The organism is Oxalobacteraceae bacterium OTU3CINTB1, assembly GCA_024123955.1.
Taxonomy (GTDB): domain Bacteria; phylum Pseudomonadota; class Gammaproteobacteria; order Burkholderiales; family Burkholderiaceae_D; genus Rugamonas.
On record CP099652.1, the window covers coordinates 115,343 to 230,685 of the forward strand.

Below are 115,343 nucleotides of genomic sequence, written 5' to 3' on the forward strand. Positions count from 1 at the left end.
GTTGTTGAGCAGGTTGCCCAGCACCTGCACCATGCGGGTGGGGTCGACCAGCAGCTCGATCTCCTCGTCGGGCATGACGACATACAGGCGATGGCGGGCGTTCTCGATCATCGGCGCGTTGGCCTCCACCGCCGCCGAGACGATGCTTTGCAGGGAGACGCGCTCCTTCTTCAAATCGATCTTGCCGCCGTTGATGCGGGCGATATCGAGCAAATCGTCGACCAGCCGCACCATGTGCGTGACCTGCCGGTCCATCATGTCGCGCATGCGCTCGACCATCTGCGGATTGGCGCCGCTGAGCTTGAGGATATCGAGGCCGCTGCGGATCGGCGCCAGCGGATTGCGCAACTCGTGCGCAAGCACCGCCAGGAACTCGGTCTTGCGGCGGTCTACTTCGGACAGGTCGGCCGCCAGCCTGCGCAGGCGCGCCTCGTTCTCCTTGCGCACACTGACGTCGGTAAACAGCAGCGCCACCTTGCGGCTGTCGGCGTCGCCGACGCGGCTGGCGTAGCCTTCGAACCAGCGACCGCTGGACTGCGCCTGGTTCTCGAAGCGCACCGGCTGTCCGGTCACCGCCACTTGCGCATAGGTGTCGATCCAGTATGATCCGATATGCGGAACCACCTCCTTGATGGTCTTGCCGACGACATCGCCCAGGCCGTAGATCGCGATCCCCGCCGGATTCATCTCCAGTACCCGGTAATCGACCGCCTCGCCGGCCTCGTCGAAGATCATGTCAATCACGCAAAAGCCCTGGTCCATCGAATCGAACAGGTTGCGGTAGCGCTCCTCGCTGCGTTGCACCTGCCGATAGAGTTCGCGCAAGCGCTCGTCGTCGGCACGTCCGCGCACGAGTTTTTCATTGAGCAGCGCGAGCTCGGCGTCCACCGCGCGGTCGACCAGCTCCCGCACCTTCTTGCCGACGTAGAGAAAGAATATGCCGACTACAACAAACAGCGCCAGTGAAACCTGGTCGCGCACGGAACCGACATACAGGCTGCCCAGCGGCAGAAAGATCGAACAACCGTAAAGAAAACCGGCGAGCAACACGATTGCGGCAGGACCGCTGCCCAACACCGCAGCCGCCAGCGCCACCAGCGGCACGAACAGCAAAAAGGGAATCCGGTTGCCGACGATAAAAGACACGCCGATCTGCAATGTGAAAGCAAATAGTGACAGGCCGGCACCCACGGCGTAGCGCAGCGCAGTTGGAAGTTTTTTTGCGAGAAGCAGCATCGGGGAGCCCTTGGTTTTCCCTATCATACCAAGCGACAACCCCGGCCAGTAAAACTGGCTGGACTTTAACGGCTATAGCTCAAGTTTCCCCCGGCTGCGTCATGCGCCAGCGCAAACATCTTGCTGATTACTTCTTGGCCGGCTCGGGCTTCGAGCCGAACCGCACCTGCGTCGCCTGTTTCAGCGCGGCGGCGCAGTCGACCGCTTCCACATTGCCGGGATTAATCAACGGCACCACCGCCGCCAGCGGATTGATGATGCCCAGCGCCACGGCGGCGCCGGCCTTGAGCGCCAGCGGTCCCTTGGCCACGCCGACGTCCGGATTGGAGAACGTGCCCCGCGCGTACAGCGGCGTGCGCAGCGAAATGATGCGCACGCCCTTGGTCTTCGGCTTGACGTCGAGGTTCAGGCGCTCGTTGGCCAGATCGATGCTGCCGGTGACGTCGACGACGGCCTCGTCGGTGTCGACGACGAAGCGCCGCGTTTGCGCCTGGCCCTTCTCGACGACGAAATCGCTGGCCACGCAGTTCAGCTGCACCTGCTTGTCGCCGAACATTTTGACGAAAACGGCGTTGGCGATGTTCAGGCCGGCCGCCTCGAGCACGAACTTGCTGACCGAGCCCTCGCTGACGGTCGCGCCCAGTTCGCCGCTGGCGGTCGCCAGCATCGACGACACCGAGTTGCCGGTGCCGGCTAGCGCGGCGTCGCCGTTGACCTCGCCCACGCTGGCCTGCATCGCCTGCAATTTCGGGAACAGCTGGCGGATCTTCAGGTGGCGCGCGGCCAGCTTGATCTGCGCCTGGATCGGATTCTTGCCGCCGTCGAGCGTGATGTTGGAGGTGACGTTGCCGCCGGCCATGCCGAAGTTCAGCGGCGTCAGCGTCAATACCTTGTTCTTCATGCGGATCTGGGTTTCGATATTCTCCAGCGGAATATCGTGCGTGCGCACCAGCTTCTTGCCGGAGAATTTGACGTCGGCGTCGAGCGCGTCCCACTTGGCGGTATTGAATTGTTCGACCGGCAGCGCCTTGCCCGCCGGCTGGTTCGGTTTCTTGTCGCGCGCGGCCTTGTCGGCGTTGCTCTCGGCGCCAATGCTCGGCCCCAGGTCGGCCAGCCGCAGCTGGTTGGAGGTCAGCGTGCCGGTCAGCAGTGGACGAGGCTTACGCGGACTGTAGCTCAAGGTGCCGTGCAGGTCGCTGCCGCCGACGGTGCCGGTGAAGTTGCGGTAGGTCCAGTTCCACACGGCGCCCTCCTTCTTGCCGCCCAGGCGGCCGGTGGTGGCGTAGGCGGGCGTCTCCGGCAGCAGCACGCCGGTCAGCGGATACAGGTCCGCCATGCTGGCGCCGGCCAGCGACAGTTTCAGGTCGATGCCGGACAGCGAGCGCGGATCGGTCAAGGTGCCTTCGATGGCGATCTTGTTCTTGCCCGCCATGGCGTTGGCCTGAATCGGGAAGGTGTTGTGTTCGTCCTGCAGCGACAGCACCGCGCCGGTTTTGCCGCCCCCGGTCACCGGCGCGCCGCGATACGTGCCGCCCAGTTCGAAGCGCAGGCCGTAGGGGCTGCCAGTGCGGTTGTCGCCGGCCTGGGCGGTGGTCTTGCCAGCGGACCGGTCGGCCGGCTTCTCATCGGCTTTGTCGTCGGCCGTGGCGTCGGCGTCGTTCGGATTGATCGTGGTCGCCTTCGCGCGCAGGTCCAGCTTGATGCCGTCGTCGAGGTAGCGCAGGCTGCCCTCGCGGAACGCCAGGCGGCGGATGTCGACCTCCCACTCCGACGGGCCGTTATCCTTGAAGGTCCAGGTATTGCTGCCGTCGGCGCGGCGCTGGGCCGCCACCTCCAGCTTGTCCAGTTCCAGGTTGGTGATCACCACTTCCTTGTGCAGCAGCGGCAGCGTGTGCATCGCCACGACGATATTGCCCACGCTGGCCAGGCGCGGACCGGTGGTGGTCCAGGACGGATTGACGACATACACATCCTTGGCGCTGATTTCGGGGCGCGGCACATAACGGCGCCATCCCGGCTCGGCCGGATCGCCCTGGCGGAAGCGCACATCCAGGTCGCCCTTGATGGCGAACTCGCGCCCGATGGTCTGCGACACCTTGTCGTTGATGTAGGGACGGGCGCGGTTCCAGTCGAACGTCAGCACGAAGATGACGAGTGCCACCAGCAGCACCAGCAGTGCGGCGAGGAAATAGTAAACAATGGTCAGTGGGCGCGATCTTCTCATGCGGTCCATGCTACGCCTCGATCACGCCAGGTTATGTGAGCTACTCAACAAAACCGGCAAATCCGCCGGCAGGGCGGCGCGCGCTGGCGGCATAGCGCAGCAAGGTGTCGCCGAAGCCGCCGCTGGCCTTGGGGTCGCGGCGCGCGCTCGTCACCACGCGCGGCGCCGAGCTCCAGGCGAAACGCGCACCGCAGCGCTCCAGCGCCGCCACCAGCGCCACATCCTCGCCGCAGGCCAGCGCCTCGAAGCCGCCGGCCCGCAGATAGGCCGCCGCCGACACGCCCAGGTTGGCGCCGTGGATGTGGCGGTGGCCGTCGGCGTCGGTGTAGCCAAGGTGGAAGTGGCGGCGCAGCGCCTCGGCGTCGTCCAGGTGCGGCGACCAGTCGTCGACCGCGATGGTGCCGCAGACGACATCGACGTCCAGGCCCAGTTGCACCGCCAGCCACGCCGGCGAGACGCGCGTGTCGGCGTCGGTGAAGGCGAGCCAGCGGGCGCCGAGCGCCAGCAAACACGCGGCGCCGGCCGCGCGGGCCGCGCCGACGTTGCGGAATGCGACCACGAGGCCGCCGACCACGCAACAATCCTGCACGCGATGGCGCGCATGGCGCTCGACGATCGCGCGCGAGCCGTCGCTGCAGCTGTCGAGCACCACCATGACATGCACCGGCTCGCCGCCCAGCGCGCCATCGCCGGCGGCGACGCGGATCGCCCCCAGGCACTGTTCCAGTTCGCGCTCCTCGTTGTGGGCCGGGATGATCACGCCGATCATCAGGCCAGGCCCTCTTGCTGCGCCACCGAGTCGGCGCTGCCGGACCAGACGTCGAGCAGGAAGTCGTCCTCGCTGTGGCGCAGCAGGCGATGCAGGCCCGGCGTGGCGTCGAACACGGTGTGCACGCTGTCGGTGTTCAGGCGGCGGTCGGCGAACGGCCGGCGCCAGTGGCACATGACCAGGGTGCCGCCGTCGGCCAGCCCATCGACGCAGCACTGGCGCAGCCGCAGCAAGGCCGGTTCGTCGAGATAGTAGGCCATCTCGCTGATGACGATCAGGTCGAACGAGGCGTCGGCCGGCCAATCCTGCGGAATATGCTGCTGGCGGATCGTCACGCGCGCGGCGTCGCTTGGGTCCTCGCGCAGCATGCGCCGGCGCGTCAGCACCACCGCCTCGGCCGACAGGTCGCTCGCCAGCAAGCGCTCGGCGCGGTGGGCCAGCGCCGCCGTCAGCTCGCCGTTGCCGCAGGCCGGTTCGAACGCGCTGCGGTAGCGCTGGCGCGGCAGGGAGGCCAGCAGGATGTCGCGCTTGCGCTGCTCGTACCAGCGCTGGCGCACTTTCCACGGATCGGCGTCCTGCTGGTACAACTGCTGGAAGTGCGCGAGCGGATCGAAGTCGGAGGGTAGTGAGGTCGTCATGTGAAGTAGATTTCGTAGGGATGCAGCAAGCGCGCCAGCACATGCGGCGGCAGGATGGCCGGCTGGCCGGTGGACGGATCGTCGTGCAGCTGGCTGGTGAAGCAATCGACCGCCGCGCGCTTGCGCCGCAGTTCATCCTCGCCCAGCGCCAGGCGGCGCGCGCGGCGCCACGGCAGGCGTGCATCGCCCGGCGCCGCCCAGTGCCAGCTCCACACCGGCATCTCGATCAACGTCGCGCGGCAGGCGCCGGCGGCCATCGCGGCGGCCAGTCCGCACGCCTCGTGGTCCGGATGGCCGTCCTGGCGCCAGGTGACGAAGACCACGTCGTCCGGCCGCAGCATCTGCCGCAGCAGCGTGTGCAGCTGGTCGAGCGATGCGGCGACCGCGCCGTCGGGCAGCCGGGCGCGCAAGACCTGCGGCGCCGGTTTGCCGGCCGACGCGTTCAATCCCAACGCGCCCAGGGCGGCGTCGGTTTCGCGCGGGCGCAGGCGCGCCAGCTGTTCCGGCGTGATCGTCGTCGAACCCGGATGGCTGCCGGTGCCGTCGGTCACCGCCACCAGCACCGTGGGACTGCCTTGCGCGGCCAGCAGTTGCAGCAGCCCGCCGCAGGCCAGCACCTCGTCATCCGGATGCGGGGCGACGATGACGGCGCGGCGTCCCGGCGGCACCAGGGCGGCGGCGGACACCGGCGGCAAATCCTGTAACCCGCCCCAGGCCTGCCAGCTGGCGTCGGGCGTGCCTTCCCCAGCGATGTGGCGTTCGGCGGCGTGGTTGATCATAGCGCCCATGGCGACTCCTCCGACTCGGACAACATGCGTCCCAGCGCCGCCAGATCGCGCTCGGCATGGCTCTGGCGCAGAAACACCGGCAGGTCGGCCGCAAGCCGGGCGAAGTGCGGGTCGCGGCACAGCGGCGTGGCGCCCAGCGCGCGCGTGGCGTGCTGCAGCACCAGCGTGGCCGCCGCTTCGACGGCCAGGCGCGCGCGCAGCGCCAGCACGCCGGCGTCGGCCTCCGGATCGGCATCGATGGCGGCGGCGGATTCGCGCAGCACCGCCGCCGCGCCGGCCAGCGCGATGTCCGCCATGCCCAGTTGTGCGAGGCGGTGCGGATCGGCCGCCTGGCGCGCGGCGCCGGCGCGCACCGCCGCGAGCAGGGAATCGGCGATGGCTCGCGCCGCCCCGTACCAGCAGGCTGCGATGCCGGCGCCGCCGTGCCAGAATCCCGGACGCCGCACATACGCTCCGGAGACGCCCACCAGCTGCGCCTCGGCGTTGTCGAACACCACGTCGACGCTGGCGCTGCCGGCCATGCCGACCGCGTGCCAGCCGCCGGCCGTCACCGTCACGCCGGGCTGGTCGAGGGCGACGGCGGCCAACCAGGGCAGGCCTTCCTCGTCCCAGCAACTGACCAGCGCGTGGTCCAGCGTCGCGGCGCCCGAACACCACAGCTTGCGGCCAGACAGGCGCACCGCGCCACTTGTGGATCGATGCACCGTGACCCTGCCGTCGGGCGGTTCGGCGCACCAGACACCCCACAACGTTCCCGGCGCGGCCGGCGCCCCCAGCTCGGCCAGGATGGCGAGGGCGTCGGTGTGGCCTTCGTAGAGCTTGAGCAGGCTTAGATCATGGCCCGCCACCTCCGCCAGAGCGCGCCAGCGCTGCGCCGTGGCGCCGCCTCCCGGCGGCGGCAGGCGGTCAAGCCGCCCGTCCACGATGCGCCGCAGCAGCTGTCCGGCGCCGGCCGCGCCGCCGCGCTCGGGCAGCAGCAAGCGGCGCAGCGCGGCCGGCATGTCGCTGCCCGCTGCGGGTAGGCGGGGCGGCGGCGGGACGGACGGCGATGCCGCGATGATCGATAACTGGGACGGCATGACGATCCATTCGAAATGTTGTGGGAAGCGATCTCATCATGCTGCGGCACAGCTCTGCTGTATGTTCGCTTGGACACAATAGTCGCCAATCAACTTCTTCCGCGCGGTACCCCGCCCGCCATGCCGGGTAGAATGAAAAACCGGCGCTCCCCGCCCGACCTTTCCTTGCGTCATCATCCTCAATGAAACCCCGTGAAAATATTGATATCTGGCACGACTTCCATCCCGCCGTGGCGGCGTGGTTCCGCGCCAGCTTTCCCGCCGCCACCGAGGCGCAGCGGCGCGCGTGGCCGCTGATCCAGGGCGGCTCGCCGACGCTGATCGCCGCGCCGACCGGCTCCGGCAAGACCCTGACCGCCTTCCTGGCCGCCATCGACGCGCTGGTGCGCGAGAGCGGCGACACGCCCTTGCCGGACCAGACGCGGGTGCTGTACGTGTCGCCGCTCAAGGCGCTGTCGAACGATATCCGCGTCAACCTGCTGGCGCCATTGGAAGGCATCGACCGCGAGCTGGCCGCGATGGCGCTGCCGCCGCACGGCATCCGCGCCGCCGTGCGCACCGGCGACACCACCCAGGCCGAGCGCAACGCCATGCGCCGCCGGCCGCCGCACATCCTGGTCTCGACGCCGGAGTCGCTGTACGTGCTGCTCGGCTCCGACAGCGGACGCGCCATGCTGGCCGGCGTGCGCACCGTGATCGTCGACGAGATCCACGCCGTCGCCGGCGGCAAGCGCGGGAGTCATCTGTCGCTCAGCCTCGAACGGCTCGACGCGCTGTGCAAGGCGGGCGGGCAGCGCGCGCCGGTGCGCATCGGCCTGTCGGCCACGCAAAAGCCGCTGTCGGCGGTGGCGCGCTTCCTGGCCGGGGGTGATAACGACTCCGGCCGCGATTGCGCGGTGGTCGACGTCGGCCACGTGCGCGCCCGCGACCTCGGGCTGGAACTGCCGCCGGTGCCGCTGGAGGCGGTCATGCCCAACGAGGTGTGGGAGCGCGTCTACGACCGGCTGGCCGAATTGACCGTCCTGCACCGCACCACGCTGGTGTTCGTCAACACCCGGCGCATGGCCGAACGCATGGCGCGCCACCTGGGCGAGCGCCTCGGCGCCGAACACGTGGCCGCGCACCACGGCAGCCTGGCCAAGGAATACCGGCTCGACGCCGAGCAACGCCTCAAGCGCGGCGATCTGCGCGTGCTGATCGCCACCGCCTCGCTGGAGCTGGGCATCGACATCGGCGACGTCGATCTGGTGTGCCAGATCGGCTCCCCACGCGGCATCGCCTCGTTTTTGCAGCGCGTGGGCCGCTCCGGCCACCACGTCGGCGGCCTGCCTAAGGGCCGCCTGTTCCCCACCTCGCGCGACGACCTGGTCGAATGCGCGGCGCTGCTCGACTGCGTTCGCCGCGATGAACTCGACGCGCTGCGCATCCCGGTCGCGCCGCTCGACGTGCTGGCGCAGCAGATCGTCGCCGAAGTGGGCGGACGCGAATGGCGCGAGGACGAGCTGTTCGACCTGGTGCGCGGCGCCGCGCCGTACGCGGCACTGGAACGGACACGCTTCGACGCCGTGCTGCGCATGCTCACCGAAGGCTACACCGGCCGCCAGGGCGTGCGCGGCGCCTACCTGCACCGCGACGCCGTCAGCGGCACCGTCCGCGCGCGGCGCGGCGGCAAGCTGACCGCCGTCACCTCCGGCGGCACCATCCCCGACAACGCCGACTTCACCGTGGTGCTCGAGCCGCAGGGCCACAACATCGGCACCGTGCACGAGGACTTCGCCGTCGAGAGCCTGGCCGGCGACGTTTTCCAGCTCGGGAATACCTCCTACCGCATCCAGCGCGTGGAGGCGGGCAAGGTGCGGGTCGAGGACGCCCACGGCGCCGCCCCCAACATCCCGTTCTGGCTGGGCGAGGCGCCGGGTCGCAGCGACGAACTGTCGGCCGGCGTGGCGCGCCTGCGCGGCGAGATCGACCGCCTTCTCGGCGAGAAGGAAGGCGGCGCCGCCATCGACCATGCCACCGACTGGCTGTTCGAGCACCTTGGTCTGAACGACGACGCCGCCGGCCAGATCGTCGACTACCTGGCCCGCGCGCGCTCCGCGCTCGGCGCGCTGCCGACCCGCGACATCCTGGTGATGGAGCGCTTCTTCGACGCCTCGGGCGGCATGCAGCTGGTGCTGCATTCGCCGTACGGCAGCCGCATCAACCGGGCCTGGGGACTGGCGCTGCGAAAGCGCTTCTGCCGAACCTTCAACTTCGAGCTGCAGGCCGCCGCCACCGAGGACGCGATCGTGCTGTCGCTGTCGGACACCCACAGCTTTCCGCTCGACGAGGTGTGGCGCTACCTGCGCTCGGGCAGCGCCGAGCATGTGCTGATCCAGGCGCTGCTCGACGCGCCACTGTTCAACGTGCGGTGGCGCTGGAACGCCACGACCGCGCTGGCCCTGCCACGCTACGCAGGCGGCCGCAAGGTCGCGCCGCAGCTGCAACGCATGAAGAGCGACGACCTGCTGGCCGCCGTCTTCCCCGACCAGGCGGCGTGCCTGGAGAACATCGTCGGCGAGCGCGAGCTGCCCAGCCATCCGCTGGTCGACCAGACGCTCGACGACTGCCTGCACGAGGCGATGGACAGCGAGGGCTGGCTGGCCCTGCTGCGCCGCATGGAGGCGGGCGAAGTGCGGCTGCTGTCGCGCGACCTGCCGGCGCCTTCGCCGCTGGCGATGGAAATCCTCAACGCCCGGCCCTACGCCTTCCTCGACGACGCCCCGCTGGAGGAACGCCGCACGCAGGCGGTGGTCAACCGCCGCTGGACCGATCCCGCCTCCACCGACGACCTGGGCGCGCTCGACGCCGGCGCCATCGAGGCGGTGGCCGCCGAAGCCTGGCCCGGCCCGCGCAACGGCGACGAAATGCACGAGGCGCTGATGTCGCTGGCCTGCATCACCGAAGACGAGGCGGCGGCCGGCGACGGCTGGCGCGTGCTGCTGGCGGCACTGGCCGCCGGCGGCCGGGCGACGCGCCTGCACGGCGGCGGCGCCGACCTGTGGGTGGCGCTGGAACGCCTGGCGTGCCTGCGCGCGGCCTACCCGGACGCCGTCGCCACGCCGGCGCTGGCGATACCGGAGCGCCTTGCGGCCAACGACTGCGACGAGCCGTGGACACGCGACGACGCGCTGGTCGAGATCCTGCGCGCGCGCCTGAGCGGCTTCGGCCCGCAACCGCTGGCCGCCATCGCCGGCCCGCTCGGTCTGCCGGAGGGCGACACCGCCATCGCGCTGGCCCGGCTCGAAAGCGAAGGCTATGTGATGCGCGGGCGCTTCACCCCCGGCGCCACTGGCGAGGAATGGTGCGAACGGCACCTGCTGGCGCGCATCCACCGCTACACCATCAAAAGCCTGAGGCGCGAGATCGAACCGGTCGAACGCCAGGATTTCATGCGCTTCCTGTTCGAGTGGCAGCACCTGGCCGAGGATGCGCGGCTGCGCGGCAGTGAGTCGCTGCCCACGATACTGGCGCAGCTGGAGGGCTACGAGGCGGCCGCCGGCGCCTGGGAAAGCGAGCTGCTGGCGCTGCGCATGGAGGACTACTCGATGCTGTGGCTCGATGACTTGTGCCGCGCCGGCAAAGTGGTCTGGACGCGGGTCGGCGCGCCGGCCAGCGCCGCCGGCGGCCCGGTGCGCGCCACGCCGCTGGTGCTGCTGCCGCGCCGCCAGCTCGGCCTGTGGCACGCGCTGCCGGCCGTCGCCGCCGAGGTGGAGGTGTCGCCGCGCGCGGCACGCGTGCTCGAGGCGCTGCGGCGCGAGGGCGCCATGTTCTTCGACGAGCTGTCGCGCGACGCCCGGTTGCTGCCGGTCGAACTGGAAACCACGCTGGGCGAGCTGGTGGCGACGGGGCTGGTCAACGCCGACAGCTACGCCGGCCTGCGCGCCATGCTGCTGCCGGCGGCCAAGCGCGCCACCATGGACAAGCGCCGCCGCCGTGGCGCCGGCCCGACGATGGAGGAAGCGGGCCGCTGGGCGCTGGTGCGGCGCGCCGACGGCGTCACCATCACCGAGCGCTTCACCGGGTTGACCGTGGACGGCGGCGGCGCCGACGACAATGATGCGGCGGCCACGCCCCCGCCGGCGGCGCAGGCGCGCAAGCCAGCGACTACACCGGTTGCGCGCAGGCCGCGCACCGATCCGCAAACGCTGGAGCACATCGCCATGACACTGCTGCGCCGCTACGGCGTGATGTTCTGGCGCCTGCTCGAGCGCGAGGCCGCGTGGCTGCCGGCATGGCGAGAACTGCTGCCGGTGTACCATCGGCTGGAGGCGCGCGGCGAGATTCGCGGCGGCCGTTTCGTGGCCGGCCTGTCGGGCGAGCAGTTCGCGCTGCCCGAGGCGATTCCGCTGCTGCGCGAGATGCGCCCCCGGCCGCACGACGGCGGCTTTGTCGGCATCTCCGGGGTCGACCCGCTCAACCTGTGTGGCACCCTGCTGCCGGGCGATAAGGTGCCGGCGCTGGCCGGCAACCGCGTGCTGTTCCGCGACGGCCTGCCGGTGGCCGCCATCGTCGCCGGCAAATTCCGCTACCTGCAAACGCCCGACCCGGCCGAGCGCGAACTGCTGCACGCCCAACTGGTCGCGCGCCGATAGCGCGGCGCGACTTTGCGTCAACATGTGACTTGCATTAAATACTTTAGTTTCCGGCAAGAATCGTGTCGAGCTCTTCGTTAGGGTTCGATACGATGGCGGTTCAGCATCAGCTATCACAAAGGACACACATGGAATACTCGGACCTCAGCATCGCCATTCAGATCCGCACGCTTGCGGCGATCCGCCAAGCAGAAACCCTGCGCGCGCGCGGCAACATCGCCCCGGACAGCGCCGAGGGCCGAAAGTGGGTCGAGGAAAATTCGTTGATGACGTTCGTACCGCTCGTCATCAACGAGTTAAAGCAAATCACCGAAATCATCAAGCAGGAATACTGACAACCTCTTTCAGCATCGGTTTACGCTCATTCCCGTGACAGCCATCTGGCCCCCCACCGGGAGAGCAGCGGCATGAGCCAATACACCATGATGGCTGAGATCGTCGCTGCGTTTAACGCCATCACAAAAAAACCTGGCAAAGCCGGCATCAGGGCACGCGCCAGCGCTCCGACCGAAACGGGGATCAGCGCAGTGAGAGGAAATACCGCCAAGGTCGACAGCACCCATTGCTTCCAGCGTCTCGGGACGGCGGCTCGGCGGGGCGCGGCAAACCAAAATTCATTATCGTCGTGAACCTGGTATCTGTCCTCCTGTAGAAGCCAGGGCTGCACCTGCCTTAGCAGCGCCGCGCGGACGCCGGACTGCAGCCACGCCTCTGCGTCGGCGCCGGATGAAAATCTCAGTATCACGACGTAGCGCAAACCTGCACCGACCGGCCTGATGATATCCGTCGCCAAATATCCCTTGAAGCGTTGGTGTGCCTCTGTCGCGGTGTCGATCCACGACTCGTAACTGGCATGGCGGTCCGGCGCGACGTCGTGAACGATCACGCTGGTACCCTGGCTCGCTGTGTGATATGCGTCCACTGTTCCGCGCCGCTCAGTAGTGCTTTCCTACTTCAAATGCCGGCAGATCCGGGTCGGTCTTCACCGTCCAGCTGCCGCCCTGCCTGAAGGACGAAGCAGACGCGTAGGTATCCTCCATGAACTGGAAGTAAACGATTTTCCCGTCCTTCACTTTTGCATGGATCGAGAATGGCGAACGGAAGGAGGTGCCGACGGCTACCGACCGGTAAGTGAATGCGCCGAACACGGCGACGTCGTCACCCGCACCGAAGATGTCGATAATTCCGAACTCCTCGATCGTCCAGAACCTGGCCACGCGTGCGAAGGTGCTGCTAAAACCCTCCGGACCTTTGGATGTACCCGCCCAGGGTTCGATCTGCTTTAGCTCCGGATTATCGAAATTTAACGAGACGTAGGTCGCGTCGGGCGCGACCAAACGTTTTGAAGCGGCCTCGACTTTTTCCGGTGCTGTATTTTCAAGAAACTCCTTGAGGACCTCGATCGGGTCACGATAAACCGTGTTTGCGGCACTCGCAATAATTTGCTTCGACATTTACTTTTCTTTCGTTAAATTTGAAGACGGCGGCGTCAAAGGACGCGATTCAACACACGTCCGAATTCGGTCTTATCGACGTTCTTCACACCATGTTCCTCGAAGTGCTTGATATGTGGACCATGTTCATGATGCTTCGCGCGCGCTTCGGCGGACGACCACTCTTCTACCAATACAAAATGGCCGGGGGCGTCCTTATCTTCCAACAAGTCGTAACGGATATTGCCATCTTCGTTGCGGGAAGGCTCGACCAGCCTGGAAAGATCAACACGGAGTTCGTCCGCCTTACCCTCTTTGGCCTTCAATCCGAAAACAATAAATAATGTACTCATCAAGGTTCCCAAATAGTTGATTGGTAGCGATCGCGTTCGCGATCGCCACCATGGATGTCCGCTTACTTCTTACCGGCTTCCTGCAGCGCCTTTTCAGCGTTGAAGCCGTCGTAGTTCTCGAATACGCCCATGAATCCTGGTACCGTCGCTTCACGTGCCCAGTCACGCTGAAGCTCGCAATACAGCTGAACGCGGCTGATGAGCTTTACGCCTGCCTGCTCCATGCGACGAAGCGCTGCCTCGTGCGCGGCAACCGAGGTGCCGCCGACGGCGTCAACCACCACATAGACTTCGTAGCCTTCCTGAATGGCGTCAAGCGCAGGAAACGCCAGGCATACTTCCGTCCACAGCGCGGTCATGATCAGCTTCTTTCGGCCGAAGGCCTTCACCGCGTCTTTGAACTCCGTGTCCTCCCAGGAGTTGACCGTAGTACGGTCGTAGGTCGGCAGGTGGCCGAGCACCTCCTGCAGGCCGGCAATCGGAGGCTGGTTACGGCCCGACTTGACGTTGACGGTCGTGTGGACGATCGGCAGCTTGTAGTTCACTGCCGCCTTGGCGGTGCTGACGATGTTGAACACCAGCTCGTCGCGCGACATCGAGCGGATGGACGATACCTGAACGGGCTGATAGTCGATGACGATGAACATCGAATTTTCGGGCGTCAGCAGGTGGTCGGTTTGAGGGTTGCGGATTTTTTCAGATGCCATGATATTTCTGCCTTATCGGTTGGGTGAAATCAAGAGTGCCAGCGTACCAATGTCGGTGGTAGCGCCGGTTAGTGCGACGCTGTTTCCAGCAAAGTGGAACAGCGTTTATCCGCTGCGCGCTGATGGGAAACGCACGCGCCAGCGAGCGTCTTGTTAAAACGCTCGACGAGCAGATCGGTCAGGATGCGAACTTTGCTCGTTGTCCGCTGGCCAGGGGGTCTCACGACATACGCGCCGGCGGGCGGTATCGGATGCTTCCGCATCACGGGCACGAGCTCACCCGCATCCAGGTGCTGTTGAACAAGGACTGTGGGAACCCGCGCGATACCCAGCCCCGCCAATGAGGCGGCGATCAACGCCGTGCCATTGTCGGCTTTGAAGCGCCCTTGCGGCCGTAGCGAGACGATGTTTTCTCCGTCCATGAATTGCCAGGCGTCGGTGCCGCGCGTCAGGGCCTGATGGTCCATCAGCTCCGCAATCGACTCGGGCGCCCCATGTGCTTTGACATACTCCGGACTGGCCACGACTGTGCAACAAATAGGCCCAATATATCGGGCCACTAAATTCGAGTCTGGAAGAACACCAAGTCGTATAGCGCAATCGTAGCCCTCCGTAACGAGATCGACGACATGGTCGCTGTAGCAGGTGTGGATATGAAGCAAGGGGTGGCGCCGCGCCATTTCGGCAAGTATCGGCGCGAAGTGAGTCGGGCCGAAAGCGAGCGGCGCGGATATGCGCAGGCGTCCGCTGAGCTCCCCCACGGGCTGCATCGTTTCCTTGCCGAGTTCGATCTCGGCACAAGCCCTGGCCGCGTAGTCCCGAAAAGTGAGGCCAGCCTCCGTCAATGCCGCGCCGCGTGTTGTGCGCGAAAGCAATTGCATTCTCAACTCGTCTTCCAGGCGGGCGAGACGGCGGCTGACAATCGACTTGGACACGCCAAGCCGAAATGCGGCGGGCGAAATGCCGCCAGCATCTGCAACTTCGACAAAGGTCTGTAGCTCTTCGATATCCAATTTTTCCTGCTCCTGTTTCAGTAAAAACGTCTTCTTCGCACGCTAACGATCTGCCAATTTCCCCGGTACCGACCGAAATCGATGTTAGCATGCTGATTTGAGAACTTGGACGCCGTAAAGAGAACCTATCGTTCTCTGGCAGAGAACATGAATAATTCATTTGAAGAGTTGCGCACGTTTGTCGCAGTTGTTCGCGGGCGTACCATCAGCGCCGCCGCGCGCGAACTGGGAGTGGTGAAATCGGCCGTGAGCCGCCGCCTGTCAGACCTTGAAAACAGGCTCGGCGTCCGGCTGATCAATCGCACCAGCCGCACCCTCACCCTGACCGACAGTGGTGCCGAACTCTATGAGCGGGCGCTGCGGCTGATGGCGGATCTGCAGGATGCCGAACAGGCGGCCTCGCAGGGCGCCTTCAACGCCATCGGCACGTTGCGCATCTCTGTGCCGGTGTCATTTTCGGCCCACTGCCTGGCCCCTGTGCTGCATCAGTTCTTGACGCAAAATCCGCAATTGGATCTGGAAATCGACACCACCGACCGGCAAGTCGATCTGGTACGCGAGGGCTACGACCTCGCCCTTCGGATCACCAAGCTGAAAGATTCTTCACTGGTCGCGCGTGGTATCGCACCGATACATCATGCGCTGTGCGCAAGCCCCGCTTACATTTCGCAGCACGGTGCCCCGCGCACGCTGCAAGACCTCGCGCACCACAAGTTGATTGCATACACATTTACCGAGCCTCGGGATCGCTGGACGTTCAAGAATGGAGAGCAGATAAGTATCACGCCGAACGTGAGGATTTCAAATGGCGACTCGATCAGGGAAGCGATCATCGGCGGATACGGCATCGCCTATCTGCCGACGTTTATCATCTACGACGCGGTGCGCGAAGGGAAATTGAAAATCCTGTTACCGGAGACCTTGCGCGAGCCGCTCGGCTTAAGCGCCGTCTACCCGTCGAGCCGCCATGTCGCCACCAAGGTCCGGCGCTTCGTCGACTTCTGCGTCGCCCAGTTTGGGGATAGACCGTTTTGGGACGACATCATCATCGCGCGTCCGTGAAACGGTCCGATGTCGCCCCTCGGCCTACAGAGGTTAGTCTCTCGTCGAACTGAGGTAATTCCACACGCCGGAGATGACGACCGAGCCTTCGCCAACCGATGCGGCAACGCGCTTGGCCGAACCGGCGCGGACGTCGCCGACGGCGAAGACGCCCGGGCAGGAGGCTGCGTAGGCCGACGTGCCCTGCACGTCGCCTCCGGTCAGCACGAAGCCCTTGTCATCGAGCTGCACCAAGTCTGCAAGCCAAGCGGTATTCGGCACGGCGCCGACCATCACAAACAACGCGCAGGTGTCGACCATCTCCTCCGCATCGCCTTTGCGGATGGTCACCGCTTCCATCCTGTCATCGCCATGCACGCCAACCACCTGGGCGCCGTATTCGATCGTGATGGCGGGATGGGCTTCGAGGCGGGACGAGAGGTAGCTCGACATCGAGGCGGCCAGCGACTCGCCACGGACCAGCAGACGAACCCGGGCGGCGACGCGGCTGAGAAACATCGCGGCCTGTCCGGCGGAGTTACCGCCGCCGAGCACGATCACTTCCGCGTCGTGGCAGTAGCGCGCCTCGTTCTCGGTGGCGGAGTAGTAGATCCCGGCGCCCTCGAATTCGGCGAAGCGCTTGATCGGCAGGCGGCGATACTGCACGCCCGTCGCGATCACCACGGCGCTGGACCGGACCCGTTTTCCGTTATTGAACGTGGCGCAAAAACCGCCGTCGTCGAGTTTCTCCAGGAAGTCGACGCGCAGCGGCATGGCGAACCGCGTACCGAATTTCATCGCCTGTACCTGTCCGCGCCAGACCAGGTCCGCGCCAGAAATACCGGTCGGGAAACCCATGTAGTTCTCGACCCTGCTCGACGTACCGGCCTGGCCGCCGATCGCAATGTCCTCGACCACCAGCGCGCTGAGCCCCTCGGCGCCCGCGTAGACGCCTGCCGAGACGCCTGCCGGGCCACCGCCGACGATCAGCACGTCGACCGCTTCGTCGTGTATGAGGTCCTGGTTCAGTCCGATCAGCCGGGCAATCTTCGCCGGCGTGGGATCGGTGACGACCATGTCCTTGCCGAAGATCACGGCGGGTTGGTCGGGATCGGCGGAGGCGCCCAGCGCCACCGTCCGCGCATCGGCGCTGCCAAGCGTGTGGGAGACATACGGGACCCGGTTGCGACTGGCAAATTCGGCAATGCATCGGACGCCCCGGTGCGACTCCTCGCCGATCAGCACCAGGGAGCTGAGTCCGGTCTCCAGCTGCCGCCGGCGCCGCGCGGCAAGCACCGTGATGATAATGTCCGACATCTCGGGGAAGTGCGCCATCAGCTTCAGCATCTCGTTGCGGGACACCTGTATTACCCTGGTGTCCTGCGCCGCTCGAAACGCCATCGACCAGCTGCCGCCGGCAAGGAGCGAAATCTCCGCCATGAACTGGGTTGGTCCGAGCGTGGCGGCGATTAATCGCTCGCCGGTGAGGGCGTTCACAACTTCGATCTCGCCTTCCTCGACATAGACGAAATGCTCCACTGTCTCGCCGGGCCGGACCAGCACGGCGCCTGCCGGATAGCGGATTTCGGTGCCCGCGCTGCGGATCGCGGCAACGTGCGATTCCGCCAACGGGGTCCGCTGCAAGGTCAACAGGTCCTGCCCGATTTTCTCCACGCCCAACTCCTAATTTGTGTTATCAAAGAATCACTGGCAAGCCCGCTGTCGACCTTGCGGCACGAATGAAACCAGCCGAAGAAAATATTGCCATGCCAGCCATAGATGCACTAGTGCCATAAGCTGCCATGCAGTGTCGCAGATTCGGGAACATACAAATTGTTGCAGGACCAGATTCAGGTGCGGTTGACCGAAACGCCACCGTCGGCCATCAGGCAGGTGCCGGTGGTGAAGCTCGACGCGTCGGAGGCCAGATACAACGCCGCCCGCGCGATTTCCTCCGGCCGCGCCAGCCGCTTGAGCGCGTACAGTCCTTCGACAAAGGCGCGCACTTCCGGCGTATTGCAGACGGCGCGCCCCATCTCCGTATCCGTGCCACCGGGCACAAGGACGTTGGCGCGGATGCCGCGCGCGCCGTATTCCACCGCGATCACCTGCATCAGGCCGGTCAAGCCGGCCTTGCTGGCCGCATACGCCGCCATGCCGGGAAAGCCGGCCGTGTGGCCGACGAAGGTGGACGTGAAGATCAGCGAACCGCCGCCCCGCGCCAGCATCGCCGGAATCTGGTGCTTCGCGCCCAGGAAGGCGCTGGTCAGATTGGTGGCAAGCACCGCGTCCCAGTTGGCGACGGACAGATCGGCCGTCGGCGCCGCCTCGCCAGTTGTGCCGGCGTTGTTGAAGGCGATATCGAGCCCGCCGAAGCGGCCAACCGCCACCTCCACCAGCGCGCGCGCCACCTGTTCGTCCTGGATGTCGCCGGCGACGGCGACCGCCGTCCCGCCGTCCCGCTCGATCTCGTCCACGAGCGCGTCAAGCTCGGCCTGTCTGCGCGCCGTCGCCACCACGCGCGCGCCCTGCCGCGCGAACAATTTGGCCGCCTCGTAGCCAATGCCGGAACTGGCCCCGGTGACGATCGCCACTCTTTCCGCTAACTGACTCATGCTGTGCTCCCTGTTGGGTTGATGGAGCTTGCCAGCATAGGAGCGCAGGTGGCGCCGGGCTATCCGTTTCTTGCTGCGGTAGTCCCGGTCGCAGGCTTACAGCACGCCGGCCAGCACCGGGTCGGTGCGGCTGTCCCGCCCCGTTTCCACGTGGCCGGCGACGCGGCGCAGCCATGTCGGATCGGCATCGCAGGTGACACTGAAATCGTACCATCCGAAGCTGCCCGCCAGCCCGCACGGCACCAGCAAGGTCTGGCCGGCCACCACGCGGTGGCTGGCGGCCGGCGCGCCATAGGCATTGTCGGTGATGATGAAGCGGCAGGCCTTGCGTCCTTCCAGATTCGACAGCACCAGGCTGATGTCGCCATTGATCCGGTCGTAGCGCGTCAGCAGTTCCGGACGCGCGCCGCCGGCGATGGCGAAGCGGCCCTTGAACTGGCGCATATAGCCATTGGCGCCGTGCGCGCTGAGGTCATAGCCGGTGCTGGTCCAGTTCCACATTTCACGGTCGATTTCCTTGCCCGCTTCGACCGTGTAGTACCAGGGTCCGTCCTTGCGCACGCCGGAATACACGATGAAGGCCGCGCCGGCCTGGCCGCTGTTGGCGAAGCTTAGCTCGAACTGACCCGCGCCGGCCAGGCGTCCCTGCACCGATAATTCATACGGCAGCGCGCAGGCGGTGCGCGGTCCGCCGGCCGTCCCGCCCAACTCCTGCCGGGGCAAGGTTTGCTCGGCCGGCGGCACCGGATACGGCTTGCCGGCGACGCGCCGGTCGGCCGCCGTCTTCGGCACGCTGGCAGGCCAGACGCTGTTCGGCGTGCGGAAATCGAAGGCCGACGTGAGGTCGCCGCAGACCGTGCGCCGCCACGGCGAGATCAGGTCGCACCGGACCTTGTCGCGTGCCTCGCCGCGCGCCACCAGCCACTCCTCCAGGAAGCGCAGCTTGGAGGTATGGTCGAACAGCTGCGAGCATACGCGCCCGCCTTTGCTCCACGGCGAAATCACCAGCATCGGCACGCGCGGGCCCAGTCCCACCGGCTCGCCGCGATAGGTCTCGTGGATGCCGATGGCGGGCAAGGTGGTCTCGCCCATGGCGGCGTTGAGTGGCGCCATGTCGGAGGGCACGTGGTCGAAGAAGCCGTCGTTTTCGTCGTACATCAGCAGGAACACGGTCTTGGACCAGACCTCCGGATTGGCCACCAGCGCGGCCAGCAGGCGCGCGGTGATGTTCTCGCCGGCGTTGGGCGAGTTGGGCGAATGCTCGGTGTAGTCGTTGGGGGAGCAGATCCACGACACCTGCGGCAGGCGGTTGTTGCGCACGTCGTCGGCGAAGGCGTTGACCAGCCAGTCGCCGGTCGTACCGGCGGCGTTGGCCGCGGTGGAGCCGGGCGCCAGCGCGCGGCCCTTGCGGTAAAGGGGCGAGTCGGCATCGAGGCGGCTGCCGTCGGCGTTGACGCGGAAGTTCCTGAAGTAGGCCAGGTAGTTGTCGCCGTAGTTGTCCCACTCCTGGTAGACCTTCCAACTGACCTGGTTCGCCTCCAGCACCTCGGCGTAGGTGCGCCAGTTGGGCGCGCCGGCGATGACGCCGGGGGAGATATCGTCCAACGCCGGATCGCCGTTGAAGCGCTCCGACTTGTCGACGTTATACAGCTTGCCCATATTGTCGATCCAGCCCTGGTTGCTGCCGGTGAGCGAATACAGGCGGTTCGGATCGGTGGCGCCGAACACCGAGCAGTGATAGGCGTCGCAAATGGTGAAGGCGTCGGCCAGCGCGTAGTAGAACGGCAGGTCGCCGCGATCGAAATAACCCATGGACTGCGGCGTCTTTTTCTGGACCCACGCGTCCCAGCCCTGCCACGTGCTTTGCGACCCTTTCCAAGAATGGTCGGTGCCGAGCGACAGCGCGCTGGTGTTGTTGGCATCGAAGTGGAAGGGCAGAACATGGCCGCCCTTGCCGTCTGGCTGATACCACACCGGGCGGCCGTTGGGCAGTGCGATGGCGCGCGGATCGTTAAACCCGCGCACACCCGACAAGGTGCCGAAATAATGATCGAAGGAGCGGTTTTCCTGCATGAAGATGACGACATGTTCGACGTCCGCCAGGGTGCCGGTGGCGTTGTTGGCGGGGACGGCCAGCGCCTGGCGGATCAGATCGGGAAACGTGGAAGTGGCGGTCACGCCCGCGCCGGCGGCGGCGAGGCGGAGGAATTTGCGGCGGCTGATGGACATCGAAGGCTTTCTGTTGCACGACAAGGACGTGCCGATCGCAAGATCATAGCCACCAAATATGACAGGCCTATTGCATAAAACCCCGGGGGTCAAGTCTAACATTCATACACGAACTGATCCTCTCCATTGCCCCCGAGGTCAAGTCTGTCATTCGGACACGAGCTGATCCGCTTCATGGCTTAGCTCGTGTCCGAATGACAGACTTGACCCCGGTGTTTGGTGTTTTACCAGCCGAACTTGAGCTCCATGCCGAGGTAGTTGGCGCTGCCGCCACCGGCCGCGCGCAGGCTGTCGCCGGCTCGGAAGTGCACCGCTTCCAGCGACGCCGTTACGTTCGGGCTGACCACCCAGTCGGTGCGCAGCTGCGCGTAGGCGCCGGTCCAGCGGCTTCCCTGCCCCGCCGTGCGCGGCACGCCCGCCATGCTTTGCACGTACACTGCGTCGCCGGTGGTCTGGCGCCATTGCAGCCCGAGCGCCGTCGTCACGCTGAGCGCCTTCACCGGCTTGACCGTCAGCGACGGTTTCAGGTGTATCAGGTTGCTGTAGCCGGTGAGGCCGGCCAGCGAAAAATAGTAGCCATTGGCGAACAGCGGATTGAAGGTCCCCAGCTTGCCGTCGCCGGCGTGCTTGTCGCCGGAGGCCATGTCGAACTGCACGCCTAAGCGCGGCGTCCAGGGCGTCGCGGCGAAGGTGTAGCCGGCGATCGAGCCGATCGCCCAGGACGACACGCGCTTGGCGCCAACCTCGCCATGCTGCAGCATGCCCTCCACGTCCCAGTCGGCGTTGCCGGTCTTGCCGTTGTAGCGCAGGTCGTAGACATCCCGGCGCTCGTCGCCCTGCGCGTCGAGAAAACGCGCGCCGTCGCGCCGGTAGCGCGAGTAATAGCCGGACAAATCGCCCGGGCCGAGGCCCTGCCGCTCCAGGCGCAGGCCGTTCAAGGTCAGGTGGCCGTTGGAGTAGTCGTCGAAGCTGTCGACGCTGCGGTTCTGCACCGGCTGCGTGACGTAACCGATTACGCGCCACGGTCCGTGCTCCCAGTCGGCCCAGACGCCATCGAACGCCTGCCGTACGTTCGGGCCGTCGCGCACGGCGATGAAGCGCTGCAGGTCGAAGGCCATTTCCTGGCGTCCCGCGCGCACTTTGATTGCCCCGTCGGCGGTGGGCACGGCCACGGTCACGAACAGCTGCTCGACATCAAGCTTGTCCTTGTCCGGTGGGGCGATCGACTGTTTTTGAAAGGCGCGCGCGTCAACCAGCTGGCCGAACACCTGCACGTAGCTGCCAAGCCGCAGGTCCGCGTGCACATTGGCGCGCTGGATCACGTAGCCGTCCGCCGGGGCGCTGCCGGCGCCGAACAGCGGCGTGGCGATGTGCTCATAGCGTTCACGCAAACCGCCACCGAGCGACAGATATGACGAGCCGTCCGCACCCAGCGGGATGTATTTCAGGCCGTCGAGCGGCTGGCGCGGCAAGCACGGATCGGCCAGCACGCCCCAGTTCTCGTTCCAGCGGTTGAAGTTCACCGACGGGCGTTTGACGTCGCAGGGCGGCGCGGCATCGACAGGGGCCGCCGCCAGCGTCTGCGCGCCGGCGGCGGCACCGGCGACCAGCGCCAGCACGCCACCGCAGCGGCGCAGCGCGTGACTAGTGCGCGGCATCGTGGATCTCGCTGATGTAACCGCCCGGGAATTGCAGCATCGCGCTGGCGTTGCCCTTGCTGGTCTTGTACGGCGGCGACAAAACATTCACGCCATTGGCGGCCGCCTTGGCCAAGGTGGCCGCCATGTCGTCGACCTGATAGCCGGTGGTCTCGCGGCCGAACGGGAACGGCAGCTTGCCGTCGCTGACGAACACCGTCATCTTGCCGAACTTCGACGTCAGGTGCACGCGGCGAATCTTTTCGCCGGCGCGGCCGATCTCACCGCCGTCGACCTGCTCGTCGCTGGCCACTTTGGCGTGCGCGAACTGCTTGAACTGGCCGATGAATTTGTCGGCCGACACGCGCGAGACGTACACGCGATTGTCCGGCACCGAGTGCAGCGGCGCGTACGACGGCGCCTTGGTGTGCCAGTACAACTGCATATTGACGCCGCCGGCCCACTGGATCAGCACATCCTTGCCGATCGGGTCGTCGAACGGTTCGACGGTGACGTCGGCGCCCGCCTCCACCGCCGCCTTGGTGGCATCGTTGATGTCGGTGACCAGGTAGCCGGTGCGCTCGGTGCCGAAGCCGTACGGAATCGGCGTCTGGAACGCGAACACCGACAGCATGCCCACCGGCGTTTGCACGTACTGCGACGCGGTCTTGCTCGGCGTCGGCGTGACGGTGAACACCGCGCGCGGCGATGCCTTGCCGCCGAAGGTGTTGACGAAGCTGGTGACGAAGACGTCGATGTCGGCGTTTTGCACGTACACGTGGGTGGTGTCGTACTGCGGCGCGACGGCGACGTCCGGCGCGGCCATGGCCAGCGCCGGCAGCGCCAGCGAGAAGGCCATGGCGTAGGAGGCGATGCGGGTGCGGATGAAATGCGTTGTCATGTGAGGCTCCGAGAAATAGCGACGGACCGGGGCGGTCCGACCACGGGAAAAGCGGCGCTGTCTGCATCGACCGGGCCGGAATTCGGGTATCAGCAGTGGCGCGGTTGCGCGACTACTACCGATTCACTATACGCAAAGCGCGTGTGAATTTGACCTCCCATCGGATCGGGTCGGTCCTATGCATTTCGTGCCGGCATAGCGCAGTTGACAGCGGATCGGCGCACGTATACGCTGTATACATGGCTGAGCAAACCACATCGAACAAGATTCTGGCCGCCGCGCGCGCGCTGCTGGAAAGGGAAGGCGCCGACGAGGTGAGCATGCGCCGCGTCGCCGACGCCGTCGGCATCACGCCGATGGCGATCTACCGCCACTTCGCCAATCGCGAGGCGTTGCTGAAGGCCGTCGCCGACGCAGCCTTTCTGGAGGTGGCCCAGGAATGGGCCACGCGCGCCCGGCACCCGGATCTGATGCAGGCGTTGCGGCACTCCATGGAAAACTACCTCGACTATGCGCTGCGGCATCCGCATATGTTCGACTTCAACTTCTCGGTGTCGCGCGACGACGCGCGCCGCTTCCCGGAAGACTTCCGCGCCCGCTGTTCGCCCACGCTCAACGTCGTGGCGGACATGCTGACCGAAGCGATGCGCCAGGGCCTGCTGCGCGAGGGCGATCCGTGGGACATCGCCATGACCTTGTGGGCGCAGGCGCACGGCCTGATCGCCCTGTACCGCGCCGGCCGCTTCAGCTATGACGAGGAACGGTTCCGCGCCTTCTACCTGCAATCCATTGGAGTGGTATTTGATGGCATCGTCCGCTAATCGTTCTCTCGCGTGGGCGGGCGCCGCCGCGACCATCCTGTCCGGCGCCGCCTGGTGGTTTGGCACCGGCCTGCATCCTCAAGCGTGGCTGACCTGGCTTGCGCCGTTGCCGCTGTTGCTGCTCGCACCGCGACTGCGCTGGCAATACGCTGCGCTGGCCGCAATGGTCGCGGGCGCTTGTGCGGGGCTGAATCTGTGGCACTACCTGATCGATATTATCGGGTTGCCGCTGCCCGTCGGTGTGCTCGCCGCACTCGGGCCTGCCGTAACGTTTGCGCTGGCCTTGCTATTGTTTCGCCGGCTGTGGCTGGTGCGACGGTATGCGGCCGCCGCGCTGGCGTTTCCGTCGGTGTGGGTCACGCTGGATTACTTGTCGTTCCGGGGTTCGCCGCACGGCACCTTCGGCAGCCTGGCCTACAGCCAGCTGGACTTTTTGCCGTTCGTGCAGTTTGCAAGTCTGACCGGTATCTGGGGCGTCACCTTTGTGCTGCTGCTCGCGCCCACCGCCATCGCGGCAGGCCTGCTTTCCGGGCCGGATCGGCAACAGCGACTGCGGGTGACCGGCGCGACGTGCTTGCTGCTCGTGCTGGTGTTCCATTTCGGCTTCAAGCGCTTGGACATGCCGGCAGACGACAGTCTGCGCGTGGGGCTGGTGTCGATTCCCGGGCCGATACGTCCGGCAATGTTGTCGGGCGACGGACAAGTCCTACTCAAGCGTTATCTCGCCGCCATCGATACTCTTGTCGAGCGCGGTGCGCAGGTCGTTGTGCTGCCGGAGACCGTGATCAGCACCGATCAGGCGGCCATCCCCGAGTTTGTCGCCAGCGCGACGCGCAACAAAGTGACGATCACCGCCGGCGTCGCCATCACGGACGCCACGCGGGGGCAGCGCAACAGCGCACTGGCCTTCCTACCCGACGTGGCGGAGCCCGTCTCCTACGCCAAGCACCACCTGATTCCGGGCTTCGAGGACGAGTACCAGCCGGGCGCGGACTACACCATGCTTCCCGGCACGCGCACCGGCTTGGCGGTATGCAAAGACATGGATTTCCACGACACCGGCACCGCCTATTCCGACCGGGCGGCCAGGCTGTTGCTGGTGCCGGCATGGGACTTCGCGGCGGACGGACGGATGCACAGCCGGATGGCCGTCATGCGCGGCATCGAAAGTGGATTCGCCGTCGCGCGCGCCGCTCTACGCGGCAACCTGACCTTGTCGGACAATCGCGGCCGCATCGTGGCGGAAACGTCGGATGAGCTTGGTGATGCCACCTTGATTGGCGAAGTGGCGTTGCATGATACGCGTACCTTGTATGCGCAGTGGGGCGACTGGTTCGCCTGGCTGTCCATCTGCACCTTGGGCGCGGCCCTGGCCTTGTCGCGCGGAAAGCAGACCTGATTCCACATGGCATTCCTTCATACAACACCACCGCGGAGCGCCTGCGCACAACAGTGACTTAGCGTACAGAACAGCTAGTCGCGACGTTGCACACTCGACCTCAAACTCACCACAAGAGGCGACACATGCGACACAAATTTGCCGGCGCGACACCTGCCATCCTCGGCGCCGTGCTAATGGCTTGCTCCGGCTTTTCCCATGCTCAACAAGGCGACGGCACGCGCGTGGCGATCGCCGCCGCCATCGTCAAGCCCGACAAGGTCGAGGCGACGCCCGAGCGCATCGCCGCCATCAAGGCGCCTGCGGGTTTTACGGTGACGGCCTTTGCCACCGGGCTGAAAAATATCCGCATCGTCGCCGTCGCCCCCGACGGCACGATCTACGTCAGCCGGCGCGACCAGGGTGACGTGCTGATGTTCAAGGACGCCAACGGCGACGGCCGCGCCGACGGGCCGCCAGTCACCGTAGCCAACCGCGCCGGCGCGCACGGCCTGGCGATCCGCAACGGCAAGCTCTACCTGGCCACGGTGAAAGAGGTCTTCGTCGCCGACATCCTCGGCGACGGCAAGCTTTCTCCGTTGAAGCTGATCATCGGCGATCTGCCGGACTCGGGCCAGCATCCCAACCGCACGCTGGCCTTCGGCCCGGACGGCATGTTGTATATCAGCGCGGGATCGACCTGCAACGTCTGCAACGAGAGCAATCCGGAAAACGCCACCCTGCTGCGCGCCACGCCGGACGGTAAGCAGCGCACCATCTTCGCGTCGGGGCTGCGCAACACCATCGGCTTCGACTGGCACCCGCGCACCGGCGAACTATGGGCGCCCGACCACGGCATCGACTTCCTCGGCGACGACGACCAGCCCGAAGAGCTCAACAAGCTAGAACTGGGCAAACAGTACGGCTGGCCGCACGTCTATGGCGACGGCAAGATCTACCCGCAAAGCACGCCGGTTGGCGATATCACCAAGCAAGAATGGAAGGCGCGCAGCGAGCCGATGGTGCTCGGCTACACCGCCCACTCGGCGCCGATGCAAATGCTGTTCTATCGCGGCAGCAATTTCCCGTCCGAGTACCAAGGGGACGCCTTTGTCACCATGCGCGGCTCATGGAACCGCAGCGCCCCGTCCGGCTACGAAGTGGTCCGGATCCGGTTCGCCGACGGCCAGGCCAAGTCGATCGAACCGTTTGTCACCGGCTTCCTGACGGACGGCGGCAAGACCCACATCGCGCGTCCGGTCGGGCTGGCGATGGCCAAGGATGGTTCCCTGCTGATGGCTGACGATGGCAATGGTGTGCTTTATCGCATTGCCTACTCGGGCAAGGATAAGGGATCGGCCCCGCTGCCGCCGCCACCGGCCGGTCCGATGCAGCAGCAGGCGCAGAAGGGAAACAATGTGCCCCTCGCGCTGACACGGGCGCCATCCAGGGGCGACGCCAAGCTGTCCGTGCGCAGCCCGGCATTCGCCGGCGGCGCGCCGATGGCCGCCAAGTACAGCGAATATGCCGAGGGCGTGTCGCCGCCGCTGACGTGGGCAGCCGTCGAGGGCGCCAAATCCTATGTCGTCATCGCGGAAGACCCGGACGCGCCGCAAAAACCGTTTGTGCATTGGCTGGCGTGGAATATTCCGTCATCGGTCACCGCCTTGCCCGAGGGATTGCAGGAGCAGCCCCGCCTGACCGAGCCGGAGGGCGTGCTCCAGGGCAGGAATACGCGCGGGTCGCTCGGCTACTACGGGCCCCGTCCGCCGGTCGGCGATCCGGCGCACCACTATCACTTCCAGCTATTCGCGCTCGATACGACACTGACGCTTCCGTTCGGCGCGGATCGCGACCAACTGCTACAAGCGATCCAGGGCCACGTTCTGGCCAAGGGCGAAGTGGTCGGCCGCTACGCTCAGTCGCAACAACCACCGAAGTAACCATCCCCCAACCAAAGGAGACACCATGAAAACTACGCAATTTCTGACCGCATTGACCCTTGGCATCGCCTTCGCCCATTCCGCCTCCGCACAGACGGTATCGAAAGCCGACACCGACCGCCTGAACGCCATCGCGCAAGCCAACATCGCCGAAATCGAAACCGGCAAGATCGCGCTGGAAAAGTCCAGCAACGCCGACGTCAAGCAATTCGCGCAGTCGATGATCGACGACCACAGCAAAGGCCTCGAGGAAACCAAGAAAGTGGCCGCCGCCAAGAAGCTGACCTTGCCGACGGAGCCCGATGCAGAGCACAAAAAGATGGCCGAGAAGCTCAAAACCCTATCCGGCGCCGCCTTCGACAAGGAATATGTGAGCAAGGCCGGCGTTGCCGACCATGCGAAGGTGCACGCCGCGCTGAAACAAGACATCGCCAAAGCGCAGGACGCGGACGTCAAGGCGTTGGCGACGAAGCTTGAGCCGACCGTTGCGCATCACGGCGAGATGGCCAAAAAGCTCAACGCGGCGATCAAGTAATCGCGCACGTTTTACAAGCAAACAGGAATGGGAGGACACCTCTTTTTGAGCCATCCGGCGGCGCATTGGCGTGTGTCGCCGATCTGGAGTACGGGGCAGGAGAGCAGGCGGGTTAGAATAAAAAAAGATCTAGCGGCAGGGCAGCTACTTATGCCACTTACTCCGCTGGAGGGTCCAAGCCTCTTAACAGCCCATCCGTCGCAAGAATGTCCGTCACTGTCTGTTCTTCGATGGCATACACTCCACGCGCGGCGCGCCAGACCAATTTCTTCTCCTGAAGAGCAAGGAGTGCTTGTTGAACGCCGGGCACATCGATTCGTACATCGTCCTCGGTTTCGTCCGCCAGCTGTAGACCCCTCCGGTATAGCTCCATGGTCGAAGCCTCGAACGGCGCGTAGTCGCTGCCGGTCGCGGCCATCACACGCAAGACCACTTGTTGGATAGGGGTCAAACTACGGATCACCTTCCGTTGTACCTGATTAATTTCAGTTGCCAGATCGCGGACCTCGTTTTCGAACATGTCCGGGCCGGTATCCGCACTGATTTCGAAATTGAACCGCAGCGTGTCGGCTGCAGAACCCAACAATTCAGGGCGATAACCGGCCTCCACAAAAAGGGGCCACACCTTTTCCGGGAACAGTGGGAATGGAAGTTCCGCTTTCTGACAAAACCACTCGATAAAATCTTTCCCGAGCATAGGGAAATTGACCATCGGCGCACCGTAAAACGCTTGGTCCTTACTATTTCGAAGCATGGCCAGCTTGTCACGGTTCGAGCCGGTGCAGACTACCCGCAAGCCGTGGTGATGCGAACTGTTTAATTCATCGCGCGCCGCCTTCAAAGCAAACAGGGCTGCAATACCGGGGTCGGTCGTGATTGCATGTTGAGCCTCGTCGATGATCAGGACGATCGCCTGCCTGGTTTCATCGGATAGCGCCACAAGCGCTTGGGTCAGAGATACGTCCTTCCCCAATCCCACGCGGTCGAGGTCAAAATTGACAGCACCGCCAACAGCGATCTTGCTCAGCCCGGATGCCTTAGCCAAGCGCATGACAACACCGGCTTTCGTTGCAAGCGAAGCTCGAAGGGCCGCGACAATGACCTCTCCGGGATCTGTTGTCGGATTGGCCCACAAATCGGCGTAGACGACGAGGGCGCCTGCACGCTCGAAAGCCGGCCGCAGGTCTTCACGGACGAACGTCGACTTGCCGGTGCGGCGCGGCGCCGCGAGAAACACACCCGAGCTGGCGGCGCTACCGACTGCGACAGTCAACACTTGCTTGGCAAGCCTCTCCGCCAACACAGCCCGGTGGAACAACTCTGGTGCGTGGGACATGATGACATCTCCCTCTTTATAGAAAACTATAGAGGAATTATAGACCGATTATTTTTGCTGTCACTGGCGGCATAGATGTAAAAACGCCCTGCAAATCAAAGACTTGCAGGGCGCGCACACTTGTCGCCGGAGTTGAGCATCAGAACGGAATGTCGTCATCCATATCCGAGAAGTTCGGCGCCGGCTTCGGTGCCGGACGTGGCGCCGGAGCGGCCATCTGCGGACGCGGAGCCGGAGCCTGACGCTGCGGCGGGGCCGATTCGTAGCCGCCACCATCATCCATGCCGCCGCCATCGCCCATGCCTTGACGGCCACCCAGCATTTGCATTTGCTCGGCGATGATGTCGGTCGCGTATTTCTCTACGCCATCTTTATCGGTGTACTTGCGGGTCTGCAGGCGGCCTTCAACGTAGACCGACGAACCCTTCTTCAGGTATTGGCCGACGATTTCCGCCAGGCGGCCGAAGAACGAGATGCGGTGCCACTCGGTTTGCTCTTTCTGCTCGCCGGTGTTGCGGTCCTTCGATTTGTACGATGTCGCCACGGCAATGTTGGCGATCGCGTCACCGCTAGGCATGTAGCGAATTTCCGGATCGCGACCCAGATTGCCGACGATGATGACTTTGTTGACTGATGCCATTTATAAAACTCCTGAGTAACGACGGCCGCGCTTTGCGGGCTGTTTTTTGGAATGCTAAACGCGGATTATAGCATCGCCAGCATGGCAAATTCCTGTGTCCTTGGCGGCTCGTGGCGGATTACGGCGTGCCGCCTAATCCGCCCTACGTGGTTTAACTCACCCACGCGCAATCGGGCTGGCGATTTCTGACAGGGCGTTGAAACGGCGCAAGAAAATACTGGTATTATATACAGTGTCAAGCCCGGCACGTTCGATGCACATCAAGCCCGGCGCAAGTATATCCAAACCCGGCTATAGTTACGGGTTGACTCTAAAGGCCAAATCAATGGAACAGATCCGCATCCGCGGCGCACGCACGCACAACCTCAAAAACATCAATCTCGACCTCCCGCGCAACAAGCTGATCGTGATCACCGGCCTGTCCGGCTCCGGCAAGTCGTCGCTCGCCTTCGATACGCTGTACGCAGAGGGCCAGCGCCGCTATGTGGAGTCGCTGTCGGCTTACGCCCGCCAGTTCCTGCAGCTGATGGAAAAGCCGGACGTCGATCTGATCGAGGGCCTGTCGCCTGCCATTTCGATCGAGCAGAAGGCCACCTCGCACAATCCGCGTTCGACGGTCGGCACCGTGACCGAAATCCACGATTATCTGCGCCTGTTGTACGCGCGCGTCGGCACGCCTTATTGCATCAACCATCCGGACCAGGCGCTGGCCGCGCAGACGGTGTCGCAGATGGTCGACGCGGTGCTGGCCATGCCCGACGATACCAAGTTGATGATCCTGGCGCCGGTGGTGGCCAATCGCAAGGGCGAGCATTCCGACCTGTTCGAACAAATGCAGGCGCAGGGCTTCGTGCGCTTCCGCGTGCAGAGCGGCACCGCCGCCGCGAAGATCTATGAAGTCGACGACCTGCCCAAGCTGAAGAAAACCGAAAAGCACACCATCGACGTTGTGATCGACCGCGTGAAGGTGACCGCCGAAATCAAACAGCGCTTGGCCGAGAGCTTCGAGACCGCGCTACGCCTGGCCGATGGCCGCGCCGTGGCGCTGGAGATGGATAGCGGCACGGAGCACGTCTACTCCAACAAGTTCGCCTGCAACACCTGCGGCTACTCGCTGCAGGAGCTCGAGCCGCGCCTGTTCTCGTTCAATAACCCGATGGGCGCGTGCCCGGAGTGCGACGGCCTCGGTCACATCGAGTTCTTCGATCCGAAGCGCATCGTCGCCTTCCCCAACCTGTCGCTGGCTTCCGGCGCGGTCAAGGGGTGGGACCGCCGCAACCAGTTCTATTTCCAGATGCTGTCCAATCTGGCGGCTTACTACGAGTTCGATCTGGACCTGCCGTACGAGCAGCTGCCGAAGACCGCGCAGGAAGTGATCCTGCACGGCTCGGGCAAGACGCATATCCCGTTCACGTATGTGAATGAGCGCGGCCGCACCGTCGTCAAGGAACACGCGTTCGAGGGCGTGGTGACCAATCTGGCGCGCCGCTACCGCGAGACCGATTCGATGGCCGTCAAGGAGGAACTGGCGAAGTTCATCAACGAGAAGAAGTGCCCGGCGTGCGAAGGCGCGCGCCTGCGCATCGAGGCGCGCTACGTGAAGGTCGGCAGCGGCAAGCAGGAAAAGGCCATCTACGAGATCGCCGAGAAGCCGCTGCGCGAGACGCTGTCTTTCTTCGAGCAGCTGAAGCTCAAGGGTTCGAAGAAGGAGATCGCCGACCGCGTGGTCAAGGAGATCATCTCGCGCCTGAAGTTCCTCAACAACGTCGGCCTCGATTACCTGTCGCTGGACCGCAGCGCCGATACGCTGTCGGGCGGCGAGGCGCAGCGTATCCGCCTGGCGTCGCAGATCGGCTCCGGCCTGACGGGCGTGATGTACGTGCTCGATGAGCCATCGATCGGCCTGCACCAGCGCGACAACGACCGCCTGATCGAGACGCTCAAACACCTGCGCGACATCGGCAACAGCGTGCTGGTGGTGGAGCACGACGAGGATGCGATCCGCACCGCCGACTTCATCGTCGACATGGGCAAGGGCGCCGGCGTGCATGGCGGCGACATCATCGCCCAGGGCACGCTGAAGGACATCCTGAAGAACAAGCAGTCGCTGACGGCGCAGTATTTGAACGGCACGCTGAAGATCGCGGTGCCGAAGAAGCGCCACGTCGCCGATCCGGACAAGCAGCTGGTCATCACCGGCGCCACCGGGAACAATCTGAAGAAGGTCAACCTGCACCTGCCGGTCGGCCTGATGACGTGCGTGACCGGCGTTTCCGGTTCGGGCAAATCGTCGCTGATCAACGATACGCTGTATCCGGCGCTGTCGCGCCACCTGTATGGTTCGCAGACCGAACCTTCGCCGCACGATTCGATCAGCGGCCTGGAACACTTCGACAAGGTCATCGCCGTCGACCAGGCGCCGATCGGCCGCACGCCGCGCTCCAATCCGGCGACGTACACCGGCTTGTTCACGCCGATCCGCGATCTGTTCTCGACGGTGCCGGTGGCGAAAGAACGCGGCTACAGCGCCGGCCGATTCTCGTTCAACGTCAAGGGCGGCCGCTGCGAAGCGTGCCAGGGCGATGGCGTGATCAAGGTGGAGATGCACTTCCTGCCGGACGTCTACGTGCCGTGCGACGTGTGCCACGGCAAGCGCTATAACCGCGAGACGCTGGAAGTCCAGTACAAGGGCAAGAACATCACCGAGATCCTCGACATGACGGTGGAGGACGCGCATGAGTTCTTCAAGCCGGTGCCGCTGATCGCGCGCAAGCTGCATACCTTGCTGGACGTGGGCCTGGGCTACATCAAGCTCGGTCAAAGCGCGACCACGTTGTCGGGCGGCGAGGCGCAGCGCGTCAAGCTGTCGCTGGAGCTGTCCAAACGCGACACCGGCCGCACCTTGTACATCCTGGACGAGCCGACCACCGGCCTGCACTTCCACGATATCGATCTGCTGATGAAGGTGATCCACCGCCTGCGCGACCAGGGCAACACCCTGGTCATCATCGAGCACAATCTGGATGTGATCAAGACCGCCGACTGGGTGGTCGATCTGGGACCGGAGGGCGGCGCGGGCGGCGGCAAGATCATCGCCGCCGGCACGCCGGAGGATGTGGCCAAGAACCCGGCCAGCGTCACCGGCAAGTATCTGGTGCCGCTGCTGAACTAATCGGTCAGGTGTAAAACATGAAACGGGAGCTCCCTCTCTCACCGCTCGATCAGATGATCGATATCGTCGGCCGGTTCGCCCGCGACGACGAGCGGTACGAGACGGTGATCCCGTTTTTGTCGTTGCTGCGGTCTTCGCGGCCGACAGCCGTCACGCGCGGGGTTCTCAGGCCCTCGTGCTGCGTGATTCTTCAAGGCGGCAAGCGCGTGCACCTTGGCGCCGACGTTCTCGATTACGGTCCCGGTGAATATCTTGTGGTTTCTGTCGACCTTCCGGCTTCCGGGCAGGTACTCAACGCGACATCGGGGCAGCCGTATCTGCTGCTGAACATCGAATTCGATCCCCAGGAAATCGCCGCCATCGTGGCCGAGGCGCGTATCGCGATGGCCGATGACGCGCAGCCGGTGCGTGGCGCGTTCGTCGGCAGATCCGACGCCGGTTTGCTGGAAGCGTTGAACAAGCTGGTTCACCTGCTGGATGCGCCGGCGGCGGAGGCGGCGTTTCTGGCGGTGGGATTGAAGCGGGAGATCATCTACCGCCTGCTGACCGGGGAATACGGCCGACAGCTGTATCAGAACGTGGTGCTCGACCAGCAGGATCGCGGCATCAGCAAGGCGATCGCGTGGCTCAAGGATCGCTTCGACCAGCAGCTCAAGGTGGAGGATCTGGCGCAGGCCACCAATATGAGCGTCTCCAGCCTGCACCACCGCTTCAAGGCGGTGACGACGATGGGGCCGATGCAGTATCAGAAGCAGCTGCGCCTCCAGGCGGCGCGCACCTTGCTGCTCAATGGCGATATCGACGCCGGCACCGCCGCCTACAAGGTCGGCTACGAAAGCCAGTCCCAGTTCAGCCGCGAGTACCGGCGCCTGTTCGGCGCCCCGCCGATGCAGGATGTGAAAAAGCTGCGGGTTTAACGTTATCCTTTAGCTGGCGGTCACCGTGCGCTTCTCGTCCGCCACCCAATCCTTGATGTGCTTTTCCAGCACGTCCATCGGCAACGCGCCGGCGCCCAGCACCTGGTCGTGGAACTTGCGGATGTCGAAACCGGCGCCCAGCTCTTTGCGGGCGTAATCGCGCAGTTCGAGGATCTTCAGCTGGCCGATCTTGTAGCCCAGCGCCTGCCCCGGCCAGACGATGTAGCGGTCCGTCTCGCTCTGCACGTCGACTTCCTCGATGCCGGAATGGTCATGGAAGAAGTCCACCACCTGCTGGCGGTTCCACTGTTTGTAGTGCAGGCCCGTGTCCACCACCAGGCGGATCGCGCGCAGCATTTCATCCTGCAGGTGGCCGTAGTAGCTGTAGGGGTCCTTGAAGAAGCCCAGTTCCTCGCCCAGACGTTCCGAGTACAGCGCCCAGCCCTCGGCATAGGCGGTGTAGTTGCCCTGCTGGCGGAACATCGGCAGGCCCTCGATCTCTTGCGCGATCGACAGCTGCATATGGTGGCCCGGCACGCCCTCGTGCAGCGCCGTCGTCTCGATGCTGATGGTGGAGCGGTCCTTGAATTCGCCGGTGTTGACCATCACGCGGCCGGGACGCTTGCCGTCCGGCGAGCCTGGCATGTACGCTGCGGCTGAAGCGCCCTTCTCGCGGAATTCCTCGACCTTGATAATCTCCACCTTCGCCTTCGGCAGCACGCCGAACTGCTGCGGCAACTGCGTGTACATCTGGTCCGTGTATTTCTGATACAGGTCGATGATCTCCTGGCGCGATTTCGGATGCGTGGCGGGATTGGCGGCCAGCGCCTTGTTGAAGGTCTTAAGATCCTTGAAGCCCAGCTTTTGCGCCGTCTCCAGCATCTGGCCTTCGATGCGTGCGACCTCGGACAGGCCCAGTTGATGGATCTCCTCCGGCGACATGTCGGTCGTGGTGGAATTCTTCGCCTTGAAGGCGTAGCGCGCCGCACCGTCCGGCAGCGACCACATGCCCACTTCCTTGCGGCCGTGGGGCAGGTATTTGGTCTTGGTGTAGACGGCCAGCTTTTTATATGCGGGATTGACGTGGGTACGCACGGCGGCCAGCACCTCCTTGCTCAGGCGGGCCTTGTCGGCGGCCGAGAACTCCTTGGGGAATTTCTTCAGCGGCTCGGCGAACGGCGACTTGGCCGGCGCCATCGCGGCGACGTCCTCGCACTGCTTGACGATCTTCGGTATCAGGAATTGCGGCGGCATCAGCTTGTCACCGACGCCATTCTCCATCTGCACGCGCGTCTCGTCGAACAGCTTGGGCAGCGATTGCAGGCGCTTGATGTAGTCCTCGTAGTCCTTGACGGTGTCGAACGGCAGCGCCGAGACGATCATCGGCGCGTCGATGTGGATGCCGGAGTTCTGCGCCAGCGGCATCTCCCAATCCTTGAAGCGGGCGCCATCGACGTTCTGGCGCAGCTGGCGCACCATCAGTTCACGGTTCAGCTGTTCCTGCAGCGGGAAGCCGCTGGTGTCGACCGCCTCGAAGCGCTTGAGGAAGTCGCCGCTTACCTTGATGTCCTCCTCGATGTTCGCCTGCGAGAAGTCTGACCACCTGTCGTTGTAGCGCTTATCGCCCAGCAGCGACGCCCATTCGGGGCTGTTGCGCATCGTGTACTCCCACTGCTCCTTGATCAGGCTATTGAGGGCGGCGCGGCGGCCCTCGAGGTCCGGCGCGGCGTTCGCGGATTGGGCGTGGGCCGGGCCAAGCAGCAGGGAAAACAGCAGCGCGCTGGCGACGCCAAGGCGGGTGGTGGTCAGCTTCATGTAGGACTATCCATAAAAAGGGTCGAGCATGCACTGTAAATGAAGCGACGGCGCGGCGACGGGCTTTTGTGACGGATGGCGAAACCGCGGTAGCAAAGCGCATTTTTGCGCGACAGGCAGAATCAGGCAAAGATCGTGCAGGAACCCCACTGACGCGCGGGCGCTGCGCTTTCTAGAATGGACGCACCTATTCCACCAAGTCGAAACAGGAGCCTAGCCATGCGTAACATCGAACATATCTACATCAACGGACAATTCGTCACCCCGCACGGGACGGAGATGGCCGATCTCGTCAACCCCACCACCGGCCAGCTGACCGGCCAAGTGCGCCTGGGCGACGTCGAGGACACGCGCCGCGCCATCGCCGCCGCCAGGGCGGCCTTCCCGGCGTTTTCTCGTACTACGAAGGAGGAACGCGGCGCGTATCTGCAAAAGCTGCACGACGCCGTGGCGGCGCGTGCGGACGACGCGGCGCAGGCGCTCGTCGAGGAGTACGGCGGTCCACTCAAGACCAGCGTCGGACGATCGCGCTACACCGCCAAGATGTTTTTGGATGTGAAAAAGGTGATGGAGGATCACGCCTTCGTCAAAACCGTCGGCGTCTCGAAGGTGATGCTGGAGCCGGTGGGCGTGGTCGGCATCATCACACCGTGGAACTCGAGCGCCTGGTTCATCGCCAACAAGGTCGCCACCGCCATCGCGGCCGGCTGCACGGTGGTGGTCAAGCCGAGTGAATTGAGCGCGGTGCAGAACCAGATCCTCACCGAATGCTTCCACGCAGCCGGGCTGCCGCCGGGGGTCGTCAACATCGTCAATGGGCGCGGCGACGTGGTCGGCGCCGAGATCAGCGCAAATCCCGGCATCGACAAGATTTCGTTCACCGGCTCCACGCTGGTCGGCAAGACCATCGCGCGGGCGGCTGTCGATACGATGAAACGCGTGACCCTGGAGCTGGGCGGCAAGAGCGCCAACGTGCTGCTCGACGACGCCGACTTCGACAAGGCGATACCGATGGCGATCCAGGCCTGCTTCATGAACAACGGCCAGGCGTGCATCGCCGGCACGCGCTTGCTGGTGCCGGCGCACAGGCTGGAACAGGTCAAGCGGCTGGCAAAGGCGGCGGCGGAAGCGGTGACGGTCGGCGATCCGCGCGATGCCGGCGTGGCGCTGGGTCCTATCGTCACCAGCAAGCAGTATGAGCGCGTGCAGCACTACATCCGCATCGGCATCGAGGAAGGCGCGGAGCTGCTGACCGGCGGTCCTGGCAAGCCGCAAGGGCTGGAGGCGGGCTACTTCGTCAAGCCGACCGTGTTTGCCAACGTCACGCCGTCGATGACCATCGCCAGGGAGGAGATCTTCGGGCCGGTGCTGTCGATACTCACCTACGAAACCGAGGACGAAGCGGTCGCCATCGCCAACGATACGCCGTATGGATTGCAGGCCTATGTCAGCTCGACGGACTTGGCGCACGCGAATCGGATAGCCGGGCGATTGATCGCGGGCCGGGTGCATATCAACGGCATGCACGACGACTTGATCGCGCCGTTCGGCGGCTTCAAGCAGTCGGGCATCGGCCGCGAATTCGGTCCCTACGGTCTGGATGCGTATCTGGAGCCAAAGGTCATCCTTGGCGAAGCAGCACAGTATCCGGACTGAGATCGAGCAGGTCGTCGACGTGGCGGAAGATGCGCTGCGGATGTTGCGCGGCCAGCGCGTCGACATCGTTGAAGCCCCAGGCCACGGCGCCGAAGCCGATGCCGGTGTCGGCGGCCGCCTTGGCGTCGCGGATCTCGTCGCCGATCAGCATCGCTTGCTCCGGCGCGACGCCTGTGGCGGCGAGCACCTTGCGTATTTTGGACGGCTTGCCGAACAGCGATGCGCCGCACTCCACATGCCTGAACAGCGCCATGAGCTCCGGCCCGAGGATGGCGCGCACATTACCCGGCGAGTTGGAGGTGACGATGGTGAGCGTCACGCCTTGGGCCTGCAAGGCGCGCAACATACGGTCGATGCCGGCGAAGAGTTTGATATTGGCAATATCGTCGGCCATGCGGGCGCGCATGAAGCGCGCGATGGCCGGCACTTTCCATAGCGGGATATCGTGATGCGCCATGATCTGTCGGGCATCCAGTCCACGTAAAACACTCTGGCGTTCGCGGTCCAGGCGTTTGAAGCGGTACTTGTCGGCGGCCTGGTCGAACACGCGCACGAAGCTGGGGAAGGTATCGGCCAGCGTGCCGTCGAAATCGAAGATGATGAGCTTGCTAGGCATAAAAAATCCGGGGTCAGGTCCACCAATGCTACACGAGCTGAACAAAGTTAATGCTCTGCTCGTGTAGAAATGGTGGACCTGACCCCGGAGTTGTTACTTGCGGTTACTTAGTTGGCCAGACGCTGTTCCAGCTCGGCTTTCACTGCGGTCAGTTCCTTCGGCAGGTGGTAGGCCAGCTTGGTGAACAGTTCTTCATGCAGTTTCAACTCTTCACGCCAGGCGTCCTTGTCGATCGAGGTGATCGTTTCGAACTCTTCCGGCGAGAACGGGATGCCGTCCCACTTCAGGTCGCCAAAGCGCGGGGTGGTGCCGAAGATGTTTTCGATACCGCCGGCCGAGCCTTCGATGCGTTCCAGCATCCACTTCAGCACGCGCATGTTGTCGCCGAAGCCAGGCCAGACGAAGTGGCCCTGGTCGTCGGTGCGGAACCAGTTGACGCAGTAGATCTTCGGCAACGTGGCGGCGTTGACCTTGCCGAGCTTCTCGCCCAGGTTCAGCCAGTGCTGGAAGTAGTCGCTCATGTTGTAGCCCATGAACGGCAGCATCGCGAACGGGTCGCGGCGCACGATGCCCATCTGGCCGGCGGCGGCGGCGGTCGTTTCCGAACCCATCGTCGCGGCCATGTAGACGCCTTCGACCCAGTTGCGCGCTTCGGTGACGAGCGGCACGGTGGTCGAGCGGCGGCCGCCGAAGATGAAGGCCGAGATCGGCACGCCGGCCGGATCGTCCCAGGCCGCGTCGATCACCGGGTTCTGCGTGGCGGCGACGGTGAAGCGGGCGTTCGGGTGCGCGGCTTTGGTGCCGGCGTCCGGCGTCCAGTCCTTGCCCTGCCAGTCGATCAGGTGCGACGGCGCTTCCTTGGTCAGGCCTTCCCACCAGACGTCGCCGTCGTCGGTCAGCGCGACGTTGGTGAAGATGGTGTTCTCGCGCATCGAGGCCATGCAGTTGAAGTTGGTCTTTTCGTTGGTGCCGGGGGCAACGCCGAAGTAACCGGCTTCCGGATTGATCGCGTACAGGCGGCCGTCGGCGCCCGGCTTGATCCAGGCGATGTCGTCGCCGATGGTGGTGACTTTCCAGCCGTCGAAGCTCGCCGGCGGGATCAGCATGGCGAAGTTGGTCTTGCCGCAAGCCGACGGGAAGGCCGCCGCGACGTAGTGCTTCTTGCCTTCAGGCGATTCGACGCCGAGGATGAGCATGTGTTCGGCCAGCCAGCCCATGCCGTCCTTGGCCGCGTCCTGGTGGCCCATGTTGGAGGCGATGCGCAGCGCGAAGCATTTCTTGCCCAGCAGCGCGTTGCCGCCGTAGCCCGAACCGTAGGACCAGATTTCGCGGGTCTCAGGGTAGTGGACGATGTATTTGGTCGGGTTGCATGGCCATGCGACGTCTTTTTGGCCGGCGGTGAGCGGCGCGCCGACGGTGTGCACGCACGGCACGAACTCGCCGTCGGTGCCCAGCACGTCATAGACGGCCTTGCCCATGCGCGTCATGATGCGCATGTTGACGGCGACGTAAGGCGAGTCGGACAGTTCGACGCCGATGTGCGCGATTGGCGAGCCCAGCGGGCCCATCGAGAACGGCACGACGTACATCGTGCGGCCGACCATGCAGCCGTCGAACAGTGGATTGAGGGTCGCGCGCATTTCAGCGGGGGCCATCCAGTTGTTGGTCGGGCCGGCTTCTTCCTTGGTGGCCGAGCAGATGTAGGTGCGGTCTTCGACGCGGGCGACGTCGGTCGGGTCGGAGCAGGCAAGGTAGGAATTCGGACGCTTTTCCTGGTTCAGCTTTTTCATGGTGCCGGCGGCGACCATTTCGGAACACAGGCGGTCGTACTCTTCCTGCGAGCCGTCGCACCAGTAAATGCGGTCCGGTTTGGTCAACGCGGCGATTTCCGCCACCCAATTGATCAGTTTTTGTTGTTTGATGTAAGCTGGGACGTTCAATGTGGCAACGCCACCCATGACGGGCTGATTCATAGTACCTCCAATACAATTAAGAATTCTTTGGTCCCTACGCGGCAGGATCGTCGTCAGCTTGTGGCTTGCGCTCGGAAGCCCATTCGAAATGGGTCGGCGGATCACGGCGGTCTTGTCGAAAGCGCCAGTGCCTGCACTGGCGCGCAACTCTTTTTGATGGGGAGTTGTTCATTTTTTGAGCGATTGTACACCCGTCAATAGGCGATTCAATCAAAAATGTAGGAGAATTGGTTGACTAAAGTAGTAAGCTATTCCGGTTCTTTCTGACACTGTTATTTCGCTACGAATTTCATTATAAGATCGGCTAACTCCCATGAAAATCGCTATTCTCGATGATTACCAGAACGCAACCGCCACGCTCGCCTGCTATGATTTATTGCGCGGGAATGATGTCAAAGTGTTCAATAACACAACAAAAGGGCTGGGACAACTGGCAATCCGGTTGGCGCCATTCGACGCTTTGGTGCTCATCCGTGAGCGCACTACATTGAATCGGGCGCTGTTGAACAAGCTGCCGAACCTCAAGCTGATCTCGCAGACGGGCAAGCTGGCGGGACACGTCGATGTGGCCGCCGCGACCGAGCTGGGCATCGCCATCGCCGAGGGCGTCGGTTCGCCCACCGCGCCCGCCGAGCTGACGTGGGCGCTAATCATGGCCGCCGCGCGCAAGATCGTGCCCTACGCAACCAATCTGAAGGATGGGCTGTGGCAGACCACCTCGGTCAACCCGCAGCTGAATGGACTGGGCGTGGTGCTCAAGGGACGCACGCTTGGAATTTGGGGCTACGGCAAGATCGGCCAGTTGATCGCCGGCTACGGCCGGGCATTCGGCATGAAGGTTGTGGTGTGGGGCAGCCAGGGCAGCCGCGACAAGGCGGTGGCAGACGGCTACGCGGCTGCTGCGTCGCGCGAGGCGTTCTTTGGCGAGGCCGATGTGCTGAGCCTGCACCTGCGACTGCATCCGGACACGCGCGGCATCGTCACGGCGGACGATCTGGCGCGCATGAAGCCGACGGCGCTGTTCGTCAACACCAGCCGCGCCGAGCTGGTGGCGCCCGACGCGCTGGAGCAGGCGCTCAACAAAGGCCGGCCCGGCTGCGCGGCGATCGACGTGTTCGAGACCGAGCCGCTGGAGGCGACGTCCCCGCTGCTGCGCATCCCCACCGTGCTGGCGACGCCGCACCTGGGTTACGTGGAGCAGGACAGCTACGAGCTGTACTTCCGCCACGCGTTCCAGAACATCGTCGATTTCGAGAACGGCACTTGCGACAAGATCAACAACCCGGAATACAAGGCCAACGCGCGGATGTAAAACGCCCTCTCATCGCTGGGCGGCAAAAACTAATCGGTCTGCTCCGGAACTTCCGGCAGGCCGGTCAGGTTGATGCGCGGCGCCGGCATCACGTGCACCTTGTTCCACAGGCCGGCCCAGCCGGGCGGCCAGCCGATCTCCGGCCCCGCGTACGGCGGCAAGGTCGCGCGCACCGGGATCACCGGCACCGCCGGCACGTCCGTCAGCGGGCCGCCATCGGGACGCTGCATGTCCAGACTGTACATATACCCCGGCAGCAGCGCCTCGCACACGCTGTCGAACCACGCGGTGTGGTCCTCGTCGCGCCCCAGCGCCTGCGCCAGCCCCTGCGGGTCGAACTTGGCCAGCGCGTGGATCAGCTCCTCCGTGGTGGCGCCGGGCGAATCGCCCCAGCCCATCACCGGGTTGACGTTGTAGTCCGCCCCGGAGCCGTACCAACCCTCGCGCCACGAGCGCTGCATCCAGTCGCGCCGGCCGGTGAACAGATGCCAGCGCCAGTGCAAGCCGGACGGCTTGGGCCAGGAATACAAATAGAGCCGTTGATACCCCGCCTTGTGCAGCGCGCGCACCACCGCCATCAGCCGCGCGTGGGGCATGCGGTCGGGCGGCGCGCGGCGGAACAGGATCGCCTCGCCGTCGGCGAACTGCACCTCGTCGGTGGACAGGTTCAGGTCGAGCGTGCGCGACTCGCTGCCGAAGCGCGCCGATATCCAGCCGGTCAGCAGATTGACCGTCGTGATGACGCCGTAGCCGCGGTGGCGATGAAAAATAACAGTTCCGGGAGCAAGGGCTTTCATGGTGCGGAGGCGGACAAAAGAAACCAGTGTAGACCTAGTATGCCCAACTTTCCAGCCCGCCGCTCCCTCTTTTTTACGCTGCGGTGTAGCCGGGGGTTTGGGTTATGATGCAGGTCATTTTCCTTAGCTTGAGCTTTTATTATGACCCTGCGCATCCTCGCCACCGGCGGCACCTTCGACAAACATTACAACGAATTGAACGGCTCCCTGGGCTTCGCCGAGAGCCACGTGCCGGCGCTGCTGGAACGCTGCCGCCTGACTGTCGATGTGGCGCTTGAAACATTACCGCTGATGGATTCGCTCGACATGGTCGACGCCGACCGCGAACGCATCCTGGCCTCGTGCCGCGCCGCGCCGGAGAAGGCGATCGTGATCATCCACGGCACCGACACCATGCCGCAAACGGCCATGGTGCTCGGGCCAGCCGAGCTCGGCCAGACGATCGTGCTGACCGGCGCGATGATCCCCTACGAGATCGCCAATTCGGACGCGCTGTTCAACCTCGGCTTCGCCTGCGGCGTAGCGCAAACCTTGCCGCCCGGCGTGTATGTGGCGATGAACGGCAAGATCTTCGCCTGGGATAACGTCCAGAAGAACAAAGCGGCCGGCGTGTTCCAGCCGCTGTAAGAGCTCGATAAACCCGCACGGCCACGCGGGGTCGGACCCTACAGGGTCCGACCCCTAAGAGGTAACGCAAGCGTATAGGCAAAGGCGCACCGGGTTCCGCCAGACGTAAAAAAGCCGCGACATCCTGCGATGTCGCGGCTTTTTTTATCCCAAAACCTTAGGCTTTCGCTTCGCCGCCCAATGCCTCGACCACGTCGGCCATCAGCTTGTTCAGCTCGCCCGTCATCAGCATGAAGTCGCCGTCGAAACGCTCTTCGTCGTTCTTGGTGCTCGATTCCTTTTCGGCGATCACGTCCAGCGGCTTGATGCCCTTGATCGCCAACGATTCGGTCAGCACGAAGGAAATCTTGCTGTCCCACGTCATGGCCAGACGCGTGCACTGCTTGCCGGCGGCGATGTGGCGGCGCACCTCGTCCGCTTCCAGCGTGTGGCGCACGTAGCGCACGGCGGCCTTGCTCTCGCCGGTGGCGCGCAGTTCGGTGTCCATGTCGACCGTGAAGCCGGCCGGCGCGTCGTCCGCCTGCAGCCACTCGGTCATCACGCCCACCGGCGAGCGCTGTACGCGCAGGCTTTCCAGCGGTAGTTTATCGACGGCCTTCAGCAACAGCTTGATCACTTCGTCGGCCTTGGCAGGGCTGGCCGCATCGACCACCAGCCAACCGTTGACCGGGTCGATCCAGGTCCAGACGTTGCTGCGGATCGAGAACGCGCGCGGCAACAACTCGTCGGCGACGCGTTCTTTCAGCTCTTTCATGGCTTTCTTGCCAGGAGCGAAACCTTGCGCTTCTTCCATTTCGGCCGCGCGGGCCTTGGCGACCTGGTTGATGACGGTCGACGGCAGCAGTTTTTTCTCGGTGCCCAGCAGAATCAGCATTTGCTTGTTCACCACGTGCACCAGGCCGCCGTTCGGGCGCGGCGTGTCCCAACCCTGGCGCAGCAACTCGTTGCTGCTGGCTGGTACGAAGGAGTGGGGAGCGAGGGCGGCTTCCAGTTGTTCAGGGGTATAGGCCCACGGGGCCGGCAGACGGTAAATCTGAAGATTCTTAAACCACATGAGTGTTGCCTTGTCCTAAAGTGAAAATGCCAGGGAACGACATTTTACACGGTGGCGGCCGGCGCAGGCTGGTATCCGCGCCGGCCGCCAGTCTTTCAGCGGCGCTTACAACGACGGCGCGCGCTTGATGGTGCGCGCCTCCCCGCGCGCGACGGGTGGCGCGCCGTCGGTGCCGATGCTGATCAGGGTTGTTGTTGCCACGCCACCGTTGGCGTCGAGCAGTTGCACGCCGCCCAGGTAGCGTTTGCCGTCGACCAGGCCGGCCCAGCTTAGTCCAACGGTGGCCGTGCTGCCGGCCACGATGCGGCCCGGTACGGCCGCCTTCAGGTTGCCGCCGGCGTCGCTACGGTTGACCATGCCCGAAGACAAGGTGAACGCCGCCGTCGACCGGCCGGACAGCGCATAGCCGATCACGCACAGCTGGTAGGCGCCGGCAGGCGGACTGGCCAGCGAGATCGTCTCGTTGGCGCCCACGTGCATGCTTAAGTTAACCAGCGCGCCGTTTTGCAGCAGCACCAGGTCCAGGTCCTGCGCGCCGCCGGCGCCGCCCTCCACGTCACGGTCGAACAGTTCGAAGCGAGCCGCCACCGTGCCCGAAGGCACCGTCACCGGCACCAGGCGCACGCCGCCGCCGCCGGCCTTGCAGGCAGCCACCGCCTGCGCCACCGTGTCGGCGCTGCCGGACGGCGCCTGCGCCACGCTCAGCGCGGTGCGCGTGACTTCCTTCATGCCGGCCACCACGGTGGCGAGCTTGCCGCTGAAGCCCGTGTCCACGCTCAGCAGGCGCATGCCGCTGGCGCGCGCGGCCGTGACCAGCGGCGCCGTCACCAGCGGCGGGCCGGAGCGCGCCTGCAGTGGACTGCGCACGGTATGCGCGCCGTCGCTCCAGGTCAGCGCGCCGAATTGCCAGACGTTGTCCGGCGCGCCGTTGCGGGTCAGCGTGACGGTGAACGACTGGCTCTCGCCCGGCGCCAGGGTCAGCGCGGCCGGCGTTACCGCCACGCTGTAGCCGCTCAGGGCGGCCTTGGCCGTGTAGGTGGTCCGCGCCGGGCCGACGTTGGTGACGGCGCGTGTGACGCTCTGGCTGCCCATGACGTTGTTGACGGTGATCGACGCCTGGTTCAGGTTGTAGCTCTGGATGGTGCCGGCGCCGCACTCCTCGCTGATGCCCAGGCCACACATATATTTGCGGTAGTCGGGCAGCGCGGCGTCGTACACCAGGCCGGGATCGGCGGCGGCGTTGGGCGCGACGTGGCCGGCGCCCTGCCCCCACGGCAGCACGCCGCGCGCGGCGCCGGTCTGGGCGTCGGGCAGCGTGTCGGTGGCCGAGGTCATCAGCGCCGACTTGATCGCCGCCGGGCTCCAGTCCGGATGGCGCTGGCGCAGCAGCGCGGCCAGGCCGGCCACGTGCGGCGAGGCCATCGACGTGCCCTGGTAGAACGCGAAGGCGGTCGGCGGCGTCAGGGCGCCGGCGGCCACGGCGTCGCGCTGGTCGGTCGTCAGGCCGGGCGTGACGCTGGCGAGGATGTCGACGCCGGGCGCGGCCAGGTCCGGCTTGAGCAGGTTGGGGTCGGTCGGATTGGGGCCGCGCGATGAAAAGCCCGCCACCACCGGCGCCTTGACCAGGCCGCGCGTGGCGGCAAACTTGCCGATCGCGCCGGCTGCGCCGGCCGTTTTGGCGTACTGCTGGATCAGGTGGCCGTCGTCCACCGTCACGTGCACGGTCGGCACCGAGTGCACGTCGGCCACCGGACCGGCGCCGTCGTCGACCATGACCATCCCAACGCCTCCCGCTTCCAGCACGGCGCGGCTTTTCTCGACGCGGTCGATGGCGCCGCGCGTGCAGGTGACGATCTTGCCGCGCACCTTGGCCGGATCGAGCACCGGCGCGCCGCTGTTGGAGGCGGCGCTGTAGCACAGCGACAGCGCCTCGGCGTCGGCCCCGGCAACGCCGGCGTCCTCGGCGCGGATCAGCGGGCTGCGCGGCAGCGCGGTCTGGTTCAGCGAGGCGCCGTTGTACTTGACGCCGTTGGCCAGGGTCAGCGGCGCGGCCAGCGTACGGTCGTGGGTGGACGCGGCCACCGTCGCCAGCCACGGGCTGACGTGGTTGACCGACGGCCCCGGCCCGGCGTTGCCGGCGGCGGCGGCAACGAACACGCCGGCGCTGGCCGCGTGCAGGAAGGCCTGCTCGACCGGATCGTCGACGCGGTCGCCGCCGCTGATCGAGTAGTTAATCACGTGCACGCCATCGAGCACGGCCTTTTCGACCGCCGCCACGCTGTCGCCGGTGAAGCAGCTCGAGGTGCCGCCGGTCGGATCGGCGTCGTCCTGGTAGGACCAGCACACCTTGTACATGGCGACGCGCGCGCGCGGCGCCATGCCGGAGGTCGCGCCCATCGGCACGCCGTCGACGCTGGACTCGACGCCGCCGTTGCCGGCGGCGGTGGTGGAGGTGTGGGTGCCGTGGCCGCCGTGGCCGACGCGCCCGCCGAGCGAATCGCGCGCCGAGCGGAAGTCGCTCCAGTGCGGCGTCAGGCCCTGTTCGCGGTAGTCGGCGTCGAAGTATTGCGCGCCGATCAGCTTGTTGTTGCAGTGGCGGGTCTCGAAGCCTTCGCCGGGCGTGCATTCGCCCTTCCACGCGGCCGGCGGCGCGTCGTAGGCCGGCGTGCCGCTGGCGTCGAAGGTCGGACGGCCGGCGCCGTCGACGCGGTCGGCGTACGACAGGCTCTCGGGCCAGACGCCGCCGTCGAGCACGCCGACGATGATGTCCTCGCCGGCATGTTCCTTGCCGCCGAGCTGGTTCCACAGGCCGCCCGGCTGGTCCAGGCCGAGGAAAGCGGGCGTGTAGCTGGTGACCGGCGTGCGGCGCTCGTCGGCGTAGACGGCGGCGACATCTGCGCTGGCGGCCAACTGGCGCACCTCGGCGTCGGTCAGCAAGGCGTTGAAGCCGTTGAAGACCACCTTGTAGTCGTAGATCACGGGCGCGGCGGCGACGGTGGCGCGTACCTTCGCGCGCCGCTGGTCGAGGTAGGCGCTGTAAATATGCACTTCGGGCGCGTTCAGGTCGAGGTGGGCGCCGCCGGCCGGGCGCGTGGCGCGCATACCGGCGACGCCGCCGGTGTAGCCGGCAACAGGCTTGTCGGCCAGTTTGACCAGATAGCTGCGGCGCGCTTCCTCGGCGCCGGCACCATGGGCGGCGCACAGCAGCAGCACCGCCAGATAGAGGGGATGACGTTTCATGGAATTCCTTGAATGAGTGAGATCAGGCCGGGGTGGTGGCGGCGGTGGACATGGTGGCGGCGGTGGACATGGCGGCGGCGCGGCGGCGCGCGGTCGCGCCGACCAGCGCCAGGCCGAGGCCGAGCATGGCGTAAGTGGCCGGTTCCGGCACCGGCGAGACTGCGTCGGACAGGTTATCGAGCGCGAACTGGCCCTTGTTGGAGTTGAAGGCGTTGCAGTCGCCCTCGAAGTCGCAGCTGTAGCTGGCCACGCTGATGGCGATGAAGCCGCTGCCGGCGAAGGCGCTGCTGGTGACGTAGTGCTGGAAGCCGTAGGCGGGACTGGCCAGCTCGTAGAATTCCTCCATGACGCTGCCGTCGGCGCGGGTGCCGGTGAGCCACAGCACGCCGGAGACGAACGGATCGCCGCGCAGGTCGTGGCCGATGGCGCTGGCGTCAAAGCTCGACAGATGGAACACGCCGCCCGATTCCGCGCTCATGCTAAGGCGTCCGTCGTTCAACCCGGCCAGGTAGTGCGTGGCGTTGTTGGACGGGCAGGTCATGTTGACGCAAAAGAAAGGATCAGCGCCGTCGATCACTGCGCCGACCAGGCCGCCTCCGTCGGCGGGGTCGCCCACGTAGGCGCCGGTGAAGGCGTAGCCGCCGTGCGTGAACGTCTCGCCGTCGAACAGGAAGGCTGGATCGGCGGCGTCGAAGTCGACGCTGGCGGCGTGCGCAGCCGGCAGCGCCAGCAAGGTGGCACCGGCCGCCAGCGCCAGCGCAAGGCGTCGGGACACCGTGCCAGCGCTCGCCGGTGCGAAGCGGCGGCGCGCCATCGCGCCCACCAGCAACAAGCCGGCGCCGAGCATCAGCCACTCGGCCGGTTCCGGCACCGGCGCCGCCATCGGCACCAGGTCCAATCGCAGTTGCGTGGCGTCGCGGCCATTGCCCGAAATGTAGATGCCGCTGCCCAGCACGGCCTCGCTGCGGATCGGCTGGGCGTTGGTGGTCTTGTTGGTGAAGCCGACCAGAAAGTAAGCGCCGGAGGCGGCGTTGATATCGGCCAGCGCGCGCCCGTTCAACGTCAGGCTCAGCGGGTCGTTGTAGAAGGTGCCCGATCCGTATTCCCGCCCCGACCCCAGATCCTCGTAGACCTCGGTGCCAGGATGGAAGGTGTTAAGGAACGATGAGAACGGCGTGCTGACGTCGAACAGGCCGAGCACGGCGGGACCGCCGTCGCCATAGCTGCCCGGCGTCATACTAATGGTCGCGCTGGCATAGCTGCCGGCGGGGATGAAAAACGCCGCCCAGCTATTGAAGCGCTGGCCGTTTTCGCTGCCGGTGAAGGTATTGTTGAGCGGATTGGCCTCGTCGCTGCCGCCCGTGTTGCTGACCCAGCCGTTGAGCGCCGAATACGTCGTCACGCCCGCCTGGACGGTGGCAGAAGCCAGCAGCGCCAAACCGAGTCCGGCTGCCGCCAGGCAGGACCGCAATTGCAATTTACTCTTAACCATCATCACCCCATAGTTGTATTAATTGACAGGAGGTTTGATGGTAGCTATATACGAAAACCAAATATGTAACAAGAAGTTACGTTACGAAATGCATTTGTAATTAACTGTATGTAATTATCCATATGGGCTATGGCCGATGGCGATCGTGGTGCGCCTTGCTGCACCAAAATGGCTCGCAGGCGTCGTCTGCGACTCTCTCGTAAGAGATAGGGCAGTGTCGCAATTATGCGAACAAATCGCCTTGGATCGCGCGCTTGATCTGGCCGGCGGGCGGCGGCGGTTCGAGCGTGCTGGCCCGTACGCCCAGCAGCCGCAGGCGCCGCTCCAGCGGCACGCGCTTGAGGCATTCGCGCGCCGCGTGCAGGATGGCGGTCGGGTCCGCCACTGGCTGCGGCAGGGTGACGTTGCGACTGACGATCTGGAAATCGTCGAAGCGCAGCTTGATGCTGATGGTGCGGCTGACGTAGCCCTTGCGTTTGAGGTCGTCCGCCAGCCGGTCGCACAGCGACGTCAGGATGCCGGACAGCGCGCCCCGGTCCTGACGCGCGTGCAGGTCGCGCTCGAAGGTGGTTTCGCGGCTGATCGACTTGCTCTCGGAGCTGGTGGAGATTTCACGGTGGTCGATGCCGCGCGCGGCCGTGGCCAGCCAGCCGGCGTAGTGCGCGCCGAAGTGGTCCTGCAACAGGCCGGCGTCGGCCGCCGCCAACTGGCCGATGGTGTCGATGCCGAGCGCCGCCAGTTTTTCGGTGGCCTTGGGGCCGATGCCGTTGATCTTGCGCACGCCGAGAGGCCAGATGCGCGCCGGGATGTCGTCATAGCCGAGGATGGTCAGGCCGTTGGGCTTTTCCAGGTCGGAGCAAATCTTTGACAGCAATTTGTTGGGCGTGATGCCGATCGAGCAAGACAGGCCGGTGGCGTCGCGCACGGCCTGCTTGATGCGCTGCCCCAGTTCGCGCGTTTCGCCTTCAACGCGGGTCAGGTCGATATAAATCTCGTCGATGCCCCGGTCCTCGAAGTCCGGCGCGATCGACGCCACGGCGGCCTTGAAGAGGCGTGAGAAATGGCGGTAGGCGTCGAAATTGACCGGCAGCAGGATGGCGTCGGGCGCCAGCTTGGCGGCCTTCATCATGCCCATGGCCGAGCCCACGCCCAGCGCGCGCGCCTCGTAGGTGGCGGTGGTGATGACGCCACGGCCGACATAGTCGCGCAGGCGGGCGTAGCGGTGCGTGCCGTCCTGCTGCAATACCGGCTGGGCGTCGCGGCCGCCGCCGATCACCACCGGCTGGCCGCGCAGGTCCGGGTAGCGCAGCAGCTCCACGGAGGCGTAGAACGCATCCATGTCGAGGTGGGCGATGCGCCGGGTATCGTCAGTCATGTGCCGGATTTGGAACTAATTACTGTGAATTCATACAGTATCCACGGAAATTGCCCAGGCTGCAAGTCCAGGCCAGCAATCAACCCAGCCGCCGAACCCCAGCCACCACCAGCACCGCACCCGCCACAAGGCTGGCCGCCAGCAGATAAATGCCGTTGGCCGTGCTATGCGTGGCGTCCTTGATCGCGCCCACCAGATACGGGCTGACGAAGCCGGCAAGATTGCCGACCGAATTGATCAGCGCGATGCCGGCCGCCGCCGCCGCGCCGCCCAGCATCGCCGTCGGCAGGCTCCAGAAGATCGGGAACGTCGTCAGGATGCCGGCCGTCGCCACGCTCAGCGCCGCCATTGCGATGACGGTGTTGTCGCTGTAGACGGTGGCGACGATCAGTCCCAGCGCGCCGGCCAGCGCGGCCACCGCCGCGTGCCAGCGCCGCTCGCCGCTGCGGTCCGAGTGGCGCGCGGCCAGCACCATGACTACCGCCGCGACGAAATACGGGATCGCTGTCAGCAGGCCGATGGTGAAGACATCGTCGATGCCGCTGTTCTTGACCAGCTGCGGCAGCCAGAAACTGACGCCATACAATCCCATCACGAACAGGAAGTACACCAGCGCCAGCAGCCATACCTTGCCGTTGCTGAACATCCGCGCGAGCGGCATGTGCTGTTGTTGCTTGCGGTCTTCGGCGATCGCTTGCTCCAGCTGTTGCTTGTCGCCTTCACTGAGCCACTTGGCCGCGCGGATGCCGTCGTCCAGATAGAACAGCGTCCAGATACCGAGCAACATCGACGGCACGCCTTCGAGCAGGAACAGCCACTGCCATCCGCTCAAGCCGTGCAGCCCGGCGAAGGTTTTCATGATCCAGCCCGACAGCGGACCGCCGACCACGCCGGCCACGGCCACGCCGCTCATGAACAACGCCACCATGCGGGCGCGGCGGTGCGCCGGATACCAGTAGGTCAGGTACAGGATGATGCCGGGGAAGAAGCCCGCCTCGGCCGCGCCGAGCAGGAATCGCAGCACGTAGAAACTGGCGACGCTGTCGACGAACATCATCGCCGACGAGATCACGCCCCAGCTGATCATGATGCGGGCGATCCAGATGCGCGCGCCGGTGCGCGTCATCAGCAAGTTGGACGGCACCTCGAACAAAAAGTAGCCGACGAAGAAGATGCCGGCGCCGACGCCGTACACGGTGTCGCTGAAGCGCAGGTCCGACAGCATCTGCAATTTGGCGAAGCCGACGTTGACGCGGTCGAGATAGGCGGCCACGTAGCACAGGAACAGGAAAGGCATCAGCCGCCAGCTGACGCGGCGGTACAGGCTGTCGAGGGGATCGCTACTAGTGTCGTTGCGCCGCATGGGGTCTCTTTCTTCTTGGTTCGTCGCGGCCCTATCTTGACACCCCCAAACAGGCGCGCGGGCAATTTTTCTAAATTATTTACAAAACCCCTTGCGGAACCGATAAACCAGCTTGTAGAATACGGCCTCGTTCAGCAGTTGTAGCAGTTAAATGAAACAACGCTGATAAGTTTTCTGGGTGCTTAGCTCAGTTGGTAGAGCGGCGCCCTTACAAGGCGTAGGTCGGGAGTTCGACCCTCTCAGCACCCACCAGAGAAAACGATAAAACGAATTAGGAGTGGTAGTTCAGTTGGTTAGAATACCGGCCTGTCACGCCGGGGGTCGCGGGTTCGAGTCCCGTCCACTCCGCCAACATTCCTTAAGGGCCCGATTTCGATTGGGCCCTTATTCATTTCCGCTTCAGAAAACGCTACACCGCCACCCGCTCCAGCGCCGCGACGAACTGGTCGACCTGCGCCTCGGAGGTGAAGATCGACGGCGTCACGCGCACGCACGCGCCGGAGGCGAGGCCGTCGCGCATGACGGTGAACACGCGATGCTCCCGCAACAGGCGCCGGGACAGGGCGAGATTATCGGCCACCGACGCGCGGCCCTTCAAACGGAACGACGAAATCGCGCTGGTCAGGCGCGGATCGGCGGAAGCCAGCACCTCAACACCCGCCATCCCGCGCACCTGCTCGACCCAGCGGTTGCGCAAGCGATGCAGCCTGGCCTGCTTGTTCGCGACGCCTATGCGCTGATGCAGATCCAGCGCCACCGGCAACGACAAATACGCGGCGAAGTTGACGGTGCCGGTGTGCACCCGCGTGCGGATATCGTCGCCGGCCGCCTCGCCCATGTACGGATCGATATCGGCCACGCGCCCGCGCCGGATATAGACAGCGCCGACGCCGACCGGCGCGCCGATCCACTTGTGCAGATTGATGCCGACGAAGTCCGCCTGCAAATCCGGGATGCGCATGTCGAGCTGGCCGAAGCCGTGCGCCGTGTCGACGATGGCGTCGATGCCGCGCTCGCGCGCCATGCGGCTGATCTCGGCCACCGGCAGCACCATGCCGTTGCGGTGGTTGACGTGGGTGAGCAGCATCATGCGCAGCCCGGGATGCCGGTCCATCGCCTGCGCGTAGCAATCGATCAGCGACTGGTACGTGGCCGGCTCCGGCATGGCGATCGACACCACCTCGACGCCGCGCCGCTCCTTGAGCCAGTGCACGGCCTTGATCATGTTGTCATAGTCGATGTCGGCGCACAGCACCACGTCGCCGGGACGCAGCTTGTTGTAGCCGCCGATCAGCGCCAGCAACGCCTCGGTGGCACCACGCGTGAAGACGATCTCGTCGCGCTCGACGCCCAGCGCCTGGGCGGCACGGGCGCGCGCCGCCTCGTACTCGGCCGGAAACTGCACGCGGCCGTAGTAGGCGTTGCCGCGATTGGCTTCCAGCGTGTGGCGCTCGTAAGCCTCGGCCACCGGCCGCGCCATCGAGCCCCAATAGCCGTTGTCGAGCATCGTTACTTCGTCGGTCACATCGTACAGGTCCGCCACCGATTGCCAGTAGCCGGTATCGGCGGCCAGCGATTCCGGCCCCAGTAGCGGGCGCACCGGAAATGGCGGCGAGGTGTTCGACGCCATCGCACCGGCCGGCGCCAAGGACAAAGGTAAGGACAACATCGCTCCGGCGCGCAGCAAGGCGCGCCGGCTCAAATCAGGCTGGCTCAAAACTTCACCGTGTAGTCGATGTAGAGATTGCGGCCATCGGTATCGTAAGGCGCGTTGCGCGAGTAGATCAGGCCACGGCTGGCCTGAAACACCGCTTCGTCCGGATACTTATTGAGGACGTTGTCGACGCCGAAGCGCAGCGCGTGGTTCTTGGCGATCTTGACGCTGGCCGCGAGGTCGAGGAAGCGCATCGCGCCGAAACGCTGGAAGATGTCGCCGGTGGCGTTGCCGGTGCTGTCGGTCCAGGCGCCGTAGTGGCGCAGGCGCGCCAGGGCGCTCCAGGCGCCGAGGTCGTAGGTGGCGCTGACGGTCGCCTTCTGGCGCGGCAGGCGCTCCTCGAACACGGTGCGCTGGCTGGCGTTGGTGGCGACGCTCGAACTGCCGCTATCGACCTTGGTGCTGTTGTAGTTGAACGCGGCGGTGAAGTTGAGTTTGCCGTCGCCGACGCGGCTCAGATAGCTGCCGACCACATCGACGCCGCGCGTGGTGGTGTCGAAGTCGTTGGTGAAATAGCTGACCGAGGTGTAGCGCAGCGGATTGGCGACGCCGGCCGGCACGGCGAACGAGGCCGACGTGCTGAAACGGTCGCGCAGCTTGATGTCGTACAGGTCGACCGAACCGGACAGGCCCAGCGCCGTCTTCCACGTGAAGCCCAGCGACAGGTTCTTCGATTTTTCCGGCTGCAGCGGCTTGGCGCCCAGCGCGACGGCCAGCGGATCGCCGTTCGACAGGCGGCCGGTGGTGAACACCAGCAAGGTCTTGGTGTCGAGGCCCTGGCTGGTGCTGTTGGTGTTGAGCTGGCCCGGCGTCGGCGCCCGGAAGCCGGTCGAGTACGAGCCGCGCAACGCGAAGTCCGGCGACAACGCCAGGCGCGCCGACAGCTTGCCGTTGAGCGTGTCGCCGAATTCGGAGAAGTCCTCGTAGCGCAACGCCGCGCCGACGGTGATCATCGTGCCGAGCGGCGCCTCGACGTCGAGATAGGCGGCGTAGCTGTCCTGCCCCCAGCTGCCGGCCTGGCGGTCGCTGAAGCCCGGCGCGCCGTTGGAGTTGGCATCCAGCCCGGCGGCCGCGCCCGGCCCCACCGCGTACGACGCCGGATCGCCGGCCCTTACCTTGTAGGTCTCGTTGCGGTACTCGGCGCCGAAGGCGACGTTGACCGGCTGCGCCAGCGCCGGCAAGCGCCACTCGTAGTTGAAGTTGGCGTTGACCAGCTTTTCCCGCTGCGTCAGGCGGCCCAGGTAGAACGAGGTCGGGCTGTTCGGTCCGAGCGAGGCGTTGATCGAGTTGTGCAGGCCGTAATCGATGGCGTTGGCGCCGTACGACGCGCTGACATCCCACGCCAGCGCCTCGCTGAAGCGGCCGCGCACGCCGGCCAGCACTTGCAGGTCATCCTGCTTGTTGGTGTACTGCGGGCTAAAGCCCAGCGGATAAATGCTGCGCACGTCCCAACCCGGGAACACGGCGCCGGTCTTGTAGACGCTGGTGCTGGTGTCGGGATTGCGCCAGTTGAAATCGGACGTGCCGTCGCTGTGGCCGACCAGGCCATGGCCATACAGCACGGTGTCGCCCGCCAGGCCCAGGCTGGCGTTGAAGCCGGCGCGCTGGCTCTCCAGTTCGGGCTGGCCCCAGCGCTGCACCGGATTGGGCACGGCCAGGGTCGGATGCGCGGCCTGGAAGGCGATCGCGTCCGGACGCTGACGGGTGCGCGAGGTCGGGTCCGACTTCGCCGCCTCGGCGAAGAACAGCACGCGGCCGTCGTCGCCGAACGCGAAACCGTATTTGGCGTTGAGTTCGTTGGACTTGCCGTCGCCCTCGCTGTACTGCGCATGGCGCGCGGTCAGCTCGCCGCCGACCGAGTCGTCGAGGATGATGTTGATGACGCCGGCGATCGCGTCCGAGCCGTACTGGGCGGAGGCGCCGTCGCGCAGCACCTCGATGCGCTTGATGGCGCTGGTCGGAATCTGCGCCAGATCCGGCGCCTGGGCGCCGCGCGCGCCAAGCAAGGCGCTGCGGTGGAAGCGGCGGCCATTGACCAGCACCAAGGTCTGGTCCGGCGACAGGCCGCGCAGCGTGGCCGGACGCACGAACACCTGGCCGTCCGCCATCGGCAGACGCTGCACCACATACGATGGCACCAGTTGCGCCAGCACGTCGTTCAGGTCGGACGATTCGACGGCGCCGATTTCCTCGCGGGTGAACACATCGACCGGCGCCAGGGTGTCGAACTGCGTACGGTTGCTGCTGCGGGTGCCGGTCACGATCACCGATTGCTGCGCCTGCGCCACGTCGGCGGATGAGACGGACCCGGCGTTCTGGGCGTGGGCGCCGGGCAATGCGTTGTAGGCGCACAGGGCGGCGGCGATGGCGATTTGGCTGCGTTTGATAGTCATTGGCTCAATCTGGTTAAGAAAAAAATAACCTCAACTTCTATTAATTTCATTCAAGTGGGATGAACGTCGGCGAAGCGGGCGGGCGTGAGCTTACAAAACCAGTGTGTCAGGGGCATGACGCGATTCATGCCTGAAATGTACGGCATGTGTGTAATTTGCAAAAATTTCCGCGACTAAAGGCTTTAATGGCGTAAAACCGGCGACAATGTCTGCCATAGGCCGCCAATCGGCAGCGATACCGCGCAATTGCGTTACTTCCCCACTTGGAGTTTTTTCTCGATGTTCGGCTTTTTCAGGTCCCCCACTTTGTCGCCGCGCTTGCTGCGGCTGAAGGATTCGGCGCTGTTCGCCTCGCTGACGCCCCTCGAACTGAAGACCGTCGATGGCTTGATGCATGAGCGCCGCTATCTCGCCGACGAGATCATCTTCGACGAAGGCGAGGAAGGCCAGGCGCTGTATGTGGTGATGTCGGGCCGGGTGCTGGTCAGCCGCCAGGTGGCTGCCGGACGCGAAGTGGTGGCCGAGCTGTCGGCCGGCTCCTTCTTCGGCGACATGGCGCTGCTGGACGATTCGCCGCGCAACGCCCAGACGCGCGCGCTGGAAAACTGCGAGCTGGCCGTGTTCTTCCGCGCCGACTTCATGGGACTGATGGAAACCGACGCCGTGATCGGCTACAAGATCGCGCTGGCCCTGGCGCGCCACATCGGCACCCGCCTGCGCGAATGGATGGGCGCGGCGCCGCATTTCGAGGCGCTATGACGTTCATGCCCACCCAACAGCGGGCCGGTCCGGTGGTCTGGAGCGGCATCATCGCCGCCACCTGCGCGCTGCTGTTCCTGTTGCAGCAGATGCTGTTCCTCGCGATCCCCTTCCTGTTCGGCATCGTGCTGTACTACATCATGCAACCGCCGATGCAGCGCCTGATCCGCGCCGGCGTGCGCGTGAACGCAGCCATCCTGACGGTCGGTTCGGCGTTCCTGCTGGTGTTGTTGATCGTCATCGTGATCGCCATACAATGGGATTCCGGCCCCTCCGAGCCGTGGCAGGACATGCTGGGCCGCTACATCACCGGCGGGCTGGAATTCGTGCGCCAGACGATGCTGTCGCTGGAGCGCGAGTTCCCCATCCTGAAACAGGTCAAGCTGGCGCGCACCGTCAACAGCCGGGTCAATTCCTTCACCGGCACCTTCGTGCAAAAGCACCTGACGGAAATCCTGGTGTCGGTGGCGGCGTGGCTGCCGTCGCTGCTGCTGGCGCCGTTTTTGACTTTCTTCTTCCTGCGCGACGGCCTGCGCTTCAAGAAATTCCTGGCGCGCGCGGTGCCGAACGCCTTCTTCGAAAAGACCTTGTGCCTGCTGCACGAGGTCGACCAGACCGCGCACCGCTACTTCCAGGGCCTGGTCAAGCTAACCCTGCTCGACACGGCGGTGCTGGCGCTCGGCCTGTGGGCGATCGGCGTGTCCTCGCCGCTGGTGCTGGGGCTGATCGCGGCGGTGCTGGCGTGGGTGCCGTATGTCGGCTCCATCCTCGGCTGCGTGCTGGTGGTGATGGTCGCCTCGACCGACGCGCCCGGCGATCCGTCGGTGGCCTACCTGGCCATCGGCGTGTTCATCCTGGTGCGCCTGCTGGACGACTTCGTCTTCATGCCGCTGACGCTTGGGCGCAGCCTGCACATCCACCCGCTCATCACGGTGCTGATGATCTTCATCGGCGGCTACGTGGCCGGCGTGGCCGGGCTGATGCTGGTGCTGCCGCTGCTCGGCGTGGTCATGGTCGTCGGCGAAACGCTGGGGCGGCTGATCACCGATGCGCGCCTGCGCGCGCGCCACCGCAACGCCATCCACCTGCGCGACAAGCAAGCCAGCGTCGACCTCGTCACGTAAAACACCCTGCGGGGGTCAAGTCTGTCATTCAGACACGACCACAGCTGTACGGGACGCCTACTGATCAGGACGTGTCCAAAAGACAGACTTGACCCCGAGGCATGGTCGGACCGCCGCGTGCCGCCGATTTCCATTGACTTTTGAATGAGAATCGTTATCATTCCTGTTTCGGCTGGAATACCAGTAATTACAATCTTTCCCGCCTCCCCGTTTTCGCCAAAACTCATAACAGGAATCAATGAATACGCACGCCCGCGCCCACCAGCGTCTCAAACTGAACCAACTCGCCCTCTGCGTGGGACTGGCGATGCCCTTCATCGCCCAGGCACAGATCGCCGACCAGAACAGCGCCGTGCTGCCGCAGGTCGAAGTCACGGCCGACAAGATGAGCGACACCACCGAAGGCACCGGCTCGTACACCACCGGCCGCACCCGCACCGCTTTGCCGCTGGGCCTGTCGCTGCGCGACACACCGCAGTCGGTCTCCGTGGTCACCCAGCAGCGCATCGAGGACCAGGGCCTGGTGTCGATCACCGATGTCATCAACAACGTCACCGGGGTCTCGGTCAACCAGTACGAAACCAATCGCGCCGGCTTTACCGCGCGCGGTTTCGACATCACCAATCTGCAAATCGACGGCATCCCGACCACCTGGGAGCAGCCGTGGAGCTCGGGCGAAGTGGCCGGCAGCCTGGCCATTTACGACCGCGTGGAAGTGGTGCGCGGCGCCACCGGCCTGATGACCGGCGCCGGCAACCCGTCGGCCGCCATCAACCTGGTGCGCAAGCGCGCCACCAGCAAGGAGCTGACCGGCTCGGCCGAAATCGGCGTCGGCCGCTTCAGCGAGCGCCGCGCGCTGGTCGACGTGTCGACCCCGCTGACGCAGGCGGGCAACGTGCGCGCGCGCGTGGTCGGCGAATACCAGGAAGCGGACAGCTGGATGGACTACGCCAGCGACAAGAAAAAGACCATCTATGCAACCGTCGAGACGGACCTGACGCCGAAGACCTTGCTGTCGGCCGGCTTCAGCCGCCAGGAGACCGATCCGAAAGGCGCGAACTGGGGCGGCCTGCCGTTCTGGTACACCGACGGCACGCGCACCAACTGGCCGATTTCGAAGACGGCCGCCGCGGACTGGAGCGAGTGGCCGACTTCCTACAACAACGGCTTCGCCAACCTCGAACATACCTTCGACAACGGCTGGAAGGTGCGCGCCACCTACAGCCACGGCGACCGCAAGAGCGATTCCCACCTGCTGTACCTGTCGGGCGTGCCCGACCGCGTGACCGGCACCGGCATGTTCGCCTTCTCCGGCTCCTACGTCACCCACACCAGGCAGGACGACGCCGGCCTGCACGCCAGCGGACCGTTCGAGCTGGGCGGGCGCAAGCACGAGGCGGCCTTCGGCTACATGCACTCGAAGCAGAAGTTCAACGCCAACAGCCGCGCCGCCGATTTCGGCTCGCAGCCGTCGGACGTGGGCGACTTCAACAACTGGAACGCTGCGGCCTACCCGAACCCGACCTGGGGTCCGCAGACCTTCTACGAAGGCGGCGTCACCAAGCAGGAAGGCTTGTACGGCGTGGCGCGCTTCTCGCTGGCCGATCCGCTCAAGCTGATCCTCGGCGCGCGCGTGACCAACTACGAAAAGGACGTCACGCTCAGCTACGCCGCGCCGTACACCATGAAGTACGACAAGGAAGTGACGCCGTACGCTGGCCTGGTCTACGACCTCAACGACACCTACTCGACCTATGTCAGCTACACGGACATCTTCCAGCCACAGAGCCAGAAGAATTTCGCCGGCGACTCGCTCGATCCGGTGGTCGGCAAGAGCTACGAGGGCGGCATCAAGGGCGAGCACTTCGGTGGCCGCCTGAACACCTCGCTGGCCGTGTTCCGCATCAAACAGGACAACCTGGCGCAGGAAGCCGGCAACGTAACCCGCCCGGGACAAAGCGTTCCGGAGGTCTACTACCGCGGCGCCGAGGGCGCCACCAGCACCGGCTTCGAGCTGGAGGTGTCGGGCGAACTGGCGCGCGGCTGGAACGCCACCGCCGGCTACACGCAATTCAAGGCGGAAGAGGCCACGGGCGCCGACTTCAACAGCATCTATCCACGCAAGCTGTTCCGCGTGTACACCACCTACCAGCTGCCGGGCCAACTGAGCGGCCTGACGGTCGGCGGCGGCGTCAACTGGGAAGGCCGCACCTACACGGTCGACCCGTCGGCGCCGGCCAGCACCAACGGTTTGATCGAGCAAGATTCGTTCAGCCTGGTCAACCTGATGGCGCGCTATGACATCACCAAGCAGCTGTCGGCGCAAGTCAACATCAACAACGCGCTCGACAAGAAACACTTCGGCATGTTCGCCGCGTACGGCGCCATCACTTATGCCGCGCCGCGCACCGCGTCGGTGTCGCTGAAGTACCGCTTCTGACCGGCCAGGACCGCGCCCGCGCCGGCGCGGTCTTTTTTGCTTTCTCATTGTTGGAGGTTACCTTGCGCGCCTTCTGGACTTTGGTTCATCGCTACGCCGGCCTGCTCATGGCCGGCTTTTTGTTTATCAGCGGCGTCACCGGCGCCATCATTTCGTGGGACCATGAGCTCGACGACGTGCTCAATCCGCACCTGATGGAAGCACACACCGAAGGTCCGGCGTTAGCGTCGCTGGCGCTGGCGCGGCAGGTCGAGGCGCGCTACCCGGACGTGCGCGTGTCGTACATTCCGCTGCACGCGCAAAAGGGCGAATCGCTCGCGCTGGGTATCAGTCCGCGCGTCGATCCGGCCACCGGGAAACTGGCCGAACCGGGCTTCAACCAGGTCTTTGTCGACCCCGTCAGCGGCGCCGAGCTGGGCAAGCGCGAATGGGGCGCGGTGTGGCCGATCACCAAGGAAACCTTCGTCTCGTTCCTGTACCGCCTGCATTACACCCTGCACATTCCCGAAATGTGGGGCATCGACCGCTGGGGCATCTGGCTGCTGGGCGGCATCGCCATCATCTGGACCCTGGATTGCTTCGTCGGCTTCTACCTGACGTTGCCGGTGCGCCGGCGTGGCGCCAATAACGCCGCGCGCGCCATCGCCCGCGACGACATCGCCGGCGACAAGCCGCTACCGGCCGGCAAATCGTGGCGGCAGCGCTGGCAGCCGGCGTGGAAGGTGCGCTGGAACGGCGGCAGCAACAAGCTCAACTTCGACCTGCACCGCGCGTTCAGCCTGTGGACCTGGGCGCTGCTGTTCATCCTCGCCTTCACCGCGTTCTCGCTCAACTTGTACAACGAAGTGTTCGCGCCGGTGATGAAGACGTTCTCGCAGGTCACGCCGACGCCGTTCGACACGCGCCCGATGGCCGACAAGCACCACCCGATCGAGCCGCGCCTGGGCTACGCCGAAGTGATCGAGCGCGCCAGCAACGAAGCGATCAACCGCAAGTGGGCCGAGCCGGCCGGCGGCGTGTTTTATTCGCAGGAATTCGGCATCTACGGCGTCAGCTTCTTCACGCCCGGCAACGACCACGGCACCGGCGGCGTCGGCACGGCCGCGCTGTATTACGACGGCGCCGACGGCCGCCTGCTGGGCGACCGCCAGCCATGGAAGGGCACGGCGGCGGACATCTTCCTGCAAGCCCAGTTCCCGCTCCATTCTGGCCGCATTCTCGGCCTGCCGGGCCGGATCCTGATCTCGTTCATGGGCGTAGTCGTCGCCATGCTGAGCGTCACGGGCGTGATCATCTGGTGGCGCAAGCGCGCCTCGCGCGTAACGGTAGCGCAAAAGCGCCAGCGCCCGGTCCTCGTTGCCGATTAGATACTCCGGGGTCAGGTCCACCATTTCTACAGGAGCTCAGCCTTGCCGGGCTATACAGACCAGGCCGTGTAGAAAAAGTGGACCTGACCCCGGAGTTGTTGGGACGAAAAAAAACCGGGAGCTTGCTCCCGGTTTTCATTTGATGCCGCGGTTGCTTACGCGGTCATCGCGTGCTTCTCGGCGGATTCCTCGACCACTTCCTCGTCGTCCGAGCGGATCAGGTGGTCGAAGGCCGACAACGCCGCCTTCGCGCCTTCGCCGGTGGCGATGATGATCTGCTTGTACGGCACCGTGGTGACGTCGCCGGCGGCGAACACACCCGGAATCGAGGTCTGGCCACGGGCGTCGACTTCGATCTCGCCGTGGCGCGACAACGCCAAGGTGCCCTTGAGCCACTCGGTGTTCGGCACCAGGCCGATCTGCACAAACACGCCTTCGAGCTCGACCTTTTTCGCTTCGCCCGACACGCGGTCGTTGTAGCTCAGGCCGTTGACGATCTTGCCGTCGCCGTGGATCTCGGTGGTCTGCGCCGAGGTGATCACGGTGACATTGGCCAGGCTGCGCAGCTTGCGTTGCAGGACCGCGTCGGCGCGCAGCTCGGCGCCGAATTCGATCAACGTCACATGCTTGACCAGGCCGGCCAGGTCGATCGCCGCTTCGACGCCGGAGTTGCCGCCGCCGATGACCGCCACGCGCTTGCCCTTGAACAGCGGACCGTCACAGTGCGGGCAGTAGGCGACACCGTGGTTGCGGTATTCCTTTTCGCCCGGCACGTTGATTTCGCGCCAGCGGGCGCCGGTCGCCAGGATCACCGACTTGGCCTTCAAGGTCGCGCCGGTGGCGGTGGTGATCTCGATCAGCTTGCCCGGCACCAGGCTGGCGGCGCGCTGCGTGTTCATGATGTCGACTTCGTATTCCTTGACGTGCTGCTCGAGCGCCACGGCGAATTTCGGACCGTCGGTTTCCTTGATCGAGATGAAGTTCTCGATCGCCAGGGTGTCGAGCACCTGGCCGCCGAAACGCTCGGCCAGCACGCCGGTCTTGATGCCTTTGCGGGCGGCGTACACTGCCGCTGCGGCGCCGGCGGGACCGCCGCCGACGATCAGCACGTCGAACACGTCCTTCTTGCTCAGCTCGGCCGCCTGACGGGCGCCGGCGTTGGTGTCCAGCTTGGCCAAAATCTCTTCGACATTCGTGCGGCCCTGGCCGAAATGCTCGCCGTTCAGGAACATCATCGGCACCGCCATGATCTGGCGTTCTTCCACTTCTTTCGGGAACACGCCGCCGTCGATGGTCGTGACCTTGATGCGTGGGTTAATCACCGACATCGCGTTGAGCGCCTGCACCACTTCCGGGCAATTGTGGCAGGTCAGCGAGATGAAGGTTTCGAAGGCGTAATCGCCGTCGAGGTTGCGGATCTGTTCGATGACGGCGTCGTCGAACTTGATGGTGTGGCCGCCAACTTGCAGCAATGCCAGCACCAGCGAGGTGAATTCGTGGCCCATCGGGATGCCGGCGAAACGCACGCCGATATCGGTGCCGGGGCGGTTGATGCTGAACGACGGCTTGCGCTCGGCGTCGTCGGTGCGCTTGACGAGGGTGATCTTGTCGCTCAACAGGACGATTTCCTGGAGCAGTTCTTCCATCTCGCGGGCCTTGGCGCTGTCGTCGAGCGATGCGACGATCTCAATCGGTTGCACCACTTTTTCCAGGTAGGTTTTCAACTGGGCTTTGAGATTTGCATCCAACATGATTTTTTCTTCCTTTTTACAAATATTTAGGCGTATGCCGGGCCGGACGCCCGGTCCGGCATCGCGGTAACTACTTGTGTGCTGCGTGCTTCAAGCGCTCAGCTTTACAACTTAGATCTTGCCGACCAGGTCCAGCGATGGGGTCAGGGTCGCTGCGCCTTCGGTCCATTTAGCTGGGCACACTTCGCCTGGGTGGGAAGCGACGTACAGGGCGGCTTTGACTTTGCGCAGCAGTTCCGACGCGTCGCGGCCGATGCCGTTGTCGTGCACTTCCATCACTTTGATCTGGCCTTCCGGATTGATGACGAAGGTACCGCGCAGTGCCAGGCCTTCTTCTTCGATCATGACTTCGAAGTTGCGCGACAGGGTGCCGGTCGGGTCGCCGATCAGCGGGTAGTTCACTTTTTTGATCGCGTCCGAGGTGTCGTGCCATGCTTTGTGCGCGAAGTGGGTGTCGGTCGACACGCCGTACACTTCCACGCCCAGCTTGGCGAATTCAGGCTGGTGATCGGCCAGGTCTTCCAGTTCGGTTGGGCAAACGAAGGTGAAGTCGGCTGGGTAGAACATCAGAACCGACCACTTGCCCTTCAGGGATTCGTCGCTCACGTCGATGAACTTACCGTTAGCGTATGCGGTTGCCTTGAATGGTTTTACATGGGTATTGATCAGAGACATTGTGGTTTCCTCGTGGGGTTGTGAATCATTGAGACGCCAGTGTACGGGTTTTTCGCCCATATGCAAAATTGATTGTTCCAATAGTTTCAATTTGTTTTAACTATGACGCCTGCATGGGGGATAGCTATTATCGCCGTTTCGGCCAGGCGCCGCGCGCGCCTTATTTTTCAGACACGATTGCTCCCCACCACCCCGGGGGTCAGTGCCGACATTCGGACATTGACAACGAACTGAGGAACTCTTTGGACGAACAAAAGTTCCCAAATGTCCGAATGTCGGACCTGACCCCGGGGTTTATTGGGCCGATTTGAGGAAGGCGTCGAAATCGTCGGCCGGCATCGGCTTGGCGAACAGGTAGCCCTGCCCGTAGTCGCAGCCGGCGGCGGCCAGCAGATCGCGCTGCTCGGGCGTCTCCACCCCCTCGGCGATCACCTTCAAGCCCAGCTTGTGCGCCATGACGATGATCGCGCCCGACAAGGCCATGTCGCTCGAGTCGGCCGCCAGGTTGCGCGTGAACGAGCGGTCGATCTTCAGATAGTCGATGTCGAATTTCTTCAGGTACGACAGCGACGAGTAGCCGGTGCCGAAGTCGTCCAGCGCGACCTGGATGCCGGCGTCGCGCAATTGCAGCAGCTTGTTGCTGACGGCCGTGTTGGCGTCGAGCAGCAAGCCTTCGGTGATTTCCACCACAAGCGATTGCCCCGGCAAGTCCAGCGCCCGCAGATGGTCGATCCAGCCCTCATAGCAACCATCCTCGCGCTGGAACTCCAACGGCGACTGGTTGATGCTGACCTGGAAATCCGGGTGGTGCTCACTGCGCCAGCGCCGCACCCACTGCGCCGATTCGCGGAACACCCATTCGCCGATGTCGCAAATCAAGCCGCTCGCCTCGGCCAGCGGGATGAATTCCAGCGGACTGACGAGGCCGCGCTGCGGGTGGTTCCAGCGGATCAACGCCTCGGCCTTGTGGATGCGACCGCTCTCGAGGTGCACGATGGGCTGGAAGTACAGCGCGAACTGTTCGCCGGCGAGCGCGCCGCGCAGGTCGTTGGTCAGGCGCATGCGGTTGAGCGCGGCCACCTGCAAGGTCGGCGTGAAGAAGCTGTAGCGGTTGCGACCGGCGCCCTTGGCCGCGTACATCGCCTGGTCGGCGTTCTTGAGCAGGTCGCCGATGTCGAGCGCGTCGTCCGGGTATAGGGTGATGCCGATGCTGGCCGAGACGAACGCCTGCTCCTGCCCCAGCGCGAACGGCGCGCGCAGGCTGTCGATGATCTGCTGGGCGATGCGCTCGACGCGGTCGGTCTGGCCCAGGGTGGACAGGATGACGGTGAACTCGTCGCCGCCGAGCCGGGCCACGGTGTCGGACTTGCGCACGCAGGCGCCGATGCGGCGCGCCGCGTCCACCAGCAGGATGTCGCCCTGGTGGTGGCCGAGCGTGTCGTTGACTTCCTTGAAGTGGTCGAGGTCGATGAACAGCACGGCCAGGCTGGAGCGCTCGCGCTTGCAGACCACGATGTCGTGCGCCAGCCGGTCGTGGAACATGCGGCGGTTGGGCAGCTGCGTCAGGGTGTCGAAGTTGGCCTGCTGCCAGATCAGGGTCTCGCTCTGCTTCTTGGCCGTGACGTCCTCGATCATGCACAGGTGGTGCGGCTGGCTGGCGGCCTCGGTGTCGAGCACGGTGATCGACATGTCGACCCAGGCCATGTCGCCGTTGGGAAGGTATATGCGGCTGGCGGCCTTGAAGCCGGTCGATTGCTGCGCCGTCAGCATGGCCATCTGCGCCTTGATCTGGGCGGCGTCGTCCGGATGGGCGATGTCGAGCCACTTGCCGGCGCGCAGCTCCTGCTGCGAGCGGCCGACGATGTCGAGGTAGCGCAGGTTCAGGTCGCGGTATTCGTAGCTGACCGAGTCGACCAGCGCGATGCCCAGCGGCGAGGCCTCGAACATGGTGCGGAAGCGCTGCTCGCCCTTGCGGATGGCGTCGAGCGCGCGCTTGCGTTCGCGCGCCAGCAGGCTGAAGTGGACGGCCGCCGCCAGCACCAGCGCCAGCGCGACCGCGCCCAGCACCCGGTACAGCCACGCCAGGCTGGCGCGCTTGTTGTCGCCGTCGTACAGGAAGCCGTCGAAGCTGACCGCCTTGGGCAGCATGCCCAGCCCGGCGTAGACGTCGGCGATGTGGCGCCAGCGCTCCGGGTTCATGTAGCCGATCTCGACGAGCACCGGCTGCACCAGCCCCACCATCTGGCGCGCCTCGTACAGCAGGTGCTGGCGGTCGTTGCGGCGCGAGTACTTGTTGAGGATCAGGTCGACCGTCTCCTCCTGGTGGCTCATCGCCCATTGCCAGCCGCGCATGGTGGCGGCGCGGAAGGCGCGCACCCGCTCCGGATGGCTGGCGATCTCGCGCTCGCTGGTGAACAGGTTGTCGCCGTAGAAGTCGATGCCGACCGCGCGCGGGCTGTAGATATCGTATGGAAAGCCGACCCGGTCGAACAGGTCGGGCTCGTTGGTGGTGTAGACGGCCATGGCGTCGACCCGGCCCTCGATCAGGTCGTGCGGATCGAAGCTGGGCGCCAGGCGCTGGATGCTGCCGACCGGCACGCCCTCCTTGGCCAGGTAGGCCAGCAATTCGTCGGCGTTGCCGGCTTCGTCGGTGAGCGAGCCGATCATCGCCCGCTTGCCGATCACGCGGCGGATGTCGGGCTCGCCGCCGGACTGGCGCATCGCCAGGCCGTACGGCGAATGCTGGAAGATCACGCCCAGCACCACCACCGGCTTGCCGGCCAGCCGCGCCAGCAGCAGGCTGCTGCCGGCGACGCCGTATTCGGCCTTGCCGGACAACACATCGCGCTCGGCCTCGTTGCCGTCCCCGCCCTCGAGGATGCGCACGTCGAGCCCGGCGTCGCGGTAATAGCCCTGCTCGAGCGCGGCGTAGTAGCCGGCGAACTGGAATTGGTGCAGATGCTTGAGCCGCAGCGTGACTTTATCCTGCGCGACGGTCGGCGCGGCGGCCAGCAACAGCACAAGCAGGGAGAGGATGGCGCGAAGAATGGCGCGTGAGCGGGATGGCACTAGGGGTCCTGGAGCGAAAGAGCTAGGCAAATTGTATCCGCTCCGCACCCTTTTCCGGTGCTTTATGACATCTCGTTGGTACAAAAAGCAACGGACGGCCGGGCTCCCGCCCGCCGTCCGCCGTCCGCCCGCGCTGCCATCGATGGCGGCGCGCGCGTTGTGGCCCGGTTCGCCGCTTAGTTCGGCACGTTGACCGGCACCGGCGCATACGGCGCGTTCTTGCCGTTGCCCAGTTGTCCTTCCACATTGCGGCCCCAGCCCCACAGCGTGTCGTCCGATTGCAGGCCGAAGCTGTGCGCCATGCCGGAGGTGACGGCTTTCCAGTTGGCGCCGGTGCCGATCTGCAGTGGCACCGGGGAGTCGGTGCCGCCGGTACCCAGTTGGCCTTCGGTGTTGGTGCCCCAGCTCCACAAGGTGCCGTCGGTGCGCAGGCCGACGGTGTGCTGCGCGCCCGCCGCCATTTGCGACCAATTGCTGTCGGTACCGATCTGCACCGGCGCCGTGACATCGACCACGGTGCCGTTGCCCAGTTGTCCGAAGGCGTTGGAACCCCACGCGTACAAGGTGCCGGAGGTGGTGATCGCCGTCGAGTGCAGCGCGCCGGCCGACACCGAGGTGTACTTGAGCGTGCCGACCTTCGCGGGCGCCGTCACGTCGGTGCGGCTGGCGTTGCCCACCTGGCCGCTCGCATTGCCGCCCCAGCCGTACAAATCGTTGGTGTCGCGCTGGATCGCCAGTGAGTGGGAGTCGCCGGCGGCGATCGAAGACCACAGCAGCACGCCGATCTTGGTCGGCACCGCGCGGTTGCCGGTCAGGGTCGGGTCGCCGAGTTGGCCCCTGTCGTTGCGGCCCCATGCGTACAGGTTGCCGTTGACTTTCAGCGCCAGCGCGTGGGCCTTCCCGGCCGCCACAGAGGCCCAATCCTTGGCGGTGCCAACCTGGGTCGGCACCGCACGGTTGATTTGGGTACCGTCGCCCAGCTGGCTGTCGAGGTTGTAGCCCCACGCCCACAGCGTGCCATCATTGCGGATCGCCACGACGAACTGGTCGCCGACGGCCACCTGTTTCCAGGTCGGGCTGGTGCCGGCCACCAGCACCGGCGCGTTGCGGTCGGTGGTGGTGCTGTCGCCCAATTGCGACTTGATGTTCGAGCCCCAGCTGTACAGATTGCCGTCGGCCTTGCGCGCGACGGTCTGGTAACCGCCGGCGGCCACATTCATCCACGGCGCCGTGACCGTGATGGCCAAAGTGCCGACCACGCTGTCGACCGTGGCGGTGACGTTCTCGGTGCCGACCGCCTTGGCCGTGAGCGCGCCGTTGGTGGCGACCGACAGCGCCTTGCCGTTGGTCGGCGCCCATAGCAGGCCGCCGGCGGCCGTCAGCGCCTTGGTGGTGCCGTCCGAATAGCTGCCGGTGGCGACCAGGACCTTCGGCGCGGTGCCGACCGCGATCGTGGTGGCGTTCCCGGGCACGGTGATGGCGATGCTGCGCAAGGTTGGCGCGGTGCTGGCCGGCGGGGTCGAGGAAGAACCGCCTCCGCCACCGCCGCCGCAGGCGGCCAATACGGCCAGCAGGGCGACCATCGGCACGTGCAGCAGGGACGAGAATTTAAAATTTTTCATGATGTTCCAGTTTCACAGTGAAAGTCTGCGTTGCCGGCCGCCGGAGATGACAGCCATCCTCAACCAGTGTAGTCGGAAGGACCCCGCCCGCATCGCCGGAGCAGGACCGCATTAGCGGTGCAATTTGACCGATGCAACTAATTAACAACATTTCCATGGCGCATGTGCGAAAAAAAAGCAGGGACAGCGATGTCCCTGCTTTTTTGTACCGGCTGTCCGGCGTGGCGCGCGCGCGGTCTACTTGCGTCCGCGCGGGGCGGCGGCCGGCGCGCGCGCCGGTTTGCCGCCCTTGGCGGGCGCCGACGCCGCCGGCTTCTTGACCTTGATGGTGTCGAGGATGGAGGCGCGCACCTTGGTTTCGAGCGACTGGCGCGCCGTCAGGGAACCGGTCAGCGCGTTGGCGCGCTGACCCTGGCCGCGCTGTTGCGCCTGGGCCGAGGCCGATGCCACGATGCCGGACTTGGCGCCTTTGCCGCCCTTGGCGGCGGCGCCCGGCAGCGGCAGCGCAGAGGCCGGGCCACGGCGGCCGTCGGTGCTCGGATTGCTGGTCGCCTCGCCGGCCGACCAGCTCGGAATCAGGTGCTTGTCGCCGTTGCCGATCAAGTCGCCACGGCCCATGGCCACCAGCGCCTCGCGCAGGATCGGCCAGTTCTCCGGGTCCTGGTAGCGCAGGAAGGCTTTGTGCGTGCGGCGGATCTTGCCGCTGCGCGCCGTCTCGACGGTTTCCGAATCGGCCGTCACCTTGCGCAGCGGATTCTTGCGCGTGTGGTACATGGTGGTGGCCATCGCCATCGGCGTCGGCATGAAGGTCTGCACCTGGTCGAGCTTGAAGTTGTTCTTCTTCAGCCACAGCGCCAGGTTCAGCATGTCCAGGTCGGTCGTGCCCGGATGGGCGGCGATGAAGTACGGAATCAGGTACTGCTTCTTGCCGGCTTCGAGCGAGAAACGGTCGAACATTTCCTTGAACTCGTCGTAGGCGCCGATGCCCGGCTTCATCATCTTCGACAAGGTGTTCTCTTCCGTGTGCTCGGGCGCGATCTTGAGCAGGCCACCGACGTGGTGCGTGACCAGTTCCTTGACGTACTCCGGCGAACGCACGGCGATGTCGTAGCGCAGGCCCGACGAGATCAGGATCTTTTTCACGCCGGGAATGGCGCGCGCCTTGCGGTACAGCGAGATCAGCTTGCTGTGGTCGGTGCCCAGGTTGACGCAGATCGACGGGTACACGCACGACAGGCGGCGGCACGATTCCTCGATCTTCGGGTCCTTGCAGGCCAGCCGGTACATGTTGGCGGTCGGCCCGCCCAGGTCGGAGATGGTGCCGGTGAAGCCCTTGGTCTTGTCGCGGATGTGTTCGATCTCGCGCAGGATCGACGGCTCCGAGCGGCTCTGGATGATGCGGCCCTCGTGTTCCGTGATCGAGCAGAAGGTGCAACCGCCGAAGCAGCCGCGCATGATGTTGACCGAGAAACGGATCATTTCCCACGCCGGAATGCGGGCCTTGCCGTACGACGGATGCGGCGCGCGCGCGTAGTTCATGTCGTAGACGCCGTCCATCTCGTCCATGCGCAGCGGCAGCGGCGGCGGGTTGATCCACACGTCGCGCTCGCCGTGCGCCTGCACCATCGCGCGGGCGTTGCCGGGATTCGATTCCAGGTGGAACACGCGCGAGGCGTGCGCGTACATCACCGGATCGGCGCTGACGGTCTCGTACGATGGCAGCCGCACCACGGTTTTGTGGTGCTTTTCCTTTTCCATCGCCTGGCGCTCTTCGCGGCTCATGATGCGGATGGTTTTGACCACCTCGACCGGAGCGACCGGAATAGGTGCGGCCGGCTGAGGCTTGGGTTCGACCATGGCCTCGTTGACTTCAGTCTCGGCACCGGCTTTGGCGCCGCCGTTCTCGGTGGCGCACGACGACGTGTTCTGCTGCACCATCATGTACGGATCGACATGCGGATCGACCTTGCCGGGCGTATCCATGCGGGTGCTGTTGTTGACGCCCCATTCCTCGCTCGGCAGCCAGCCGGCCGGCACCATGAAGGCGGTGCCGCGCAGGTCGCGGATGGTCTTGATGTCCTCGCCCGCCGCCATGCGGTGGGTCAGGTCGACCAGCGCGCGCTCGGCGTTGCCGAAGATCAGCAGATCGGCCTTGGAATCGGTCAGCACCGAACGGCGCACCTTGTCGGACCAGTAGTCGTAATGGGCGATGCGGCGCAGCGACGCCTCGATCGAGCCGATCACGACCGGCGTGCCGGGGAAGGCTTCGCGCACGCGCTGGGCGTAGACGGTGACGGCGCGGTCGGGCCGCTTGTTCGGCTCGCCGTTGGCGGTGTAGGCGTCGTCGGAGCGGATCTTGCGGTCGGCCGTGTAGCGGTTGACCATCGAATCCATGTTGCCGGCGGTGATGCCGTAGTACAGGCGCGGCTTGCCCAGCGCGCGGAAGGCCTCGGCCGAGGTCCAGTCGGGCTGGCTGATGATGCCGACGCGGAAGCCTTGCGCCTCCAGCAGGCGGCCGACCAGCGCCATGCCGAAGCTCGGATGGTCGATGTAGGCGTCGCCGGTGACCAGGATCACGTCGCATTCGTCCCAGCCGAGCGCGTCCATCTCGGCGCGGGACATCGGCAGGAAAGGCGCGGCGGCAGCGCGGGCAGACCGCTTCGGGACGGTCGCAAATAAATTGGTAGGGGAGATCATATCGGACAGCATTGTACCGGAAATGCCATCCCTCCGCTCACGGGGCGCGGAAAATTCTTTTAGTATTCAACAACTTGTGACGAAAGCGCCAGTGTTATCGGTCGATAAACGCTGGCGCTTCGACACCGCCCGGGCGGGCGATGGCAAGCTTTAAACGCCGATATTGGACAGCATACGGCCCAGTTCACGCAGCGCCGGCTCCAGTTTCGGGTGTTCGGCGGCGAATTTGGCCGAGATTTCCTGCGAACGCTCGGCCAGGCCGTAGGTGGTGGTGCCGCCGTCGGGCTGTTCTTCCTTGCCGCGCTCGAGCAGCGCCTGGATGTCGCCGTCGAGCTGCACCAGCAATTCCTGCAATTCGGCGTCGACCGGGCCGGCAGTGGCCAGGTTGGCCTGCAGGGTTTTGAGCGATGTTTTCAGATTACTGTCCATGATGCTTATCCCTCGTTGTTCAATCGGCAAATTTGGTGGTCACGTATAACTCTTCGACCTTGGTCCTTGCCCACGGTGTCTTGCGCAAAAACTTCAGGCTGGATTTAACGCTTGGATCGCTGATGAAGCAATTGATATCGATCCGCTGGGCCAGCTGTTCCCAGCCGTAATGCTTGTGCAAACGGGTGACGATGGCTTCCAGCGTGACGCCGTTCAAATCATTACTCATGGTTCGGTTTAACTCGTAAAAACTATGCAGACTCGATTTTGACATAAATTTCGCGCTTCCCCCGTACATCCGGTTTGCGGCTAAGTTGCGCCGCATCAAGTTCCTCCCGCCGCGCCATGTCTACAGTGAATCCTTCATTTTTCGAGGAACCATCATGATGCGCGCCGTGATTTGCAAAGGCGATCCCACCAGCCATGGCGGCAAGGTGCTGGAGGGCAACGAGCTGGTGACAACCAACGGTCGCGCGGTCGCTCAAAAAGGCCACATGACGTTCTGCCCGCAGTGCAAGGGCAACTTCCCCATCGCCGAGGGGCTCGATTTCCACACCTACGCCGGCATCGGCACGGCGGTGGACGGCATGAAGACCGCCTGCGGCGCCAAGCTGATCGCCACGCAGCACCAGATGGTGATCGACGACGGTGGCAGTGGCAGTGGTGATGGCGGCGCAGGCGGCCAAAGCGACGTGGCGTCGCCGGACGGTTCGAAGTCCGCCGCGCCGGTGTCGGCGCCCGAACCGCCGCCGACTGTCTACAGCGCGACCTTCCGCGCTGTCGACGAGCGAACCGGCCAACCCGTCGCGGACAGACCCTACCGCATGGTGACGTCCGACGGGCGCACCGTGCGCGGCGTCACCGACGGCGATGGCCGTACCAAGACCATTAAGGGCCACGATCCATCGACAGTTCAGCTCTTCTGGGAAATGGAGGACGTCGGCGACGTTGACGAAGGGGGAGACAAGCAATGACCGAAGCAGCTTCCGCAGCTACCTGCGCACTCGATGTCAAGGGCACTGTCACCACAGTCGCGCTCGGCGGGTGCCGCAAGGTATGCTACGAATTCGATACCAGCGCCACCAAGGCTGACCTGGCGCTGCCCTACCGGGTATCGCTCAATGGAAAGGTGCAAGAGGCTGCGGGCGCTTCGGGCGGCCTGACCGCCGCCAACCGCAAAATCACCTTGCTGGCCGCCCCCGGTGACAAGATCGCCCTGTTTCTCAACAGCGACGTCCATCCCGATTTCCGCCGCCAACCCGTCTACGCCGTGCAAGTGGGCGACAACGATGTGCTGGTCAAGATCACCGAGCAGACCGGCCAAAAGCACCAGGTGCGCGCCGAGGTGGGCAGGGCGGCCTACCGCCCACCGAACCGGCCGGGCGGTCCTCCGGTGGACTTTTATTCAGCGGGTCTGACAGGCGATATCTGGAAGCTGATCTCGCACAAATATAGCGAGGCGGAAGTGAACGCCTTCCTGCCGCCGGAAACGATACCGGCTGTGCGGCAGGCCGTGCGCGCTATCTACGCGGGGCTGCGGGAGAACAGCGTCCTCGTCAAAATCCCCGTCAGCGACTCCGCGCCGGGACTGGAACTGCGGGTCCGCTTTGCCGATGCGGAAAACGCCAGGGCCAATGTCACCGCTTGTTCACTGCTCGATGACGTGTTGCCGCGCACCCATCCCTGCGCATTTGCTTCGCTGTTCACGGAGGCCTGCAACGCTGGCGTGACCGACATGCTGGTGACGTCGTGCTGGCGGCCGATGCTCGGCTCGATTGCTCACAGGGCCGGCCTCGGAATCGACGTCATCCACATCGCCAACGCCAGCCAAAAAGTCCGGATCAACCGGGTGGGATTGACCAGTGACGGCAAGAACGAAAACGTCAGCGACACCGAGAAGAAACTATACGTCGAGTACCTCGCGGCGAAACAGAAAACGCGAGGAAGTACCGCTGCCAATGGCGAACTATCTCGGGACAAAGAGACGAATGCAAAAGACGAAGGTCAAGCGAAAAAAGAATGGCGTAAAGAGATCAAGAAAAACGAACCGAAGCTGATGAGTGAACTGCGCAATGGACTTTACAAACACCCGTCAATAAAACAAGTGTTCGACCCTTGGTACATGGAGACGAGTACAGAAGATCAGCGTCCACCCGAGACAAACGAACAGGGCAGCGCGAACGAGAAACTGCATGCGAACCACCTTCACCTAACCGTAAAAGAACCGAAAATACTATGAATCTACAGCGATTAGCCTCCACATTACCAATGCTAACATTTGCGGCCACGGCGTTCGCGGCTAGTCCAGCCGTGAACGAAAGAGACCCATCGCGTGAGTGGATAGATATTCCATGGAACTTACGCTACGTCCTCTTCATCAATTCCGAGAAATACATGAGGGAAGGCATCGCGGCTTCAAGGCGCTTCAACGCTCTCGACGGAAAGCAGGGGAAGGACCACGTATATCATGATATTGAAGAGCTATTTATCAACATGAAACAAGTCGTTCCGGCAAAAAAAGGAAAGATCGCAGTCGCCTTGATTACGTTTGATCGGACCGGCCGTGTAACGAACGAGGATTCAGCCTTCTCCGGGTTCACCGGCAAACTGTCGGCGATAGAAAGCTTTGTGCTCATTCGGCCTGACGAGGCTCAGACAAAACCATACGGTTTCGGCGAATGGGACCAAGGCATCCCCGGCGACGTTAGTTTTTCGCCGGCCTTGTGCATAACGATCGATTCGCACCGATACGAAAAGTACTGGCGCCAAAACGACTATCGCGGCAACGTCGGGTGCCGTGAATGGACCGCGCAACTGTACCGCCCGGAGGAGCCCTATATCGATGTCACCACGTACTCCAAGCGCGGCAATTTCATCGGTGAACTGGTGGGATGGGCGCGCTTTGAAGACCGCCCTAGACCAGTCATCGGCATGCAAGGCAAGCAGTGGCTGTGTTTGCACGAATGTCCGGCGGGGGAAAGCCCGGGGGTCATCTCTAACATCCGTGCATGGACGCGCAAGCACAACTTCCCCATACCAGTACGCCCGAAGCGCCAGCCCGTTTATCCGGATGCCAATTATAAGGACGACCTCAACGAGTTCAGGGACTACGACTGAACCCGTCGATACCTCTGAAAATTACTTCTCGGTCAAACCACGGCGCTCCAGCAGCGGTTCGATCTTCGCGTCACGGCCGCGGAATTCGCGGAACATTTGCATTGCGTCCATCGTGCCGCCTTTCGACAGCAGCATCTTGCGGAAGTAATCGCCGTTTTTGCGCAGCATGCCGCCGTTTTCGTTAAACCATTCGACGGTGTCAGCGTCCAGCTTCTCCGACCACAGGTAGCCGTAGTAACCGGCCGAGTAGCCGCCCGAGAACACGTGCGAGAAGTACGTGGTGCGGTAGCGCGGCGGCACCGGCGCGTAATCGACGCCGGCCGCCTTCAACGAGGCCGCTTCAAAGCCCAGCACGTCGGTCGGGATCTGCGTCGCGCCCAGCTGGTGCCATTTCTGGTCCAGGATCGACGCGGCCAGGTACTCGGTGGTGCGGAAGCCTTCGTTGAATTTCTTAGAAGCGATCACCTTGTCGAGCAACTCCTGCGGCATGGCGGCGCCGGTCTGGTAGTGCTTGGCGTAGTTGGCCAGCACTTCCGGCTGGGTCGACCACATCTCGTTGACTTGCGACGGGAACTCGACGAAGTCGCGCGGCACGCGGGTGCCGGCAAAGCGCGGGTACTTGACGTTCGAGAACATGCCGTGCAGCGCGTGGCCGAACTCGTGGAACAAGGTGCGCAGTTCGTCGTAGGTCAGCAGGGTCGGCTCGCCGTCGTTCGGCTTTGGAATGTTGAGGTGGTTGGCCACCACCGGCTGCGTGCCCATCAGCGACGATTGCGACACGTAGGCATTCATCCAGGCGCCGCCACGCTTGTTGCTGCGGGCGTAGAAGTCGGCGATGAAGATGGCCAGTTGCTTGCCGTTGGCGTCCATGACGTCGAACACGCGCACGTCGGGGTTGTACACCGGCAGGTCCTTGCGTTCCTTGAACGACAGGCCGTAGACCTTGTTGGCGGCGAAGAACACGCCGTTGGTCAGCACGCTGTTCAGCTCGAAGTACGGCTTGAGCTGGTTCTGATCGAAGTTGAAGCGCTCGGCGCGCACCTTGTCGCTGTAGAACGACCAGTCGTGCGCGGCCAGCTGGAAGCCGCCTTTTTCCTTGTCGATCACCTGCTGGATCTCGGCGCCCTCCTTCTTCGCGTTGGCGACGGCCGGACGGGCGAATTCGGACAGCATCTTGTTGACCGCTTCCGGATCGTGCGCGGTCTGGTCTTCCAGCGCGTAGGCGGCGAAGCTTGGGTAGCCCAGCAGCGCGGCCTTGTCGGCGCGCAATTTGGCCAGTTGCAGCACTACTTGCGTGTTGTCGAACTTGCCGCCGTGGCTGCCGCGCGTGAGCGACGCGGCCATCAGGCGCTCGCGCGTGGCGCGGTTGGTCAGCACGGCCAGGTTGGCCTGGCCGGAAGTGTTGACGACCGGGATGGCGAACTTGCCTTCCAGGCCGCGTTTGTTGGCGACGATGGCGGCGGCGTCGATCGCCTTGTCGCTCATGCCGGCCAGTTCCTCGCGGGTGTCGACGATCAGCGCCGAGGCGTTGGCTTCTTCCAGCACGTTCTGCGCAAAGGTCGTTTGCAGCTTGGCCAGCTCCGCGTTCATCGCCTTGAGCTTGTCCTTGTCGGCGGCCGAGAGCTTGGCGCCGGCGCGCACGAAGTCGGTGTTGTAGCGTTCCAAAAGGTATTTCGACTCGGCGTCCAGGTTCAGCTTGTCGCGCTTGGCGTACAGCGACTGGATGCGCGCGTACAGCTTGCCGTTGAGGCGGATGGCGTCGCTGTGGGCCGCCAGTTTCGGCGACAGCTCGCGCTCGAGGGCCTTGAAGGTGTCGTTGGTGTTGGCGCCGGACAGGTTGCCGAACACGCTGGACACGCGCGACAGCAGCTGGCCCGATTTCTCCATCGCGACGATGGTGTTGTCGAAAGTGGCCGGCTTCTTGTTGTTGGCGATGGCTTCGATCTCGGCCGCCTGCTGGCGCATGCCTTCGGTGAAGGCCGGCGCGTAGTCGTCGTCCTTGATCTTGTCGAACTGCGGGTAGCCGTATTGCAACGGGCTGACTTTGGCGAACGGGTTGCTCGCGGCCAGCAGCGAAGCAGGTTGGGCGGCGTGGGCCACGCCGCAGATCGCGGTGATGGCGGCGGCGATAATCAGGTTGGTGCGATTCATGGAAATCCTTTGATATAGCGAAATATAAATGGCCACGGTTCCACGTAGGGCGGATTAGGCGGAACGCCGTAATCCGCCATGGATGAGCCGTCGGCGGCTCATGGCGGATTACGCTGCGCTAATCCGCCCTACGGTCCAATGACATTGAGTGAAGCGATTATTTTCCGGTCAGGCCGCGGCGTTCCAGCAGCGGCTCGATGACCGGATCGCGGCCACGGAAGTTGTGGAACAAATTCATCGCATCGTCCGTGCCGCCGCGCGACAGCAGCTTGGCGCGGAACCAGTCGCCGTTCTCGCGTTTCAGGCCGCCCTTCTCCTTGAACCATTCGACGGTGTCGGCGTCCAGCTTCTCCGACCACAGGTAGGCGTAATAGCCGGCCGAGTAGCCGCCCGAGAAGCTATGCGAGAAATACGTGGTGCGATAGCGCGGCGGCACCGGCGCGAAATCGACGCCCATGTCCTTCAGCGACTGCGCCTCGAAGGCCAGCACGTCGGTCGGGATTTGCGCCGGGGTCAGCTGGTGCCAGCGCTGGTCCAGCAGCGACGCGGCCAGGTACTCGGTGGTCAGGAAGCCCTGGTTGAACTTCTTCGACGCGATCACCTTGTCGAGCAATTCCTTCGGCATCGGCGCGCCGGTCTTGTAGTGCTTGGCGTAGTTGGACAGCACCTCCGGCCACACGGCCCACATTTCGTTGACCTGCGACGGATACTCTACGAAGTCGCGCGGCACGCTGGTGCCGGAGAAGCGCGGATACTTCACGTTCGAGAACATGCCGTGCAGCGCGTGGCCGAACTCGTGGAACGCGGTTTTGACCTCGTCGTAGGTCAGCAGGGTCGGCTCGCCGGCCGGCGGCTTGGGAATGTTGAGGTGGTTGGCCACCACCGACTTCGTGCCCAGCAAGGTCGACTGCGAGATGTATTCGTTCATCCAGGCGCCGCCCTGCTTGTTGCCACGGGCGTACATGTCGGCCAGGAAGATGGCCAGCTGCTTGCCGTCGGCGTCGAACACGTCGAACACGCGCACGTCCGGGTTGTACACCGGCAGATCCTTGCGTTCCTTGAAGGTGATGCCGTACAGCTTGGTGGCGGCGAAGAAGACGCCGTTGACCAGCACGTTGTCCAGTTCGAAGTAAGGCTTGAGCTGGTTCTCGTCGAAGGCGAAGCGCTGCGCGCGCACCTTGTCGGTGTAGTAAGCCCAGTCGGCCGCGCCGATCTTGAAGGCGCCCTTTTCGGTGTCGACCACCGCTTGCAGGTCGGCCGCTTCTTTTTTAGCGTTGGTGACGGCCGGCGGGGCCAGTTCACCCAGCAGCTTGTTGACGGCGGCGGTGTCGTGCGCGGTCTGGTCTTCCAGCGAGTAGGCGGCGTAGTTGGCATAGCCCAGCAGGGTGGCCTTTTCGGCGCGCGCCTTGGCGATCTTCAGCACCACCTGGCGGTTGTCGAACTCGCCGCCATTGGCGCCGCGCGACAGCGATACGGCCATCAGCTTGTCGCGCACGGCGCGGCTTTTCAGCACGGCCAGCGGCGGCTGGCCGCTGGTGTTGACCAGCGCGATCAGGAACTTGCCGTCCTTGCCCTTGGCCTTGGCGGCGGCGGCGGCCGCGTCGATCTCGGCGTCGCTCATGCCGGCCAGTTCCTCGCGGGTATCGACCAGCAGCGCCGAGGCGTTGGTTTCCTTCAGCACGTTCTGCGTGAAGGTGGTCTGCAAAGAAGCGATAACGCCGTTGAGCGCCCGCAGTTTGTCCTTGTCGGCGGCCGACAGGTTGGCGCCGGCGCGGACGAAATCGGTGTGATAGCGTTCCAGCAGGTGCTTCGATTCGGCGTCCAGCTTCAGGCTGTCGCGCTTGTCGTACAGCGCCTTGACGCGCGCGTACAGCTTGGCGTTCAGGTAGATCGCGTCGCCGTGGGCGGCCAGCTTGGGCGACATTTCGCTGTCGATGGCGTCGAGCTTGTCGTTGGTGTTGGCGCCTTGCAAGTTGCCGAAGGTGGTTTGCACGCGCGTCAGCAACGCACCGGATTTCTCCATCGCCACGATGGTATTGTCGAACGTCGCCGGCTTCCTGTTGCTGGCGATCGCATCGATTTCCTTCAGTTGCTGGCGCATGCCTTCGGCGTAGGCCGGCAGGAAATGCTCATCCTTGATCTTGTCGAAGGCCGGATAGTGGAACGGCAAGGTGCTGGCGGTGGCCAGCGGGTTGCCGGCCAGGGAGGCGGCCGGGGCGGCCAGAACTGTCTGGGAGAAGGCCAGGCCTAGGGCGACGGCGACAACAAGCATCTGGGGACGGGACATGATCTGCATCTTTCAATAAGCGCCAGGAAAAATGCCGGCGCGGCAAAGCGCGGCACGGAAGCGCAAGATCATATCAGGGTGATAGACAAGCAGTCACCCGCAAAAAATGGTGCACTGCACTTGATTGGAAATGGTGCATATTTTCCGAAGAATGATTTGCTGCACCGCCCATTACGGCGCTGAGAGGCGCTCGGTGTCGGCGCCGACCGTAGAAACGGCACCGCCGATCCGGCCGCGCACAGTACGCGTCAATTATCTGAATCATCACACTTTGTATTAAGATCGCGGCATCCAACCAGGAGAACCACCTTGCCGCGCACCTTGCTCATTGCCGCTTTGCTCGCCGCCGGGGTCGCCGGCCCCTCCCATGCCGCCATCACGCCGGAGGCCTTCAACAAGGTGGCGCCGCCGCCGGGCCTGTACCGCATCGACAGCGATGCCTCGATGCGGATGTCGCCCGACAGCGCCACCGTCCGACACCAGCTCGATAGCGCCAGCGGCAAGGTCGACGTGACCGCCATGCAGCCGGGAAAAAGTCCCCAACGGATCTACAACGGCGCCAGTGGGCAGAAGCCGTACTGTTTGCCGCCGCGCAGTGGCAAAGCGCAGATCCTGCCGCCGGAAATGGCCGCTTCGGCCTGCAAGAACATCTCGGAAAGCATCACCGACACCACCCTGGTCACCGAATCGCAGTGCGCCATCGGCAAGATCAAGATCACCATCCGCAAGCTCGGCAACGACAAATGGGAGATGACCCACGAGTCCGACACGAAGACGTCGCCGGCGGCGTCGAACATGAACGCCATGCGGCCGATGCTGGAGAACGCGGCCAAAAACGCCCCGACGGCGGAACAGCGCGCGCAGGCGAAGCAAATGCTGGCCGACCTGCCGCGCCAGCAGGCCGAGATGCAGGCGGCGCTGGCCGAGACCAGGGCCGATTTGCTCAAGGAGCAGGCCAGCGCCAACTCGGCGGCGGAGAAAGCGGAAATCGCCAAGCAGTTGCAAGCGATGGATCAAGGCGGCCCGAGCATGCATGCCATCAGCCGTTCGCTGTGGACGCGTATCGGCGGCAGCTGCGGCGCGACGCCTTAGCCTGTCGCTCAGGGGCGCATCGCCGCCTCGATGCGGCGGTCGGGCAGGAACCACAAGATCGCCACCAGCACCAGCAGCGCGAACGACGCCCACACCGACGCGAACGCCAGCGGCACGGCGAGCAGATACAGCACCATGGACGCCATGCCCTTGCGGTCCTTGCCGACGGCCTTGGCCAGGACGCGATCCTTCGGGTTGCAGGAAATGAGCATGCGCTCAAGGATGAAATAAGCCACCGACGCCAAAAACAGCGTGGCGGCGTACAGCGCGACCGGCAGCGGCGCGAAATGGTTCTCGCCCATCCAACCGGTGGCGAACGGGATCAGCGACAGCCAGAACATCAGGTGCAGATTGGCCCACAACACATTGCCGTTGACCACGGTTGAGGCGTGCAGCATGTGATGGTGGTTGTTCCAGTAGATGCCGACGTAGACGAAACTGAGCACATAGCTGAAAAACACCGGCACCAACGGCTCCAACGCCGCCAGATCGGCCCCGTGCGGCACCTTCAGTTCCAGCACCATGATGGTGATGATGATCGCGATGACGCCATCGCTGAACGCTTCAAGCCTGCCTTTGCCCATCTGATTCCCCAGTGTTTTTGTGGGCTGATTTTACAGGATGGCAGACGGCTTGGCGGCGTCCGGTCCTCCCCCATCGGTTAGATGCGCATGAGCTGGCATCGAAGGCCGAAATGCGAGGCTGCCTTTGCCATAATGCGATCAAAGGTCCACAGTTCCGCTTGGTATTGCTGGACCAAGGCCAAATGCAGTGCGTCTCCTGCGCGAACGCTTGTCTGCCATCCATCCAACATATGCGCCGAACCTGTATGCCCAATGCAGACAGTAACTCCACCTCGGTCCAGCTGCTACAGGCGAGAACCTCGCCAGGACTGGTCATTAAGCGCTCGGCAAGTTGGCTGCCGGATTCTGGAAGCAGGAAAGCGATCAGAACGCTGGTATCGACATACCGCATCAGAAACGATCCGAATCCCGCATTTTACGAATGAATTCAGCGGCAGGCTCACCTCGATAGCGAATGCCGGCCCGATGTCCGGCCAAGCTCGGAACCTGCTGGCGGGGCTGGTCGCTTTTAACGATCTTCACAACGGGTTTTCCATGCTTGGTGATTGTCACCTGCTCACCACTTTCCACTAACTCGACCAGCTTGCTAAGCTGTGCTTTCGCTTCAGCCAGAGAAAACGTGTACATGGGAACCTCGCGACCATCTGATAGTCATTTGATCATAGCACCATGCGAAACCGACCGCACGTTCGACGGTAGCGTTCTGAGCTGCGTCGATCGTGCGCTCTTTGGCGCGGCACGAACAATTGATGAAGATTCGCACCACGGACTGTCGCATCCATTGAAGCATCAGCCTGACCACCGCCCTCGGCACGGCAGGTTTGATCGCCAAGGTTTATGGCCTGCTCCCATCGCAGTAAGCGGCGAAAGACACGCGACTCGACAATATCAATTTAACCACATAAACTGGCATCCACTATTCCTTGGTGGCGCCATGATGAAATCAAACATTTTCAACAAAAAGATCCTTGCTTCCGCATTCGGCCTGGCCTTGCTGGCAGGCGTGAGCATCCCATCTGGCGCCGAAGCGCAAAACATGCAAGCTGTTGCCGACTTCAACAGCTGTCAGAAGCCGGAATGGCCCAAGGAAGCGCTGCGTAGCGAACAGACTGGTGCCGTAACGTTGTCGTTCCTGGTAAGCGACGAGGGAAAAGTGACGGACTCGGTGATCGTCAAGTCGAGCGGCTTCCCCTCGCTGGACGAAGCAGCGCAGCGCGGCATCGGGCGCTGCCGATTTCGCCCGGCAAAAATCAACGGCACGGCGGTCGGTGGCTGGACGCAGATGCAATATGTGTGGAGCATCGATACGCGCGAGCGAAGGCAGCAGGCGGTGGACCGCGCGGAGACCTATCGCGCCGCCGCGCTGAAAGGCGATTTACAGGCCTTGTATGAGCTTGGGATGCTGTATCGGGGATCGCACGGCTTGCCTGCGGATCCGGCATATGCGACCAGGATGTTTCGCCTGGCGGCGGAACGCGGACAGCCGGATGCGCAATACGAGCTCGCAAACATCTTAAACTACGGGGTGGGCGCGGAGAAAAACCCTGAGCAGGCACTGGCCTACTATCAAAAAGCTGCACAGCAGGGCAATGTCCAGGCTCAGCGCAAGTTGGCCGGATTCTACGAAACGGGTACCGGAGTCGCGCGCACCCCCACGCTTGCGGCGGAGTGGTATCGCAAGGCCGCCGACCAGGGCGATCATGCATCCGAGGATAAATTGGGCAGCTATTACGAGAACGGGACTGGCGTTGAACAGAGCGATGCCAATGCCGTGTCGTGGTACCGCAAGGCCGCCGAAGCCGACCTGCCGGCGGCTCAGACACATCTTGGCCTCATGTACTTACGCGGCAAGGGGGTCGAAAAAGACTTGGCTCTGGCCAGGCTTGGCTTGGAAAGGCTGCGCAACGGCGCGATCCCCGGGCGGAGGCGGTAATGGGCGAGTTGTACCTTGCAGGCAAGGGCGTGATGCAAAGCCCGGTCGATGGCTGGAACTTCCTGCAGCGGGCCGCGGCAGGTGGAAATGTCCAGGCGATGGCAGTGATGGGCTATATGCTCACCAGGGGGATGCACACGGCGCCGGATCCGGAGCAAGGCAAGGTCTGGCTGCGAAAGGCCTCCGCCCTGGGAAGTCCGATAGCCGGTCGCTGGCTCGATAACAGCGAGGCCGCGAACTACATTTTTGGCGAGTGATCGGCTCCGGAGCTTTCGCGTTCGGCGCTGCGTCAATCGTGCGCTCTATGCCGCGCCTACACGACGGCGTAAAGTAGCGATCAATGAGGAGGAGTCCATCATGAACAGCAATCGCGAGTCCCAGCAGGGCCAACCTTACATCGCCGAGCGAGTCGCCCATCTGGAGACGGCGATCGACTACCAAGGCCAGGCCGTATCGGGACTGCGCGACGAAATGCGGGCCGGTTTCGTCCGTACCGACGCCGAATTCGTTCGCGTCCACGAGCAATTGATGAAGATTCGCACCACGGACTTCCGCATTCTGTTGAGCATCTGCCTGACCACCGCCCTCGGCACGGCAGGCTTGATCGTCAAGGTGTATGGTCTGCTCCCGTCTCCTTGAGCGTGGACCATCGCACTAACGCCTCATTACTTTGGGAACTACTGGCGAATCTCCGGCTCGACCAGTTGCGCCAGCAGCACCAGCGACTCCTGCCAGCCCAGATAACACGCCTCGGCCGGGATCACCGCCGGGATACCCTCCTGCACCACCTTGATCTCCACGCCGCAGAACACCTCGCGCAAGGTCACCGTCGTCTGCATCTGGCCCGGCAGGTTGGGATCGTCGAACTTGGCCGTGTACCGCAGCAACTCGTTCGGCACCAGTTCCAGGTATTCTCCGCCGAACGAGTGGCTGTCGCCGGTGGTGAAATTGGTGAATGACATGCTGTACGTGCCGCCGACCTTCGCATCCATCTGGTGGACCTTGCCGGTGAAGCCAAACGGCGGCAGCCATTTGGCCATGGCGTCCGGGTTCAGGAAGGCGCGATAAACGCGGTCCGGCGTGGACTTGAGGACGCGATGCAGTTGCACGGTGTTAGTGGTCATAATCGATGCTCCTGAAAGAAGTAGAGGACAGCCCTCAGATCATACGACGAACGGCAAACGGTCGATTCGACATCGTCCCGCATATTTTTTCAGGCGTCGTAACGCGTCAACAACGGCGTTGCGCCTGCTACCCGCCCAACGTGATGGCCCGGCCCCGCGCCTTGGCGAGGTACAGGCCGGCGTCGGCGCGGCGCAGCATGGCCTCGATGGTGTCCGATTCCGACAGGCGCATGGCGATGCCGGCGCTGTACGACAGCTCGAAATCCAGGGTCGGCAACACATAGTCGGCCAGCCACTCGCGCAGGCGGCGGTCGTAGGCCTGGACGGCGGCGATGTCGGCGCGGTTGAGCAGCACACAAAATTCCTCGCCGCCGTAGCGGCAGAAGACGTCGCCGGTGCGGCTGACCGCCCGCAGCGCCGCCGCGAAGCGCTGCAGCGCGCGGTCGCCGGCGGCGTGGCCGCGCGTGTCGTTGAGTTGCTTGAAGTGGTCGAGATCGAGCATCAGCACCCCCATCGGCTGCCGGTAGCGCACGCTGATCGCCAGGTCGATGCCGGCCTGCGCCAGCCAGGCGCGGCGGTTAAGGGCGCCGGTGAGGCCGTCGACCGTGGCCAAGCGCTCGAGTTCGCGCGCGGCCTCGTCGCGGTGGGCCAGCAGGATGGCCGCCAGCGACAGCACCACCGTGATGTTGGCCACCAGCGCGAACACCAGGTTGACCAGGTGCGGCGCGAAGAAATGCGGGAAGTCGGCCGTGTAGAAGGCGCCCAGCGCGCCGCGCCAGGCCGTCACCACCATTTGCGCCAGCAGCGAGATCACCAGCAACCAGCGCCAGCGGCCGACCGGCGCCTGCGGCCGGCGGCACAGCGCCATGACCACCATCGCCATCTGCAGGGTCAGCAGGCCGTTGGCCCAGCCGACGCGGAAGGCGTAGCTCGAAAAGCCGGCGCCGTAGCCGAGCGTCAGCAGCACGGCGATGATGGCCGGCGCGCGCGCGGTGGCCTGGCGGCCGCACCACAAGTCGAAAGCGACCGCGTTGAACGCCATGCCGCCGGCGATGCAGCCCATCGACAAGGTCGACAGCAAGCGGTCCAGCCAGCCACCCGGTTCGCACAGGCTCGACAGCAGCAACAGCACCCAGCCGGCCGTCTGCAAGACGATGCCGACCTGCGCGCGCCGTGCCGGCCGGTTGACGTGCCCCATGAAATACGGCAAAGCGACCGCCATCGTCAACATGTTGAGCGTCATGGCGATGAGCAAGGTGGAAACGTCGATGTGCATGAAAAACCACGGGAGAGCGTGGCTGGGGGCGGCACGCGGGCCGATAGTATAACGCACAACCATCTGTTCCATCAGACAACTTTATGGGCATTGACACAACTAAATATCGGCGTTGCGTCTTGCGCGTGGGAACAGAAGGCCGAGCTCGGCTACACTGCGGTCTGCGCTTACCACTAAAGGAATTATCGATGGAAAATTTCCCGGAGTTGCTCGACACGCTGACGCAGCAGGAAAAGGAATTGCAATTCACCGCGTTCGGCAGCGATACCGCGCTGGCGCTGGGCTTGAAGGTGGTCGAGCTGGCCAAGGACAGGCAGAAAATCGTGACGGTCAACATCACCGTCAACGGCAAGGTGCTGTTTCACCACGCGATGCAGGGCGCCTCGGCCGACCAGGCCGACTGGATACGCCGCAAGAACAACGTGGTGGAGCGCTTCGGCCGCTGCTCGTTCTTCATCGGCATCGACCATAAGCATCGCGGCGTGGCGTTCGACGAGATCAAGTATCTCGATCCGGCCGACTACGCGGCCCACGGCGGCGCGTTCCCGATCACGATCAGGAACGTCGGCATGATCGGCACGGTGACGGTGTCGGGCCTGCGCCAGGCCGAAGACCACGCGATCGCCGTCGAGGCGCTGCGCGCGGTGCTGGTATAAATCAGTAGTGTGGCGGCGGCTCGTGCGCGAGCGCGCCGCCGCTGTTGCCTTGTGCCTGGTCGCGCATATGCTGGACCAGCGCGGCGCACATCTGCTCGAGCTTGTCGATCTGCTGTTGCTGTTCGTAGACGCGCTGGTTGAGCGACTCCACGATGTATTCCTGGTGCGCCAGTTTGGTTTCGATATCGATGAAGCGGTCTTCGGTGTTACCCACGGCATACTCCCTGCTGGAAAGCATGCATTCTAACCGCCCCGCCGCTTATTTCAGATAGACGCCCCCGCACAGCACCATATCGTCTTCCGGCACGCAGTACATGCTCTTCGGTTCGATCTTGCCGTTGGTCGGGTTGGTGAACTTGTAATCCTGCCAGAACGGCTTTTTCTTCTTGGCCAGCTCGATGCGCTCCTTGATGAAGAATTTGCCGTCGACGTCGCGGATTTCCATCAAGTTCTTGCCGATCATCTTGGGATTGGCGCCGTGCGTGCGCACCGTACCGTCGAGACCGTAAATCACCAGATACAGGTCGCGATCGACGAACTGGCCGTCCTTCTTGCCGATCTCGGCGTAGGTTTTCTCGTTGCCGTTGGCCTTCCAGTATTTCAAGCCCTTGGCCACCATGGCCTCGGCTTCCGCCTTGGTGGCGAATTCCTCGGCCTGGGCTGCGGGCAAGAGCGCGCAGGAGAGCAGCAAAGCAGCGATAAGTCGGATACGCAAGATGTCACCTCCGGAAGCAGTCGGACCAAAGCGGTCGGCAAATCGATGCTAGCACATTGCTCGTGGACAACGCGCGCCTATTGATGGTTTACGGCTTCACTTCCGGCTTGGGTGTGGTTAAAAGTTCCTTCATCCTTGCCAGCCGCTCCTTGGGCGTGATGATCTCGGATTCGACCGGCACGGCGGTGCCGACGTCCAGTTCCATTTCCTTGATGAAGCGTGAAGGGTCGCAATGGACCTGCTCGCCGCCGCGCTTGCGCTTCTTGCACCACGTGATCTGCAAGGTGCGCTGGGCGCGCGTGATGCCGACGTACATCAAACGCCGCTCCTCCTGCACGCGGGCGGCGATGGTCTCGGCCGGCGCGTCCGGATCGCCCTTGTGCGGCAGGATGCCCTCCTCGACGCCGACCAGGAACACGTGCGGATACTCCAGCCCCTTGGACGCGTGCAGGGTCGACATGCGCACCGCGTCCGGATCCTCGTCCTGGCCCTCCAGCATCGACATCAGCGCCACCATCTGCGTCAGCTCCAGCACGTTCTTTTCGTCGCCGTCGCGGTCCTTGCCGCCACGGCCGCGCTCCTTGAGCCAGTTGGTGAACTCCAGCACGTTCTGCCACTTGCCCTGGGCCGCGCGCTCGTCGAACATGTCGTACAGGTAGGACTCGTAATTGATCGCCTCCAGCAGGTCGTCCAGCACCTGGGCGGCATTGTCGCCGCTCCCGCTCGGACCGGGACGGCTGGCGCGCGACTCGAGGTTGTTGATGAAGTTGCAGAAGTCGCGCAGCGGTCCCAGCTGGCGATCGTTGAGCAGGGCTTCGATGCCGCCCTTGAACACGGCCTCGAACAGCGAGCACTGCCACTGGCCCGAGAAGGTGCCCAGCGTTTCCATGGTCGACTGGCCGACGCCGCGCCGGGGCGTGGTCACGGCGCGGATGAAGGCCGGATCGTCGTCGGTGTTGGCCAGCAGGCGCAGGTAGCTGATGATGTCCTTGATCTCGGCCTTGTCGAAGAAGCTTTGGCCGCCGGAAATCGTGTACGGTATGCGTTCCTTGCGCAGGCTTTGCTCGATGATGCGGGCCTGGTGGTTGCCCCGGTACAGGATGGCGTAGTCGGACCACTTGTTCTTGCGCTGGAAATGGTCGGCCGAGATCATGATGGCCACCTGCTCGGCCTCCTGGTCGTCGTTGGCCATGCCGAGCACGTTGATCGGCTCGCCCAGGCCGTGTTCCGACCACAGCGACTTCTCGAACAGCTTGGGATTGTTGCCGATCACCGCGTTGGCCGCTTGCAGGATGCGGGTGGTCGAGCGGTAGTTCTGCTCCAGCTTGATCACCTGCAAGTCGGGGAAGTCGGTCTGCAGGGTCTTCAGGTTTTCGACCGACGCGCCGCGCCATGCGTAGATGGCCTGGTCGTCGTCGCCCACGGCGGTGAACATCGGCTTCTTGCCGATGCCGGTCACCATCAGCTTGACCAGCTCGTACTGGCAGGTGTTGGTGTCCTGGTACTCGTCCATCAGCAGGTAACGCAGGCGGCGCTGCCACTTGTCGCGCACCGGCTCGTTGCTGCGGAACAGTTCCACCGGCAACCGGATCAAATCGTCGAAGTCGACCGCCTGGTAGGCAGACAAGGTCGCCACATAGCTGGCGTAGATACGAGCGGACTGCGCCTCGTCCTCGTCCTTGGCCTGCTGCAGCGCGATCATCGGGTCGACCAGGCCGTTTTTCCAGAGCGAAATGTCGGTCTGGATACGGCGCACCACCTGCTTGTCGGTGGTGATGGCCAGATCCTGGATCAGCGAGCCGCAATCGTCGCTGTCCATGATCGAAAAGCGGTCCTTGAGGCCGACACCGTTGGCTTCCTGGCGCAGGATCTTCACGCCCAGCGAATGGAAAGTCGACACCGTCAGCTGCTTGGCCTGCTTGGGCTGCTTGAGCAGCTTGGCGATACGCTCCTGCATCTCCAACGCCGCCTTGTTGGTGAAGGTCAGCGCGGCGATGGTGCGCGGATCGTAGCCCCGGTCCTCGATCAGGTGGGCGATCTTTTGCGTGATCACGCGCGTCTTGCCCGAGCCGGCGCCGGCCAGCACCAGGCACGGGCCGTCCAGATAGGTCACGGCTTCGCTTTGCGGGACGTTGAGGCCGAATTGTGGTGCTTTGGACATCGGGGGACGATCTGACGAGGAAATAGCCAGCCATTGTAGCAGCGCCGGGCCGTCGCTTGCAGGCTGGCGCTGAGGCTTTATGACATTTGCGTTACCATGTTGGCCTGGAGCGCACATGCGCCGCTTTTACACGGTAGAACTATGAAATTCGAACATTTAATTGAGATTAACGACCCGCTGAATCCTTTGATCGACGCCCTGACTCCCGAGCAGGTGTGGGCCGGCCTGGTGCTGAGCGCCGAGTCGCCGAAGTTGTTCGTCCCGCACCTGGACGATTGCATCGTCGACGAGCGCACCGACAACGGCTTCCGCCGCCGCCGCCGGTTTGGCGAGCTGGTGGTCGAGGACCATGTGGTGCTTGAACCGATGCGCCAGCTGCGCTATGAAGTGGCGCCGCAGCAAGACATCAGCCGCCAGAGCCTGACGGTGACCATCGAAACCCCGACCGCCGACACCCTGTACGTGCGCTTCCAGTACCAGGACGACCACGACGCCGCCACCGATGCGGCCAACGCCATGTACGACGAGTTCCGCAAATCGGCCTACCAGGAGTCCGATATCGACATGATCCGCGTGCTGCGCGACCTGGCCTCGCAAGGACGCCTCGGCGCCACGCTGAACTAAAAGCGCTATAGCGCCGCCGCGCTTCCCCACACCTGTTCCATCCGCAGCGGCGGCGCGTTCAGCGCCGCCACCTGGGCATTGGTCAGCACTTCGCGGATCGCGTGCAGCGGCATGCGCGTGTCGCGCTCGAGAAACACCTCCAGCGGCGCCCCGCGCGGGCCGAGCACCGACTCCACATGCGGCGTCGTCGATTGCAGCCCCCGGCGCGACACCACCGCCACCTCGCCGTCGATCAACCGCACATAACTGCCGATGGGGTAGATGCCCAGCTCGCGGATCAGCAGCGACGCCAGGTTGGTGTGCAAGGTGGTCCGGGCTTCCAGCAGGATGTCGCGCAGCGCCGCGTTGGCCGACATCGCCGGGCGGTAGCCGCGCTCCGATACGCGCGCGCAATACCGATCGGCCAGGATCACCAGCTTGGCCAGCGGCGGAATCTGCGCCCCGGCCTTGCCAAACGGGTAACCGGTGCCGTCCTCGTTTTCATGGTGGTGCAACACGCAATCGACCCAGGTCGGGTCGGTGATCCCCACATCGGCCAGCAAGCGCGCGCTCAGCTCGGGATGGGCCATCATGCGCTCGCGCTCGGCCGCGTCGAAGGCGGCGGCGCCGTCATGCCAGCGCTGCTGGTCCTCCAGCAAGCCCAGATTCATCGTCAGCGCGGCCAGGGTGACGGCCATGACGTCGTCCGGCGAGCGCTCGCGGGCGCGGGCGAGCACCTGCGCGACGATGGCGGTGTCGATGCAGTGGCGCACCGGATAAGGCGCCTGCCGCTGGTTGTGCAGGATGCTGGCGGTGGCGATATCGACGTTCAGCGAGATCGCGTCGCCCACCAGGGTCGCGATCTCTTCGAGCTTTCGGCGCAGGCCGGGCGGGGCCGCGCGCCGGGCGATGGCTTGCTGCAAGCCCTGCAGTTCCAGGCAGGCGCCGTTGAGCTTGCGCAGCACGGACTCCGGCCCGGCCGATTCCGGGCCCTGGTCGCTATAGTCTTCAAAATTGCCGCGCTCGATCAGATAGTCGATCTGATTGGCGCTGGCGATCATGTGTCCCTTACGTATAAGCAAAGCACCGGTGTCGCTATAAACATTCCACGGAATCAGCATTCCCAACTTCAAATCCGCCGCCGTGACCTTACGCATCTTCATCAAACCACTACCGGAATTATCGATCCGGCAGCATAAAGGTTCTCAATAGAAATGTGTGACTTTTTTTGTATCGTTGTGTGACATTCCAGAATCATGGCGCGGGTGTGCAGTCGACGCACGGGTCGTCGTGCTTGGGCTCGTTCGCCAGCTGGTGCGCCAGATCGCGCAACGCGGTGCGCACGCCCTCCTCCACCACCGGATGGTAAAACGGCATGTCCAGCATGGCGGCCACGCTCAGCCCGGCCTGGGCGGCCCATGACAGCAGATGGCCGATGTGCTCGGCGCGCGGGCCGATCATCTCGGCGCCGAGGAAGCGGCCGCTGCGGAACTCGCCGTAGACGCGCAGCATGCCCTGGTTTTGCAGCATCACGCGGCTGCGGCCCTGGTTCTCGAACGACACCTTGCCGACCGCGAAGCGGCCCGTGTGCGAGGCGCACAATTCCTCGTGGCTGGCGCCGGCCGTGGCGATCTGCGGCTCGGTGAAGGCGATCGTCAGCGGTGTGCGGCGCAGGCCCGGCTTGACGTCCGGATAGCGGGCGGCGTTGTCGCCGGCGATGCGGCCCTGGTCGGCCGCCTCCGGCAATTGCGGGCGATCGTTGTCGGCGTCGCCGGCGATGAAGATCGGGCTTTGCTGACACTGCATGGTGTATTTGTCATACAGCGGGATGCCATGGTGGTCGCGCTTGAGGCCGGTGTTCTCCAGTCCCAGCTCGTGCACATTCGGACGCCGTCCCACCGCCGACAGCAGGTGGCTGAAGCGCTCGGTGCGCTGCTCGCCGTCCAGCCGCGTGCTGGTGACGACCAGTTGCTCGCCGTCAAGCTCCACCTTGGTCACCTTGGTTTCATAGCGGATGTCGAGTTCAACGCTCATGGCGCGGCGGGCAACCGCCAGCACGTCCGGATCGCTCAACTGGGCAATGCTCTCGCCGCGCGCGAAAATGGTCACGCGCACGCCCAGCCGGTGCAATGCCTGCCCGAGCTCCAGCCCGATGATGCCGGTGCCGGCGATGGCGATCGATTCCGGCAAATCGTCCCAATAGAACACGGCGTCGCTGTTGATGACGCGCGGGCCGGCGGCGGCCCACTCCTCCGGCACGATGGGAGTCGAGCCGGTGGCGATGACGAAGCGCTCGGCCTGGACCAGCGTGTGGTCGTCCACCTGGAGTTTGTTTTCACTGATAAAGCGCGCGTGGCCGTGGAGCTTGTCGGCGGCCGGATAGCCGTCGACCGCTTCGACGACGAAGCCGACAAAGCGGTCGCGCTCGGCGCGCACGCGCGCCATCACGGCCTTGCCGTCGATGCGGACCGGCCCCGGATGGACGCCAAAGGCAGGCGCCGCTTTCGCCGCGTGTGCGGCTTCGGCCGCCGCGATCAGCAGCTTGCTGGGCATGCAGCCGACCCGGGCGCAAGTGGTGCCGTACGGGCCGCTCTCGATCAGCACGGCTTTCTTGCCGCCGGCGGTCGCGGCGCGGTAGGCCGTCATGCCGGCGGTGCCGGCGCCGATCACCGCAACTTCTGTCTTGATAGTCTTCATAAGGTGTTCCGATTGGTTTTCTAATTTTACTTTGGAGCAAAAGAGCATTAGTATTACTTATTGTATTTCAATTTTATAAGTAGCACTTATGGCTCCACTAGACTATCGCGCGCTAGCCGTGCTGGACGCTGTCGCCAGCCATGGCAGCTTTGAAAAGGCTGCGACCGCGCTCGGCATCAGCCAATCGGCCGTCTCCCAGCGCATCAAGGCGCTGGAGGACGCCGCCGGCCGCCTGCTGATCGTGCGCGGCCAGCCGGCCGTGCCGACCGGGCTCGGCCAGCGGCTGGTCTCGCACCACCGCAACGTCAAATTGATGGAAGCCGCGCTCGACATCGATCTCGGCAACAAGGTTAGCATGCCGGAGATTTCCCTGGCGATAGACGCCGCCAGCCTGGCCACGTGGTTCCCGCTGAGCTTGCAACCGCTGCTGTCGCCGCCGCGTTGCCAACTCAACATTCAGCAGGCCACCCGCGACATGGCCCTGCATCTGGTGCGGGAGGGTAGCGTATTCGGCAGCATCGCCGCCGCCCAGCCGCACCCCGAGCATCCGGCCAACGGCCCGGAGGTAACGCCGCTGGGCAAGCTGCGCTATGTGTGCGTGGCCACGCCGGTGTTCGCCGGCCACTGGTTCGGCGACGGCTTTTCGGCCGAGGCGGCGCGGCTGGCGCCGGCGGTGGTGTGCGACCGCGACATGATGGCCGGCTTCCTGCGCGAGGCGCTCGGCCTGGACGGTCCGTATCCGCACCACACGGTGCCGCTGTCGCCGGCCAGCGCCGAATGCGTCCACGGCGGCCTGGCCTACGGGCTGATGCCGCTGTCGCAGGCCACCCGGTCGCTGGCCGACGGCCGCCTGGTCGATCTGGCGCCGGGCAGGCACGTCGAGGTGGCGCTGAACTGGCACGCGTGGAACCTCGACACGCCGTTCACGCGCGCGCTCAGCGAGCAAATCATCGCCACCGCGCGGCGCTGCCTGTTGCAATAGCCGCTATCGTTAAATATCGAGCGGATCGACTTCCAGCGACCATTTCACGCGGCTTTTCATTTCGCGCAGGGTCCACAGCCACTCCTTGAGGAACTGCTGCAGCATCGGCCGCGACGCCGATTCGACCAGCAACTGCGCGCGGTCGACGTTGTGCACGCGGGTCATGCTCATCGGGATCGGGTCGTTGATGGTGATGCCCGGATGCTCGACGCAGTCGCGGGCGATGGTCAGGAATTCGATGGCCGTCGCCAGCTCCGGCGCCTCGGCGCGCAGCAGCGCCTGGAACAGGTATGGCGGCAGCGCGGCCTGCTCGCGCTCCTCCAGCAGCGCCGACGCGAAGTGATCGTAATCGTGGTGCACCACCGCGCCGTACAGCGGATGCTGCGGATAGCGCGTCTGGATCAGCACCTCGCTGACGCTGCCGCCCTCGGTCCGCCCGGCGCGGCCGGCGCGTCCCGCCACCTGCATCAACTGCGCGAACAGCCGCTCGCTGGCGCGGTAATCCTGCGAAAACAGCGCGGTGTCCGGATTGAGGATGCCGACCAGCGTAAGCTTTTTGAAGTCGTGGCCCTTGGCGACCATCTGCGTACCGATCAGGATATCGACCTCGCCGCGATGGACGGTGTCGAAGGCCGCCTGCGCGCTGCCCTTCTTGCGGGTCGAGTCGGCGTCGATGCGCAGCACGCGCGCCTCAGGGAACATGGCCTGCAAGCCCTCCTCGACGCGTTGGGTGCCGCGTCCCAGCGGTTGCAGGTCGACGTTGCCGCAGGTCGGGCAGTGGCGCGGGATGCGCAGCTCCAGGCTGCAGTGGTGGCAGCGCAACCGGTGCTCGGGACGGTGCAGCACCATGAACGAGGTGCAGCGCGTGCACTCGCTGATCCAGCCGCACGATTCGCAGCAGATCACCGGCGCATAGCCGCGGCGGTTGAGGAACAACAGCGATTGCTCGCCGCGCTCCATGCGCTGCTTGATGGCGGCGATCAGGCCGGAGGTCAGGCCGTCCTTAGGCTTGTCGCGCTCCATGTCGATCAGCTTCACCTGCGGCAGCACGGCGTTCTTGACGGCGCGCTCGCGCAATTCCAGCTTGCGGTAGCGGCCCGACTGCGCGTGGTGCCAGCTTTCCAGCGACGGCGTGGCCGATCCGAGCACGATCGGAATCGCCAGCTGCCAGGCGCGCCACACCGCCAGGTCGCGCGCCGAATAGCGCAAGCCTTCCTGCTGCTTGTACGACGGGTCGTGCTCTTCGTCGATGACGATCAGCTTCAGGTTCGGCAGCGACGCCAGGATCGCCAACCGCGTGCCGAGCACGATGCGCGCCCGGCCCTGGTGCGCGGCCAGCCAGTGCAGCATGCGCTCCCCCTCCGACAGGCTGCTATGCAGGGTCGCCAGCATCACGCCGGGGAAGCGCGCGCGGATATTGCCTTCCAACTGGGGCGTCAGGTTAATCTCCGGCACCAGAATCAGGATCTGCGCCTCCGCCTCGCGCGCCAGCACCTGGGCGCAGGCCTGCAGATACACCTCGGTCTTGCCGCTGCCGGTGACGCCGTACAGCAAAATGGGCGTGAAGCCGGCAGCGCCGCCGATGGCGTCGGCCGCTTCCTGCTGCGAGGGATTGAGCACTGGCATGTTGAGCGGCGTGCCGTCGTGCGGGGCATCGAGCTTGGCCAGCTTTTTTATCGCCTTGTCCAGGGTCAGCGGGGTGGGCGCGCGCAGGTTCTTTGGCAATCCCGGCAAGGCCACCTCGCCCAGCGGACGCTGATAGTAGTCGGCGGCAAAGCCGGCCAGCGCCAGCCATTGCGCCGACAGCGGCGCCAACTGGCTGCGGACCGCCAGCGCATCCTTCAATTTCCCGTCCGGCACATCGGTCTCCGCCGCCACGCCGACGATCAGGCCCATCACCTCGCGCGCGCCGAACGGTACGAACGCCAGCTGGCCGACCTGCGGCTGCTCCGCCGCGTCGCAATACCAGCGGTAATCGAAGATGGCATTCAGCGGCGTATCGAGCGCCACCTGAAGAATGCAATGGTGAAAGAGGCCCTGCATAGATCCAGTCACATGAAATCGGTGCTGTGGAAGACTCCACGGTTTTTTGTGGATAACTTTGTGGACAAGAGAATCTTAATCTCCGGAAACCAATCACTTAACAGTTGGTAGCCACGCTAAGTGCTCAAATATTCGAATTTATTTCCGTTTAAAATCAAACACTTGGAAAAAGCCTCCTAGGAGGCGGGGAAAACCGGTTTTTTCTCCGCAGCTGTGCATAAGTGAAGTATTTGGGATTATTTTTTAACGATTTTCAACACTTTACGGGCCGTTTTAATGGCTACCGGAAAGTACAACATTAAGTCGATAACGACAAATTTTATACAGGAAGCGCTCAAATGGTTTGCGCGGCCCTAACTTCGTTATCAAGCCAGCCATATTGCCTAAAAATCGTGCAGCGCAACATAAAGCTCATGCAAAACAACAACATTATGGCTAAGTCACGGTTTACTAAGTACTTTTATTTTTTATCCACAGTTTTTGTGGATAACTTTGTGGACAATGAAGAAATAAACCTGCCAAAGCCCGACTTATGGGTTTACAACCAGTACCTACCCTCATCCGACGACCTTATAATTACGCTTATAAATCAATGACTTACAATACATCCTCGGGCGATGGAAATCATGCTGCCTGTTATTCTTGCACCAAAAAAAATTGTGCATAAGTCGGTTTGCTTTCCTCTGCGCACCAATGAAAATGGGGCACGCCCCATTGGAACGTGCCCCACGGGTTTGCGGTGGATCAAGACGCGCGCTGGGCCTTGCTGTAGGTGTGGACAGCATCCACCATGGCAGCCACATTCTCCGGCGGCGTGAACTGGGAGATGCCGTGGCCCAAATTAAATACGTGTCCATGCCCGTTTTCCGGCTTGCCAAAGGCGTCGAGCACCTTGTGCACTTCGGCGCGGATCTGCTCGGGGCTGGCGAACAGGATCGCCGGGTCCAGATTGCCTTGCAGACCGACCTTGTGGCCGACCAGTTTGCGCGCCTGCGTCAGGTTCACGGTCCAGTCCAGGCCCACCGCGTCGGCGCCGATGTCGGCGATCTGCTCGATCCACTGGCCGCCGCCCTTGGTGAAGACGATGGCCGGAATGTTGACGCCGTCCGGGTCTCCATCCCTGCGGCGTTTGAGCAGTGACACCACCTGGCGCATGTAATCGAGCGAGAACGCCTGGTAGGCGCCGTCGGCCAGCGCGCCGCCCCACGAGTCGAAGATCATCACCGCCTGGGCGCCGGCGTCGATCTGCGCGTTCAGGTACTCGGCCACCGCCTTGGCGTTGATGGCCAGGATGTGGTGCATCAGGTCCGGACGGTTGTACAGCATCTTTTTAATGGTGTGGAACTCGCGCGAGCCCTGGCCCTCGACCATGTAGCACGCCAGCGTCCACGGGCTGCCGGAAAAGCCGATCAGCGGCACGCGGCCGTTCAACTCCGTGCGGATCTGCGTGACCGCCTTGAATACATAGTCCAGCGACCCCAGTTCCGGCGCGCGCAGCGCCAGCACGTCGGCCTCGGTTTTGAGCGGACGCTCGAACTTGGGGCCCTCGCCCTCGACGAAATACAGGCCCAGGCCCATGGCGTCGGGCACCGTCAGGATGTCGGAGAACAAAATGGCCGCGTCCAGCGGGAAGCGCTCCAGCGGCTGCAATGTCACTTCGGTGGCGTAATCGGGATTGGTGGCCAGGCCCATGAAGGACCCCGCTTTTTGTCGCGTGGCGCGGTATTCCGGCAGGTAGCGCCCCGCCTGACGCATCAGCCATACCGGGGTGTGCCCGGTCGGCTGGCGCAACAACGCACGCAAGAAGGTGTCATTCTGAAGCGGAGCAAATTGTGGCATGAAAGGCAATCAAAAAGCGGGGAAAGGGCTATTATCGCACTCCGCGCCAATTTTTTTGCGAGGACGCTGGAACATTGCGCGCCCTTTCTCTATCATCCTAGCACCCCGCCCCATCACCCAACCCACGCCCCCCGGAGCCGCCATGACATCAGAAGCATCGACCATCGCCGAATACGGCACCTGGCCATCGACCATCAGCGCCGAGCGCGTGGCGGCCGGCGCCACGCCGATGTCGTCGCTGATGCTGGGCGGCGCCGACGGCGGCGATATCTTCTGGCTGGCCGGACGCGCCGCCGAGGCGGGCCGCAACACGCTGCTGCGCCACCACGGCGCCGTCACCGACGAACTGACGCCGGCGCCGTTCAATGTGCGCAGCCGGGTGCATGAATACGGCGGCGGCGCCTACGCGGTCGACGGCGAAACGGTCTACTTCTCGCATTTCGCCGACAACCGCGTTCACCGGCTGGATTTCGCCGCCGATGACGACACGCAGGCCGCGCCGGTTCCGCTGACGGCCGGCGGCAAGCAGCGCTTCGCCGACTTCGTGGTCGACCGCGCGCGTGGACGCCTGATCGGCGTGCGCGAACTGCACGGCGAGGATGGCCATGGCGAGCCGTCCAACACCATTTGCGCGATCAACATCGCCGACGGCGGCGAAACGGTCTTGGCGCAAGGCGCCGACTTCTATTCGTCGCCACGGCTGTCGCCGGATGGCCGCGCGCTGGCCTGGCTGACCTGGGACCACCCGCGCATGCCGTGGGAAGGCACGACGCTGTGGCTGGCCGAATTCAAGGACGACGGCATGCTGGCGGCGCCGGTGCGCGTGGCCGGCGGCGCCGACGAATCGATCTGCCAGCCGGAATGGTCGCCGAACGGGCTGCTGCACTTCGTCTCCGACCGCAGCGGCTGGTGGAACCTGTACCGGCTGGGCGCGGCCCACCAAGGCGTGGAGGCACTGTGTCCGATGGAGGCCGAATTCGGCGCCCCGCACTGGACCTTCGGCAATTCGATGTACGGCTTCCGCTCGGCCTCCGAAATCATCTGCACCTATATCGACAAGGGCGTGAGCCGGCTGGCGCGCCTGGTGCCGGCCAGCGGCAAGCTCGAAGCGATCGCCAACCCGTACGAGGAAATCCGCGAGCTGCGCGTGGCGCCGGGCTACATCGCCATGCTGGCGGGCGGCCCGTCGATCCCGCTGGAGCTGGCGCGCATCGACTTCACAGAGGAAGGCGTGGAAATCCTGGCGCAGTCGATCGCCGACCTGCCCGACGAGGACAACCTGTCCATTCCCGCCAATATCAGCTATCCGAGCGCCAACGGCCGCACCTCGCACGCGTTCTTCTACGCGCCGCGCAACCGCGACGTGCGCGCGCCGGACGGCACCAAGCCACCGGTGATCGTCATCAGCCACGGCGGCCCGACCGGCATGACCGTCAACACGCTGAAACTGGCGACCCAGTACTGGACCAGCCGGGGCTTCGGCGTGCTGGATGTGAACTACGGCGGCAGCACCGGCTTCGGCCGCGCCTACCGCGACCTGCTCAAAGGCCAGTGGGGCATCGTCGATGTCGAGGATTGCGTTGCCGGCGCCCGCGCGCTGGTGGAGCGTGGCCTGGCCGACAACGACCGCCTGATCATCCGTGGCGGCAGCGCCGGCGGCCTGACGACGCTGTGCGCGCTGACCTTCCACGATGTCTTCAAGGTCGGCGCCAGCTACTACGGCGTCTCCGACCTGCAGGGGCTGGACGACGACTCGCACAAATTCGAATCGCGCTACACCGCCTACCTGATCGCGCCGCAGCCGCAGGCGCAAGCGCTGTACAAGGAGCGCTCGCCGATCAACCACACCGACAAGCTGGCGCGCCCGATGATCTTCTTCCAGGGACTGGACGACAAGGTCGTGCCGCCGCAGCAATCGGAGATGATGGTCGACGCGCTCAAGGCGCGCGGCGTGCCGGTGGCCTATGTGCCGCTCGAAGGCGAGGGCCACGGCTTCCGCAAGGGCGAGAACATCGTGCGCACCCTGGAGGCGGAACTGTACTTCTACCAGCGGATCTTCGGCCTGCATGATTCCTCGGCAGCCGCGCCGGTCCACATCGACAACCTGAAAGACTGATCCACGCATGGCCGACCCGAAGCTGCTTGCCGAATTTGACGCGCTTGAATTCAACGAAAAAATGATACTGGCGCTGCTCGCCCTGATCGGCGAGCCGGTCGGACGCACCGCCATCCTCGATCATTTGAACAAAGCGCGCATCGAGGACAAGGACGGCCGCCACTACAACGTCGGCACCCTGGACGAATCGATGCGCAAGCTGGAACGGCTGGCCTTCATCAGCGTCGTCACCGGGCGTGGCTTCGTTTGCAACCCCAAGCTGCGCTGGCCGGCCATGCGCGCCTCGATCGGCACCCACGCGCTCGACGATCTGTGCGAAGCCTACGACGAGCTGGTGCCGATGCGCCAGACCTGGAACAACGTCGAGCCGCGCAGCTACCGCGCCGGCATGGCGCGCCTGCGCATGGGCCTTTTGCGCGGCCAGGCGCCGCAGCAGATCCAGCCGCTCCTGGCTTTCTGCCTGGGCAGCTACGAGGCGGCGCAGCTGCACCCGATCGTCGACATCTTCGGCCGCCCGTTCGAGCCGGGCATGATCGCGCGCGTCCATCCACTGCTGCAGGACGACGTGCTGGCGGTGCTGCTGGAAAACGCCAAGCGTGAACTGCCCACCGTGCCGGTGATCCGCGAATTCTGCGAGCAGCACCTGCAACGGCGGCTGGCGGCCAAGGACGACATCAGTCCCGAACTGCGTCTGGCGCTGGCGGAGGACGCCATCCTGTGCGGACGCCTGGACGACGCCAAGCGCTATCTGGAACGCACCGCCGGCCCGCAAAGCCAGTTCCTCGCCAGCACCATCGTGCTGCTGCGCGGCGCCACCGGCGCGGCCTTTGCCGGCTACGAGGCGGCGCTCAAGCTGCTGCGGCGCGAAACTGGCAAGCGCAAGCACCTGTTCGCCGGCATCGGCGCGTATCTGTATCTGCTGTCGCTGTTGCGCAGCGAAGACCCCAAACATCAAAAAGCAGCGGACGCCTACCTCGAGATCGCGGTACGCATGCCGCCAAACTACGACGCCGCCATCCACCAGCAGATCGACATGCTGCGCCAGATCCGCGCCGGCACCATGCAGACGGACGTCGTCTCGGCACTGCCGTGGGATCTTGGCCCGCAAACGCAGTTGTTCCAGTGCCTGCTGTATTTCTGGCTGTCGTTGCCGCATCTGAACGAGCGCCGCTTGCAGTTGCAGGAGCTGTTCGAGAACGCCGAACGCGCCGGCTACCTGTTCATCGCGGCGCAGGCGGCCGCCCTGCTCGGCCACCTGGGCGATGTCGACCAGCAGCGCCACGCGAGCGCACTGCGTACGCGCCTCGGCATCCCGGACATGACCGTATGGTTCGAGCGGCAGGAGGCCTGGCAGCGGCAGTTGTCGGCGCTGATCAATCTTCAGCAGCCGGCGACGGCCGACGCGGCCGGCGCCACGCGCCTGGTCTGGCAGCTGACCTACGACAACCGCCACGGCCTGACCGACGTCGCGCCGGTCGAACAAAAACGCGATGCGCGCGGCCTGTGGAGCAAGGGCCGCGCCGTGGGCCTCAAACGCCTGCGCTTCGAGCCGGAACAATTCGACTTCCTGACGCCGCAGGACGTGCGCGTGTCGGAGGCGATCTCGGTGGCACACCGCAGCTACCAGTCCAGCGGCCTGGCCTATGAGATCGATCCGCAGCGCGCCGCCTCGGCGCTGATCGGCCACCCGCTGCTGTTCTGGGCCGACGCGCCCGATACGCGCGTGGAGATGCTGGCCGGCGAGCCGGAACTACTGATCAAGAAAAGCCCGGGCAACCTGGAGATTCGCCTGCACCCGCGCATCCCCGACGACAATTCGTCCGTCATCGTCAGCAAGGAGACGCCGACCCGCCTGCGCGTGGTCAGCATCCTCGACGAGCACCGCCGCATCGCCGCCATCGTCGGCGACAGCCTGACAGTGCCGGCGCACGCCGAGCAGCAGGTGCTGCACGCGATCAGCTCCATCTCGTCGCTGGTGACGGTGCAGTCGGAAATCGGCGGCGCGGCGCCGGACATGCAGCAGGTGGAAGCCGACACGCGCCTGCACGTGCACCTGCTGCCCTACCAGCACGGCCTGAAGATGCAGATCCTGGTGCGGCCGCTGGCCAACGGCGCCTATTACGCGCCGGGCGCCGGCGCCGACAGCGTGATCGCCGATGTCGGCGGCAAGCCGGTGCAGGCGCGCCGCCACCTGATCGACGAACGCGACGCTGAACGTGAACTGATCGCCAAGTGCCCGGTGCTCGAATCGGCTGAGCAGGATCACGGCGAATGGCTGCTCGGCCAGCCGGCGCTGTGCCTGCAATTGCTGGTGGAGCTGCAGGAGATGAAGGCCGGCAGCATCGTGCTGGCCTGGCCGGAAGGCGAGAAATTCCGCGTCACCGCCAAGGTCGAGACCAAGCAGGTGCGCCTGTCCATCAAGAGCAACAAGGACTGGTTCGCGGCAAGCGGCGAAGTGCAGATCGACGAAGACAAGGTGATGGACCTGCGCACGCTGCTGGAGCTGATGCAGAAGAACCAGAGCCGCTTCGTCGAACTGGGCGAAAACCGCTACCTGGCGCTGACCGAGGAGCTGCACCGGCGCCTGCGCGAGGTGTCGGCCTACGGCGAGCTGACCGCCGACGGCGTTCGCCTGCATCCGCTGGCCGCGTTCGCGCTGGAGGAGCTGGCCGACGATGTCGGCGGCCTGAAGGCGGACAAGCTGTGGAAGGAGCACCTGCAGCGCATGGCGTCGCAGGCGGCGTTCGAACCGCATCTGCCCAGCACCTTGCAGGCCGAGTTGCGCGACTATCAGCTGGAGGGCTTCAACTGGCTGGCGCGCCTCGCGCATTGGGGCGTGGGCGCCTGCCTGGCCGACGACATGGGCCTTGGTAAAACCTTGCAGGCGATCGCGCTGATCCTGTCGCGCGCGCCGCAGGGCCCGACGCTGGTGATCGCGCCGACGTCCGTGTGCATGAACTGGATCAGCGAAGCGGCACGCTTCGCGCCGACCCTCAGCGTCAAGCTGTTCGGCGCCGGCGACCGCGCCGGGACCATGTCCACCTTGCAGCCGTACGACGTGGTGGTGGCCAGCTATGGCCTGCTGCAGCTGGAATCGGCGCTGTTCGCCGGCGTGCAGTGGAACACCATCGTGCTCGATGAAGCGCAGGCGATCAAGAACGGCGCCACCAAGCGCTCGCAGGCCGTGATGGCGCTGAAGGGCGACTTCCGCATGATCGCCACCGGCACGCCGCTGGAAAACCACCTGGGCGAGTTGTGGAACCTGTTCCGCTTCATCAATCCGGGCCTGCTGGGCAGCATCGAGCAGTTCAACCTGCGCTTCGCCGCGCCGATCGAAAAGCCGCAGGACCACCGCGCCGAACTGGGTGCGCGCAACCGCCTGCGCCGCCTGATCCAGCCGTTCATGCTGCGCCGGACCAAGGCGCAGGTGCTGACCGAGCTGCCGTCGCGCACCGAGATCACCCTGGAGGTCGACCTGTCGAAAGAAGAGACGGCGCTGTATGAATCGCTGCGCCGCACGGCGCTGGAGAACCTGGCCGCCGTCGAAGGCCCGGCCGAGAAGAAATCGATCCAGATCCTGGCCGAGATCATGCGCTTGCGGCGCGCCTGCTGCAACCCAAACCTGATCGCGCCGGAGCTGGGACTGGCCAGCAGCAAGCTGGCGGCGTTCGCGCACCTGCTCGAAGGGCTGCTGGAGAACCGCCACAAGGTGCTGGTGTTCAGCCAGTTCGTCGACCACCTGTCGCTGATCCGCGCGCACCTGGACGCCAACGGCATCAGCTACCAGTACCTCGACGGTTCCACCTCGATGGCCGACCGCAAGAAGCGGGTGGACGCCTTCCAGGCCGGCATCGGCGACGTCTTCCTGATCAGCCTGAAGGCGGGCGGGGTCGGCATCAACCTGACCGCCGCCGACTACGTGATCCACATGGACCCGTGGTGGAATCCGGCGGTGGAGGACCAGGCCTCGGACCGCGCCCACCGCATGGGCCAGTTGCGCCCGGTGACCATCTACCGCCTGGTGGCGCGCCACACGATCGAGGAAGGCATCGTCGACCTGCACCAGCACAAGCGCGACCTGGCCGACAGCTTGCTCGAGGGCAGCGACGTCTCGGGCCGCATGTCGGCCGGCGAGATGCTCAACATGCTGCAGGAAGGCTTAAAAAAATAACACGAAGACCGTCTTGAACTTCATTGTGCCTATCCTATCTTACTGCCATGGCGTCGCCCGACGCCTACGTTCATGTAAAGGAGAAACACGATGAAAACCATTGCGGAAGTTATGAGCAGGGAAGTCAGCAGCGTCTCACCGGAGGATTCGATACGCCAGGCGGCGGAGATGATGGACGATCTGGATGTCGGGGCGCTGCCGGTGACAGAAGGCAATCGCCTGCTCGGCATGATCACCGATCGCGACATCACCATCCGCGCCACCGCGGCCGGCCTTGGTCCCGACGAGACGCAGGTGAACGAGGTGATGACCGAGGATGTCTGCCATTGCTACGAGGACCAGACGATCGATGAGGTGATGCAGGATATGCGCGATCTGCAGGTGCGCCGGGTGCCGGTGGTCAGCCGCGACACCCACACGCTGATCGGTATCGTCGCTCTGGCCGACCTGACCGATCCGGAAGCCGACACCGACGCCGAGGAAACCGCGGAAACGCTGCGCGATATTTCGGCGCCGATCGGCGGCGGGCAGCAGTCCGCCCAAGCATAGGAATGATGGGGCGAATCTTCCTGTCCGGCTGCTTTGTCTTGTATCGAGCGCTCTCAAGCGGGCCGATTAGTGATAATCTCCATCGCTTCGACTCGGCACGCTTGCCACCGCGTGATGTGGACACGCGTGCCTTGTCAAAATAAACACAAGGCTGCAGACGATGATCAAGACAAAAATTGCACTGGCGGTGGTGATGGCGGCACTTGCCTTCGCACCTGCCGGCGCGGCGACCACCAACAAGGACGCCAGCACCAGTAGTAAAAACAAGAACGCCAAGAGTAGCAAAAACACCGGCAAGACAGGCACCAAAAGCGCCACCGCCAGCAAGGCTGGCAAAAGCAGCAAGACAACGAAGAAAAGCGGCAACGGCAAAGCTGTCGCGGCCGCTGCGGCGACAACGGCGGTGGTCGCCGCAAGGCCGGCCGTGGCCGCCGTGTCGGAACGGCGTCAGGACCGCTCGTTCGACACCCTCAGCAACCAGTTCCTCAACGCGCTGTGGCGCATCGATTCGGAAAGCGCGATCTACGCCGGCAAGTACGACACCGCCGCCACCTTGAGCATTCCGGACGCGGCCACGCAGACCAGGGAACTGGCCTTCATCGACGACTGGAAACTGCGCTTCGGCAAAGTCAACGCCAGCCAGCTGTCGCCCAAGCAGCGCACCGACCTGGCGCTGCTGATCAACAAGCTCGATAGCGACCGCTTCCGCCTGACCACCTTGCGCGAGTTCGAGTGGAACCCGGCCAGCTACAACGTCGCCGGTCCGCTGGACCTGATCCTGGGCACCGAATACGCGGCCCAGCCGCAGCGCCTGCGCACCTTGCTCAAGCGCATCGCCAGCATTCCGGCGTACTACGAGGCGGCGCGCAACAACATCGTCAACCCGACCCGCGAACACACGCGCCTGGCGATCAAGCAGGCGCCCGGCGTGCAGACCGTGCTGATCGAAGTCAACAAGGCCGCACAGGCCTCGATCCTGACGCCGATCGAGAAGCAGCAGTTCACGCAGCGCGTCAACGCGGCGCTGACGGCGGTCGACGGCTATGTGGCCTTCCTGACCGAGATGGACAAGCTGATGGACACCCGGGGCCGCCGCACCTTCCGCATCGGCAAGGCGATGTATGAGCAGAAGTTCGCCTACGATATCCAATCCGGCAGCACCGCCGAACAGACCTATCAGAAGGCGCTCGCCGCGCGCGAGGACCTGCTGGCCAATATGGACAAGCTGTCCGATGGGATGTGGGACAAGTATTTCCCCGGTGTGGCCAAGCCGGCCGACCGTTTCGCCAAGATCGGCATGATGATCGACAAACTGTCGGCCAACCACGTGCGGCGCGAGGATTTCGTCAACGAGATCAAACGCCAGATACCGGTGCTGCAGGACTGGGTGATCAGCAAAAACCTGCTGACCCTGGACCGCAACAAGCAGCTCGAAGTGCGCGCGACGCCGGCCTATCAGGCGGGTGTGGCCGGCGCCAGCATCGACGCGCCGGGACCGTACCGGCCGCAGGACCGCACCTACTACAACGTCACGCCGCTCGACGGCGCGACAGCGGAGGCGGCCGAGAGCAGCCTGCGCGAGTACAACCACTGGATCCTGCAGATCCTCAATATCCACGAGGCGATCCCGGGCCACTACGCGCAGCTGGTGTATGCCAACAAGTCGCCGTCGATCGTCAAATCGATCTTCGGCAACGGCGCGATGGTCGAGGGCTGGGCGGTCTACGGCGAACGCATGATGCTGGAGTCCGGCTACGGCGACAACGCGCCGGAGATGTGGCTGATGTATTCGAAGTGGAACCTGCGCAGCGTGACCAACACCATCCTCGACTACAGCGTGCACGTGCTGGGGATGACGGAGGAGCAGGCGATCGACCTGCTGACGCGCCAGGCCTTCCAGACGCGCACCGAGGCGGTCGAGAAGTGGCACCGGGTGCAGGTGTCGTCGGTGCAGCTGACCAGCTATTTCAGCGGCTACAGCGAGATCATGGAATTGCGCGAGGAACGCAAGCAGGCCTTGGGCGAGAAGTTCAACCTGAAGGATTTCCACGAACAATTCCTCAGCTACGGCAGCGCGCCGGTGCGGGTGATCAAGGGCTTGATGACGAAGTAGTAGTTGCAGAGTACTGATGTTGCGAAGCGGGGCGCTAACAGAGATGTTGGCGCCCCGTTTTTGTTAGTTCGCGCATTGGCGCGCTTGCGAGCGCGCAAAGGCCTCATCCACCGATTCGATACGATGGTCGCTTGGCCCATGCCGGGCCGGTTCTGCTACGATAAAAGCCGGGAGTGATCATGACCATGCCGATCAAGTTTGATACCCTTGAGTACGCCAGAAGGCTGGCGGAAGCCGGAATCCCGGCCGATCAGGCCGATGCGCATGCGCAGGCGCTGAGCGAGGCGCTGGCGACGGCCAGCGTCACGCCGGCCGAGTTAGTGCTAGTGAAAAGCGAGCTCTTGGCGCGAATGGATATGCTAAAGACCGAGGTGTATGCGCGCATGGATAGGCTGAAGGTCGAAATCGATGCGCGAATCGACCAGTTGAAGGTCGAAATCGATGCGCGAATCGACCAGTTGAAGGTCGAAATCGATGCGCGACTCGACCGGTTTGAAGCGCTGACGAATATCAGGTTCAAAGTCTTATACTGGCTGACTGGCTTATCGCTCGTAATGAGCGCTCTCACCTTCGCGACACAAATCTATCTGCTTGCGAAACTGTTGCCCTAACGTCAGGACTGCTTCTCTTCCGGCGCGGTCGACATGCGCACGAACATCGGCGCCACCAGCAGGCCCAGCTCGAACAGCAGGCACATCGGAATAGCCAGCGAGAACATGCTGACCGCATCCGGCGGCGTAACGATCGCGGCGATGACAAACGCGCCGACGATGGCGTAGGGACGGATTTCCTTGAGCTTGGCGACGGTGACAAATCCCATGCGCACCAGGATCACCACCACCACCGGCACCTCGAAGGTCGCGCCGAAGGCCAGGCACATCGACATGACGAAATCGAGATAGTTTTCGATATCCGGCGTCACCGCGATCGACTGCGGCGAGAACTCGGCGATGAACTGGAACACCCGGCCGAACACCAGGAAGTAGCAGAATGCCACGCCCGACATGAACAGGAACGACGACGAAATGACCAGCGGGGCGATCAGGCGCTTCTCGTGCGCGTACAGGCCCGGCGCGACGAACGCCCACAGCTGGTACAGCACCCACGGCAGCGACAGGATGATCGAAATCACCAGGGTCACCTTCATCGGCACCAGGAACGGCGAAATGACGCCGGTGGCGATCATCTTCGAGCCGACCGGCAAGGACGCGATCATCGGCTGCGCGATGAAGTCGTAGATTTGCGCCGGACCCGGCCAGATCATCAACCCCAGGCACACCAGCGCCACGCCGATCGACGCCTTGACCAGACGGTCGCGCAGTTCGACCAGGTGGGAGATGAAGGTTTCTTCGCCGGAATTCGGTGTAGTCATTAGTAGAAGCTAGCGTTGGTGTTGCCGCGTGGACGGAAGCGGGCGACCCGCGCCGCGCCGGAGGTGACGTGCAGTTTGCCGCCGTGGCGCTGCTTGTACCAGGCCGGAATGGCGGCGCTGCGCACCACCTTCTTGCGGCGGAATTCGCGCGCTTTGCGCGCCAGGTCGTCGGTGCTCACGCTGCCGTACGAGGCGGTGTCTGGTATCGAGGCCGGCGTGTCGTGCCAGGCGTTTTCGACTTCGGAGATATTCTGCGAAATCGAGTTTTCCACATCACTCTTGATGTTCTGAGCGGCGTCCTGCACCGTCTTGTGGAGGTTTTTCAATTCCTCCAGCTCGATTTCGCGCGAGACCTCGGATTTGACCTCGTTCAGGTAGCGCTGGGCGCGCCCGTACAGAGTCCCGGCCATGCGCGCGACGCGCGGCAGCTTTTCGGGACCGATGACGATCAGCGCAACCACGCCGATCACTGCAAGTTTGGTGAGACCGAGATCGATCATAGGATATGCGCGTCAGCGAACCGGGCCCAGGGAGTGCTCCAGGACCCGGACCGGCTTACAGCTTGTTTTTCTCTTTGGCGTCGACGTCGATGGTGCTCGGCGTGACCGGCGTGACCGGCTTCTCGTCGTCGCCCTTGACGCCATCCTTGAAGCCCTTGACGGCCTTGCCGATGTCGGAACCCATATTGCTCAGTTTCTTGGTGCCGAAGACCAGCATCACAATCACCAGAACGATCAGCCAGTGCCAAATACTAAATGAACCCATCATATTCCCCTTGCAAGGCGCATGCGCCCAGATTATCCGTTGATTCAAGAACCGCGTGCGACAGTATAAGCGAACAGCGGCGTGTCATGTAGATGTCATGTGGCAAGCGATATAACCACCGCCATGCCGCCCGGAGAACGGTTTTTACCGCTCGCCGCGCCAGGGGTGCGCGCCGCCGATCACGTGCAAATGCAGATGGTACACCTCCTGCCCGCCGTCCGGCCCACTGTTGATCACACTCTTGTAACCGCCGCCGGGCGTGCCGTCCGCATCATAGCTGACTGCGCAGCCGAATTCCTCTGCCAGACGGGGGGCGAGCGCCAGCATCTTGCCCAGCAAAGGCGCCTCGTTGGCACTGCAATCGGACAAGGTTGAGATGTGTTTCTTCGGGATTACCAGCAGATGTACGGGCGCGGCAGGGTTGATATCCTTGAACGCCAGCAACTCGTCGTCCTCATACACGGCGGTCGACGGGATTTTCTTTTCAGCTATCTTGCAAAACAGGCAGTTTTCCACAGCGACTCCATCAATGGGGGTGTTATTCGGCGCGCCCGGCTTTTTCGGCGATGCCGGAGACGCCCTCGCGGCGCGCCAGCTCGTCGAGCACCTGCTGCGGCTTGAGGTCGAACTGGGCCAGCAGCACCAGCGTATGGAACCACAAGTCGGCCACTTCGTACAAGACCTTGTCGCCGTTGCCGCCGGCGTGGCGCGCGTCCTTGGCGGCCATCACCGTCTCGGTGGCTTCCTCGCCGATTTTTTTCAGGATGGCGTCGTCGCCCTTGGCGAACAGCTTGGCGACGTAGGAGGCGGCGGGGTCGCCGCCGTTGGCCGGCTTGCGTGACTCGATCAGCTCGGCCAGGCGGTCCAGTTGTGTGCTCATGGGGTCTTCTTCGGCTTTGCCGCGTAAATATCGGACGGATCTTTCAGCACCGGCTCGCTGTTCTGCCAGTCGCCCTCGAGCGCGTCGCCCTCGAACTTCTGGAAGAAGCACGAATGCCGGCCCGTATGGCAGGCGATGCCGCCGGCCTGCTCGATCTTGAGCAGAACCACGTCCTCGTCGCAGTCGAGGCGGATCTCCAGCACCTTTTGCGTGTGGCCGGACTCCTCGCCCTTGTGCCACAGTTTCTTGCGCGAACGGCTCCAGTACACCGCCTCGCCCAGCTCGACCGTCTTGGCCAGGGCGTCGCGGTTCATCCACGCGAACATCAGCACGTCATTGCTGCCGGCTTCCTGGGCGATGACCGGCACCAGGCCGTTTTCGTCCCATTGAATCTTTTTCAGCCATTTGGCTTTGGCGAGGCTGCCCGGGGTGGTCGTGGTCGTGGTCGACATATTGCTATCCAGTGCTGTAATCAATTAATCCAGGCGCATCGGAATGCCCTGTTGTGCCATGAAACGCTTGGCTTCCTGCACCGTGTGCTGGCCGTAGTGGAAGATGCTGGCCGCCAGCACCGCGTCGGCCTTGCCCAGCTTGACGCCGTCGGCCAGGTCCTGCAGGCCGCCGACGCCGCCCGAGGCGATTACCGGGATGCCGATGGCGTCGGACACGCCGCGCGTCAGGCCCAGGTCGAAGCCGGACTTGGTGCCGTCGCGGTCCATGCTGGTGAGCAGGATTTCGCCCGCGCCCAGTTTTTCCATTTTGACGGCCCACTCGATGGCGTCGATGCCGGTGGCCTTGCGGCCGCCGTGCGTGAACACTTCCCACTTGCCCGGCGAGACCTGCTTGGCGTCGATCGCCACCACGATGCACTGCGAACCGTGCTTTTGCGAGGCGTCGAACACCAGTTGCGGATTGCTGACGGCCGACGAGTTCATGCTGACCTTGTCCGCGCCGGCGTTGAGCAGGCGGCGCACGTCGGCCACCTCGCGCACGCCGCCGCCGACTGTCAGCGGAATGAACACCTGCGAGGCCACGGCCTCGATGATGTCGAGGATCAGGCCGCGGTTGTCGCTGGTGGCGGTGATGTCGAGGAAGGTCAGTTCGTCGGCGCCCTGCTCGTCGTAGCGGCGGGCGATCTCGACCGGATCGCCGGCGTCGCGCAGCTCGGTGAAGTTGACGCCTTTGACGACGCGGCCGTCGGTCACGTCCAGGCAGGGAATGATGCGTTTAGCGAGCATGGGAGCCTGAATCATCTTGTTCTTGTTCGTCGTCGTCGATCAGGTCGCCGCTGAGCTCGTCGGCGCGCAACTGCGCCGAGGCCAGGTCGATCGTGCCCTCGTAGATCGAGCGGCCGCAGATGACGCCCTCGATGCCTTCGTCCTGCACCGCGCACAGCGCTTCGACGTCGGCCAGGTTGTGCAGGCCGCCGGAGGCGATGACCGGGATCTTGACCGCTTGCGCCAGCTTGACGGTGGCGTCGATGTTGACGCCGCCCATCATGCCGTCGCGGCCGATGTCGGTGTAGATGATCGATTCGACGCCATAGGCTTCGAACTTCTTGGCCAGGTCGATCACCTCGTGGCCGGACATCTTGCTCCAGCCGTCGGTGGCGACCTTGCCGTCCTTGGCGTCGAGGCCGACGATGATGTGGCCCGGGAAGGCGCCGCAGGCGTCGTGCAGGAAGCCCGGTTCCTTGACGGCGGCGGTGCCGATGATGACGTAGCTGATGCCGGCGTCCAGATAGCGCTCAATGGTGTCGAGGTCGCGGATGCCGCCGCCCAGCTGGACCGGGATCTCGTCCAGGCCGTTTTCCTCGGCGTATTCCTGCACCACCTTCAGGATCGCCTTGACGGCGCCCTCGTTCTTCGGCTTGCCCGCGAAGGCGCCGTTCAGATCGACCAGATGCAGGCGGCGCGCGCCCTGCTTCAGCCAATGCAAAGCCATGTCGGCCGGATCTTCGGAAAATACGGTGGCGAGTTCCATATCGCCTTGTTTCAAGCGAACGCAGTGACCGTCTTTGAGGTCGATGGCAGGAATGAGCAGCATGATGGTTTAAGTGTGAGAAGGTGAGAGGGTTCGAGGTGTCAAGCCAGGGAGATCAGGGATTCCAGTGAACAAAGTTCTTGTACAACTGCAGTCCGGTCGCGGCGCTTTTCTCCGGATGGAACTGTGTAGCAAAAATATTATCACGAGCGACGGCGCAACTGAATGGCGCACCGTAGACGGTCAGGCCGACGGTGTGCGCGCCCTGTTCCGGCTGGGCGAAATAACTGTGCACAAAGTAGAAATAACTGTTGTCGGCGATATCCTGCCACATAGGGTGGGACGCGTTTTGCTGGACTTGGTTCCAGCCCATCTGCGGCACCTTGAAGCGCGAGCCGTCCTCCTGCAACTGGCCGTCGAGCTGGAAGCGCACCACCTTGCCCGGCAGCAGGCCCAGGCCGGCGGCGTCGCCCTCTTCGCTGCCGTCGAACAGCATCTGCTCGCCGATGCACACGCCCAGCAGCGGCTTGTTGCGCGCCGCCACCATCAGAGCGTCCTGCACGCCGGATTCGCGCAGGCTGCGCATGCAGTCCGGCATCGCGCCCTGGCCCGGCAGCACGATGCGATCGGCACTTTCGATATCGGCCACTTCGCCCGAGATCAAAACGTTGGCCTCGGGGGCGACCGCGCGCAGCGCTTGCGCGACCGAACGCAGATTACCCATACCGTAATCAACTACGACAATTTTTTTCATAATGAGTAGGTGGTTCGCTAAGCCTTACAGGCTGCCCTTGGTCGAAGGAATGGTACCGGCGGCGCGCGGGTCCAGCTCGGACGCCATGCGCAGCGCGCGGCCGAAGGCCTTGAACACGGTTTCGCATTGATGGTGCGCGTTGGTGCCGCGCAGGTTGTCGATGTGCAAGGTCACCAGCGCGTGGTTGACGAAGCCGCGGAAAAATTCCAGGGTCAGGTCGACGTCGAAGGTGCCGATCATCGCGCGCGTGAACGGGATATGGTATTCGATGCCTGGACGGCCCGAGAAATCGAGCACCACGCGCGACAGCGCCTCGTCCAGCGGCACATACGAGTGGCCGTAGCGGACGATGCCCTTGCGGTCGCCGATGGCCTTGGCCACGGCCATGCCCAGCGTGATGCCAACGTCCTCGACCGTGTGGTGGTTGTCGATGTGGATGTCGCCGGTGGCTTCGACGTCGAGGTCGAACAGGCCGTGGCGGGCGATCTGGTCCAGCATGTGGTCGAGGAAGGGCACGCCGGTGTTCAGCTTTTGCTTGCCGGTGCCGTCGAGATTGATGGAAACGCGGACTTGCGTCTCGTTGGTGTTGCGGATGATTTCTGCGGTGCGGTTCATGAAGGGCTCGGTGGCGGTGATTTAAGCTGCAAGCGATGCGGATAAGGCACCAAGGAAGGCGGTGTTCTCTTCCGGTGTGCTGACCGTGACACGTAGACAATTGGCCATCACGGTATCCATTTTACTCATATTTTTAATTAATACCTTGTGGGACAGTAGTTTCGCATAGGCATCATCGGCATTTGGCACTCGAATCAAGATAAAATTCGCCGCCGACGGAAAGACCTCGACACCGGGCATGGCGGCCAATGCGGCCATCAGATCGGTCCGTGCGGCGCGCAACGCGGCCGCCTGCTGGTTCAGCACCTCCAGATGGTCGAGCGCGAATTCGGCCGCCGTCTGCGTCAGCACGTTGATGTTGTAAGGAGGCCGCACTTTGTCGAATTGCTCCAGCAATTCGGGCGCGGCGGACATGTAGCCAAGGCGGATGCCGGCCAAACCGAGCTTGGACACCGTGCGCATGACGATCAGGTTGTCGAACTCCGGCAGGCGGTGCATGAAGGTTTGCTGCGCGAACGGCTCGTAGGCCTCGTCGACCACGGCCAGGCCGAAACCATCCAGCGCCTTGATGATGGTGACGATATCGTCGTCCGAGAACAGGTTGCCGGTCGGGTTGTTCGGGTACGACAGGAACACCAGCGCCGGTTTGTGTTTTTCGATCGCCGCCAGCATGGCCGGCATGTCGAGCGTCAGGTCGGCCTTGACCGAGACGCCGACATAATCCATGCCGGCGAACTTGGTCGAGCGCGAATACATGACGAACGACGGCGTCGGCGAGATGGCGACGGCGCGGCGGTCCTGGTGGGCGCAGGCCATGCACAGGATCGAAATCAGCTCGTCGGAGCCGTTGCCCAGCATGACGTCGTAGCCGGCCGGGATGCCCAGCTTGGCGCGGATGCGTTCCTTGGTGCTTTCGTAGGAGGCCACCGGATAGCGGTTCAGGGTGACGTCGGCCAGGCGCTGGGCCAGTTCGCGCGTCAGATGCTCCGGCAGGTGGTAAGGGTTCTCCATCGCATCCAGCTTGATAAAACCGCTCGCGTCGGCGACGTGGTAGCCATTGACGGCGCGCACATCGGAACGGATGGTGGTGTCGATCAGGGTGTCGATGGAAGACATCTTACGTGGGCTCCTAGGTGGTGGTGGCGGTGCGTTTGACCGCGGGTTTTTTACTGCTACGGGGGACCGGCTTTTTCTTTTCGGGCGGTGGCGGCAGATCCGCCGCCGCGATGCGTTCGGCGATGATGGCGCAGTAGTCCGGATTCAGTTCGAAGCCGACGAAATTGCGTCCGCAGCGCTTGGCGGCGATCGCCGTCGTGCCGCTGCCCATGAACAGGTCCAGCACCACGCCGTCGGCCGGACACGAGGCCTTGACCATGCGCTCGATAATCTCCAGCGGCTTTTGCGTCGGATGGTCGGCGCGCTCGGGATGCTCCCGGTGCAAACGCGACACGCTCCACAAATCCTTGGGGTTGTAGCCCACTTCCAGCCATTTGGCGCCGACGAAGATCGAGCGCGAACGGGCCTTCTTGGTCTCGGCGTCATACGGAATGCGCACAGCATCCAGATCGAAGTAGTAATCCTTGCGGCGCACGAAAAAGCCGATGGTGTCGTGCACCGACGAATAACTGCGCACGCTGCCGCCCATCGACGGCACCCGGCGGTCCCAGATAATCTCGTTCATCATCGTCATGCGCTTTTTCAGCAGCACGAAGATCTCCGGCGAAAAGCGCCAGGTCAGGAAGATATACAGGCTGCCGTTGGGTTTGAGCTTGGGCAGCGCGGCGTCGATCCATTGCTCGGTCCAGCGCAGGTACTCCTCGACCGTCTGCGAGTCGGAATCGTTGCCGTAGTCCTTGCCCAGGTTATAAGGCGGATCGGTCAGGATCAAATCGATGGAGCCCTCCGGGATGCGTGCCAGTCCGGCCAGCGCATCCTCGCAGAAGACCTGGTTGATCCAGGTCTCCTGATTGTCCATGGCCACGGCCACGGTCATTGCGGCGTCTTCAAACGCAATTCGGCGCTGCGCGCGTGGGCTTGCAAGCCCTCGCCGTAGGCCAGTTCCGCCGCGACCTTGCCCAGCGTTTGCGCGCCGGCTTCGCTGACCATGATCACCGAGGAGCGCTTCTGGAAATCGTACACGCCCAGCGGCGACGAGAAGCGCGCGGTGCGCGACGTCGGCAGCACGTGGTTCGGACCGCAGCAGTAGTCGCCCAGCGACTCGGACGAGAAGCGGCCCAGGAACATGGCGCCGGCGTGGCGGATCTTGTCGGCCCACTGCTGCGGATTCTCGGCGGAGATTTCCAGGTGTTCGGCGGCGATCGAGTTGGCGATGGCGCAGGCCTCGTCCATGTCGCGCACCTTGACCAGCGCGCCGCGATCGGTCAGCGAAGTGCGGATGGTTTCGTGGCGCGGCATCGTCGGCAGCAGCTTGTTGATGCTCTCTTCCACCTTGGCGATGTAGCCGGCGTCGGGGCACAGCATGATGGCCTGCGCCAGTTCGTCGTGCTCCGCCTGCGAGAACAGGTCCATCGCCACCCAGTCGGGATCGGTGGTGCCGTCGCAGACGATCAGGATCTCGGACGGCCCGGCGATCATGTCGATGCCGACGATGCCGAACACGCGGCGCTTGGCGGCAGCCACATAGGCGTTGCCGGGACCGACGATCTTGTCGACCGGTTGTATCGTTTCTGTGCCGTGCGCCAGCGCGCCGACGGCTTGTGCGCCGCCGATGGTGATCACGCGGGTCACGCCGGCGATGGCGGCGGCGGCCAGCACCATCTGGTTCTTCACGCCGTCCGGGGTCGGCACCACCATGATGATTTCCCCGACGCCGGCGACGTGCGCCGGGATCGCGTTCATCAGCACCGACGACGGATAGGCGGCCTTGCCGCCGGGGACGTAGATGCCGACGCGGTCGAGCGGGGTGATTTTCTGGCCCAGCACCGTGCCATCGGGCTCGGTGTAGGTGAAGCCTTGCAGCTCCTGCTTCTGGCGCTCGTGGAACACGCGGATGCGTTGCGCGGCCACTTGCAGCGCCTCGCGCTGCGCGGTGGGAATCGCGGCCAGCGCGGCCTGCAATTCGCTTTCTGGAATATCGAAAGCGGCCATGCTGGCGGCGCCGCCGTTGGGGATGCGGTCGAAGCGGTTGGTGTATTCCAGCACGGCGGCGTCGCCGCGTGCCTTGACGTCGGCCAGGATGCCGGCGACGGCGCGCTCGATGGCGTCGTCGGTGCCCGCTTCAAACGCCAGCAGGGTGTCCAGTGACTTTTTGAAATCGGCTTGGGTGGAATCGAGCTTGGTGATTTGAATCGGCATGATGGAATCCGTGATTACTTCTTGGAAGCGCGTTCGAACGCCTCGATGATC

General features: G+C 64.2%; 94 protein-coding genes and 2 tRNA genes (2 of these 96 running past the window's edge). 33 read left to right on the forward strand and 63 right to left on the reverse strand.

The genetic code is table 11. The annotated features are described in order from the left end of the window. From NHH73_00425 to NHH73_00450, 6 genes are all read right to left on the reverse strand, one after another. A protein-coding gene (locus tag NHH73_00425) for an ATP-binding protein (GenBank protein ID USX26797.1) crosses the window boundary here: on the reverse strand, positions 1–1,146 show its 5' portion. Its footprint begins 723 nt before the window's first position; the window shows 1,146 of its 1,869 coding nt (coding positions 1–1,146); it begins with the start codon at positions 1,144–1,146; the stop codon falls past the left edge of the window. Positions 1,147–1,363: 217 nt separating this feature from the next. Beyond that, a complete protein-coding gene (locus NHH73_00430; GenBank protein USX26798.1) occupies positions 1,364–3,460 on the reverse strand; it encodes an AsmA family protein in 2,097 nt (698 codons plus the stop codon). 40 nt (positions 3,461–3,500) lie between these two features. Further along, positions 3,501–4,229 (reverse strand): glycosyltransferase, encoded by a 729-nt coding sequence (locus NHH73_00435; protein USX26799.1) that lies wholly within the window; start codon positions 4,227–4,229, stop codon positions 3,501–3,503. Then, complete coding sequence (locus tag NHH73_00440; protein ID USX26800.1) at positions 4,229–4,867, reverse strand: class I SAM-dependent methyltransferase; 639 nt, start codon at positions 4,865–4,867, stop codon at positions 4,229–4,231. The genes NHH73_00435 and NHH73_00440 overlap by 1 nt, the downstream gene beginning before the upstream one ends. Beyond that, positions 4,864–5,655, reverse strand: a complete 792-nt coding sequence (locus NHH73_00445; protein USX26801.1) for a PIG-L family deacetylase — start codon at positions 5,653–5,655, stop codon at positions 4,864–4,866. Before NHH73_00445 ends, NHH73_00440 begins: the two co-directional genes overlap by 4 nt. Then, a complete protein-coding gene (locus NHH73_00450; protein ID USX26802.1) occupies positions 5,643–6,734 on the reverse strand; it encodes an acyl-CoA dehydrogenase in 1,092 nt (363 codons plus the stop codon). Before NHH73_00450 ends, NHH73_00445 begins: the two co-directional genes overlap by 13 nt. Before the next feature lie 182 nt (positions 6,735–6,916). On the opposite strand from NHH73_00450, the gene NHH73_00455 reads away from it, so the two are divergent. Both NHH73_00455 and NHH73_00460 read left to right on the forward strand, forming a co-directional pair. Further along, complete coding sequence (locus tag NHH73_00455; GenBank protein ID USX26803.1) at positions 6,917–11,368, forward strand: DEAD/DEAH box helicase; 4,452 nt, start codon at positions 6,917–6,919, stop codon at positions 11,366–11,368. Positions 11,369–11,496: 128 nt separating this feature from the next. Further along, positions 11,497–11,703, forward strand: coding sequence for a hypothetical protein (locus NHH73_00460; protein USX26804.1), 207 nt, complete (start codon positions 11,497–11,499; stop codon positions 11,701–11,703). Between the two features lie 26 nt (positions 11,704–11,729). Here the strand turns inward: NHH73_00460 and NHH73_00465 are convergent, their stop codons facing one another. The 5 genes from NHH73_00465 to NHH73_00485 form a co-directional block, all read right to left on the reverse strand. Further along, positions 11,730–12,254, reverse strand: coding sequence for a hypothetical protein (locus NHH73_00465; GenBank protein ID USX26805.1), 525 nt, complete (start codon positions 12,252–12,254; stop codon positions 11,730–11,732). Between the two features lie 49 nt (positions 12,255–12,303). Beyond that, entirely contained in the window at positions 12,304–12,822 is a 519-nt protein-coding gene (locus tag NHH73_00470; GenBank protein ID USX26806.1) for a nuclear transport factor 2 family protein, read from the reverse strand. A gap of 35 nt (positions 12,823–12,857) precedes the next feature. Further along, positions 12,858–13,154 (reverse strand): antibiotic biosynthesis monooxygenase, encoded by a 297-nt coding sequence (locus tag NHH73_00475; GenBank protein USX26807.1) that lies wholly within the window; start codon positions 13,152–13,154, stop codon positions 12,858–12,860. A gap of 62 nt (positions 13,155–13,216) precedes the next feature. Continuing rightward, positions 13,217–13,861: a hydrolase gene (locus NHH73_00480; GenBank protein USX26808.1), complete on the reverse strand. Its 645-nt coding sequence runs from the start codon at positions 13,859–13,861 to the stop codon at positions 13,217–13,219. A 68-nt stretch (positions 13,862–13,929) separates the two neighbouring features. Then, positions 13,930–14,874 (reverse strand): LysR family transcriptional regulator, encoded by a 945-nt coding sequence (locus NHH73_00485; GenBank protein ID USX26809.1) that lies wholly within the window; start codon positions 14,872–14,874, stop codon positions 13,930–13,932. 147 nt (positions 14,875–15,021) lie between these two features. Between NHH73_00485 and NHH73_00490 the strand changes: the two genes are divergently transcribed. Further along, positions 15,022–15,936, forward strand: coding sequence for a LysR family transcriptional regulator (locus NHH73_00490; protein USX26810.1), 915 nt, complete (start codon positions 15,022–15,024; stop codon positions 15,934–15,936). 33 nt (positions 15,937–15,969) lie between these two features. Here the strand turns inward: NHH73_00490 and NHH73_00495 are convergent, their stop codons facing one another. From NHH73_00495 to NHH73_00515, 5 genes are all read right to left on the reverse strand, one after another. Then, positions 15,970–17,589: an FAD-dependent oxidoreductase gene (locus NHH73_00495; GenBank protein USX26811.1), complete on the reverse strand. Its 1,620-nt coding sequence runs from the start codon at positions 17,587–17,589 to the stop codon at positions 15,970–15,972. A gap of 176 nt (positions 17,590–17,765) precedes the next feature. Then, complete coding sequence (locus NHH73_00500; protein USX26812.1) at positions 17,766–18,530, reverse strand: SDR family oxidoreductase; 765 nt, start codon at positions 18,528–18,530, stop codon at positions 17,766–17,768. A 96-nt stretch (positions 18,531–18,626) separates the two neighbouring features. Continuing rightward, positions 18,627–20,759: a phospholipase C, phosphocholine-specific gene (locus NHH73_00505; GenBank protein USX26813.1), complete on the reverse strand. Its 2,133-nt coding sequence runs from the start codon at positions 20,757–20,759 to the stop codon at positions 18,627–18,629. 224 nt (positions 20,760–20,983) lie between these two features. Further along, the gene (locus NHH73_00510; protein USX26814.1) at positions 20,984–22,417 is read right to left on the reverse strand and encodes an alginate export family protein; all 1,434 of its coding nucleotides are present in this window, start codon (positions 22,415–22,417) and stop codon (positions 20,984–20,986) included. Then, positions 22,404–23,297 (reverse strand): glyoxalase, encoded by an 894-nt coding sequence (locus NHH73_00515; protein USX26815.1) that lies wholly within the window; start codon positions 23,295–23,297, stop codon positions 22,404–22,406. Before NHH73_00515 ends, NHH73_00510 begins: the two co-directional genes overlap by 14 nt. 239 nt (positions 23,298–23,536) lie before the next feature. On the opposite strand from NHH73_00515, the gene NHH73_00520 reads away from it, so the two are divergent. The 4 genes from NHH73_00520 to NHH73_00535 all read left to right on the forward strand — a co-directional run bounded on the left by NHH73_00520 (position 23,537) and on the right by NHH73_00535 (position 27,974). Beyond that, positions 23,537–24,118, forward strand: a complete 582-nt coding sequence (locus tag NHH73_00520; protein ID USX26816.1) for a TetR/AcrR family transcriptional regulator — start codon at positions 23,537–23,539, stop codon at positions 24,116–24,118. Beyond that, positions 24,102–25,517 (forward strand): hypothetical protein, encoded by a 1,416-nt coding sequence (locus tag NHH73_00525; protein ID USX26817.1) that lies wholly within the window; start codon positions 24,102–24,104, stop codon positions 25,515–25,517. The genes NHH73_00520 and NHH73_00525 overlap by 17 nt, the downstream gene beginning before the upstream one ends. 125 nt (positions 25,518–25,642) lie before the next feature. After that, positions 25,643–27,439 (forward strand): YbhB/YbcL family Raf kinase inhibitor-like protein, encoded by a 1,797-nt coding sequence (locus tag NHH73_00530; GenBank protein USX26818.1) that lies wholly within the window; start codon positions 25,643–25,645, stop codon positions 27,437–27,439. Between the two features lie 25 nt (positions 27,440–27,464). Continuing rightward, the gene (locus NHH73_00535) at positions 27,465–27,974 is read left to right on the forward strand and encodes a DUF4142 domain-containing protein (protein ID USX26819.1); all 510 of its coding nucleotides are present in this window, start codon (positions 27,465–27,467) and stop codon (positions 27,972–27,974) included. 157 nt (positions 27,975–28,131) lie between these two features. Here NHH73_00535 and NHH73_00540 read toward each other — a convergent pair whose 3' ends face one another. Further along, positions 28,132–29,310 (reverse strand): ATP-binding protein, encoded by a 1,179-nt coding sequence (locus tag NHH73_00540; GenBank protein ID USX26820.1) that lies wholly within the window; start codon positions 29,308–29,310, stop codon positions 28,132–28,134. 139 nt (positions 29,311–29,449) lie between these two features. After that, positions 29,450–29,950 (reverse strand): single-stranded DNA-binding protein, encoded by a 501-nt coding sequence (gene ssb, locus NHH73_00545; GenBank protein ID USX26821.1) that lies wholly within the window; start codon positions 29,948–29,950, stop codon positions 29,450–29,452. Positions 29,951–30,275: 325 nt separating this feature from the next. Between ssb and uvrA the strand changes: the two genes are divergently transcribed. Beyond that, positions 30,276–33,122, forward strand: a complete 2,847-nt coding sequence (gene uvrA / locus NHH73_00550) for an excinuclease ABC subunit UvrA (protein USX26822.1) — start codon at positions 30,276–30,278, stop codon at positions 33,120–33,122. 17 nt (positions 33,123–33,139) lie between these two features. After that, the gene (locus NHH73_00555; GenBank protein ID USX26823.1) at positions 33,140–34,039 is read left to right on the forward strand and encodes an AraC family transcriptional regulator; all 900 of its coding nucleotides are present in this window, start codon (positions 33,140–33,142) and stop codon (positions 34,037–34,039) included. Positions 34,040–34,048: 9 nt separating this feature from the next. On the opposite strand, the gene NHH73_00560 is transcribed toward NHH73_00555, so the two are convergent. Further along, complete coding sequence (locus NHH73_00560; protein ID USX26824.1) at positions 34,049–35,854, reverse strand: DUF885 domain-containing protein; 1,806 nt, start codon at positions 35,852–35,854, stop codon at positions 34,049–34,051. Positions 35,855–36,073: 219 nt separating this feature from the next. On the opposite strand from NHH73_00560, the gene NHH73_00565 reads away from it, so the two are divergent. Continuing rightward, positions 36,074–37,510, forward strand: a complete 1,437-nt coding sequence (locus NHH73_00565) for an aldehyde dehydrogenase family protein (GenBank protein USX26825.1) — start codon at positions 36,074–36,076, stop codon at positions 37,508–37,510. On the opposite strand, the gene NHH73_00570 is transcribed toward NHH73_00565, so the two are convergent. Both NHH73_00570 and NHH73_00575 read right to left on the reverse strand, forming a co-directional pair. Further along, complete coding sequence (locus NHH73_00570; GenBank protein USX26826.1) at positions 37,476–38,126, reverse strand: HAD hydrolase-like protein; 651 nt, start codon at positions 38,124–38,126, stop codon at positions 37,476–37,478. The genes NHH73_00565 and NHH73_00570 overlap by 35 nt on opposite strands. Before the next feature lie 107 nt (positions 38,127–38,233). Next, positions 38,234–40,099, reverse strand: a complete 1,866-nt coding sequence (locus NHH73_00575) for a phosphoenolpyruvate carboxykinase (GTP) (protein USX26827.1) — start codon at positions 40,097–40,099, stop codon at positions 38,234–38,236. Between the two features lie 313 nt (positions 40,100–40,412). Between NHH73_00575 and NHH73_00580 the strand changes: the two genes are divergently transcribed. Beyond that, entirely contained in the window at positions 40,413–41,411 is a 999-nt protein-coding gene (locus NHH73_00580; protein USX26828.1) for a D-2-hydroxyacid dehydrogenase family protein, read from the forward strand. Between the two features lie 29 nt (positions 41,412–41,440). Here the strand turns inward: NHH73_00580 and NHH73_00585 are convergent, their stop codons facing one another. Further along, complete coding sequence (locus NHH73_00585; protein ID USX26829.1) at positions 41,441–42,208, reverse strand: L-asparaginase; 768 nt, start codon at positions 42,206–42,208, stop codon at positions 41,441–41,443. A gap of 141 nt (positions 42,209–42,349) precedes the next feature. Between NHH73_00585 and NHH73_00590 the strand changes: the two genes are divergently transcribed. After that, positions 42,350–42,835 carry an asparaginase gene (locus NHH73_00590; GenBank protein ID USX26830.1) on the forward strand — a complete coding sequence of 162 codons (486 nt, stop codon included), beginning with the start codon at positions 42,350–42,352 and terminating at the stop codon, positions 42,833–42,835. 157 nt (positions 42,836–42,992) lie between these two features. Here the strand turns inward: NHH73_00590 and NHH73_00595 are convergent, their stop codons facing one another. From NHH73_00595 to NHH73_00615, 5 genes are all read right to left on the reverse strand, one after another. Further along, on the reverse strand, positions 42,993–43,889 hold the full coding sequence (locus NHH73_00595; protein ID USX26831.1) for a recombination-associated protein RdgC: 897 nt from the start codon (positions 43,887–43,889) through the stop codon (positions 42,993–42,995). Positions 43,890–43,994: 105 nt separating this feature from the next. Beyond that, positions 43,995–47,129 carry a S8 family serine peptidase gene (locus tag NHH73_00600; protein ID USX26832.1) on the reverse strand — a complete coding sequence of 1,045 codons (3,135 nt, stop codon included), beginning with the start codon at positions 47,127–47,129 and terminating at the stop codon, positions 43,995–43,997. 22 nt (positions 47,130–47,151) lie between these two features. Then, positions 47,152–48,621 carry an NF038120 family PEP-CTERM protein gene (locus NHH73_00605; GenBank protein USX26833.1) on the reverse strand — a complete coding sequence of 490 codons (1,470 nt, stop codon included), beginning with the start codon at positions 48,619–48,621 and terminating at the stop codon, positions 47,152–47,154. Positions 48,622–48,844: 223 nt separating this feature from the next. Beyond that, positions 48,845–49,996: a DNA polymerase IV gene (gene dinB / locus NHH73_00610; GenBank protein USX26834.1), complete on the reverse strand. Its 1,152-nt coding sequence runs from the start codon at positions 49,994–49,996 to the stop codon at positions 48,845–48,847. Positions 49,997–50,075: 79 nt separating this feature from the next. Further along, a complete protein-coding gene (locus tag NHH73_00615) occupies positions 50,076–51,359 on the reverse strand; it encodes an MFS transporter (protein ID USX26835.1) in 1,284 nt (427 codons plus the stop codon). 176 nt (positions 51,360–51,535) lie between these two features. Between NHH73_00615 and NHH73_00620 the strand changes: the two genes are divergently transcribed. Further along, positions 51,536–51,611, forward strand: a tRNA-Val gene (locus tag NHH73_00620). A gap of 22 nt (positions 51,612–51,633) precedes the next feature. Beyond that, a tRNA-Asp gene (locus NHH73_00625) sits at positions 51,634–51,710 on the forward strand. Between the two features lie 58 nt (positions 51,711–51,768). On the opposite strand, the gene NHH73_00630 is transcribed toward NHH73_00625, so the two are convergent. Next, positions 51,769–53,076 carry an aminotransferase class V-fold PLP-dependent enzyme gene (locus tag NHH73_00630; GenBank protein USX26836.1) on the reverse strand — a complete coding sequence of 436 codons (1,308 nt, stop codon included), beginning with the start codon at positions 53,074–53,076 and terminating at the stop codon, positions 51,769–51,771. Next, entirely contained in the window at positions 53,073–55,466 is a 2,394-nt protein-coding gene (locus tag NHH73_00635) for a TonB-dependent receptor (protein ID USX26837.1), read from the reverse strand. Before NHH73_00635 ends, NHH73_00630 begins: the two co-directional genes overlap by 4 nt. Positions 55,467–55,745: 279 nt before the next feature. Between NHH73_00635 and NHH73_00640 the strand changes: the two genes are divergently transcribed. The 4 genes from NHH73_00640 (at position 55,746) to NHH73_00655 (ending at position 61,156) form a co-directional block, all read left to right on the forward strand. Then, on the forward strand, positions 55,746–56,225 hold the full coding sequence (locus tag NHH73_00640; GenBank protein USX26838.1) for a cyclic nucleotide-binding domain-containing protein: 480 nt from the start codon (positions 55,746–55,748) through the stop codon (positions 56,223–56,225). Further along, positions 56,222–57,349, forward strand: coding sequence for an AI-2E family transporter (locus NHH73_00645; GenBank protein ID USX26839.1), 1,128 nt, complete (start codon positions 56,222–56,224; stop codon positions 57,347–57,349). The genes NHH73_00640 and NHH73_00645 overlap by 4 nt, the downstream gene beginning before the upstream one ends. A 238-nt stretch (positions 57,350–57,587) precedes the next feature. Further along, a complete protein-coding gene (locus NHH73_00650) occupies positions 57,588–59,789 on the forward strand; it encodes a TonB-dependent siderophore receptor (GenBank protein ID USX26840.1) in 2,202 nt (733 codons plus the stop codon). Between the two features lie 62 nt (positions 59,790–59,851). Next, positions 59,852–61,156: a PepSY domain-containing protein gene (locus tag NHH73_00655; protein ID USX26841.1), complete on the forward strand. Its 1,305-nt coding sequence runs from the start codon at positions 59,852–59,854 to the stop codon at positions 61,154–61,156. A gap of 155 nt (positions 61,157–61,311) precedes the next feature. Here the strand turns inward: NHH73_00655 and ahpF are convergent, their stop codons facing one another. From ahpF to NHH73_00690, 7 genes are all read right to left on the reverse strand, one after another. Further along, the gene (gene ahpF / locus NHH73_00660) at positions 61,312–62,907 is read right to left on the reverse strand and encodes an alkyl hydroperoxide reductase subunit F (protein ID USX26842.1); all 1,596 of its coding nucleotides are present in this window, start codon (positions 62,905–62,907) and stop codon (positions 61,312–61,314) included. 111 nt (positions 62,908–63,018) lie between these two features. Further along, positions 63,019–63,582, reverse strand: a complete 564-nt coding sequence (gene ahpC / locus NHH73_00665) for an alkyl hydroperoxide reductase subunit C (protein USX26843.1) — start codon at positions 63,580–63,582, stop codon at positions 63,019–63,021. A gap of 294 nt (positions 63,583–63,876) precedes the next feature. Continuing rightward, entirely contained in the window at positions 63,877–66,651 is a 2,775-nt protein-coding gene (locus tag NHH73_00670) for an EAL domain-containing protein (protein ID USX26844.1), read from the reverse strand. A gap of 176 nt (positions 66,652–66,827) precedes the next feature. Continuing rightward, positions 66,828–68,273, reverse strand: a complete 1,446-nt coding sequence (locus tag NHH73_00675; protein USX26845.1) for a hypothetical protein — start codon at positions 68,271–68,273, stop codon at positions 66,828–66,830. A gap of 237 nt (positions 68,274–68,510) precedes the next feature. Continuing rightward, positions 68,511–70,895: a YgiQ family radical SAM protein gene (locus tag NHH73_00680; GenBank protein USX29756.1), complete on the reverse strand. Its 2,385-nt coding sequence runs from the start codon at positions 70,893–70,895 to the stop codon at positions 68,511–68,513. Positions 70,896–71,120: 225 nt separating this feature from the next. Continuing rightward, complete coding sequence (locus NHH73_00685) at positions 71,121–71,399, reverse strand: DUF4404 family protein (GenBank protein USX26846.1); 279 nt, start codon at positions 71,397–71,399, stop codon at positions 71,121–71,123. Positions 71,400–71,418: 19 nt separating this feature from the next. Beyond that, positions 71,419–71,628 carry a VF530 family protein gene (locus tag NHH73_00690; GenBank protein USX29757.1) on the reverse strand — a complete coding sequence of 70 codons (210 nt, stop codon included), beginning with the start codon at positions 71,626–71,628 and terminating at the stop codon, positions 71,419–71,421. A 154-nt stretch (positions 71,629–71,782) separates the two neighbouring features. On the opposite strand from NHH73_00690, the gene NHH73_00695 reads away from it, so the two are divergent. The 3 genes from NHH73_00695 (at position 71,783) to NHH73_00705 (ending at position 74,516) form a co-directional block, all read left to right on the forward strand. Next, on the forward strand, positions 71,783–72,373 hold the full coding sequence (locus tag NHH73_00695) for a PAAR domain-containing protein (GenBank protein ID USX26847.1): 591 nt from the start codon (positions 71,783–71,785) through the stop codon (positions 72,371–72,373). Continuing rightward, positions 72,370–73,638: a hypothetical protein gene (locus NHH73_00700; protein USX26848.1), complete on the forward strand. Its 1,269-nt coding sequence runs from the start codon at positions 72,370–72,372 to the stop codon at positions 73,636–73,638. The genes NHH73_00695 and NHH73_00700 overlap by 4 nt, the downstream gene beginning before the upstream one ends. Positions 73,639–73,793: 155 nt before the next feature. Beyond that, a complete protein-coding gene (locus NHH73_00705) occupies positions 73,794–74,516 on the forward strand; it encodes a hypothetical protein (GenBank protein USX26849.1) in 723 nt (240 codons plus the stop codon). Positions 74,517–74,537: 21 nt separating this feature from the next. On the opposite strand, the gene NHH73_00710 is transcribed toward NHH73_00705, so the two are convergent. Together NHH73_00710 and NHH73_00715 are read right to left on the reverse strand one after the other, a co-directional pair. Next, the gene (locus NHH73_00710; GenBank protein ID USX26850.1) at positions 74,538–76,667 is read right to left on the reverse strand and encodes a M3 family metallopeptidase; all 2,130 of its coding nucleotides are present in this window, start codon (positions 76,665–76,667) and stop codon (positions 74,538–74,540) included. Between the two features lie 157 nt (positions 76,668–76,824). Next, entirely contained in the window at positions 76,825–78,954 is a 2,130-nt protein-coding gene (locus NHH73_00715; protein USX26851.1) for a M3 family metallopeptidase, read from the reverse strand. Between the two features lie 309 nt (positions 78,955–79,263). On the opposite strand from NHH73_00715, the gene NHH73_00720 reads away from it, so the two are divergent. Then, a complete protein-coding gene (locus tag NHH73_00720) occupies positions 79,264–80,046 on the forward strand; it encodes a hypothetical protein (protein USX26852.1) in 783 nt (260 codons plus the stop codon). Between the two features lie 8 nt (positions 80,047–80,054). On the opposite strand, the gene NHH73_00725 is transcribed toward NHH73_00720, so the two are convergent. Together NHH73_00725 and NHH73_00730 are read right to left on the reverse strand one after the other, a co-directional pair. Beyond that, on the reverse strand, positions 80,055–80,630 hold the full coding sequence (locus tag NHH73_00725; protein ID USX26853.1) for a TMEM175 family protein: 576 nt from the start codon (positions 80,628–80,630) through the stop codon (positions 80,055–80,057). A 390-nt stretch (positions 80,631–81,020) separates the two neighbouring features. Continuing rightward, positions 81,021–81,257, reverse strand: a complete 237-nt coding sequence (locus tag NHH73_00730) for a type II toxin-antitoxin system prevent-host-death family antitoxin (GenBank protein USX26854.1) — start codon at positions 81,255–81,257, stop codon at positions 81,021–81,023. A gap of 307 nt (positions 81,258–81,564) precedes the next feature. Between NHH73_00730 and NHH73_00735 the strand changes: the two genes are divergently transcribed. The 3 genes from NHH73_00735 (at position 81,565) to NHH73_00745 (ending at position 83,202) form a co-directional block, all read left to right on the forward strand. Further along, positions 81,565–82,563, forward strand: coding sequence for a TonB family protein (locus NHH73_00735; protein ID USX26855.1), 999 nt, complete (start codon positions 81,565–81,567; stop codon positions 82,561–82,563). Then, on the forward strand, positions 82,563–82,820 hold the full coding sequence (locus NHH73_00740; GenBank protein USX26856.1) for a hypothetical protein: 258 nt from the start codon (positions 82,563–82,565) through the stop codon (positions 82,818–82,820). Before NHH73_00735 ends, NHH73_00740 begins: the two co-directional genes overlap by 1 nt. Positions 82,821–82,920: 100 nt before the next feature. Further along, a complete protein-coding gene (locus NHH73_00745; protein ID USX26857.1) occupies positions 82,921–83,202 on the forward strand; it encodes a hypothetical protein in 282 nt (93 codons plus the stop codon). Positions 83,203–83,240: 38 nt separating this feature from the next. Here the strand turns inward: NHH73_00745 and NHH73_00750 are convergent, their stop codons facing one another. Together NHH73_00750 and NHH73_00755 are read right to left on the reverse strand one after the other, a co-directional pair. After that, entirely contained in the window at positions 83,241–83,687 is a 447-nt protein-coding gene (locus tag NHH73_00750) for an SRPBCC family protein (protein ID USX26858.1), read from the reverse strand. A gap of 127 nt (positions 83,688–83,814) precedes the next feature. Next, positions 83,815–84,963 (reverse strand): GGDEF domain-containing protein, encoded by a 1,149-nt coding sequence (locus tag NHH73_00755; protein ID USX26859.1) that lies wholly within the window; start codon positions 84,961–84,963, stop codon positions 83,815–83,817. A 188-nt stretch (positions 84,964–85,151) separates the two neighbouring features. On the opposite strand from NHH73_00755, the gene NHH73_00760 reads away from it, so the two are divergent. Further along, on the forward strand, positions 85,152–85,619 hold the full coding sequence (locus tag NHH73_00760) for a heme-degrading domain-containing protein (GenBank protein ID USX26860.1): 468 nt from the start codon (positions 85,152–85,154) through the stop codon (positions 85,617–85,619). A gap of 1 nt (position 85,620) precedes the next feature. Here NHH73_00760 and NHH73_00765 read toward each other — a convergent pair whose 3' ends face one another. The 3 genes from NHH73_00765 to NHH73_00775 all read right to left on the reverse strand — a co-directional run bounded on the left by NHH73_00765 (position 85,621) and on the right by NHH73_00775 (position 88,495). Continuing rightward, positions 85,621–85,833 (reverse strand): SlyX family protein, encoded by a 213-nt coding sequence (locus NHH73_00765; protein USX26861.1) that lies wholly within the window; start codon positions 85,831–85,833, stop codon positions 85,621–85,623. Positions 85,834–85,878: 45 nt separating this feature from the next. Then, positions 85,879–86,334 (reverse strand): cache domain-containing protein, encoded by a 456-nt coding sequence (locus tag NHH73_00770; GenBank protein ID USX26862.1) that lies wholly within the window; start codon positions 86,332–86,334, stop codon positions 85,879–85,881. Between the two features lie 88 nt (positions 86,335–86,422). Further along, positions 86,423–88,495: a UvrD-helicase domain-containing protein gene (locus NHH73_00775; protein USX26863.1), complete on the reverse strand. Its 2,073-nt coding sequence runs from the start codon at positions 88,493–88,495 to the stop codon at positions 86,423–86,425. Between the two features lie 141 nt (positions 88,496–88,636). Here NHH73_00775 and NHH73_00780 point away from each other — a divergent pair, with 141 nt between their 5' ends. Next, a complete protein-coding gene (locus NHH73_00780; GenBank protein ID USX26864.1) occupies positions 88,637–89,119 on the forward strand; it encodes a DUF1857 family protein in 483 nt (160 codons plus the stop codon). Positions 89,120–89,124: 5 nt separating this feature from the next. On the opposite strand, the gene NHH73_00785 is transcribed toward NHH73_00780, so the two are convergent. Next, positions 89,125–90,159 carry an HD domain-containing protein gene (locus tag NHH73_00785; protein ID USX26865.1) on the reverse strand — a complete coding sequence of 345 codons (1,035 nt, stop codon included), beginning with the start codon at positions 90,157–90,159 and terminating at the stop codon, positions 89,125–89,127. Between the two features lie 193 nt (positions 90,160–90,352). After that, on the reverse strand, positions 90,353–91,795 hold the full coding sequence (locus tag NHH73_00790) for a dihydrolipoyl dehydrogenase (GenBank protein USX26866.1): 1,443 nt from the start codon (positions 91,793–91,795) through the stop codon (positions 90,353–90,355). Positions 91,796–91,883: 88 nt separating this feature from the next. Between NHH73_00790 and NHH73_00795 the strand changes: the two genes are divergently transcribed. After that, positions 91,884–92,777 (forward strand): ArgP/LysG family DNA-binding transcriptional regulator, encoded by an 894-nt coding sequence (locus NHH73_00795; GenBank protein ID USX26867.1) that lies wholly within the window; start codon positions 91,884–91,886, stop codon positions 92,775–92,777. Positions 92,778–92,786: 9 nt separating this feature from the next. On the opposite strand, the gene NHH73_00800 is transcribed toward NHH73_00795, so the two are convergent. Both NHH73_00800 and hemE read right to left on the reverse strand, forming a co-directional pair. Further along, positions 92,787–94,820, reverse strand: coding sequence for a primosomal protein N' (locus tag NHH73_00800; GenBank protein USX26868.1), 2,034 nt, complete (start codon positions 94,818–94,820; stop codon positions 92,787–92,789). A 744-nt stretch (positions 94,821–95,564) separates the two neighbouring features. Continuing rightward, positions 95,565–96,659 (reverse strand): uroporphyrinogen decarboxylase, encoded by a 1,095-nt coding sequence (hemE, locus tag NHH73_00805; GenBank protein ID USX26869.1) that lies wholly within the window; start codon positions 96,657–96,659, stop codon positions 95,565–95,567. Positions 96,660–96,801: 142 nt separating this feature from the next. On the opposite strand from hemE, the gene NHH73_00810 reads away from it, so the two are divergent. From NHH73_00810 to NHH73_00830, 5 genes are all read left to right on the forward strand, one after another. After that, positions 96,802–98,775, forward strand: coding sequence for a prolyl oligopeptidase family serine peptidase (locus NHH73_00810; GenBank protein ID USX26870.1), 1,974 nt, complete (start codon positions 96,802–96,804; stop codon positions 98,773–98,775). A gap of 7 nt (positions 98,776–98,782) precedes the next feature. Beyond that, positions 98,783–102,946 (forward strand): DEAD/DEAH box helicase, encoded by a 4,164-nt coding sequence (locus tag NHH73_00815; protein ID USX26871.1) that lies wholly within the window; start codon positions 98,783–98,785, stop codon positions 102,944–102,946. Positions 102,947–103,057: 111 nt separating this feature from the next. Continuing rightward, positions 103,058–103,495 (forward strand): CBS domain-containing protein, encoded by a 438-nt coding sequence (locus tag NHH73_00820; GenBank protein ID USX26872.1) that lies wholly within the window; start codon positions 103,058–103,060, stop codon positions 103,493–103,495. Positions 103,496–103,655: 160 nt separating this feature from the next. Then, positions 103,656–105,608, forward strand: coding sequence for a DUF885 domain-containing protein (locus tag NHH73_00825; GenBank protein USX26873.1), 1,953 nt, complete (start codon positions 103,656–103,658; stop codon positions 105,606–105,608). 179 nt (positions 105,609–105,787) lie between these two features. Further along, positions 105,788–106,219 carry a hypothetical protein gene (locus tag NHH73_00830; protein USX26874.1) on the forward strand — a complete coding sequence of 144 codons (432 nt, stop codon included), beginning with the start codon at positions 105,788–105,790 and terminating at the stop codon, positions 106,217–106,219. A gap of 2 nt (positions 106,220–106,221) precedes the next feature. On the opposite strand, the gene tatC is transcribed toward NHH73_00830, so the two are convergent. The 14 genes from tatC to hisG form a co-directional block, all read right to left on the reverse strand. After that, the gene (tatC, locus tag NHH73_00835) at positions 106,222–106,980 is read right to left on the reverse strand and encodes a twin-arginine translocase subunit TatC (GenBank protein ID USX26875.1); all 759 of its coding nucleotides are present in this window, start codon (positions 106,978–106,980) and stop codon (positions 106,222–106,224) included. Next, a complete protein-coding gene (gene tatB, locus NHH73_00840; GenBank protein ID USX26876.1) occupies positions 106,980–107,480 on the reverse strand; it encodes a Sec-independent protein translocase protein TatB in 501 nt (166 codons plus the stop codon). Before tatB ends, tatC begins: the two co-directional genes overlap by 1 nt. A gap of 55 nt (positions 107,481–107,535) precedes the next feature. Further along, on the reverse strand, positions 107,536–107,745 hold the full coding sequence (gene tatA, locus NHH73_00845; GenBank protein USX26877.1) for a Sec-independent protein translocase subunit TatA: 210 nt from the start codon (positions 107,743–107,745) through the stop codon (positions 107,536–107,538). A 144-nt stretch (positions 107,746–107,889) separates the two neighbouring features. Next, positions 107,890–108,261 carry a histidine triad nucleotide-binding protein gene (locus NHH73_00850; protein ID USX26878.1) on the reverse strand — a complete coding sequence of 124 codons (372 nt, stop codon included), beginning with the start codon at positions 108,259–108,261 and terminating at the stop codon, positions 107,890–107,892. Between the two features lie 22 nt (positions 108,262–108,283). Then, positions 108,284–108,625, reverse strand: coding sequence for a phosphoribosyl-ATP diphosphatase (locus tag NHH73_00855; protein USX26879.1), 342 nt, complete (start codon positions 108,623–108,625; stop codon positions 108,284–108,286). After that, a complete protein-coding gene (gene hisI, locus NHH73_00860; protein USX26880.1) occupies positions 108,622–109,077 on the reverse strand; it encodes a phosphoribosyl-AMP cyclohydrolase in 456 nt (151 codons plus the stop codon). The genes NHH73_00855 and hisI overlap by 4 nt, the downstream gene beginning before the upstream one ends. Before the next feature lie 24 nt (positions 109,078–109,101). Next, positions 109,102–109,863 carry an imidazole glycerol phosphate synthase subunit HisF gene (gene hisF / locus NHH73_00865; protein ID USX26881.1) on the reverse strand — a complete coding sequence of 254 codons (762 nt, stop codon included), beginning with the start codon at positions 109,861–109,863 and terminating at the stop codon, positions 109,102–109,104. After that, positions 109,853–110,671 (reverse strand): 1-(5-phosphoribosyl)-5-[(5-phosphoribosylamino)methylideneamino]imidazole-4-carboxamide isomerase, encoded by an 819-nt coding sequence (hisA, locus tag NHH73_00870; GenBank protein ID USX26882.1) that lies wholly within the window; start codon positions 110,669–110,671, stop codon positions 109,853–109,855. The genes hisF and hisA overlap by 11 nt, the downstream gene beginning before the upstream one ends. A 52-nt stretch (positions 110,672–110,723) precedes the next feature. After that, positions 110,724–111,362, reverse strand: a complete 639-nt coding sequence (gene hisH / locus NHH73_00875; GenBank protein USX26883.1) for an imidazole glycerol phosphate synthase subunit HisH — start codon at positions 111,360–111,362, stop codon at positions 110,724–110,726. A 24-nt stretch (positions 111,363–111,386) separates the two neighbouring features. After that, positions 111,387–111,977, reverse strand: a complete 591-nt coding sequence (gene hisB, locus NHH73_00880; protein USX26884.1) for an imidazoleglycerol-phosphate dehydratase HisB — start codon at positions 111,975–111,977, stop codon at positions 111,387–111,389. A gap of 21 nt (positions 111,978–111,998) precedes the next feature. After that, positions 111,999–113,093: a histidinol-phosphate transaminase gene (gene hisC, locus NHH73_00885; protein ID USX26885.1), complete on the reverse strand. Its 1,095-nt coding sequence runs from the start codon at positions 113,091–113,093 to the stop codon at positions 111,999–112,001. A 13-nt stretch (positions 113,094–113,106) separates the two neighbouring features. Continuing rightward, positions 113,107–113,970 carry a site-specific DNA-methyltransferase gene (locus NHH73_00890; protein USX26886.1) on the reverse strand — a complete coding sequence of 288 codons (864 nt, stop codon included), beginning with the start codon at positions 113,968–113,970 and terminating at the stop codon, positions 113,107–113,109. Continuing rightward, on the reverse strand, positions 113,967–115,292 hold the full coding sequence (gene hisD, locus NHH73_00895) for a histidinol dehydrogenase (GenBank protein ID USX26887.1): 1,326 nt from the start codon (positions 115,290–115,292) through the stop codon (positions 113,967–113,969). Before hisD ends, NHH73_00890 begins: the two co-directional genes overlap by 4 nt. A 14-nt stretch (positions 115,293–115,306) precedes the next feature. Continuing rightward, positions 115,307–115,343 carry the final stretch of an ATP phosphoribosyltransferase gene (gene hisG, locus NHH73_00900; GenBank protein ID USX26888.1) on the reverse strand. 638 nt of this gene lie beyond the right edge of the window, so only the last 37 of its 675 coding nucleotides appear in the window; its start codon lies beyond the right edge, outside the window; it ends in the stop codon at positions 115,307–115,309.

Bases quoted from the DNA above. Each gene is read 5' to 3' on its own strand.
- NHH73_00430 (USX26798.1), bottom strand. From the start codon at position 3,460: ATGAGAAGATCGCGCCCACTGACCATTGTTTACTATTTCCTCGCCGCA.
- NHH73_00435 (USX26799.1), bottom strand. From the start codon at position 4,229: ATGATCGGCGTGATCATCCCGGCCCACAACGAGGAGCGCGAACTGGAA.
- NHH73_00440 (USX26800.1), bottom strand. From the start codon at position 4,867: ATGACGACCTCACTACCCTCCGACTTCGATCCGCTCGCGCACTTCCAG.
- NHH73_00445 (USX26801.1), bottom strand. From the start codon at position 5,655: ATGGGCGCTATGATCAACCACGCCGCCGAACGCCACATCGCTGGGGAA.
- NHH73_00450 (USX26802.1), bottom strand. From the start codon at position 6,734: ATGCCGTCCCAGTTATCGATCATCGCGGCATCGCCGTCCGTCCCGCCG.
- NHH73_00455 (USX26803.1), top strand. From the start codon at position 6,917: ATGAAACCCCGTGAAAATATTGATATCTGGCACGACTTCCATCCCGCC.
- NHH73_00460 (USX26804.1), top strand. From the start codon at position 11,497: ATGGAATACTCGGACCTCAGCATCGCCATTCAGATCCGCACGCTTGCG.
- NHH73_00470 (USX26806.1), bottom strand. From the start codon at position 12,822: ATGTCGAAGCAAATTATTGCGAGTGCCGCAAACACGGTTTATCGTGAC.
- NHH73_00475 (USX26807.1), bottom strand. From the start codon at position 13,154: ATGAGTACATTATTTATTGTTTTCGGATTGAAGGCCAAAGAGGGTAAG.
- NHH73_00480 (USX26808.1), bottom strand. From the start codon at position 13,861: ATGGCATCTGAAAAAATCCGCAACCCTCAAACCGACCACCTGCTGACG.
- NHH73_00490 (USX26810.1), top strand. From the start codon at position 15,022: ATGAATAATTCATTTGAAGAGTTGCGCACGTTTGTCGCAGTTGTTCGC.
- NHH73_00500 (USX26812.1), bottom strand. From the start codon at position 18,530: ATGAGTCAGTTAGCGGAAAGAGTGGCGATCGTCACCGGGGCCAGTTCC.
- NHH73_00505 (USX26813.1), bottom strand. From the start codon at position 20,759: ATGTCCATCAGCCGCCGCAAATTCCTCCGCCTCGCCGCCGCCGGCGCG.
- NHH73_00510 (USX26814.1), bottom strand. From the start codon at position 22,417: ATGCCGCGCACTAGTCACGCGCTGCGCCGCTGCGGTGGCGTGCTGGCG.
- NHH73_00515 (USX26815.1), bottom strand. From the start codon at position 23,297: ATGACAACGCATTTCATCCGCACCCGCATCGCCTCCTACGCCATGGCC.
- NHH73_00520 (USX26816.1), top strand. From the start codon at position 23,537: ATGGCTGAGCAAACCACATCGAACAAGATTCTGGCCGCCGCGCGCGCG.
- NHH73_00525 (USX26817.1), top strand. From the start codon at position 24,102: ATGGCATCGTCCGCTAATCGTTCTCTCGCGTGGGCGGGCGCCGCCGCG.
- NHH73_00530 (USX26818.1), top strand. From the start codon at position 25,643: ATGCGACACAAATTTGCCGGCGCGACACCTGCCATCCTCGGCGCCGTG.
- NHH73_00535 (USX26819.1), top strand. From the start codon at position 27,465: ATGAAAACTACGCAATTTCTGACCGCATTGACCCTTGGCATCGCCTTC.
- NHH73_00540 (USX26820.1), bottom strand. From the start codon at position 29,310: ATGTCCCACGCACCAGAGTTGTTCCACCGGGCTGTGTTGGCGGAGAGG.
- ssb (USX26821.1), bottom strand. From the start codon at position 29,950: ATGGCATCAGTCAACAAAGTCATCATCGTCGGCAATCTGGGTCGCGAT.
- uvrA (USX26822.1), top strand. From the start codon at position 30,276: ATGGAACAGATCCGCATCCGCGGCGCACGCACGCACAACCTCAAAAAC.
- NHH73_00555 (USX26823.1), top strand. From the start codon at position 33,140: ATGAAACGGGAGCTCCCTCTCTCACCGCTCGATCAGATGATCGATATC.
- NHH73_00560 (USX26824.1), bottom strand. From the start codon at position 35,854: ATGAAGCTGACCACCACCCGCCTTGGCGTCGCCAGCGCGCTGCTGTTT.
- NHH73_00565 (USX26825.1), top strand. From the start codon at position 36,074: ATGCGTAACATCGAACATATCTACATCAACGGACAATTCGTCACCCCG.
- NHH73_00570 (USX26826.1), bottom strand. From the start codon at position 38,126: ATGCCTAGCAAGCTCATCATCTTCGATTTCGACGGCACGCTGGCCGAT.
- NHH73_00575 (USX26827.1), bottom strand. From the start codon at position 40,099: ATGAATCAGCCCGTCATGGGTGGCGTTGCCACATTGAACGTCCCAGCT.
- NHH73_00580 (USX26828.1), top strand. From the start codon at position 40,413: ATGAAAATCGCTATTCTCGATGATTACCAGAACGCAACCGCCACGCTC.
- NHH73_00585 (USX26829.1), bottom strand. From the start codon at position 42,208: ATGAAAGCCCTTGCTCCCGGAACTGTTATTTTTCATCGCCACCGCGGC.
- NHH73_00590 (USX26830.1), top strand. From the start codon at position 42,350: ATGACCCTGCGCATCCTCGCCACCGGCGGCACCTTCGACAAACATTAC.
- NHH73_00595 (USX26831.1), bottom strand. From the start codon at position 43,889: ATGTGGTTTAAGAATCTTCAGATTTACCGTCTGCCGGCCCCGTGGGCC.
- NHH73_00600 (USX26832.1), bottom strand. From the start codon at position 47,129: ATGAAACGTCATCCCCTCTATCTGGCGGTGCTGCTGCTGTGCGCCGCC.
- NHH73_00605 (USX26833.1), bottom strand. From the start codon at position 48,621: ATGGTTAAGAGTAAATTGCAATTGCGGTCCTGCCTGGCGGCAGCCGGA.
- dinB (USX26834.1), bottom strand. From the start codon at position 49,996: ATGACTGACGATACCCGGCGCATCGCCCACCTCGACATGGATGCGTTC.
- NHH73_00615 (USX26835.1), bottom strand. From the start codon at position 51,359: ATGCGGCGCAACGACACTAGTAGCGATCCCCTCGACAGCCTGTACCGC.
- NHH73_00635 (USX26837.1), bottom strand. From the start codon at position 55,466: ATGACTATCAAACGCAGCCAAATCGCCATCGCCGCCGCCCTGTGCGCC.
- NHH73_00640 (USX26838.1), top strand. From the start codon at position 55,746: ATGTTCGGCTTTTTCAGGTCCCCCACTTTGTCGCCGCGCTTGCTGCGG.
- NHH73_00645 (USX26839.1), top strand. From the start codon at position 56,222: ATGACGTTCATGCCCACCCAACAGCGGGCCGGTCCGGTGGTCTGGAGC.
- NHH73_00650 (USX26840.1), top strand. From the start codon at position 57,588: ATGAATACGCACGCCCGCGCCCACCAGCGTCTCAAACTGAACCAACTC.
- ahpF (USX26842.1), bottom strand. From the start codon at position 62,907: ATGTTGGATGCAAATCTCAAAGCCCAGTTGAAAACCTACCTGGAAAAA.
- ahpC (USX26843.1), bottom strand. From the start codon at position 63,582: ATGTCTCTGATCAATACCCATGTAAAACCATTCAAGGCAACCGCATAC.
- NHH73_00675 (USX26845.1), bottom strand. From the start codon at position 68,273: ATGAAAAATTTTAAATTCTCGTCCCTGCTGCACGTGCCGATGGTCGCC.
- NHH73_00680 (USX29756.1), bottom strand. From the start codon at position 70,895: ATGTCCCGCGCCGAGATGGACGCGCTCGGCTGGGACGAATGCGACGTG.
- NHH73_00685 (USX26846.1), bottom strand. From the start codon at position 71,399: ATGGACAGTAATCTGAAAACATCGCTCAAAACCCTGCAGGCCAACCTG.
- NHH73_00690 (USX29757.1), bottom strand. From the start codon at position 71,628: ATGAGTAATGATTTGAACGGCGTCACGCTGGAAGCCATCGTCACCCGT.
- NHH73_00695 (USX26847.1), top strand. From the start codon at position 71,783: ATGATGCGCGCCGTGATTTGCAAAGGCGATCCCACCAGCCATGGCGGC.
- NHH73_00700 (USX26848.1), top strand. From the start codon at position 72,370: ATGACCGAAGCAGCTTCCGCAGCTACCTGCGCACTCGATGTCAAGGGC.
- NHH73_00705 (USX26849.1), top strand. From the start codon at position 73,794: ATGAGGGAAGGCATCGCGGCTTCAAGGCGCTTCAACGCTCTCGACGGA.
- NHH73_00710 (USX26850.1), bottom strand. From the start codon at position 76,667: ATGAATCGCACCAACCTGATTATCGCCGCCGCCATCACCGCGATCTGC.
- NHH73_00715 (USX26851.1), bottom strand. From the start codon at position 78,954: ATGTCCCGTCCCCAGATGCTTGTTGTCGCCGTCGCCCTAGGCCTGGCC.
- NHH73_00725 (USX26853.1), bottom strand. From the start codon at position 80,630: ATGGGCAAAGGCAGGCTTGAAGCGTTCAGCGATGGCGTCATCGCGATC.
- NHH73_00730 (USX26854.1), bottom strand. From the start codon at position 81,257: ATGTACACGTTTTCTCTGGCTGAAGCGAAAGCACAGCTTAGCAAGCTG.
- NHH73_00735 (USX26855.1), top strand. From the start codon at position 81,565: ATGATGAAATCAAACATTTTCAACAAAAAGATCCTTGCTTCCGCATTC.
- NHH73_00740 (USX26856.1), top strand. From the start codon at position 82,563: ATGGGCGAGTTGTACCTTGCAGGCAAGGGCGTGATGCAAAGCCCGGTC.
- NHH73_00745 (USX26857.1), top strand. From the start codon at position 82,921: ATGAACAGCAATCGCGAGTCCCAGCAGGGCCAACCTTACATCGCCGAG.
- NHH73_00750 (USX26858.1), bottom strand. From the start codon at position 83,687: ATGACCACTAACACCGTGCAACTGCATCGCGTCCTCAAGTCCACGCCG.
- NHH73_00755 (USX26859.1), bottom strand. From the start codon at position 84,963: ATGCACATCGACGTTTCCACCTTGCTCATCGCCATGACGCTCAACATG.
- NHH73_00760 (USX26860.1), top strand. From the start codon at position 85,152: ATGGAAAATTTCCCGGAGTTGCTCGACACGCTGACGCAGCAGGAAAAG.
- NHH73_00775 (USX26863.1), bottom strand. From the start codon at position 88,495: ATGTCCAAAGCACCACAATTCGGCCTCAACGTCCCGCAAAGCGAAGCC.
- NHH73_00780 (USX26864.1), top strand. From the start codon at position 88,637: ATGAAATTCGAACATTTAATTGAGATTAACGACCCGCTGAATCCTTTG.
- NHH73_00785 (USX26865.1), bottom strand. From the start codon at position 90,159: ATGATCGCCAGCGCCAATCAGATCGACTATCTGATCGAGCGCGGCAAT.
- NHH73_00790 (USX26866.1), bottom strand. From the start codon at position 91,795: ATGAAGACTATCAAGACAGAAGTTGCGGTGATCGGCGCCGGCACCGCC.
- NHH73_00795 (USX26867.1), top strand. From the start codon at position 91,884: ATGGCTCCACTAGACTATCGCGCGCTAGCCGTGCTGGACGCTGTCGCC.
- NHH73_00800 (USX26868.1), bottom strand. From the start codon at position 94,820: ATGCAGGGCCTCTTTCACCATTGCATTCTTCAGGTGGCGCTCGATACG.
- hemE (USX26869.1), bottom strand. From the start codon at position 96,659: ATGCCACAATTTGCTCCGCTTCAGAATGACACCTTCTTGCGTGCGTTG.
- NHH73_00810 (USX26870.1), top strand. From the start codon at position 96,802: ATGACATCAGAAGCATCGACCATCGCCGAATACGGCACCTGGCCATCG.
- NHH73_00815 (USX26871.1), top strand. From the start codon at position 98,783: ATGGCCGACCCGAAGCTGCTTGCCGAATTTGACGCGCTTGAATTCAAC.
- NHH73_00820 (USX26872.1), top strand. From the start codon at position 103,058: ATGAGCAGGGAAGTCAGCAGCGTCTCACCGGAGGATTCGATACGCCAG.
- NHH73_00825 (USX26873.1), top strand. From the start codon at position 103,656: ATGATCAAGACAAAAATTGCACTGGCGGTGGTGATGGCGGCACTTGCC.
- NHH73_00830 (USX26874.1), top strand. From the start codon at position 105,788: ATGACCATGCCGATCAAGTTTGATACCCTTGAGTACGCCAGAAGGCTG.
- tatC (USX26875.1), bottom strand. From the start codon at position 106,980: ATGACTACACCGAATTCCGGCGAAGAAACCTTCATCTCCCACCTGGTC.
- tatB (USX26876.1), bottom strand. From the start codon at position 107,480: ATGATCGATCTCGGTCTCACCAAACTTGCAGTGATCGGCGTGGTTGCG.
- tatA (USX26877.1), bottom strand. From the start codon at position 107,745: ATGGGTTCATTTAGTATTTGGCACTGGCTGATCGTTCTGGTGATTGTG.
- NHH73_00855 (USX26879.1), bottom strand. From the start codon at position 108,625: ATGAGCACACAACTGGACCGCCTGGCCGAGCTGATCGAGTCACGCAAG.
- hisI (USX26880.1), bottom strand. From the start codon at position 109,077: ATGTCGACCACGACCACGACCACCCCGGGCAGCCTCGCCAAAGCCAAA.
- hisF (USX26881.1), bottom strand. From the start codon at position 109,863: ATGCTCGCTAAACGCATCATTCCCTGCCTGGACGTGACCGACGGCCGC.
- hisA (USX26882.1), bottom strand. From the start codon at position 110,671: ATGCTGCTCATTCCTGCCATCGACCTCAAAGACGGTCACTGCGTTCGC.
- hisH (USX26883.1), bottom strand. From the start codon at position 111,362: ATGAAAAAAATTGTCGTAGTTGATTACGGTATGGGTAATCTGCGTTCG.
- hisB (USX26884.1), bottom strand. From the start codon at position 111,977: ATGAACCGCACCGCAGAAATCATCCGCAACACCAACGAGACGCAAGTC.
- hisC (USX26885.1), bottom strand. From the start codon at position 113,093: ATGTCTTCCATCGACACCCTGATCGACACCACCATCCGTTCCGATGTG.
- NHH73_00890 (USX26886.1), bottom strand. From the start codon at position 113,970: ATGACCGTGGCCGTGGCCATGGACAATCAGGAGACCTGGATCAACCAG.
- hisD (USX26887.1), bottom strand. From the start codon at position 115,292: ATGCCGATTCAAATCACCAAGCTCGATTCCACCCAAGCCGATTTCAAA.